We start from the raw sequence: 113,971 nt of genomic DNA on the forward strand, positions 1-113,971 counted from the left end.
ATTGGCGCATTTCCTCCATGCGGCACAGATAGCGATCATAACAATCGCCATTCTTGCCCACAGGGATTTGGAATTCGAACTCGTCATAGCATTCATAAGGCTGCGCGCGGCGCAAATCCCATGCCAAACCAGACCCGCGCGCCATAACCCCCGAGAATGCCCAGTTTTGAATATCTTCTTCTGTCACAATGCCAATATCGACATTGCGCTGTTTGAAGATGCGGTTTTCGGTCAAAAGCCCGTCAATATCTGACAATACGCGCGGGAAGTCCTGCGCCCATGTATCGATATCCGCAATCAATTCAGGGGGCAGGTCTTGGTGCACGCCACCGGGGCGGAAATAGGCTGCGTGCAAACGCGCACCACAGGCGCGCTCGTAGAACACCATCAGCTTTTCGCGCTCCTCAAAGCCCCAAAGGGGTGGCGTCAGTGCGCCCACATCCATCGCCTGCGTGGTTACGTTCAGCAAATGGTTCAAGATACGCCCGATCTCGCAGTAGAGAACACGGATCAACTGGGCGCGGCGCGGCACCTCGACACCTGTCATACGTTCGATCGCCAAGCACCATGCGTGCTCTTGGTTCATCGTGCCAACGTAATCCAAACGGTCGAAATAGGGCAGGTTTTGCAGATAGGTGCGGCTTTCCATCAGCTTTTCTGTGCCGCGATGCAAAAGACCAATATGCGGATCGCAGCGCTCGCAAATCTCGCCGTCCAATTCTAGCACCAAACGCAACACGCCATGCGCGGCGGGGTGTTGTGGCCCGAAATTGATATTGAAATTGCGAATTTTCTGCTCGCCTGTCAGCGCGTCTTCAAATCCTTTGGAGCCGTCCATCATTTCTGCGCCTCCTTGGCTTGGTCTGCCTTCTCATCCCCGGGCAGCACATATTGCGCGCCCTCCCATGGGCTCATGAAATCAAATTGGCGGTATTCCTGAACCAGTTTTACAGGCTCGTAGACCACACGCTTAAGCGCTTCGTCATAGCGCAGCTCGACATAGCCAGTGGTCGGGAAATCCTTGCGCAACGGATGACCGCGAAAGCCGTAATCGGTCAAAATGCGGCGCAGATCGGGATGGCCTGTAAAAAGAATGCCGAACATATCGAACACTTCACGCTCGAACCAATTCGCCGATGGGTGAATCGACACGATGGAGGGGGCCATCTCATCCTCGCGCAGCGCCGCTTTAAGGCGGATGCGCTGATTTTGATACATGGACAAGAAATGCCAGACCAAATCAAAACGCCGCTCCCGACCGGGGTAATCCACAGCGGTCACATCGACCAAGGTCGAGAAGGCGCAATTGCGGTCGAGTTTCAAGAATTCCACGAAAGCCAACAGATGGGCCAAGGAGACCTCGACCGTCAATTCGCCGCGTGTGATGGTGCTGCCCATCACGGCTTCGGGCTGCTTTTCGGCCAGATAGTTCGCCAATTCTTGCAAGGCCTGGTCGCTCATTGCGTCACTCTCTTTTTGGTTCGGGCGCTTTGCGCCCAAAAATGCGCCTTAGCGCGTAATCGTTCCCGTGCGGCGGATTTTGCGCTGCAACTGAAGGATACCATAAAGCAGCGCTTCAGCGGTCGGAGGGCAGCCAGGAACATAAATATCCACTGGCACAATCCGATCACAGCCGCGCACAACGGAATAGCTGTAATGGTAATAACCGCCGCCATTCGCACAAGATCCCATCGAGATCACGTAGCGCGGTTCAGGCATCTGGTCGTAAACCTTACGCAACGCAGGGGCCATTTTATTGGTCAAAGTGCCCGCCACGATCATAACATCCGACTGGCGTGGAGAGGCGCGTGGGGCGATCCCGAACCGCTCTGCATCATAGCGAGGCATTGAGGTATGCATCATCTCAACCGCGCAGCATGCCAGACCAAATGTCATCCAATGCAAGCTGCCCGTGCGCGCCCAGTTGATGATGTCCTCTGTCGAGGTCAACAAAAACCCTTTATCCTGAAGCTCGCGATTAAGCGCTTGGGTGGCGACCTCTTTGTCCACACCTGCGGTGTTTTGACCTGTCATCACTCCCATTCCAGCGCTCCTTTCTTCCATTCATAGGCAAAGCCAATGGTCAGCACGCCTAAGAACACCATCATCGACCAGAACGCCGTCATCGACATATCTGGGAAAGCAACCGCCCATGGGAACAGGAACGCGATTTCCAAATCAAAGATGATGAACAGGATCGACACCAGATAGAAACGCACATCAAATTTCATGCGCGCATCATCAAAGGCGTTGAACCCGCATTCATAGGCGGAAACTTTTTCAGGATCAGGATTGCGCACAGCGACAATCACAGCAGCCAAAATCAGGATCAGGCCAAGGCCGATGGCCATGGCAAGAAAGATCAAAATTGGCGCGTATTCAGAAAGAAGGTCTTGCAAGATGCTCTCCCTCGGTTGTCAGGAACCGTGGCAAAGGGTGTCCGGTCAGCGCAGGGTCTAGCGCCAAGCCTTGAAGTGGTCAACCGATGCGCGCGCATTGCGCACGTTTTGTCGCTGCTTTTTTCAACCAAAGGCCCGAGTTTCGTGCAAATTTATGCCGCAAGGCGCAGATTGCGCTAACCCTATGTTGCGCGACACCTGCATCGGGCGGTATGTCTAGGCCGAACGACAAGCCCCCATGGGGCTAAATGAGGGACTATGCCAGAGCGCACGGAAACCGAGAGCCGCAAATTGCTGCGCCGCCTGCAAGCCAGTTTGGCCGAAGCAGGCGCAGGACAGGAGCGACTTGACCGTATCACCCATCTGATCGCCGATTCGATGGGCACGGAGGTATGCTCGATTTACCTGCTGCGTGATTCTGACACCCTCGAGCTTTGCGCGACCGAGGGCTTGGCCCCAGAGGCTGTTCACGTCACCCGAATGCGCCTTGGCGAGGGTCTGGTGGGGCGCGTTGCCCGCGATGCCCGCCCCATTAACACCCCCAACGCCCCCGCTGCGCGTGGATTTCGCTATATGCCTGAGACGGGCGAAGAGCGGTATTCCAGTTTCTTGGGCGTGCCGATCCAACGCTTAGGAGAACGGCTTGGCGTTTTGGTTGTGCAATCGAAAGAGGCGCGCAGCTATTCGGAAGATGAACTCTATGCCCTAGAGGTTGTCGCGATGGTTCTGGCTGAAATGACAGAACTTGGTGCCTTTGTCGGTGAGGGCGAGGCATTATCTGCCCGTCACCAATCGCAGGTGATGATCCGTGGCGGCGTCGCGCAAGAGGGCGTGACCGAAGGTGCGGTTTACTTGCACGAACCGCGCGTGGTCGTCACCCGCCCCGTGGCGGATGACCCAGAGGCCGAACAAGCCCGCCTATCGGATGCAATCGCCACGCTGCGCCAATCAGTTGATCAGCTTTTGACCCGTATGGACAACGATGACAGCGAGGAACGCCAAGTTCTCGAAGCCTATCGCATGTTCGCCAATTCGCGCAGTTGGATCAAACGGATGCAAGAGGACATTGCGCGCGGCCTGTCGGCCGAAGCCGCCGTTGAGAAAGAACAATCCGCCGCCCGCGCACGGCTAGAAACTGTGCCTGATGCCTATTTGCGCGAACGTTTGCAGGATTTAGACGACCTTTCAAACCGTCTTTTGCGGATTTTGACAGGTCAAGGCGGCGACACGGGCGCGGAAATGCCCGAACATCCGATTCTCGTGGCGCGCAACATTGGGCCAGGGGAATTGTTGGATTATGGCCGCCGCCTTAAAGGGGTGGTGCTTGAGGAGGGATCGGTTGGAAGTCATGCGGCGATTGTGGCCCGCGCCCTTGCGATTCCGCTGATCATCAATGCCAAACGTATTACAACCGAGGCGTTGAACGGTGACCCGATTTTGGTCGATGGCGAGCAGGGTATCGTGCATTTGCGGCCCGAAGAAAATGTGGCCAAGGCGTTTCGCGATAAAATCGCCATGCAGGCCGCGGCCCAAGAACGCTATGCCTCGATCCGTGACAAACCCGCTGAGACGCTTTGTGGCACGCGTATCACGCTTGAGATGAATGCGGGCCTTATGGCGGATCTTCCCTCCCTGCCCTCCTCTGGTGCGGAAGGGGTGGGGTTGTTTCGCACGGAATTGCAATTTCTAACCCGCAACCAAGTGCCACGGCGCGGGGAATTGGCCGCGCTTTATTCCCGCGTCATGGATGCAGCAGGCGGCAAGCGCGTGGTGTTTCGCACGCTTGATATTGGCTCGGATAAGGTGCTGCCCTATATGAAGCGGCCAGAAGAACCAAACCCCGCCTTGGGGTGGCGCGCGATCCGCGTGGGTCTTGATAAACCGGGCGTTATGCGGATGCAGTTGCAGGCCCTAATCCGCGCGGCACAAGGCCGCCCTCTTTCGGTCATGTTCCCCTTTGTGGCCCAACTCGAAGAATTCACCGAGGCCCGTGATCATCTGTTGCGCGAAATGGATCGCGAAGCGGCCTTGGGACATATCTTGCCCGAAACTCTTAAAATCGGGGCAATGCTGGAAACCCCAAGCCTTGCTTTCGCACCGCGCCAATTTTTTGAAATGGCTGATTTTGTCTCAATCGGCGGCAATGACCTTAAGCAGTTCTTCTTCGCCGCTGACCGCGAGAACGAACAGGTGCGCCGCCGCTATGACACGCTCAACGTCAGTTTCTTGAATTTCCTAGAAATGATCGTCACGCGCTGCGCGGAAACTGAAACCGATTTGTCATTTTGTGGCGAGGATGCAGGCCGCCCCCTTGAGGCGTTGTGCTTTGCCGCGATGGGGTTGCGCAAATTGTCGATGCGCCCCGCCTCCATCGGCCCCGTCAAAAGCCTCTTGCGGCGGGTTGATTTGCGCGAATTGCGGGCCGTGATCCGCGAAGCGCAGGCAACAGGGGCGATGAGCGTGCGCAGTGCGGTTGCAAACTGGCTCGCTCATCAAAACGGCCATTAGGCCCTAGCTGCGCAGCGCAGGCAGCCCAACGCCTGTCGACTCAAACCCCCCATCCGCAGCCAGTATTTGGCCAGAGATGTAGCTCGCTTTTTCACTGCACAGGAAGCAGATCGCTTCGGCAATCTCACGCTCGGACCCATAACGATTGAGCGGGATCGCATCATGATAGGCAGCGATGATGGCGGGCGAATGGACCGCAATCGACAATTTCGTGCGCACAGGGCCAGGGCAGACGCAATTCGAACGAATGCCGTATTCGCCCAATTCCGCCGCCTGCTGTTTGGTCAGATGAATAACAGCCGCCTTGGTCGTGCCATAAGCCACCCGCAAGGTTGACGCCCGAAGACCGGAAATCGACCCAATATTGACAATCGCGCCTTGGGTTTCCTTTAGCGCAGGCGTCATCGCCTGTGACATCAGAAAAACGCCATCTAAATTGGTCGCCATGACACGGCGCCATGTTGGGAAATCGCATTCTTCAATCGGCCCAAATTCCGCGACACCTGCATTATTCACCAAAGCATCCACGCGCCCCATTTTGGCGCTGATCTGGGTTGCCAGTTCTGCCACAGCCTCAGGGTCTGAGACATCGCAGACAAACCCTAGGGCCCCATCACGCGGGGTCGCTGTCGCATCAAGTTCGGCCGCATCGCGATCCACCATCGCAACTCGCCAGCCCATCTCAAGGAAAAGATCCGTGGTGGCCAATCCGATACCGCGCGCGGCCCCCGTTACAATCGCTACTTTGCTCACCCGTTTGTCCCTCCCTTTATGTTGGCTTTGCCGTGGCATCCTGACGGGTTCCACGCCCTTGGCAAGCGGAATTTATGCCACCTGAAAAATGAGGGCTTTTATTATTAGACCAAGCCGTCTAAGAAATACCGCATGAGCTTAGCCGATGTGACATATGACGCCCCCAAACGCCGTGGCCGCCCCGCTACTGCGCCCCAAGACGCGGCCACCTATCAGCGATTGATCCGCGCAGGGTTGGTGCATCTTACAGAGCGGGGTTATTCTGCGGTCGGGCTTGATATGATCCTCACGCATGCCCGTGTGCCAAAGGGCAGTTTCTATCATTATTTTCCCAACAAGGCCGCCTTCGGTCGCGCCGCCATCGCAGCCTATCGCGCCTATTTCGTGGCAAAGATGGAACGCCATTTGGGCGATGACAGTCTCGCCCCGCTTGCCCGTGTCGCAGCCTTTGCAGCGGCGGCTGAGGCGGGCATGGCCCGTCATGGCTTTCGGCGCGGATGTTTGATTGGCAATTTGGGCCAAGAAATGGGCGCATTGCCCGAAGAATTTCGCGCCGATCTCATTGCGACCTTGGAAGATTGGCAAGCCCGCTTGGCGCGGGTTCTACAGCTTGCCCAAAATCAGGGCGAGATATCCCCCCATCACAACCCCGCCGATCTGGCGCAAATGTTCTGGATCGGATGGGAAGGCGCCGTTTTGCGGGCCAAATTGGAACGCGGGCCTGCGCCCTTGCGCCTGTTTGCAGCGCAATTTCTTGCACAGCTTAACACCACCCCAAAAGGAGATGCCCCATGTTCGATGCCATCGTAATCAGCAAAGAGGATGATCAGCAAAGCGTGGCCTTGCGCCAAATCGCCAAGGAAGACTTGCCCGAGGGGGATGTTTTGGTCGAAGTGGCTTGGTCAACCTTGAATTACAAGGACGCGCTCGCCATCACAGGGGCCGCGCCAGTGGTGCGCAGTTTTCCGATGGTTCCCGGCATTGACCTATCGGGCATCGTCCGTGAAAGCGCCGATCCGCGCTATAATCCTGGCGATCGGGTGGTCTTGAACGGATGGGGTGTTGGTGAAAAACATTGGGGCGGTTTGGCGCGTTTCGCGCGCCTCAAGGGTGATTGGTTGGTTCCACTTCCCGATGGTGTCAGCCTGCGTCAAGCGATGGAGATCGGCACGGCAGGATATACCGCGCAGCTCTGCGTCAGCGCCTTGTTGAAGGCCGGTCTCACTCCAGAGGCGGGCGAGGTCGTGGTCACAGGGGCCGCGGGCGGTGTTGGCAGTGTTGCCGTGGCCCTTTTGGCGGCGAAAGGATTTACTGTCTGTGCGGTCACGGGCCGCGCCGAGGAAGAAGCCTATCTTAAATCCTTGGGCGCAAGCGAAATCCTGCCGCGAGAGGAATTCGCAGGCAAACCCCGCCCCCTCGACAAGGAGCGTTTCGCAGGTGCGGTCGATGTTGCGGGCAGCACCGTCTTGGCCAATGTTATCTCGAAAATGAAATATCGTGGGCTTGTCGCCGCTTGTGGCCTTGCCGCAGGCATGGATTTGCCAAGCTCAGTCGCGCCCTTCATTTTGCGCGGGGTCAGCCTATTGGGGGTCGACAGTGTCATGGTGCCGCGCGATGAGCGGATTGATGCATGGGCGGCCTTGGCCAAAGATTTGGATATGAGCAAATTGGCGGCAATCGCCCATGAAATGGCCCTTGAAGATGTCATCGCAGAGGCGCCAAAATTTCTTGAAGGTAAAATCCGCGGCCGCGTGGTTGTGCCTTTGAATGCGGCACTGGCCGAGTAGGCCCCAAAAGGATAGCAGCTATGACAGATCCCCTTGCCCCGTTGGCGCTTGAGGTTGAGGCCCCAAAGCGGCTGATGGCCTTTCCAAATTGGGTCTATCTCTTGCGCGAGTTTGAGGCGCTTTACAGGCGCGGCTCGGCGGGGGGATCAAAACCAATCCGCAGTCACCGAAAACGGGTGCGTGAAGGCATCTCGCAGGTATTTGACACAAATCCCGTGGTGATGCCGCGCGGGCCGTTGCTTAAACCCGTCACCGACCATTTGCCGCGCGCCCTTGATCTGGGCGAGCGGGGTTTGGTCGCGGGACTGTCGCGCGCGCTGTCGCGGGTCGCAACCGAACTGACATGGGAATACGGCTATGAGAAAGTGCCAAAGGCTTTGGCGCAGAAATATGCCTATTGTGAGATATTGGGGCCGCGCGGGCCGATCTATTCTGAAAAGATGATCTTGGGCTTTGTTCTCTTTGCCCCCCGCACCACTTACCCGCAACACAGCCATGCGGAAATTGAAGAAAGCTATATCTCGGTCGCGGGCGATTGGTCTGAAAACGAGGTCGCAGTTCACGCGCCAGGCTCGTTAATCCTAAACCGCCCCGGTGACGAACATCGGATCACAACGGCGGATCTTGATCCCTGTCTGTTGGCTTATGCATGGCTTGGGCCTGAGAGCAAACTTTCAAGCCCAGGGATGAAGCTTTCCGCGACAAGAAAAGCCCGTATTGAAGCGGGCATATAAAAAGGCATTCGAGGTTAAATCATGCAGGCAGCGGATATTGTGATTGTCGGCGCAGGGTCAGCGGGATGTGTATTGGCCAATCGCCTGTCTGAAAATGGCAAGCACAAGGTCGTGTTGTTGGAGGCGGGTGGGCATGACCGCCACCCTTGGGTGCATATCCCCGTGGGATATCTCTATGCGATGGGAAATCCGCGCCTTGATTGGTGCTATAAAACCGCGCCTGTAGCGGGGTTAAATGGGCGCGCGCTCAACTATCCGCGTGGGCGGGTTTTGGGGGGCTGCTCCTCAATCAATGGAATGATCTATATGCGCGGCCAAGCGCGCGATTATGATCTGTGGCGGCAAATGGGCAATACGGGTTGGGGATGGGAGGATGTCCTGCCCTATTTCAAACGCTCGGAAGATTATCATCGCGGCGCGGACGCCCTGCATGGCGCTGGCGGCGAAATGCGCGTAGAAAATCAGCGCCTGTCATGGGAAATTTTAGATGCCGTGCGGGAAGCCGCCGCTGAAATGGGCATCCCGCCCTCAGATGATTTCAACACAGGCGACAATGAGGGCGCGGGATATTTCGAAGTGACCCAAAGAGGCGGTTTGCGGTGGAACGCGCGCCGCGCCTTCCTTGATCCCGCCAAAACCCGTAAGAACCTGAGCATCGTCACGAATGCCGAGGCCGAACAAATCGTCATCACCGAAGGACGCGTTCGCGCCTTGCGCTATCGTCAAAACGGGATCGTCAAAGACATCCAAATCCGTGGTGAGTTGGTCTTAGCCGCAGGGGCAATTGGCACACCGAAACTTTTGGAGTTGTCAGGCATTGGCCAAGCGGAACGCCTGCAGGGTTTGGGCATACCCGTGATCCAAGACAGCCCCGAGATTGGCGAAAACCTCGCCGATCACCTTCAGATCCGCACGATTTTCCGCATCACAGGCGCGAAAACACTCAACACCCTTTACGCCTCGCTCTGGGGGCGGGCCAAAATTGCGATTGAATATGCGCTCAAGCGATCTGGCCCGATGGCCATGGCCCCCTCACAACTTGGCATTTTCACGAAATCAAGTTCAGATTACGAAACCGCCAATATCGAATATCATGTGCAGCCCCTATCGCTTGAAGCCTTTGGTCAGCCTTTGCATGACTTCCCCGCCCTCACCATCTCGGTCTGCAACCTTCGGCCAGAAAGCCGCGGTTCGGTGCATATCACCTCGCCCGATGCAAAGGCCGCGCCTGTGATTGACCCAAATTACCTGTCGGCTGAAGCAGATCAGCGCGTGGCGGTCAATAGCATCAAACATGCCCGCCGCCTGATGCAAACCGAACGCTTGCGCGCCTTTGCGCCGCAAGAAATCAAACCCGGCGCCCATATCAATAGCGAAGGTGATCTGGTGCGCGCCGCAGGCGATATCGCAACCACGATTTTTCACCCTGTCTCAACCGTTCGAATGGGGGCGGATCAAAACGCGCCGCTTGACCCAGAGTTGCGCTTGCGCGGGATTTCCGGCCTGTCCGTGGCGGATGCCAGCGTGATGCCATCCATCCCCTCGGGCAATACCCATGCGCCCGTGACCATGATTGCCGAAAAAGCCGCAGATTTGATCTTGGCGCGCCTCGCTTAGGCGCCCCAACGCGTCACTTTCCCCGTCACCCCTGACCAATCGCCAACGCCCAAAATGCGGGCGGGGTTGGTGGGTGGCGGCATCTCCACCCCCTCGAGGCGGTGAAACCCGAAGCGGCTATAATAAGGGGCATCCCCCACCAACATGGTGCGCGGCCAGTGCAAGGCGTCAGCCCGCCGCAGACCTTCGCGGATCAGCAGCCCGCCCAAACCTTCCCCCTGACGGGTGGGATGCACGGCAATCGGGCCAAGCAACAACGCCTCTTTGGCCCCGACACGCACGGGCCAAAAGCGGATCGCCCCACCAATCGCACCATAGTCATCGCGGGCAATGAGACAGAGCCCGTCAACAGGCGGAACCCCATCGCGCAGGCGATAGGAACTCAGGGCCGTGCGCCCGGGCGCAAAGCACAGATCGAAAAGGGCTTCGACCTCCCACCAGTCATTTGGCTGCTCTTTGGCGATATCGACCATTGGCTGCTCATGTAATGCCTCTGGTCAAACTGGTAGCACGGCGCTAGCTCAATGCCAAACCGAAGAAGCAAAAGGCGCGGCGATGTTCTATAAAACTGATGACGGCCACCCCCTGCCCCACAACCCGTTCAATGCCATAGTCGCACCGCGCCCGATTGGGTGGATTTCGACACGGGGGAGCGATGGTCAGGACAATCTTGCGCCTTATTCCTTTTTCAACGCAGTCGCCTATGTGCCGCCACAGGTGATGTTCGCCTCGACCTCGGCCAAAGCGGATCGCGGCGACACCAAGGATAGCGTAGCCAATATTCGCGAGACGGGGGTATTTTGTGTCAATCTCGTGGGCTACGAGATGCGCGATATGATGAACCAAAGCTCTGGCCCGTGGCCAAGGGGCGTGGATGAATTTACCCATGCACAGATCGCCCGTGCCCCCTGTGAAACCATTGCAGCGGCGCGGGTGGCCAACGCCCCCGCAAGCCTTGAATGCAAACTGACCCAAATCGTTACCTTGGACGGGGCACATAATTTTGCGGTCTTTGGCGAAGTGACGGGGGTGCATATCCGTCCCGATTGCCTGAGTGATGGACGCTTTGACATCACCCGCGCGGGCTTGATTTCACGGCTTGGCTATCAGGATTACGCGCAAATCGGTGAAATTTTCACCATGACGCGGCCTGAATAGGCCAAAATACCAATTCGCGGGTTCCCTTCCCCCCGCCGCTTGCGATACTGCGCGCGTGGATTTGGAACCAACCCATGGAGGGGCAGGATGACAGAGCGCGTGATTGGCGTGATCGGCGGCTCGGGCGTCTATGAGATAGACGGGCTTGAGGGCGCGAAATGGGTTGAGGTGAACAGCCCCTTTGGTACGCCGTCTGACGCCATCCTGACGGGCCGCCTGAGCGGGGTCAGCATGGCCTTTTTGCCACGCCACGGGCGCGGCCATGTCCACAGCCCCACCACCGTGCCCTATCGCGCCAATATTGACGCGCTAAAACGCCTTGGGGTGACCGATTTGATCTCTGTCTCCGCCTGCGGGTCATTCCGCGAAGATTTGGCACCTGGTGATTTCGTCTTGGTTGATCAATTTATCGACCGCACTTTCGCGCGCGATAAATCCTTTTTCGGCACAGGTCTGGTGGCACATGTCAGCGTGGCGCATCCCACCTGCGCGGATCTCAGCGCAAAATTGGCCAAGGCCGCAAGCGCAAGCAGCGCAAAACTGCATCAAGGCGGCACGTATCTGGCGATGGAAGGCCCGCAATTCTCGACCCTCGCGGAATCACGGATGTATCGCAATGAATGGAAGGCCGATGTGATCGGCATGACCAATATCCCAGAGGCAAAATTGGCCCGCGAAGCGGAGATGTGCTACGCCCCGATTGCGATGATCACGGATTATGACAGTTGGCATGCAGATCACGGCGCGGTGGATATCACCGAGATCATCAAAACCCTTACAGGAAATGCAGAAAATGCGCGCAAGACCATTGCCGCCTTGCCTGCGCTTTTGGGGCCTGAGCGCGCGCCTTGTCCGTGCGGCTGTGATCGCGCATTGGATCACGCCATCATGACGGCCCCCGATAAGCGCGACCCTGATATGGTCGCCAAGCTAGATGCGATTGCAGGCCGCGTGCTGTAAGGCCCGCCGAACGGAGAGACGCTATGACGCCCCAAAAAACGGTTCAGGATTATATCCGCACCATTCCCGATTTCCCGCATGAGGGGATTTTGTTTCGTGACGTGACCACGCTTTTTGCAGACCCGCGCGGGTTTCGATTGGCTGTGGATCAATTGCTTGCCCCTTATGTTGGGCAAAAGATTGATAAGGTCGCGGGGCTTGAGGCGCGGGGGTTCATCCTTGGCGGCGCGGTCGCGCATCAACTGGGCAAAGGTTTTGTGCCTATTCGCAAGAAAGGCAAATTGCCCGCGGCCACGATCAGCGAAGATTACGCATTGGAATATGGCACGGCCACTGTCGAGATCCATGATGATGCTTTCGAGGCGGGTGAACGTGTTTTGCTCGTGGATGATCTCTTGGCCACTGGCGGCACGGCGCGGGCGGGCATTCACCTGATTGAGCGCCTCGGCGCGCAGGTGACGGGCTGCGCCTTTGTGGTTGATCTGCCCGAATTGGGGGGGCGCGCCAAGCTTGAGGAGATGGGCCAAAGCGTTCACGCGCTCTGCCAATTTGACGGGCTATAGAATTTTTCGCAATTTCACCAAAATTTAACGCCCTGCCCTGTATCGAAGGGGCGTTCGTCAGCACGTGCGAACATGTTGCTTGCTAACCCAAACCCTCGCCTCGCTCATATTATGGGCGGGGCGAATTTTGGATGTAGGGGATGGAACGTGCCTTGGCCGCTTGCGGGGCGGGAAACTTTCCTCTAGTCAAACCCTGTGGCCGCTTGCTGGAACTGGTAGACAGACCGGACTTAAAATCCGAGGCTTTCGGGCGTGTGGGTTCGAGTCCCACAGCGGCCACCACCTTCCCAACAAAAAACGCGCCCCAATGGGACGCGTTTCGAAACATCAAGCGTGACGTTACATCAGGCAGCTTCGGCCTGATTGCGGCGTTCGCTTTCCTCGCGGCTCAGCGCAACAGAGGTGCGCACGCCAGAGGCAACAAATTTCATCAAGCCTTGAACAACGCGCTCGTTCGGGTCAATGCCCGCACAGCTGAGCACTTCGCGGCCATCACGCGAGCGCGCCCAGCGCGCGATTTGCTCTGGGCCGTTGCCGAATTTCTTGTCATCGGCGATTGCATCATCCAGCGCGGCCAAAACAACGGCAGCAAACAGTTTGCGTGCGCGTTGACCTTGCTCGTAATTGAAGGCAGTGCCATCAACGAAATCTCGCATTTCGTCGTCCTTTTTATTTTTTGCTCTTGCGTTTTGCGGCGTGGGGCCCCTTATGCACATGTTCTAAGCGATTCTGGTATGCGAATATTGCATACCTCGTATGCATTTTACGCATGGGATCGCATTTGATGCTGCACGGCGCTTGTGTATTGCCACCCTGATGTCGCCTAGATATAGGGAGCATTAATCAATCATCAAGGTTTGCTAGGGTTTACACTATGCCTAAAATCAACGGCAATGAAATTCGTCCCGGAAATGTTTTGGAACATAATGGCGGTCTGTGGGCCGCTGTAAAAGTGGATCACGTGAAGCCCGGTAAGGGCGGCGCTTTTGCTCAGGTCGAAATGCGCAATCTGCGAAATGGCAGCAAATTGAACGAGCGTTTCCGCTCTGCTGATAAGGTAGAACGCGTGCGTCTTGAACAAAAAGACCAGCAATTTCTCTATGAGCAAGATGGAATGTTGGTGTTCATGGACGCCGAAACCTATGAGCAGATCGAATTGCCTGCGGAATTGTTGGGCGACCGCCGCCCCTTCTTGCAAGATGGAATGACCATCGTGGTGGAATTCCATGAAAGCGAGGCGCTCAACGCAACCTTGCCTCAGAAAGTCACCTGCAAAGTTGTGGAAACAGAACCCGTGGTGAAGGGCCAAACAGCGGCGAATAGCTTTAAGCCCGCGATCCTCGACAATGGCGTGAAGGTTATGGTTCCCCCCTTTGTCGGCCAAGAGGAAATGATCATCGTGAACACCGAAACGATGGAATATTCCGAACGCGCCTAAACACGCACGCGGTCGGTCAGATCAAATGCCCTGCGCGATGCGCGGGGCATTTTTCGTTTTCACAGATCACTTTGACCAAGGGTTGTCGCCGCGCGTCTTGCGGGTCACCCGCGGCACACGGGTGACTGCGGGTGGCGCATTTTTGGGCCGACCCACAGCAGGAATACGGCTTTGGCCGAAGCGATATTGCGCCTCTTCATGGGGGGGAACCCCCGCGGTGCGCGCCCAAAAAGCCTGGGCGCCACGATTGATCCAAAACGGCAGCATCAGCGCGAAGCCTGCGATAAACCCGCCCGCATGCGCCCAATAGGCCACACCGCCACCTGTGGCATCCATCGACAAACCATTAAACAGCTGCAGCCCAAACCATAGCCCCAACATGGCCCATGCGGGCACAGTGAAGACTTTGAAGAAAATGATGAAGATAAAAAGGATGTCGATCTTCGCGCGTGGGAATAACAGCAAATATCCGCCCATCACCCCAGCGATGGCCCCAGAGGCACCCACCATCGGCACTTGCGAAGCGGGGTTTGACAAAATTTGTCCAAACCCAGCTGCCAGCCCTGCGACAAGGTAAAAGGCCAAAAACCCAATATGCCCGAGCTGATCCTCTAGGTTATCGCCAAAAATCCACAAGAACAGCATATTGCCGATCAGGTGCATCCAGCCGCCATGCAGAAACATGGACGTAATCAAACTATGGGGATCTCCGCCCTTCAGCACTTCGGCGGGGACAAGCGCCCAACTGTCAAAAAACCGCGCAAGCCCTGCGGGGGTCGATGAAAGTTCGGGGTAATAGCCCAGAAACACGACGACATTCACCAAGATCAGACCGATCGTGATCACGGGCTTGCGGTTGGATGGGTTATGGTCGCGTATCGGAAACATGACAGTGCCATTCTCGCGGGACGGCGCCTGTCGTCAAGGCTTATCCATCCAGTTTCTCGGCCGCGAGGATCATACGAATTTCGCGGCGCACCAATTTGCGCAGATTGCTGGTAATCCGTTGCCCCAAATCACCCTGCAATTCCTCGCGCACAACACGCGCAACAAGGGCGCGTAACGCAACTTCGTCTTGCTCGGCCAAGATGAGATCGGCCTCTTTTGCAGCGAACCGCATATGCGGGGCATGGCCCAAGTCATCAACAGAATCCTCTGTTGCAAGATCATTTTCTTGCACCTCTAGCTCGGGCTCGACCGTGTAGACAGGAGGGGCCTCCGCTTTGGGCTTGGCCCTCAATGGTGGTGGTGGCGCGGCGAAGAGGGTCAGGGTTTCCACCTCCTCGTCATAGCCATCTTCATCGGCTATCTCGGTTGATATAAAATTATGATGCTTTTCAGGCGCGTCATGTTGCGCTGCATCTGCCTGATCAGGCAAGGGGGCCGCGGCGGGAGGCATGGCTGCTTGAGGCGAAGGGTCTTGCCGCTCTGGCCCTGCAGGTGACGCGGCGGGGCTGCGCAACCCTTCTGCAGCGGCAGCCAGAGCGGCAACAAGCGCATCTTGCGGCGCGGCTGATGGCGAAGTGCTGCCTTCTGCATAATCCGCCAAGCGATCCTCACGCGCCCAAGCCCGCCCATCGCCAGACGCGTGATCCACAGGATCAAGGGGGATCACAGTCCAAGGGTTTTCAGGCTCACTCACCCGTTGGCTTGGGGACAGCACCAATTTTTGTTCGACAGCGTCTCCCACTGGGCGCGTTGGTCGCAAGCGTGGTTCTGCGCGCAAAGCGCCGCGGCGCTCGGTCGATGACACTGTTTGCGCGGGCGCTGTCTTAGCCACCAAACGGCGGATTGAAGAGAGCACATCCTCTATATCAGCGCCGTCTTTATCTTCGCTCATCCCGTCACCCCAAATGCCATCCGCTTTGCGGTCTTGTTACTGGTCTCACCCGCACTGCGGGGCAGACCACTTTGATCACAGCTAAATAGTAAATTATTTATGTATTTATTTAATTATATACTCTGCACGGAAGTCAAACGGCAACGTAAAGAATTCTGCCGATGCGGCAGCTGCGACACGTGACACGGCAGGGAGGATATAAGACCAGTGGCCTAGATGTAAAAAACCCGCCACATCGGGCGGGTTTCATCGGGCCTAATTGCGACTTAGCCGTTTGGGCTTACTCACGCCCTAAGCGTTCCAAAACACTGTCAAGGCGGCTGCCTTGCACCGATGGGCGGCCAAGTGGTGCGCCTGAGAAGCGCGCACCATAGGCGTCAGCATCGTATAGCTCTACATCCAGTCCCATCGCCTCTGCGGTCAGCCCGCCCATCGCATTCAAAACGCCGTAGCTTGCCGTATAGAGATCTGTCTGCGCCTGAATGCGGGCTATGCGCGCATCGAGCAAATCTTGTTCCGCATTCAGCACATCAAGCGTTGTGCGCGCACCCAAGGACGCTTCTTCACGGACGCCTTCAAAGGCCAGCTGCGCCGCATTAATCTGCTGCTCAGTGGCCGCAATTTGCGCAGATGCGATGGAAAGGCGTGCATAAGCATTGCCCAAATTTTGGATGACAGTTGCGGTCTGGCGGCTCAAATTAGATTGAGAGGCCGCAAGATTGGCCAGCGCCGTGCGCTCAAGAGAGGCTAGACGCCCACCTTGGTAAATGGGTTGCGTGATGGTCAGCGACAGACGCTCGCTGTTTCCGATGGTATTGGGGGCCCCTTCCCGCGTGTCTGTCGAAGTCGCGCTCATGCTGACAGTTGGGCCATAGGCGGCACGGGCCGCGGTCAAATTGTGCTGATTGGCCGTCACCTCATGCTGCGCCGCGAGGATCAACGGGGCTGCGCTGCGCGCAATCACTTCCGCTGCCTCAGCAGACGCAGGTAATTCGGGCCGCGCACCTGGCGCGCCAAGTACCTCTGGTGCTACGCCCACGGCCAATTGATACAGTTCGCGGCTAATGCTGAGCGTTCCTTGCGCCGCTGCCAAAGCGGATCGTGCCGCGGCCATCTGCGCCTCGGCCTGCGCAACATCGGTTCGGGTGGCCTCGCCTAAATCAAAGCGATCTCTAGCGGCACGTAATTGTTCTTCAACCACGCGTAAATTGGATTGACGCACATTCACCACCTGAACATCGCGCCAGACATTCATATAGGCCGTGACAGCATCAAGCAGCACCTGCCCCTCAAGCCCCAAAAGCTGCGCTTGGGTGGCCTCGGCAGAGGCCCGCGCCGCCGCAATCTGAGCGCTGCGACTGCCACTTGCAAACAGCACCAAATCAGCGGTCAGGGCAATGGTTTCGGTCAAGCTGCCTGCCGCGTCCGTGCGCGCCCGCTGTGCGACCATATTGAGGGTGGGTCGCAACGCGGCAACGCGCTGCGCAATGCCTTCGTCAGATACTCGCGCAAGATAGCGGTTTTGCTCAAGCAGATCAGAATTTTCATAGGCCGCTTCCATCGCGGCCTGCAACCCTTGCGCGCTTACCTGCCCTGCCCCAATGACGGACAGGGACATGGCCAACGAGACGCCAAGCCTCTGAAAGGATTTCTTGATCCGAACACTCACAAGTAACACTCCTTCACGGGGCCCATCGGCACCCCAAATCTACTTCGTGCCGCCGCTGATGCGCGTGCTTAGAGCTGAAACGCCGCTTCGCGCTTGAACCCGTCCAAAACAGGCGCATTGGCATGGCACAACAGCCGCCAATTCATTTGGCCGTCAATTTTGCGCCCAATCCGCAATTCGCAGAGTTGACCAACCGCGAAGATCGCGCCCATGCGGCCACCTTCCTTCAGTTGATCCGTCAGGCTTGGGGGCATGGTTTCAACAGCCCCGTTAACAACTATGACGTCATAGGGGCCATATTTGGTCGCGCCTTCCGCGTGGCTTGCGCAAATCATTGCGGCATTATCAACAGATTGCGCCGCGAAATTTGCTTCTGCCTCTTGGGCAAAGTCGGCATTTTCTTCGACCGCAACCACAGCCTCGGCCATATGGGCCAAAACCGCACTGGAATAACCAAGACCTGCGGCGACATCGAGAACCAGATCACTCGGCCCAATATCGAGCGCGTCCAACATTTTCGCAAAACTGCGGGCTTCAAGGATCACACGACCTGTCCCAAGGATCAGGTTTTCACCGATATAAGCCACATCCTGCATATCGGCGGGCACATAGGCCTCGCGCGGAATGGCAAGCATGGCATCAATCACTTGGAATTTCGTGACATCTGAGGGGCGCACTTGGGTGTCTACCATCGTGACGCGGCGAGATTTAAAGTCGGCCATTCAACTGAACCAATGAGTCTAGTTTGCGTTGCTCCTGCTATGGCACATGGCGGGCCCTCGTGCAACGCCTGCTGGGCGCTTTGGTGCAAGTTAGGTCTGCTTTGCCGCATCCTTGCCCAAAATTCCCTCGCAATGCGGTGATAGACGCGCGCATCACAATAGATTAACACTTGCGCTAGGGCGGCCTGATTGATGCCCATCTGTCAGTTTATTTTTATTTCGGTTAACCAGTATGACGTCAAAAATCAGCATTGATCTTGGCACGGCCAACACCGTTTTCGTGGATAGCGAGTCGGGCGTGATCTTGGATGAGCCATCTGTCGTGGCGTTTCACATCAAAGACGGGCGCAAAAAGCTATTCGCGGTGGGTGAAGATGCCAAATTGATGCTCGGTAAGACGCCGGAATCGATCCAAGCCTGCCGCCCCCTATCCGATGGGGTCATCGCCGATTTTGATGCCGCGCAAGAAATGATTGGCGCGTTTTTCCGCAAGGCTTTGAACCGCTTCATGCTGCGAAAGCCGATCGTGTATGTCTGCGTGCCATATGGGGCCACCCCCGTTGAAAAGCGTGCGATCAAGCATTCGGTCGAAGCGGCAGGGGCGCGCAAAGTTGGGCTAGTCGAAGAACCGATGGCCGCCGCACTTGGTGCGGGCCTGCCTGTTCTTGACCCACGCGGCGCGATGATTGTCGATATTGGCGGCGGCACAACCGAAGTTGCAGTCCTCTCCTTAGGCGGCATTGTCACAGCACGCTCAGTGCGCATCGGGGGCGACCATTTTGATGAGGCGATCTCAAACTTCATCAAGAAAAACTACAATTTGAACGTGGGCGTCTCATCCTGTGAAAAGCTCAAACATGAGATTGGCACCGCCATCTTCCCCGCAGATGGCAAAGGACGCAGCGCTACAGTGCGGGGGCGCGATGCCTTTAATGGCCTGCCCAAAGAGCAAGTTGTGACCGAACAAGATGTGGCCGAGGCGCTGCACCCGCTAATTGAACAGATTTGGACGGCGGTGATGTCATTGCTCGATCAAACACCGCCAGATCTGGCATCGGACATCCATGAATACGGGTTGATGCTTACAGGCGGTGGCGCGGGCCTTAGGGGCATTGACAAAGCCTTGTCTGACCTCACGGGGGTTCCTGCAACCGTGGCCGAAAATCCCAAATATTGCGTGGCCTTTGGCACCCAAATTGCGATGAATTTGGGCAAGCGTATGGAGCACGCTATACAGCGCGATCCATAGGGTCGCAGCGGATTGACCCTGGGCCCTGCAAGAGCATATTATATCATATTGATAATTTTTCTGGATGAATGATGACGCCGTTCTCTCCCACAAGCCCGAATGAACCCAACTTTGACGGCCCGCGCGGCACAGCGTCTGCAACAGTCATCCATGCTGGTATGACGATTGAGGGGAAGTTGCGCAGCAATGGCGATGTCGTCATCGAAGGCAGCGTAACGGGCGACATCACGGGTCATAATGTCACCATTGCCCACGGGGCCAAAGTGCGCGGCACAATCACCGCTGACATGGTAAAAATCGATAGTCAGTTCGAGGGCACGATCACCTGCAGAAAGTTGCAAATCGACAGCAACGCGCAAGCGCGCGGCGAGTTTAACCAAAACATCCTCGCCGTGGCCTTTGGCGCGCGCTTTGAAGGCAATGTCACCGTGAAGCAGCAATCTAGCATGGCGATGAACGATTGAACCGCGCAGCAATCAATAGGCACGGCACCATGAGCGCAGAGTATGAAAACGCCAATGAACTGGTCTTTGTGTCCAATGCCTCGCAGATGAAACTTGCGCGCAGCATGGATGTTGAGGCGCCATCGACCGAATATTTGCGCAACCTGCCCGAATGCGCCGCCGATTACTCAATTTGCCAAGGCATGATCGCAGATTGTTTGATGAGTGACGGTCAATCGCTTGATCTTTCAGGGCTTAACAATTTGGTGGAATTGCCCTCAAGCATCGCCAAATGCAGCAATTTACGCAGCCTGAACATTTCAAACACGCGCGTCACCAGCCTACAGCCTTTGCGCGGCCTATCCCATCTTGAGCGCGTCTCAGCTTGGGCCACGCCAATCAGCGATCTCAGCCCCTTGGCGGGTATGCGCAGCCTGACCCATCTGCAGCTTGGCGGGACATTTATATCGGACATCACAGCTTTGCGCGAATTGACGGGGCTGCGCTATCTCGATGTATCTCATAGCCGCGTTGCGGATATCAGCCCGTTGAGCCTGTGCAAAGATCTGCGGGAATTGATTCTGCGTGACACCGAAGTTTATGACATCACGCCGATTGCGCGGCTGCAACGGCTTGAGATCCTTGACCTCAGCCTTTGCCCCGTGGATCCATCCATGATCCAAACGGGGCCTCGCATCAAAATCGTGATCCGTGAGGCCGCCGCCGTAGAAAAGCCAAAGCGCAAAGGACTGTTTTCAAGCTAACCCAACCCGTTCTTCCGCGCGTTTTGCCCTCTTACCACTTGCGCAGGCGCAAACCTTGCAGTAGCACCGCCCCATAGACACCACAGATACCCCGAAGGCGAGTTGGCGGAGTGGTGACGCAGCGGATTGCAAATCCGTGTACACCGGTTCGATTCCGGTACTCGCCTCCAATAAAATCAATGACTTAGCTGATTTTTACGCTCCAAAAAAGCGATACACACCTGATACACACTATACACACCAGAGCGTGAATGCGTTCGCTGTGTTGAACAGGGTGTTTTGGGTGCTGCCTGAATCGGTGCTTTTTTTAGCCGTTTTTTGGGGTAGAGCGCTGTGCTGAACAGGGCAAAGGCTGCAGATTTCTGCCTGTGTCATAATATGCGTAGTTTTCCTAAGTGCCCCTGCGCTGTATGCTGTTTATATGTCACAGGATGTCCAAACCATCCGCATCAGCGAATATGTGCGCTTGGACAAGCGACAACGCAGCGCCAAATGGCAAGCCCGCGTAAAGCTCGCAGACGGCAGCTGGCATCGGTTCTCAACAAAAACGGAGGATCTTGAGCGAGCCACAGATTTGGCGATGAAGTTTTTCTACACCGCTGAAGATCGCGCAAAAAACAATCTGCCCCAGAGCACCCGTAAGTTTAAGCGCGTGGCTGAGTTTGCGCGGGACAGGATGCAGGAAGAGCTCGATGCAGGTGGCGGGCATATTGTGTTCAAAGACTACATCACCGCCATCGACAAATACCTCGTGCCCTATTTTGGCGGCTATGACGTCTCAAGCATTGATGCCAAAGCACTGGTAGATTTTGGTAAGTGGCGCACAGAGAAGTTGGGACGCAAAGCGCATCACAGCACCATCAATACGCATAACACTGCGCTGAACCGTGTACTGGATGAAGCCGAGCAGCGTGGGTGGATTACACACGCCATTCGTCCAAAGCCGATCAATGATGGCATCAAGACCAAAAGCCGCGGCAGCTTTACCCGTGAAGAATACCGGATGATCTATGAGGAACTGCGGGGGTTCCACAAACTCACAGACAAACCCATTACCGCTGGCACACGTGAAGTTCTAAGGAACTATGTGCTTATCCTTGCAAACACGGGCATGCGGCATGGGACAGAAGCCCTAGATCTCAAGTGGAAGAACCTGCTGTGGCTTGAGGAAGAGGATCAAACCTATTTAGGGCTGTTTGTTGACGGCAAGACGGGTCAACGGCCTTTGGTTGCCCGAGATCGCGCCATACGGCCCTTTGAACGCCAGATTGAGATCAATCCCAAACTGACGGGTATGACGCTGAATGAAGTGATCGAAGCCAAACTCGATGAGTATGTGTTCGTAACACGTTTGGGGCAGCGGGTTGCGCGTGCCAACCTATCCCGCAACTTTGAAAAGCTCTTGGACAAGCTTGGGCTGGTCTACGGCGCAGATGGCAAGAAGCGCACGCTTTACAGCTGGCGACACTTCTACGCGACGCTCGACCTACAGCGCGGGCTCAGCACCCATGCGCTCAGCAGACAGATGGGCAACAGCACGGGCGTGCTTGACCGGTTTTACAGCAAGCTATCGCCCTTTATGAACCCAGGCCTGCACTCCGGGCGAGATTTGCGTAATGAGCAGCTTGAGCTGAAGAACACGGTGGCTGTGAGTGAGCCAGCGCAACCGACCGCTTCAGTGCCTTTGGAAGTACAGGATACATCCGAAACGGCACAAAAGGCCCCTGCCCTTTCCGCAGCAGCCAAAGCGTTCGATCTGTTTGATGCAGGCAAGTTGAGCGAAAGCGCCTTGTTGATTGCTCTTGGTGTTTCGCGTGCCGGGTATGATCCGAGCGAGGAGTTGCGTCTGCGTGCCTTGACAGCGTTTGAGGCTGAAAGGCTTAGTGAAGACGGGTTAACGCGGGTGTTGGGCAGCTAGCGGCCCAGAGCGGACATCCGGACCAACCGCAGCGAACGGCAGCATCGAGCCCAAACTGTAAATTCGTTTATCTCGCTGCAGGCGCACGCAGCGAGGAAATTGCTGCAGGCGCTTAGATATCAGCGCGGCAAGGCGGCTGTGATTCCGGCCATTCTTTCAGGCTGCCATTAGGTTCGAAGCACAAACGCACGGGTGGTAGGTCAGATGCGATCAGGTTTGCGAGTAGCATTTCAACGTCAGCGCGGTGCTGATGCTTGGGTTCGGAGGGCGGCAAGGAGGGCAAATCATGCCTCGAGTCCAACTTCCTGCCGTCACCCCGAAACTTAAAGCCTGGAACAAGGGGCGGATCGTCGGCCAGAAGCGACCGCTGCTACCAAAACAGGTTTGGGCCATCCGAGCGCGACTGGAGCTGGCGAATAACCTTCGCGATCTGGCGCTATTTAACGTTGCCATCGACAGCAAGCTACGTGGGTGTGATCTGGTCAGGCTCTCTGTGCTCGATCTGGTCAAAGAAGATCGTGTCCGAGAACGGGTTTCGGTCATTCAGAGCAAAACCAAGCGGCCTGTTCAGTTTGAACTGACGGAAAACACAAGGGAAACTGTCCTGTCTTGGGTCAAGTCACCCGAGATGTGGGCTTGCGCGTTCATGTTTCCCAGCCGCTTCCACGATCGACCGCATATTTCAACCCGTCAATATGGCCGGTTGGTGCACGATTGGGTGTCGTCAATTGGTCTGGAACCAAGCGGATACGGAACGCATTCGCTTCGCCGAACCAAAGCGGCTGAGATTTACCGGAAAACAGGTAACCTGCGCGCTGTGCAGCTGTTGTTGGGACATACTAAGATCGACAGCACAGTACGCTATCTCGGTGTCGAGCTGGAAGATGCGCTGAGCATAGCGGAACAGATCGACATATGAGCCATGCGGGCGAGCGGCGATCCGCTCGCCATCCGCCGGATTCAAATTAGCTGGCAAGATTATCGGGATACCAGGACGCCATCGAAAGATTTCGAGGGGAAGACTACATCAACGTTTGTCAAGAGTCGCTTTATTGGTTATTTTGCGGACATGGAATTTCTAGACGTCAGTCACAACACCCTACTTGTTGCCATGTCTTGCTTAGTGGCATTGGTTGCTGGGTTCACTGGTTTGTCATTGACACGCGACCTCGGCTCAAAACCTGATTTCGAGAAGAAGGGATTGATCGCTTTGGCTGCAATCTCGCTCGGTGGCGGGATATGGGCAATGCACTTCGTGGCAATGCTTGGACTGCAAATGCCGATCCTGTTCTACTATGATGCCGCGATCACGTTGATCTCAGCCCTAACGGCAATCTTGATTGTCGGTGCTGCGCTGATCATCTTGCATTTTACCGTTCGCACCCGTTTCACAGTTTCCCTGGCAGGAGGCATTGTAGGTGTGGGTATCCTTGTCATGCACTACATTGGAATGACCGGGCTTGAATTGTGCCGCGCGGTCTATGCGCCTCTTGGCGTCATCGTGTCGTCGCTGGTGGCTATCCTGCTGTGCATTCTGGCGCTTGGCGTTGCCTACGGACAGAGGACCAACAGGAACATCTTCCTTGGCACTCTGTGTTTTGCAGCAGCCGTGGTGAGCGTCCACTTTCTTGCCATGGCTGGAACGGACTTTGTGGCGGTTTCAGACGGTTCTGAGTTTGGCCCATTGATGAGTAACGAAACACTTGCTCTTGGAGTAATCGTATTCAGTTTCGTCATGTTTGGGGCCTGCCTCTGGGTTGGCGTGACGTATCTGCCCCAACCCAAAAAGGACGCCGCGCCCTCTCGAGAGAAGGACGCGCCTGATGCCGAACAGCGGTTTTTGCAAGTTCCTTGTGAGCGTGATGGCGGCAAAGTCTTCGTGTCCGCCAAGGACGTTGTCTTTGTCCGGGCGGATGCACATTACACTCAGGTCTACACCCATGACGAACGGTTGTTCTGTGTGTGGTCTGTGACAGAAGCCACGAAACGGCTTGTTCCATTGGGCTTCCTTCAGACGCATCGCAGTTACTTGGTGAATCCTGGGCATGTCGTCCGGTTTGAGCGGACGAAAGACAGCGGCAAATGTGTGTTTGAGGGGCCTGAGACACCTGCTGCACCTGTGAGCCGTTCCAAGTTAAAGTTGATACAGGACGCTTTGGCTTCGCAGGTCGGCGCAGTTCGTGCAACCTGAGGCGCATTTCGTGAAAAATTCCAGTTTTTCGTTGATTTTCTAAAGCTTCGGCATTCGGGCGTATGCACTCCTTTCCTCCAGCAAGTTGAATCGCTTTAGGGAGGAGAGCCGATGATACCAGCGGCCTTTGAGTATTACAGACCCAAGGATATGGCGGGTGTTCTGTCTATTCTGGAAGAACATGGCGATGATGCCCGCGTGATGGCTGGCGGGCACAGCCTGATCCCCATGATGAAGCTGCGCATGGCCGAGGTTCCGCACCTGATCGACCTTCAGGATGTCGGCGGCATGTCTGATATCGAGGTCGGCGTCGACACCATTCGGATCGGTGCCATGGTCACGCAGCATGACATCATCGACAGTGACGCGATCGCCCAGGTGGCTCCGATCCTGCGCGAAGCGGCGCTGCAGATTGCCGATCCGCAGGTGCGTTACATGGGGACTGTTGGCGGCAATGTCGCCAACGGCGATCCGGGCAATGACATGCCGGGCCTGATGCAGTGCCTCGGCGCGACCTTCACCGTTGTGGGCACTGACGGTGAGCGGGATATTCCCGCACGGGAGTTTTACGAGGCCGCGTATATGACGGCGCGTGAGGACGCAGAGGTTCTGACGGCAGTCACGATCCCGGTGCCAAAGGGCGGCTACGCTTACGAGAAGCAGAAGCGCAAGATTGGCGACTACGCCACCGCCGCTGCTGCGGTGCAAATCGTGAAAGAAGCCGGATCCTGTGTGTCAGCGTCAATTGCGATGACAAACCTCAGCGATACGCCGATCTTTTCTGAGGCCGCAGGCGCCGCGCTGGCCGGCACGTCAGTGGATGACGTTGCGATCAAAGCCGCCATAGCCGCGATGCTCGGCGACATCGACCCGACCGAAGACAATCGCGGCCCCGTCGCCTTCAAGAAACATGTTGCAGGTGTGATCCTGCGTCGCGCCATCGAGCGTGCCTGGTCACGGGCGTGAGGGAGTAAACCATGTCAAAGAAACAACACTACACGATCACAGTGAACGGCAAGGAGGAAGAATTCCTCGCCGAACCGCGTGAGTTGCTCATCTACACGCTCCGCGAGCGCCTCAACATCACCGGGCCACATATCGGTTGCGAGACGTCTCATTGCGGTGCCTGCACCGTCACCATTAACGGCAAGTCGGTCAAAGCCTGTACCATGTTCGTCGCCCAGGCCGACGGCAAGAAGATCACGACAATCGAAGGGATCGGCGGGCCGGATAACCTGCATCCGCTGCAAAACGCCTTCAAAGAGCACCACGGGCTGCAATGCGGGTATTGCACACCGGGGATGATCACCCGCGCCACCAAGCTGCTCGAAGAAAACCCGAACCCGACCGAAGAGGAAATCCGCTTTGGCATGGCTGGCAATATCTGCCGCTGCACCGGGTACCAGAACATTGTGAAATCCATTCAGGCCGCCGCGGCTGAGATGAATGCAGCCAAGGAGGCGGCAGAATGAAGGACGAAGTAACAAGCCGCGAAGAGCGGATCGAGAACCTCAAAGGCATGGGCTGCTCGCGCAAGCGGGTTGAGGACGCACGATTCACCCAGGGCAAGGGTAACTATGTCGATGACATCAAGCTGGATGGCATGTTGTTTGGTGATTTTGTTCGGTCGCCCTATGCCCACGCGAAGATCGTCAGTATTGACACCGCCGCCGCGTTGGAAGTTCCCGGCGTTCTGGCCGTGCTGACGGCCAAGGATCTGGAGCCATTGGGCCTGCACTGGATGCCGACACTCGCGGGTGACAAGCAGATGGTGCTGGCTGATGGCAAGGTTCTGTTCCAGGGCCAGGAGGTTGCCTTTGTCGTGGCCGAAGATCGCTATGCCGCCGCAGATGGGATCGAAGCGGTCGAGGTGGAATATGACGAGCTTGAGGTTCTCGTAGACCCGTTCAAGTCGATGCAATCCGATGTGGTTCTAAGGCCAGACACGGTTGCCGAGGACGGCAGCCCGGCGGATGGTGCGCACGGCCCCCGCAAGCACCACAATCACATCTTCACCTGGGAAGCGGGCGACAAGGGCCCGACATTCGAGACCATCGACAACGCAGAAGTCGTGGCCGAAGAGACCATGTATTACCACCGCACCCACCCGTGCCCGCTGGAGACCTGCGGCTGCGTGGCGTCGATGGACAAGGTGAATGGCAAGCTGACCCTCTGGGGCACGTTCCAGGCACCGCACGCCATTCGGACCGTTGTGTCGCTGATCTCTGGTATTGAGGAGCACAATATCCGCGTGATCTCGCCTGATATCGGTGGCGGCTTTGGAAACAAGGTGGGCGCCTATCCGGGCTATGTCTGCTCGGTCGTGGCCTCCATCGTGACGGGCAATCCGGTCAAGTGGATTGAAGACCGGATGGACAACCTGATGACCACCGCTTTTGCGCGTGACTACCACATGACAGGTCGGATCAGCGCCACCAAGGAAGGCAAGATCACTGGCCTGCATTGTCACGTGACTGCCGACCACGGCGGGTTTGACGCCTGCGCCGACCCGACAAAGTTCCCGGCCGGTTTCATGAACATCTGCACCGGGTCGTATGACATCCCGACCGCGTATCTTGAAGTCGATGGCGTCTATACGAACAAAGCCCCGGGCGGCGTAAGCTATCGTTGTTCCTTCCGCGTGACCGAGGCCGTGTATTTCATCGAACGGATGATTGAAGTGCTCGCAATCGAGTTGAACATGGACGCGGCAGAATTGCGCCGGATCAACTTCATCAAGAAGGAACAGTTCCCGTATCAAGCTGCACTGGGTTGGGAATACGACTCGGGTGACTATCACACCGCCTGGGACAAGGCGTTGAAGACCGTCGACTACGAGGGTCTGCGTGCCGAACAGGCCCAGCGGGTCGAAGACTTCAAGGCCGGTAAGACACGGTCCCTGATGGGCATCGGCCTCAGCTTTTTCACCGAGATCGTCGGTGCCGGCCCGGTCAAGAATTGTGACATCCTTGGCCTCGGCATGTTCGATAGCTGCGAAATCCGCATCCACCCGACCGGGTCCGCGATTGCGCGACTGGGCACGATTTCACAGGGGCAGGGCCACGCAACCACCTTTGCGCAGATCCTTGCGTCAGAGATCGGTCTGCCCGCCGACAGCATCACCATCGAAGAAGGTGACACCGATACCGCGCCTTACGGGCTGGGGACCTACGGCTCCCGCTCAACCCCGGTGGCCGGCGCGGCGACAGCCATGGCCGGGCGCAAGATCCGCGCAAAGGCGCAGATGATCGCGGCCTATCTGCTCGAAGTGCACGACAACGACGTTGAGTTCGACGTGGACCGCTTTGTGGTCAAAGGCGCGCCGGAGCGGTTCAAGACGATGAAGGAAATCGCCTTTGCCGCGTATAATCAGGCGATCCCCGGAATCGAGCCGGGTCTCGAAGCGGTCAGCTATTACGATCCGCCCAACATGACCTATCCGTTCGGAGCCTATATCTGTGTCATGGACATTGACGTCGATACGGGCGTCACCGATATCCGCCGCTTCTATGCGCTGGATGATTGTGGCACCCGGATCAACCCGATGATCATCGAGGGGCAGATCCATGGCGGTCTGACCGAAGCGCTTGCCGTCGCCCTGGGGCAGGAGATTGCCTATGACGACATGGGCAATGTGAAGACGGGCACGTTGATGGACTTCTTCCTGCCGACTGCATGGGAGGTTCCGAACTACGAAACCGACTACACAGTGACGCCCTCGCCGCACCACCCCATCGGGGCGAAAGGTGTCGGCGAAAGCCCCCATGTTGGCGGCGTGCCGTGCTTCTCGAATGCCATTCAGGACGCCTTCCGTCCTTTCGGGAACCGGCACACCAACATGCCGCATGATCACTGGCGGATCTGGAAGACCGCCAATGAACTGGGCCTGCATGACTAAACCGTAACGGCGGGGCGCGCAGAGTCTCCCCCTGTGCGCCCCAGCCCCGGAGATTTCGATGACCTGGCAATCCCTTCAAACCGCGCTGGCCATGCAAAGCTATGTCGCGTCAGACGACCTGTCGGTGGCGCTGCATCTAGCGCTCACGCTGCAGCGCCCTTTGTTGCTGGAGGGAGCGGCAGGCGTCGGTAAGACAGAAATCGCTCGCACGCTGAGCTTTGCCAAAGACACCAAGTTAATCCGCCTTCAGTGTTATGAGGGCTTGGACGCCTCGCAAGCCATCTACGAGTGGAACTACCAGCGCCAACTGCTGACGATCCGCTCTGCAGCGGAAGACGGCGAGACCGGAAAATCGGTCGAGGATCGCATCTTTTCACGCGACTTTCTTTTGGAACGTCCTTTGCTTTCCGCGATCACACAAGAAAAGCCACCCGTTCTTTTGATCGATGAGATCGACCGCGCGGATGAGGAGTTCGAGGCCTACTTGCTTGAGGTTTTGTCCGATTTTCAAGTTTCCGTCCCTGAACTTGGTACGATCACAGCGACCTGCAAGCCTATCGTGATCCTGACATCCAACGGAACACGGGACCTGTCGGATGCTTTGCGGCGGCGCTGCCTTTACACATATGTCGAATACCCCGACCGCGCGACGGAACTGACGATCCTGAAGGCGCGTTGCCCGCAGGTCGAAAGGCGATTGGCGGATCAGATTATTGGATTCGTGCAAAAGCTGCGGGAAGAAGAGCTGGAGAAAACGCCCGGCATCGCCGAGATGCTCGATTTCGCAGCAGCCTTGATGGGGCTTGGCATTGCCGACCTCACCGATGATCCGGCAGTTTTGCAATCGACACTCACCACCCTTTTGAAAACGCAAAGCGATCAGGCACAAATCACCACTGACGTCGCCGCGCGTATTGCGGGGAAGGCCGCATGACAAGGGTCACCCGCTTTGCCGCCCGCGACCCCGGGCCCGCCGCGCGTGTGGTGGGCTTTGTGGCGCATCTGCGTGACAATGGCTTGCGGCTGGGCGTTGCGGAAGCGGACCTGAGCCTCACCGCACTCACCCAGGTGAATGCCGCAGCCCCGAATGAATGCCGCCGCGTCCTTCGTGCCATCTGCACCGGATGCAAAGAAGAGGCAGAGCGGTTCGACGCTCTCTTTGACAGCTATTGGATGGATGCCGGACGGGTGAAACAGCGTATCATCCCAAAGCCGCAATCCACCCTCAACGAGTCCGTCCATAGCTCACGCGATGGCAGTGGCGAGGATGCGGGGTCATGCGGCACGTCCACGACCCCCGACACCGAAGTCGGCGAAGCCGATAGCGACGGCACCGGCAAGCTTATCGCGACGGTGCAGCGCAACCTGAGTCGCCGTGACCTACGAGACCTCGTTCGCCCCGACGAAATTGCAGAGGCCGAGGCCATCGCGCGCCGTTTGGGTGCTGTGCTTCGGGACAAACGCTCTCGCCGTCGCATTGCTGCGCGCAAAGGCGACCGTTTGCATTTCCGCAAAACCATCCGGCGCAGTCTATCCACAGCCGGCGAGCCCCTGCGCCTGCTGCGGAAACGCCGCCCCGATCGTGCGCGCAAAATCGTGGCCCTGTGCGATGTGTCCGGCTCGATGAGCGTCTACGCGCAGGTGTTCCTGGCTTTTCTTGCTGGACTCATGCGAGCTGACAAAGAGGCCGACGCATATCTATTCCACACGCGCCTCGTCCGGATCACCGAAGCTCTGCGCGACAAAGACACGATGCGGGCCATTGGGCGCATGTCCCTGATGGCCGACGGGTTCGGTGGAGGGTCCAAAATCGGCCCGTCGCTGCAACGCTTTGCCGATACCTACGCAAAACGGTTTGTGGATGGCCGTAGTGTTGTCCTGATCCTGTCTGACGGGTGCGACACCGAGCCTCCGGAACATCTGGAGGCCGCATTGGTCAAACTCAAGAAACGTGGTTGTAAAGTTATATGGCTCAACCCGCTCAAGGGATGGCAGGACTATGCGCCCGTGGCGGGTGGCATGGCAGCGGCCTTGCCCCACCTTGCCCTGTTCAAAGCAGCCAACACGCTGGACGATCTGGCCGCACTTGAAACCGAATTGGGTGCGCTATGAGCCCCGCAGAGATCCTTGACGCCGATCTGGCTGATGCAGCGCAGGACTTGCGAGCGCGACAGGTGCCTTTTGCCTTTGCAACCATCGTGCGGACGGCCGGGGCAACTGCGGCAAAGCCAGGGGCCAAGGCGCTGCTGAGTGCGGACGGTACTATCGTGCATGGCTGGCTGGGCGGAGGATGCACGCGCGGTGCAGTCAAACGCGCGGCGGTCGAAGCCCTGCAAAGCGGTGTGCCGCAACTCATCTCGGTCGCGCCAGAGGACCTTCTGGCAGAGAAAGGCATCGCCCCCGGCGATACCGTCGATGGCACGCACTTTGCGCGCAATGGCTGCCCGTCACGGGGCACCGTCGATATCTTCATCGAGCCTTGCCTGCCAATGCCCGAGTTGGTGATCATCGGCACATCTCCGGTCGCCCAGGCGCTCAGCACGCTTGCTCCGCAGTTTCATTGGTCGGTCTCCGCAGCCATTGCGCCCGCGCCGGTGGACGCGCGGCAAAAATTCATCGTGATCGCGACACAGGGACAGGGCGACCTTGGTGCTCTGAAAGCGGCGCTCTCGGTCGATGCCGCATATGTCGCCTTTGTCGGCAGTGGCCGGAAATTTGCGGCTCTTGCCGAGAAACTTCACAGCGCGGGCATTGGGCCAGAAAAGACAAAAACCGTAAACGCGCCTGCCGGGTTGGATCTGGGCGCTGTTACGCCGGAAGAAATTGCCCTCTCGATCCTCGCCCAGCTGCTGCGTGTGCGCCGCGCAAACACGGCGGTCACAGATGGATGACGTCGCCGCAATCCTCCTTGCCGCAGGCCTGTCTCGCCGCATGGGCGCACAAAACAAGCTGCTGATGCCGGTAGCAGGCAAACCCATGGTGCGACATCTGGCGGAAACTTACCTGTCGGTGTTGACGACACCGCTGACGGTTGTAACCGGGCATGAAGCGAACAAAGTCCGAGCCGCACTTACAGGGCTATCGGTTGTCGTTGCTCACAACGAAAACTTCGCCGAGGGCCAGCCCGGATCCGTTGCAACAGGACTTAGCGTGGCGACTGACGCAGCGCTTTTGCTGATTGGATTGGCCGATCAGCCGCGCCTCACCCAAGCCGATTTGATACAGCTGCTGCAATGGCATCGTGCCAACGATCCGGGCAAGATCACCGTGCCCAAACGGGACGCGGACCGTGGCAATCCGATCCTTGTTCCGCGCATTTTGCGCCCACGTCTGACCGAAAACCCCAACCGCCCGGGCTGCATGCGCGTCACCCGCGACGAGCCGGAGCTCGTTCAATTCGCCCCGCTGACCGCTGACGGTTTCTATGCGGATGTCGACACCCCGGAAGACTACGCAGGACTCATGCAGAATGAAGCGGAGACCGCGGGATGATCCGGTTTTTCAAACGACTGAAGGTCTGCTGCAAGAGACTAAAGATGACGCCTGAACAGGCTGACAACATCCGATTTCCCTGTTGCTAAGAAAAGGAAACCCAAAACATGGAACTCAGTGACGAAATCATCATCAACGCGCCCAAAGACCAGGTCTATGCGGCTTTGAACGATCCAGAGGTACTCAAGCAGTGTATTCCTGGATGTGAGGAGTTGATAAAACATTCAGACACGGAACTGGAAGCCAAGGTCGTTCTGAAAATCGGCCCTGTTAAGGCCCGTTTTGGCGGGAATGTTGTGCTGGACCAAACCGGCGCACCGGATGCGTTTTCGCTGACCGGTCAGGGCAATGGCGGTGCAGCAGGTCACGCGAAAGGCGGTGCCGATGTGACGCTGACCGCTGACGGGGACACGACCATTCTACGCTATGAAGCCAAGGCGGAAATCGGTGGAAAACTGGCACAACTAGGCAGCCGCCTGATCCAGAGCACGGCAAGGAAGCTGGCAGCGAAGTTCTTCAAGTCCTTTGCAGATGTGGTCAATGAAGACGTTGCAGCCTGAGACCGGCATCTACGCAGAGCGTGTGGCCGACATCGTGGACGCGGCCGCTCGCATTGTTCAGGCCGATGGACGGTTTGCCCTGATCACATCCCTTTCGATCGAAGGCGGGGCAGCGCGCGAAGTTGGCTCATTGGCCATCGTGGAACCTGACGGAACGATGACGGGTTATCTGTCAAACGGGTGTATCGACCGGGACATTCAGCATCGCGCGCTCATGGCATTGAATGCCAATCGCAAGGAAGTGGTCCGCTACGGCGAGGGGTCTCGTTATCTCGACTTGAAACTTCCCTGTGGCGGGGCGCTTGAGGTGCTGATAGACCCGGATCCAGATCGTGACATGCTGTTGAATGCAAAGCGTGACTTTGATGCGCGCAGACAGGCAACGCTTTCCTTTCGGGAAAACGGGGCTGATCAGCCCACATACAGCTTTACCTACGAGCCACGGGTGCGGCTCTGCCTTGCGGGGCGAGGCGCGATCTTTCGAGCCTTGGCGCGGCTCGGCGACGCCACGGGATATGAGGTTCTGTTAATCTCACCTGATACCGAGGATATGGACGCCACACAGCATCTCTCAAAGCAAGCTCCAATTCATCTCAAGTCCTCTGATCAAGCGCTGGACCTGAGCGACCTCGACGAACGGACCGCGTTTCTCACCCTTTTCCATGATCACGACTGGGAGCCTCATCTGCTGCTCAAAGCGCTAGAGACGCCTGCGGGCTTCATAGGATCGCTAGGTAGTCGGAGAACACATGTGATGCGGTGTGAAACGCTCATTGGTTTGGGCGCAACGGACGCGGAAATCAGCCGGCTGAGGGGCCCAATTGGGTTGGTCGGATCACTTAGGGATGCATCGTTGATCGCTGTATCCGCATTGGCAGAGATCGTTTCGACGTTTCCCTCGCAGCTCTCAATTCCTCGAACAGCACATGCCGGTACCGCTGAAGGGCATTGGGCCCAGATCGGGTGAAAGACCTTCACTACTTTCCTTGACTCACAAAATACGAGCGCTCGACCGTTTCGCGAAGGTCATCCCCTTTTAGATAACCAATGGCTGGTTTGGTTTTGAGAAGCTCAAGAAGCCAATCAAGATGCCGCAAGTGCGAAGAAATGCTGCATTAGCAATGGTTGTGTGAGCAAAAGGCCGCTTGGTCCGCTTGGGCGACATTGGTCTTGGGTTCAGCGAAGGTCCGAAAACCGCCCATAACGACTTTCACAGCAGCTCGACCGCCGCACTGAGCTGTTCAGCGTTCACGTCGATGTAACGCTGCGTTGTGCTGATATGGCTGTGTCCCGCCAATTCCGCCAACAAGCGCACGCCCACGCCCTTGTTCGCCAATCTCGTTATATATGTCCTGCGTCCCGAATGGCTTGATGCATCCTTGAGCCCCACAGCCTTATAGATGTCCAAGAACAGCTGGCACATGGTGTTGGCAGAGAAGTGCCCGCCTTTCTGGCTCTCAAAAAGCGGGCGACTTAGATCAGCAAGGTACAATCCCGCTGCATATTCCGCTAGCGCACGGCGCAAACGCTGGTTCAGGTAAACTGTGCGTGTCTTACCGCCCTTGCTTTGCGCTGCGGTTAGGATGAACTGCTCACGCACGTTACAGTCTTCATCAAACACATCGCCTCGCGTCAGCGCGGCTAGCTCCTTGGCCCGCAGCCCTGCGTAGAAGCTGAACAGGATGATGGTTTCGTCACGAGTTGGATGACGACGGCTGCGGCAGTAGTGTAATACACGGCGCAGCTGGGCTTCGTTGAGCGTCTGTGCTTGGCGCATTGTGCGATCCCCTCAAAACATAATCATTTGCTACAAATGACTGTAAAGTCTGAGGTTTCGGTTGGTCGACCGAAATCGTGCCATCTATGATCTCTATATTTTTCAATGACTTAAGCGAAAATCTCATAGAATGTTGATTGTATGAGATTTTGTGCGGCAGCGTTCTTGTCGCGGAAAATTGCGCTACTGCAGCCGCGCAATTCGGCTTAACAGCACCTCGCGCGAAATCTCGCCCACATGTGTGTGCGCAAGCAGCCCGTCAGTGCCGATGAATAAGGTCACGGGCAGGCCCACCGTGCCATAATGCCGTGCAAGCATCCCGCTTGTATCGATCAGCACGTGTTCTGGCTGAAGATCATGTTCTGCGAGGTAGCGACTGACATGGGCCGCTGTTCCACCTTGGGATGCCAACAAGAACACGACATCATCACGCTGCGCGGCAACGGTTGCGAGCATAGGCAATTCACGGCGGCAGGGCGGGCACCACGTGGCCCAAAGATTGATGATGATCGGCTTATCTGAAGCGACGAGTGATGTCAGAACTAGGCTTTCGCCCTCGATGGTCGCCAAAGGATCTCCAGGCAATGCCACAGGCTCGCGGGGCGCAACATCCAACAGGATTGCTTGCCACACGATCACGCCTGCGCAGAGCGCGGATGCAGCAGGAACAACGGGCAACGACCGCCACAAGGCCCAAGCTGTCACGGCTGCAACACCAACTGCAGCCCCAGCCACAGAGAAGCCGCCTTGCCAGATCGCTAAGATGCGCCAAGGCTCTTCGGCAAAGCTGGGCCAGAATTCGATCACATGGCCGAGGCGAGCACCAATAAACCCCCAAAACACGGTTGTGCTGGACCAGTTGCTTAATGTGCGAGCTTTAGTTGAACGTGCAAAGAGCTCTGCCACAGCCACAAATACGATCACGCCAAGCAGTGCTGCAAAGCGTTCAATACTGAGAACAAATGGGCCGAGGTCGATTGCGGACATGCAACGCGGGTATCAGCCCACGGGCATGATTGCCAGTGTCAAGCGATCTGCGGATGACTTAGGTCAGTATTCCTCAGCCAACATTACCGTGAGCACCCGCGCAGTGACGGTTTCATCTGCGGGGTCCTGCGAGTGCAGGGTGTAGTCGAGGTCGTAGTAATCAAATTTCCAAAACACCTGATGTTCACCCCAATAGAACGACCCAAAGTCATGCTCGCCATATGGATCATTGTCTGGTGTAAAATCGTCATAGGCTTTGACAAGGTCAAATACGGCATAGACCGCGTCATGACCAAGTGCCGCTATGCCCCGTGTGATCGCCACACGACAGCCCGTGAAGCTCTGCCGTGCGTGATCATTAAGTGCTCTTATTCGCTCAACATCGGGTTCAGGCATTTGCAGTAGCCCGCACTGCCCCCGGCTTGATGCGGGGTTCTCGCTGTGTGGCTTTAGCTATGGCACTGTCCAATTCTCCGGTAGATGCAGCGGCAATGAATGCATCTAGTACAGGCTCCACTTCTTTGAGTGTTTTGACGAACACTGCATTGTTGGTGCCATCAGCTGCAATCACACGTGCTCCATAACGACACTGCACATACCAGCCTCCGTCCTGCTCAAAGAACCAAGGCCGCACACGGCGATGGGTTTGAACTGAGACCCGTTCCCCATGCTCGTTGTTCATCCACTTGTGTCGTTCGACCCTGTGGTCCTTACCCTCAAGTGCCGCTGTATAAACCAACTTTTGCTCTTTGAGCCCCGCCACGAGCTTGTCACGTCGTGCAATCACAGGATCACGTGTGTTGGTTTTGGTGACTGTCTTGAAGTTGAGTTTTGCCAATGCATTCATCTGCTTGCTCCGATATTTTCGTTTTATATCAGAAGCATATGGTCACAGATGCGCTTGGACGACCGAAAAGACAGGTGTCGTGATAGGAAATGGCAATACGGAAGAAGACCGAAACTACGCCCATAAAAAAAGCGCCTCGCGGTGTCATCCGCTGACGCTTGATGTTCATTTGATTTCTTCGTTCGCTCGCTGAGCTCTTGTTCGTTGTGTTTGATCTTCACCGAGTTCGTCTGATCAATCGCTTTGCTGTTTGAGCATTTGCTGTTTGATGCCACTGAACAAGGATGTGCCAAGATTTTCATCTACGACACGATCGAATGCTGATTGTCAGATATGCGTCAGTGCGAAGGGGCCTTGCCACGCTCCGCTAGGGCTGTGATGCCCTCTGAGGAATATCTTGCCCAATAGTCTGCGTAAGCTTCTTGAGCTTGCTGCATCCAAATGGGACTTGCTGCTTTATTTATGCGCAGCGCCTGTTGTTCATGCTCATAGGCATGCATTGCATCAGGACAGCCGCGATCCCAAGAGATGTCCAACAGCTGTGTGTCCGCACCCATGCGCCAATATTCGCGTGTGGCGTAGTTGGCTACTTCCCATCGGTCCTTTACGGGCATGATCCAATTCTTAGCCATGGGACCAGTCTGTTTGTGATGCTGCGCCCAAATCGCGTTCAGTGCAAAGCAGGCGTGCTTAGTGTCAGCAACAGGCGACTTGAGTAGGAAATGTATGTGGAAGTTCTCACTGTCTGAGCCTTCATGCGCAAAACACCAGCGCGGCACACGCATGTTCTGGCGATCTGCTGCATGTCCAAAGAACACGCGATCCACGCGGTTCCAGTAGCTGCGGAGGAGTTTGTCAGCGGTGTTGCGGCCAAGCGTACGGCCATTCACAAACTTAAGCGTGCCGAACACATCCCAGTCTTGCTCAAGCAGATGCTTCATGAAAGCTCTGCGTTCCTGTTTGCGCTGCGCGAATGTCATGCACTTCCTCCTCGTGTATTTATCAACGAGGGGCAGATGCTGGCGAAAATTTGGCCGCTTAGTTTATTTTTGGACCGGGATTATGGGTAGGGACAGCACGATCACTTGCCCTCATCTTGCAGTCTTCTGGCCCACACTCCATCGGCGGCAGCTTATTATAGCCATTGAGCACGTAAAGCTGTGTCTGTTCATCAAGCTGATCCCAAATGCTAAAAAAGGTACCGCGTTCCTCAGATGTCATCTCAAGGCAAGCTGACTGGATGGCTTCTCTAAGATGCTGTGCCACACGATCTTCCATATCGCCGAAACAGGCAGTTTCTTGGCGCAGGCAGCAGTCAACGGCCCGCAACACCTGCAATTCAGCCGCATAGAAAGGAGCCTGGGAGCGCCACAGCACTGGTAGGCCGGATGTTTCGAGCAAATCTGCCACGTCATCATCTATCAAGATGTCTACTTTCTGAGGCGCACCGCCCCTGTATCTGCCAAGCCTAATCGTACGGATCAGACCCTATGTTCTGGCATCTTCTTTTGGATCAAAGAAACGGCTGGCTGAAGGCTACCAGCCACATCACAAAGCGAGGTCAGTTTTGCGAATTTCAATTCACCGCCACGGCCTAAGTAAGTGCAGATAGCGCGGAGGTGCTTGATCAGCAAGGCGTGCTTATTGTCATCTACAAACTGATCCGCGAGCGATGCTGCATATCGAAACCAAGGCGCGTAAAGGTGCAGCTCAGTTGCTAGAGCCGCAGATTTTGTTCGGAACGCAGTTTCCGAGAATGCATCCAACCTGACGTCTCGGACCGCTCCGTGTAAGTGCATCATCAGGGAGAAGCGTTCGACGTCATGCAGATCAATTTTACAATCAAATCCTACGTAATCGCATGAGTGATCAAAGAGCTCAGAAGATGCGTATTTCTCAAAGATCATCTTCAGAGGCTCAGGAAACTCAATGCGGATTGACGTTGAGATAAGTCCAGCCTTGCCGCCATGTTTAGGCAAATTCATGACGGTGATATTGCCTTCATCCCAGATAACGCAGTTGCCAAAATCGTGGCATTGGAACACGTCAGCCTGAAATCCAGTTATCGTTGATGTGTATGGATTGGGATCATTATCGTGATAAGTGAAGCAGAACTCAGCATCCAAATTTATGATGCAGATCCAATCCCGAACAATTTGATCCAAGATAGCATTTAGCTCTGTCACTCCAGTGCTGTGATTATTCATTTTGAAACACCTCGCACGTAGTCTTCGAGATACTGAAACTGCTGGTGCTCCGACATTTGCTTCCATTCGTCAGCAAAGACGCGGCTTGCCTCCCGTGATAGGTTTTTAAAGATTGAGCTTTCAATTGCATCGGACAGGTCACGTTCTAGGATGTCCAAAAGGTCATAAAACGGGTTCACCTGTTGATAATCATCTGCCAATGCAGTTAGTGCGCGGCGCTGGTAAACGAGGTCCCGAATGTCAGGATCTACAACCTGCGAGAGCCCCTTCAATTCCAACATCAGTGTTTTTCTATCCATGATCTTTCTCCAGCATGGTGCAGATTTGTGTTTGTTCATCTGCGGTGAGGGTTGGCCAACGCGCCGCGAATGCCCGGGCTTGGGTTTCGGGCAGCAAAGCTTCGGCTAAGGGCACAAAATCTGAGGATGCGATTTTGTAGGTGTTTGCAGCATTGATCACGCGGCGTAGCCCATAGAGCTCAAAAAGCTTCAATTCCGTGGTGAGGCTTTTGTCAGGATCGCTCATGGCGTGCCTCCGGAGACTTGGTTCAGGAGGCTGGCAACCGTGCGAGGCTGAGCGGAGGCGGCAGGCGCAAACTGCCGTGCCGCGTGTACTTGTTCTTCGAGGTAATCGATGAAGTCACGTGCATCGCCAGTGAAGTTAGCCATCAGCTGCTGAACAACAAATAAGGAGACATTTGCCCCCTCAGCGGTGAGGATGGCATGTGCACGCGGCACCCAATCCATTGGCGCAGGCTTTTTGACTTCTACACAGCGCATACGGCTTTGTAGAGCCGGCTTGAGCTTCTTGATGTAGTTGGTGCTGGCCAGAAGCTGCACGCTCTTGTGCTGTTCTATAAAAGTACGAGTTTTGCCAGGGAAAGCATCCTCGATCTCGTCAATCTCATCGACCACGATGATTGCGGGCGTACCGACAGGCCACATCTGCATCTGGGCCATATTGAGCATCTTGTCATAGATGCCTTTGGCGGCATCCGCGCCGTTGAGTGTAAAGTCTTCACATTCAATGCCTGCTTGAGCAAACTGGGTTTCTGCAATCAAACGCAAAGCTTCTGACTTACCAGTGCCGGGCTCACCGTAGAGCAAGAGAGGCTTGGAGGGGCGTGCATGGGCATAGCGATCAATGATCGCCGCGAAATTGGGATCGGCAAAGACGAGGTCATGCACAGACCGCGGCCTGTGACGTTCAGCGAAGGTCATGGGATATCCTTTCGGGGGAAGAGAGCTTGCGCTGCGGGACGTAATTAGAGACGCCCCGCAACGAGGTTTGTTACTCTGCTGCCGGAACAGCTGCGCTCGTGATACGCACTTTCGGCGACATGGAGGCAAAGAGTTTGGGCGCAAAAGTTTTGACGTCTTCTGTGCGCCGCTTGGCAACGTCAGCTGCCTCAAGACCTTTCTGATCATCCTGCGCTTTTTGATCGAGATACTTGCCCGATGCGATCAGCACCGTATCGATTACCTTGGCATCGTTGTTGCCAAACAAAAGATCACCCGTGCCATCAGGATTGCAGCGGATCAGACCCACCACATAGTCTTCGTCATATTCGCTGTTGGGTTGAATGAACTCAGGTAGATCAAAGGTGGCAACTGGGATGCGGGCCATATTAAGACCCATAACTGCCATTTGCTTGTAGTCTTCGGCAGTCATTGTCTTGCCGTCCTTGATTTTCTGCAAGCGACGTACCTCTTCTACCCCCCCGCATTCTTCGATGTAGCTCGTGAGAGTTTGCTCCTCTGGCTTTAGGTCATAGGCAATCGTAAGGACCCTTGAATAGGCCATTTCTCGATTGCCTTCTTTGCCAAACACATAGCGGATCACTTTGAGGCCAAGGCTTGTGCTTGTCCGTGGCTTCATATTGCGATCTGTGAGCAAAGCATTCAAAGCGCGACGCTTGGCTGTGTCGTCTTTCATTTCTGCAAACACGGCATAGCAACGCTCTAAAATAGCGTAGAGCTCATCATTAGAGGCTTTAAGGGTACCCTCTTCCCAGGCAGCGCGCGCCGCTGAGATTTGGTCAAGCGTACGTTCAAGTTGAACTTTATAATTTGTATCAGACATGTTCGTCCTTTCTATCAGGCAGTGAAGTGCCTTCGGGCGGAAGGCTGTGCACCATCGCGAATCGACCGCGCGACACCAATCATGTGGACAAACCGCTTTTTTGACTTACCTAACGAAGGTGTTGGAACTCGTTGAGTCACGTGGCTCATGCCACAGAAGCCGGTCACGCGATGCGCCGACCTTCAAACACGCTCCGCCTAGCTTTAAGTTTGCATATGAGAGTAAAAAGGCACCCAACCCACCCTATCGTGGTGCCCCAAGCTGGAAATGCTCAGTCTATTACTATTGGTGGCTATACTTACGTTACAACGAAGATTACCGCGACACTTGTGCCAATGACGGTGTGGGCGCATGCGCAAAGCTCTATCAAGACTTTGGCAATATCTACGGACAAACGTTTCGATCTTGGTGGGCCGACCATGACCATTTGTTCACTGAACCAACCGCTGCGGCTCTAACCAAAGATCAACACGCTTTTGGAGCTAATGCGCAAATTGTAGATGTACAGATTGATGTATCCTTAGGCGCGGAGGCGGTGGAGCGAAGCCTGAAGGAGTTACATGCAAAACTGGTGTTTCCTGAGCGTGTGGCTTTGCATAGATCAGCCGCGATATATCCCGTAGCCCGCCGCCCTGTTCTCATGAACCTGCATCGTCATCTTGCTGTTTTCAAATGGCGCAAGCGTTGTCCCGACATGTCCGATGAGGACATAGCAGATCACGTAGGCCATCACGCAGCTGCACAGGCCAATGGCATCTCACGCAGTTACATGGAGCGCCTAGGCCACTCAACCCGCGAGATTGATATCGAGTTAAGGCGGGCAAAACGCAAAGCAGTGCAGCATGATTTACGTTGCGCTCACCTTCTTATTGCTGGTGTTGGCAAAGGTGAGTTCCCGGTTCGAACCACTAGCTGAGATTTATGTAAGGTTGATCGCCTTGGGCGAGAAAATTGAATGGTTTACCACAATCTTTGGCAGATTGACCTTACACGCAAAATTTGGCTTTTTACTGTTTGATAACATTTGGATGGCTAGTGAACTTCGAGTCACTGCCTAAAAAGTTTACTGTGTTAAACCCGTAAACGAGTTTACTGTGTTTGCGCTGTAAACTCCCCAGAAGCCCGAAAATTCTCGCCGTGTTTTACGTGCTTGAACGCTGTGTAACACTCGATAATCGGAAAACGGCAGTGCTTTTGCTTGCGTGTCTTGGGCTACCGCGCCGATGCCGAACGAACTCACTTTAGCACGGGCCATTTTACATGCTTTGCGCATGTGCCTGTGGCAGGCGTTTGGTGATGATTATGGCCACCACCCATGCACTCCCCTTTTGTTGTCGGCTCTTTTGTAGAGACCACACTGCGGGTCGGATTGGTTTGCCGCTGCCCGCCCCAATAGGCACATGTGGCACAGAGTTTAGTTGACGGTGAATAGCTGGGCATTGGTGATCTCCTTTACGCAGATGTTACGGCCACGTCTCGAAGCAGAGCAACCGAATATTGGCTAAATATCTGTGAACGTTATATATTTAGGAGACAACATGAGCGTAAAACTACTTGAACATTTGAGAGATGAGCTGATTGGCAGTGGCGCTGTACGTAACACGCCAGAGTTTTGTCGGGCCTGGCTTGGACGCAGTGAGGGGTACATTCGAACACTCCGCAATCACGGAACGGGCCCAAGCGTGGAGACCCTTGCGATCTGTTCTCACAAACTAGGGCATTATGCTGAGCGCCTACGTGCCACAGGGACAGCGGAGCACGGCAAACTGGCCCAACAATTTGAGCGTCTCAAAGGCTTGTGTGATCAGAGTATAGCGCGACATGCGGAGGCTGTTTGGCGAGACCCAGAAAGGATGTCGGCATGAGTGTGCATCCGAAATGGGTCCTGCAGGATAAAAAATCTGCCGCGCGGATTTTTCTAGGGAAGTACTTATCAATTCAGCCTGGTGATTTTGCATCACCCCAGTTTTGCAAAGGGGGCTTTTATGGATGATCGTGATGAACTGCGCCGCCTAATTGATGTAATCGAAAAAGGATCAGGAGCTGCAAGTGTCGAGCAAGCGGTCGGTGATCTCAAAACTTTTGCAAACACCGCAAGCTTCTTGGCAAATAAACTCGATGGAAGGCTCAAAGCCAAAGACGCCAAGCCAAAAGTGAAGAAAACGGCGGCAGCTCCCAAGGCACCAACGCCTATCCCAAAGTCGAAGGTTAAACCCGCTAAACCATCTCAATCTCCTGAGCCTGCCAGCAAGCCCGTGATCAATGCAATCTCCACCGGTATCTCGCAAGCGGACTTTGATCGTCTAAAACCGCAGTCCCCACAAGCTCCGATCAGCTCAATCGCGTCTTAATGGCGTCTAAGACACGCTGTACGGGCCCTGTGTGGGGTGGACAGTGCTACGGGTAGGCCAGTGTAGCGGCGCACGCCTGTTGACGCTGTACGCCCGCTTTTGAACGATTTGTTCACATCTTGCGCGGTACCGCGGTTGTTGCGCAGCTGGTTGACCTAAAGGCTGGCAGGCATAGTGAAACTTTACTATACGCTTAAACGGCTTGGACTCGACACTGATCCCAATGTTAGAAAACCTCAAGACCAGCAGATCGTGCTACTGAACCGTGATGAGATGATGAGTGGCTAAACTTGATGATATAAAACCTGGTGGCAAGGCCAGCGGCATCGTACCAGGTGCCATTGCCGAAATCGTGTCTGTAGAGTGGATTGGTGATCAAGCCATCAACGTTGTGTACCGCTCTGCAAACGGATCAGTCGCAGAAACCACGCTATACCGAGACGATGAGCATCGCCTTGAGTTAGAGAGTGCAGGACGCAAGTGGTCCTTCGATGCAGATGGGGCAATGTTACGCCTTGTGACAGAGGCGAACCGGATCAAGCTTGCTCATTTCTTCGACCCCTACTTGGCCATCCATACAAGCCTCGTCGATCCGCTACCGCATCAAATATCCGCTGTATATGGTGAAATGCTGTCTCGGCAGCCACTGCGATTTCTGCTCGCAGACGACCCTGGGGCAGGCAAGACTATTATGGCCGGATTGCTTATTAAGGAGCTTATTGCGAGGAGCGATCTGGAGCGCTGTCTAGTCATCGCACCGGGTAGCCTTGTTGAGCAATGGCAAGATGAATTGGGAGAAAAGTTCGGCCTCGAATTCGACATCCTCACTCGAGATATGATTGAAAGTTCGAGATCAGGAAACCCGTTCAACGATCATAATCGACTGATTGCGCGCTTGGATGTCTTGGCGCGCAATGAGGAGATGCAGGAAAAACTTCAAGCCGCTACCGAATTTGACCTGATCATTTCGGACGAGGCACACCGTATGTCAGCCACCTATTTCGGCAACGAGGTTAAGCGAACAAAGCGCTACGAGTTGGGGCAGGTGCTAGGTCGTTGCTGCCGCCACTTCCTTCTAATGTCGGCGACGCCACACAACGGGAAAGAAAAGGATTTTCAGCTCTTCATGGCGCTTCTCGATGGGGATCGCTTTGAAGGGCGTTTCCGTGACGGGGTACATGTTGCTGATGTAGAGGACATGATGCGACGGCTGACAAAAGAAGAGCTTCTTCGCTTTGATGGTCGTCCACTCTTCCCGGAGCGACGCGCCTACACGGTGAAGTACGAGCTCTCACCTGAGGAAGCGGAGCTGTATACAGCGGTCACTGAGTATGTCCGCAACGAGATGAACCGGGTTCAACGATTTGCGGACGACGACGGTCGAAAGAAGAACAATGTCGGCTTCGCACTTCAAATCCTGCAGCGTCGATTGGCTTCCAGTCCGGCTGCCATCTACCAGTCATTGAAGCGGCGACGCGAACGGCTGGAGGACGAGTTGTCAGCAGCTCGTTTGGCAAAGAAGGGCGCAGCGCCAAAGGCTCCCAGTATCAGTGATGAGATGCTGCGGAACCTCGACGAATACGATCAAGAAGAAATCGACGAGATCGAAGACCTGATCTCTACTGGCGCCACTACAGCTGAGACCATTGAACAGCTTGAGATCGAGGTTGAGACCTTAAAAGGACTGGAGGGAATGGCCGTGCGCGTCCTTCATTCCGGCAAAGATACGAAATGGCAGCAGCTTGATCGCATCCTCGATGATGACTTGATGCTCGACGCGGATGGACACAGGCGGAAGCTAATCATCTTTACCGAGCCAAAGGATACGCTCGAATACCTGCGCCAGAAAGTTGTTGCCCGTCTCGGTCGTCCGGATGCCGTTGAGGTCATTCACGGCGGTGTTTCAAGAGAAGAGCGCCGGAAAGTCGTTGAGCGGTTTATGCAGGACCGTGACATGCTGGTTCTGGTTGCCAACGATGCAGCGGGTGAAGGCGTAAATCTTCAGCGCGGTCACTTGATGGTCAACTATGACCTACCTTGGAACCCCAACAAGATTGAACAGCGGTTCGGGCGCATCCATCGGATTGGTCAGCAAGAGGTTTGTCACCTTTGGAACCTAGTCGCCAAGGATACGAGAGAGGGTGAGGTCTACGCCCGACTTCTGGAAAAGCTGGAAGCTGCCCGCGAGGCACTTGGGGGCCGCGTCTATGATGTTCTTGGAGAGCTCTTCGAAGAGCGCGCTCTGAAAGACCTGCTATTTGAAGCGATCCAGTACAACGAAGACGAAGAAGTCCGAGCTCGCATTTTCCAGACGGTCGATGGGGCTGTTGATCAAAGCCATCTTCTGCACCTCTTGCAGAAGCGTCAGTTGACCAGTGATACGATGCCTGAGGCGCGCGTTCAGGAACTGCGTATTGAGATGGAGCGCGCTGAGGCGCAGCGTCTTCAACCGCATCACATTCAGAGCTTCTTCGTTGAGGCTTTCCAGCGCCTTGGTGGTCAAATCAAACGGCGCGAAGAAGGGCGCTGGGAGATCAAACATGTACCGCTCAGCGTCCGTGAGCGCGACCGGCAGATTGGAACCGGAGCACCTCTTCAAAAGAAGTACGAACGGATTTGCTTTGAGAAGGACAAGATCAATCAGCAGCCGGTCGCAGCCTTCGTTTACCCAGGACATCCGCTGCTTGACGCAGTGATCAGTCTTGTCCGAGAGCAGAACGAGCACCTGATGAAGCAAGGGGCTGTCCTCGTCGATGACACCGATGAGGGCACAGATATCAGCGCGCTGTTCCTGCTGGAGCACAGCGTTCAGGATGGTCGCACGACGAGCTCTGGAAATCCTAACGTCATCTCCCAGAAGCTCCAGTTCGCGGCCATCGACAAACAAGGTCAGGTGACAAACGCTGGGATTGCGCCGCACCTCAACCTTCGCCCAGCGACTGCGGAGGAAATCAATGCCGTTGAGCGCCCCCTAAACGCCGACTGGCTCCGCAGTGATCTAGAGAAGAAGGTCACTCAGTTCGCGACAGTAGAGCTGGCGCAGGGACATGTCGCTGAGGTTCGTGCACGACGGGTTCCTGAGATCGACAAAGTTGAGCAGGAGGTGAAGGCGCGGCTCAAGAAAGAGATCAACTACTGGGATGCCCGAGCTTTCGAGCTCAAGGAAGAAGAGAAGGCTGGAAAGAAGATGCGCCTGAACTGGCAGAACGCACAGCGGCGCGCCGAAGACTTGGCTGAACGTCTCAAGCGTCGTCTCGAAGTCATCGAACAGGAACGCTTCATCTCTGCTCAGCCTCCAAGAGTTCGGGGAGGCATGATTGTCGTGCCAAAAGGGCTCTTGCGAGAGCAAATGCCAAACCAGTTCGCTGATGTTGGCTCCGGTTTCTCCGAGGACCCTGTGGCGCGTCGAGAGATCGAAGTGAAAGCCATAAACGCCGTCATGGCTGCTGAGCGTGAACTGGGGAACGAACCCAGAAGCGTCGAGAACCAGCGTGGGCTTGGTTACGACATCGAGTCCTATGATCCAGAGACCGGCCACCTGCGGTTCTTGGAAGTCAAAGGCCGCGTCGATGGCGCCGATACGATCATGATCACGCGCAATGAACTCATGGCCTCTCTGAACAAGGAAGAGCATTTCTTTCTTGTGTTCGTGCCGATCTTGAACGGATACGCGCAGAAGCCAATCTACAGACCCGGGCGCCTCATGACGCGCGAGCCCGAGTTCGGACAGACAGCCATTCAATTTTCAATAAATAGCCTGCTTGAGTGGGCAGAAACGCCGACATGACCCAGACTTATAAGAAGAAACTCATCGAAGTTGCCATCCCGCTGGAAGCCATTAACACGGCGTCCATGAAGGAGAAGACTAACCCATTTTTGAAGGGACATCCACGAGCGCTCCATCAGTGGTGGGCAAGGCGACCATTGCCAGCATGCCGCGCCATCTTGTTTGCGCAGCTTGTCGACGATCCGTCCAACTTCCCTGATGTTTTTCCAACTGAAAGTGAAGTTCTTAGGGAAAGACAGAGGCTATTTACGATAATCGAAGACCTAATCGAATGGAACAACTCTTCGAATCCATCCGTCCTAAAACGAGCGGCAGATGAGATAGAAAAGTCGACAAACGGGGAATTGCCCACAGTATTAGATCCATTTTCCGGTGGAGGTGCTATTCCGTTTGAGGCTCAACGCCTTGGGCTTAAAACGGTCGCTAGCGACCTTAATCCTGTTGCGGCACTAATCTCAAAAGCAATGATTGATTTTCCAGCTCGGTTCTCTGGAAGGCCACCTGTACATGATGGTGCTCGCGAGAAGCACAGCTACGAGCAATCCGAGGGACTTTCTGAGGATATTAGATACTACGGAAAGGTCCTGAGGGACTTGGCCGAAGAAAAAATTGGAAAATACTATCCGACTATTTCAATTAAGGGGAGTGGCGAGATGAGGGTGGCAGCGTGGCTTTGGAGCCGCACTGTCCCATCGCCCGACCCAGCATTTGGAGGAGCTCACGTTCCTATCGCGGCAACCTTTGTTCTCTCCAAAAAGAAAGGGGCGGAGGCATTCATAGAGCCCGTGGTGGATAAGTCATCGGGTAAAGTGGATTTTTTGGTGCGCTACTCCGGTGATAAAGACCTCCTTAACACGGCGGCGCAAGGAACCAAGAAAGGAAGGGGGGCCAACTTTGTCTGCCTACTTTCAAATTCACCCATTACTCCGGACTATGTGAAGAAGTGTGGGCAGCGAGGTGAAATTGGCACTAAACTAATGTGCATAGTTGCCGAGGGTGATAGAAAAAGAATATACGCATCACCAACGGTTGAGCACGAGCGCATTGCAACGCACTTGGCGCGCCCCGATATAAATGAAATCACACTCCCTCAGCACTCACAGTATATAGGTGTGCTGGGGTATGGCATGAGTACATTCTCTGACCTATTTTCTCCGCGCCAGGCGATGTGCCTTAAAGAACTTATAGATTTACTGCCCGAGGTAAGAGACAGAGTCGAGGAAGATATTAATATTTCCAGACAAGGCGCGGGCGAGTCCTTCAGTGATAAAGAAAAGAGAGAATATATTCGAGCCATCAACCTTTACTTGGGTTTTGCTATAGATAAGCTTGCAGATTTTATGAATGCGCATTGTGGGTGGAATGCTGCCAATGAAAATATATCACATATGTTCGGACGCCACGTCATACCAATGGTTTGGGATTATGTAGAGGGAAATCCATTCGGCGGTATGATTGGAATTGACAGCATCTGCCGAAGCGTTTCTGGCGGCCTTGCCAATGCTGGGCTGGGCTTGGTTGGAGACGTCCAGCATACTTCCGCTCAGACTGTATCTGTTGAAGAAAAGTGCGTCGTAGTGTCTACTGACCCACCGTACTATGATAATATTCCATACGCGGATATTTCTGATTTTTTTTATGGCCTGCTTAGAAAATCGCAAAAATTTGCATTTCCAGAGATCATCTCGACACTTAGTGCACCCAAATCTGAAGAGCTTGTAGCTGATAGAGTAAGATATGGAGGACCAGAGGCGGCAGAGTCGTTTTTCTTGGACGGCATGACCCAAGCCATGGTGAACTTACAGAGACAAGCGTCAGATGATTTCCCAATCACAATTTATTATGCATTTAAGCAGAACGAGATTGAGACAGAAGGCGTGGCTTCAACTGGCTGGGCTACTTTCCTTCAGGCAGTCTTCGATGCGGATTTATCAGTTGTTGGGACGTGGCCAATCCGCACCGAAAACTCAGTGCGCCGTCGCGCGTCTAAGAGTAACGCATTGGCAAATTCCGTTGTCTTGGTCTGTCGAAGAAAAGTCCTATCCGCAGACAAGATCACCCGCGCCGAGTTTATCCGCGCCCTGAAACGTGAACTCCCCCCGGCCATCGCCGAGCTTCAGGCTGCCAACGTCTCCCCGGCCGACATGCCGCAATCGGCCATCGGCCCCGGCATGGGTGTCTTCTCGCGCTACAAGGCGGTGCTCGAGGCTGACGACAACCCGATGACGGTCAAGACTGCGCTGCAGCTGATCAATGCCGAGCTCGACGAGTTCCTGAACGACCTGCATGGCGAGTTCGACGCCGACACCCGCTTTGCCGCGACCTGGTTCGAGCAGCACGGTAACGACAAGGGCGACTATGGTTCTGCAGACAACCTAGCGCGCGCGCGTGGGATATCGGTGGAAAGCGTGAAACATGCCGGGATCGTAGAGAGCTCTGCAGGCAAAGTCCGCATCTTAAAGCGCTCTGAACTAGACGCCGATTGGGACCCGCTTGAAGATGATCATCTCACGATCTGGGAATGCTGCCAGCACCTGATCCGCGTTCTTGAAAACGATGGTGAGTATGCGGCAGCTGTACTTGTCAAGAAGATCGGCAGTGACAAGGCTGAAACGGTCAAGGATCTCGCCTACTATCTCTACGAGGTTTGCTCGACCAAGCGTCAGGACGCAAAGGAGGCGACGGCCTACAACGGGCTGATCGCCGTGTGGACCGAACTGACACGGCAGGCCGCTACCATCCAAATTGAAGACCAGTATCGCCAGTCGGCGATGGACATTTGAGGCTTATTTTCCATGGCAAAGAGTACGCGCCAATACGTTTTTGAAGGTATGGAGCACATGCAGAAGGGCCTGCAGCCCTTCGTTATGCAGAGGCTTGAGGCCGGGCTGGGCAAAGGCTGGCCGCAAGAAGTAATTTCACAGTTTCCTCATTGGAGGCCCGAAAGCAACGGTAAATTCACCCTCGATACACAGAAGCTTCTGCAGATCATGGAGCGGCTCTGGAACGATGCTTTCCGCGACGTACTCGAACGCACCCATCGATCCATTGTAAACGAGCTGGTCGATGTCAGGAACAAACTCGCCCACGATGGCAAGTTCACCTACGACGATGCGGAACGTGCTCTGGACTCCATGCGGCGACTGCTTGAGGCCGTCAGTGCCGGAGAGAGCGCAGAAGAAATTAGCAAGATGCGCGAGTCGATCTTGCGCACAAAGTTCACAGAGCTTGCCCGGAACGAAGAACGCCGGAAAACAGCGGCAACAACCATTTCCACGGAGACTGTGTCGGGTCTGCTGCCGTGGCGTGACGTGGTCGAGCCACATCAGGACGTCGCGACTGGCGAGTTCCAGCAGGCCGAGTTCGCTGCCGACCTTGCAAAGGTTCACAATGGCAGCGCGCCGCCTGAGTATCGCGACCCACGTGAGTTCTTCAGCCGAACCTACCTCACCGACGGTTTGAGCCGCTTGCTTGAAGGCGCAGCCAAGCGCCTGTCGGGCAAAAGCGGTGATCCAGTTGTCGAACTGCAAACCAACTTCGGTGGCGGTAAGACGCACTCGATGCTAGCGCTCTACCACATGGTTGGAGAAACGCCCGTCGCGGACCTGCCGGGTCTCGATCAGCTTCTTTCCGATCATGGCCTAAGCGTGCCGAACAAGATCAACAGAGCCGTGCTTGTTGGTACGTCCACTGGCCCATCTGATGTTGCCCAGCGCGAGAAGGAATACGGGCGCCCGATCAACACCACCTGGGGCGAGCTTGCGTTCCAGCTCGGTGGTGAAGACGCGTTCCAAATGATTGCTGACCACGACCAAAAAGGCATCGCGCCTGGGTCGAACCTGCTTGAAGCGATTTTCAAGAAATGTTCGCCGTGCTTGATCCTGATCGATGAATGGGTCGCCTACCTCCGCCAAATCTACAAAATTGAAGGACTTCCTTCCGGATCATTCGATGCAAACCTTTCGTTTGTTCAGTCACTTACAGAGGCGGTGAAGGCATCACCTCAGACCCTATTGGTCGCATCGCTGCCCGCTTCCCAAATTGAGGTCGGTGGTGAAGGTGGACAGGAAGCCCTTGCACGGCTCAAGCAGACGTTCAGCCGTGTAGAGAGCTCTTGGCGGCCTGCGTCTCAAGAAGAGAGCTACGAGATCGTTCGTCGTCGTCTCTTTAAGGAAATCCCCGGTGACAAATACATGCATCGGGACAACACGCTTAAGCAGTTTGCCAAGCTCTACCGAGAGAACCCCAGTGACTTCCCACAAGGGTGTGCGGATGAAGACTATCGGCGGAAGCTTGAGAAAGCCTACCCAATACATCCTGATTTGTTTGATCACCTCTACACAGCTTGGGGCTCGCTGGAGAAGTTCCAACGGACACGTGGTGTACTACGTTTGATGGCACAGGTCATCCATGAGCTGTGGATGTCAGGTGATCCGTCGGTCATGATTATGCCCGGTAGCGTTGCGATCAGTTCTCCGCGCGTTGAGCCCGAGCTGCTCCACTACCTTGATGTGTCGTGGCAGTCGATCATTGCAGGTGACATTGATGGCGTGAACGCTACGCCCTATAAGATCGATCAGTCCGCGCCTAATCTTAACCGTTACTCCGCAACACGCCGCATCGCGCGCACAGTGTTCATGGGCACAGCGCCTTTACATACCCAAGAGAACAAAGGCCTCGATGACAAGCAGATCAACCTTGGCGTAGTACAGCCCGGGGAGAAGATCGCAATCTTCGGAGATGCGCTTCGCCGTCTAAGAGATCAGGCCAAGTTCATGCATGGTGATCTCGGGCGCTATTGGTACTCGATGTCGGCAAGCTTGAACCGAGTTGCTGCAGATCGCGCGGCTCAGCTGGAAGAAGCGCTTGTTCTCGTCGAAATCGACAAGACGGTGTCAAACTACATCAACAGCATTGGAGATCGCTGCCATTTTGATGCAGTGCAAGTCGCACCGGACAGCTCCAGTGAAGTGCCAGATGAAGCTGGAGGCATCAGGGCTGTTGTCCTCGGCGTCAACCATCCACACACGGGCCGAGACGGTTCGGACGCGATGGTCGAGGTCAAGGATATTCTGCTCCAACGCGGGAACACCCCTCGTGTTTATCGCAATACTCTTGTGTTCCTTGCCCCGGACAATCGTCAGCTCGACAACCTCAAGGATGCAATGCGTGCCTCTCTCGCTTGGGATGGGATCGTGCGTGATGCGGACACAGGAAGGCTGGACCTGAAAACGAGTGATATCGCCTTAGCTAAGGAAAAGGCACGCGAGGCCAGAGAGACAGTCCAGACCCGTCTCAAGGAGACATGGTCCTACTTGATCTATCCGTACCAAGACACTGCGCAATCTGATGTCGAGTTCGCATCTGCCCGCATTCCTGCTCAGGATGGTGTTCTTGCCCGTGCGAGCAAGAAGCTTGTAAGCGATGAAGCGCTACTGCCCGAAATCGGACCTGAGCGGCTCAATCGCGAACTTGAGAAATACATCTGGCAGGACAAGCCGCATTTGAGCTTAAAAGACCTTTGGGAGTATCTCAACCGATACACCTATCTGCCTCGGCTCAAGAACAGAGAGACCCTCATTAAGGCCGTGCAGGCCGCTATCAGTGGAATGCTGCCGGGTCCATTTGCCTATGCTGAGCGGTTCGATACCTCGAGCAGTGCCTACGCAGGACTATCGATTGAAAGGTCTTCGAACCCACTTGTGATAATCGACAGCGAGTCGATCATCATCAGGCCTGATGTTGCGGAAGCAAACCGACCAGCACCCAATGCTGAACCAGAGCCAACCGAAACTGGCTGCGGAACAACAGGCACTGCCGGCGGAGGACATGAGACCGGTATGCAGCCGGGAGTTGGTAGTGCAGAAGAAACCGGAGGCGTTGATCCGACACCAGAGCCTCTTCCGAAGCGCTTCCAAGGCACTGTGATGCTGTCAGCAGACCGGCCAGCGCGCGACATGCATCAGATCGTCGAAGCCATTGTAGAACAGCTAACCACGCTGCAAGGCGCAGAGGTAACTCTAAAACTGGAGATTGATGCGGAGGTGGCAAGTGGTCTCGACCGGTCAAAAGTCCGAACATTAATGGAGAATGCAATGACGCTTAACTTTATAGATAAATCAGTCAAATAACGACAAAAATTTCCGGTTTTCCTAATTGATATAGGTTCTTTACAGGTTGGTCTTATAATCTTGACTTACATGGTTGGGCACTTTTTGCGAGTTACATGAACGATCTCGCAAACCACCAATTTCGAATTGATAATTACTGTAGCGTAGTACACTCAATCCGCGTTCGAATACCTGGCTGGACTATAATTCCGCGCTGAAGTCTGCGGACTTAGCTGTTCTATCCAATTTTGCCAACCTAGCACTATACTCAATCCCACCTTTGAGCGATGTTCGCCTTGCTGAACGAGTACGTCCGCCATCTCAGCTAGATCGTCATCTGAACACGAGTTTACGTTTGCGCAAATACTATACTCCTCCGCAATGCTAGCGAGAAGTATAGTGCCATCGTCATGCAGATTTTTGACTATCACGACGATGACACCAATCGTTACGATAGCCGCAATAAGTCGCTTCATAGTATGCTATGCTCGTTTGTAGCCGACAGAAAGATTATGATCAGTGTGACACGTATCACCTGAGCAACACTCAAAGATATTAGGTAATCTCCCCATTTTTAACGGGGTGCATCCGTAGAACTTACGCGGCCATTTTCAGTTTCATAGCGGGTGTGATGCCGCCGATGCCCATGTTCGGGCGGTCGTTGTTATAAGTCCAGAGCCATTGTGTGGCCTGATCCTGTGCCTCCTCGATGCTTTCGATGATGTATTGATCCAACCACTCATGCCGGACTGTCCGGTTGTAGCGTTCGACATAAGCGTTTTGCTGCGGCTGTCCGGGTTGGATGTGCTGGATAGTGATACCCTGCTTCTCGGCCCATATTCTGAGCTTCTCGCTGATGTATTCCGGGCCGTTGTCGACCCTGATCGTGCCAGGTTTTCCGCGCCATTCGATGATGCGGTCCAAGCTGCGGATGACCCGTTCGGCGGGCAACGAGAAGTCAACCTCGATCCCCAGCCCTTCTCGGTTGAAGTCGTCCAGCACATTCAGCAGCCGAAAAGCACGGCCGTCGCCAAGACGATCTGCCATGAAGTCCATCGACCAGGTCACATTGGGCGCGTCTGGCACCGCCAGAACATCAGGCTTCTCCCGTTTCAGCCGCTTTCGGGGCTTGATCCGCAGGTTCAGTTCCAGCTCGCAGTAGATCCGATAGACGCGTTTGTGGTTCCAGGGATGCCCCTTCACGTTGCGTAGATGCAGGAAACACAGGCCAAATCCCCATGTCTTGCGCGCATCCGTCAGCCCCGTCAGCAGATCGGCGATCACCTCGTTCTCGGCCTTCAGCTTTGGGCTGTACCGATAACAGGTCTCGCTGACCCCGAAGGCCCGGCACGCCAGCGCAATGCTGACACCCCGTCGTTCCACCGCCGTTTCGGCCATCTCTCGCCTCTGAGATGGCCCACCTACTTTTTTCCGAGGGCTTCCTTCAACAGATCGTTTTGCATGCTCAGGTCCGCATACATCCGCTTAAGCCGACGGTTCTCTTCTTCCATCGCCTTCATCTGGCTGACCATCGACGCATCCATGCCGCCATACTTGGCCCGCCATTTGTAAAATGACGCGTCGCTCATCCTATGCTCGCGGCACAGCTCGGAAACCGGCACTCCGCCTTCGGCCTGACGCAGGATCGCGATGATCTGCGCCTCAGTGTATCTGCTTGTCTTCATTCGAATTCTCCTCGTTCATCTTGCCGAGAAAATTCTACTTTTGCAGCCCCTTAATTTCGGGGGGGATTACCTACCTATCTGTCTCAATGGACTGGAAAACCTTGATCCTCGCCGGCGCTTTTGGCGCACTAATCAACGCTATCCTTCACTACACCTTAGATGTCACAGATATGCGTGCCTCTGGTGCTATCTTTATCGGGGATGTACTCGGGTTTTTAGCAGTTCTGATCATTGCGATGCTGAGTTTCAGACTGTTGAGAAACTTATCTTGAGATTTACGAAAAGCTCATGCGTCTATATAGATAATGAAGGTATTAGGCTCTCTAGAAACGTTGTGTTCAACAACACAAACAGATGGAAAATAAAGTCACGGATTAACGCATTTTGATACACACCTAGATATTTTCTAAATTTTATTATTGCAAATCAATTACTTAGTTTTGAGTAATTTAATTGCAAATCCGTGTACACCGGTTCGATTCCGGTACTCGCCTCCACTTCCCCCCTCGTTCTGGCATCCCCATACAAAAAATCGCCCCAAGCGGGTGGATCGTTCGCGCAATCCATAAATCCGTGCAAAAAAGAACGAAAATATTCCGTGAAATCGAAAATTGCGCAACAAATTTCCTCGATCAGCCCTGCTGCGTGACAGGAATTCTGCCGATCCTTCATGCTTAGAATTTTGGCCGCTTTCGCGGCTCTTTTCTGATGTGCTGTCCCCTTGTCAGTCTTGCATTCTCACGTCACATGCAGCGCCACAATCGTCCCTCTCACCCGAAAAACGAGGTCATGAGATGAAACTTCTTTCTTATGCAGCCGCAGCTCTTGTGCTGATGGCAAATGTTGCAGCGGCGCAGTTCGGCCCTTTGGTCAGCCCCGCTGAATTGAACGCCAGCTTGGGCACGAATGCGCCCGTCATCTTGGACATTCGCGCGCCCTCTGCAGCCGAAGGCCAAGAAAATGTGAACACCTACAGCGCAGGCCATATCGAGGGCGCAATCAACGCCCCCTACGGTCGGTTCCGTGGGCCTGCTGAAAATCCTGGCCAATTGCCCAGCGCCGAAGAGCTGACCGCATTGCTGCGTGAATTGGGTTTGCGCCAGAACCAGACTGTTGTGATTGCCCATCAAGGCGCGAATGAAACCGATTTCGGTGCCGCGGCGCGTGTTTATTGGACGTTGAAATCCGCAGGTTTTGGAAATCTGTCGATCCTCAATGGCGGCGTTGCCGCATGGACGGAGGCAGGGCTTGCACTGTCGACCGAGGCAACCACCCCAACACCAAGCACGATCACTGTCACCCTCTCTGATCAGTGGACAGCCACGGCAGAGCAAATCCAGACTGTGATTGCAGGCGGCAGCAATGGTTTGTTGCTTGATGCGCGCCCTGAAAGCTTCTGGAACGGTGACCAAAGCCACCCTGCCGCTGCCCGTCCAGGCACGCTGCCGCAGTCGCAATATTTTGTGCATAGCAGCTGGTTCGACAATGGCCCTGCGATTGTGGACGCCGATGCCGCGCGTGCTTTGGCCGAGGCCGAGGGGTTCACGGATGCAGAAACCTTGGTGTCTTTCTGCAACACGGGCCACTGGGCTGCAACCAACTGGTTTGCCCTCTCGGAATTGGCAGGGATTGAGAATGTGAAGCTCTACCCCGAATCCATGGTCGGATGGTCGAATGCAGGTTATGAGATGGCCAATGTCCCTGGCCCAATCCGCAACCTGTGGAACCAGATCAAATCGGTTTTCTGAGGAGAGACGCAATGGCGCCGCTGGCCCAAAGCGACCAAAGCAGCCACTTAGACCGCCCCCAACGCCCCGCGCGTTGGGGGCGGCTTGCCTTGCTGGTTGGCGCGATTTCTTTTGTTTTGATCCTTGCCGCTGCTGCGGGTGCGCGGTTCGGTCTGCTTTTGCTGATCGGTCTTGGCCTTGGTGCAACGCTTGAAGGGTTGCGGTTTGGCTTCGCTGGGCCGTGGCGCGCGATGATCCTGCGCCGTGATCCATCGGGCCTCTTTGCGCAGCTCTTGGCCATCGCCCTTGTGGCCGCTGTGGCCTTCCCGCTATTGGCCAGCCATTCAGGCGAGTTGATCGGGGCCCATGCGCCCATCGGGTTTGCCATGGTGGGCGGTGCTTTTGTCTTTGGCATCGCAATGCAAGTGGTTCTGGGCTGTGGCTCTGGCACCTTGGTTAATGCAGGCAGCGGCAATCCCGTGGCATTGGTCGCGTTACCTTTCTTCGCCATTGGCAGCTTTCTGGGCGCTGCACATCTCAACTGGTGGACGTCACTTGGCACTTTGCCTCTTGTCGCGCTTGAGGGCGGCGCGGGTCTTGGCCTTACCCTTATAGGGCTTGGCACTGTCGCGCTCATGGTGTGGATTTTCGCCGAAAAAGGCCAACGCCGCCTGCCCCGCCGTCTTGTAATGGCCGCAATATTGGTCGCTCTCTTGGCACTGGGCAATCTTGTGGTCGCAGGGCAACCTTGGGGCGTGGTTTATGGTCTTGGCCTTTGGGTGGCTAAGGGCGTCAGTGCGACAGGCGTTGATCTGACGCTCAACCCGTTTTGGGGAAGCCCCGCCCATGCTGAACGCATCGCGCAAAGCCTTTTGACCGATGTCACCTCGCTCACCAATCTTGGCCTGATCGGGGGCGCATTCATCGTGGCCGCGTGGCGCGCGGGCCTCTCGCAACCAATCCCGCGACTGCCCTTGATTGCGTGGGGTGCTACGATCCTTGCGGGGCTTGCGCTTGGCTACTCCTCACGCCTTGCCTTTGGCTGTAATGTGGGTGCCTTTTTCAGCGGCATTTCCACAGGCAGCCTGCATGGATGGGTTTGGTTTGCAGCAGCCTTTGTTGGATCCATCATCGGTGTGCGTCTGCGCCCGCTTCTACAACTGGAGCCCCGCACATGACAGTGTCTCGCAAACATGGGGTCATCGCGCTGTTCGTGATGATCGGCGCTCTTTTGGCCTTTGATCTTGGCCACAGCGCACCGCTTGATCCATTCCGCGCCCCTGCCATTCTGGCACTGGGTTCAGGTCAAGCCGCCAGCGGCGCGCATTGCGCCGCAGCGCCCGGGTCTTAAAAAGTGACGCGAGGATATCGTCACGCGGATTTAACGTGATTGTCCTTGGCGATTGGCTTCAAATTTCGCCCATATATCCATGCGGCCACGCTGACGCGCGTCCGCTAACCATAACTTGCGGCGCACGCCCGCAACTTCGAGATGGCGATATTTGCCATTAGAAAATTTCGGCCAATCAATAGCCAGCCCCTGTTTCACCAACTCGGCAGATAAATCGCGCCCGTCTGGCAAAGTGCAAAGTGCAACACTGCGTCCATGACCGTCACTTTCAATTATTTCGGCTTGGATCGTTTGCCCCTTGCAAAGCTTGACCATAGCCCATTTGGCTTGCTTTCCATACGGGTGTTCAAGTTCTGGCGCATCAATACCGAACAACCTAATTTGCTGCTTATTGATCGTAATAGTATCGCCATCGGTGACATAGGCAGCTCCGCAAATTATTCGGCGCTGAACCTGCGCGACTGAAGATGAGGAACTAAAAGCCTTATTGCGCGGCTGTTGACGCCTTTCACGACCAGATGAAGATGCTGAATGCTGGAATGCCATGAAAAAAATGGCAACCAACACCCCGATCCCAAACAATACTTCCATTCGCGCAATCTTTATCAATAATATATAAAACATACATTATTGATAAATCAGCGGCAATATCCACTGAACAAATTACTTTATTTAATTCACGAAAAACGAGCGCGAGGGGTGCCCCTCGCGCGCTAAGACCTCACAACACCTTCGCAATACGATCAAGCGCAGCGAGGATATTCTCGGTGGAATTGGCGTATGAAAAGCGCACATAGCCCTCGCCCATCGCGCCAAAACTCGTGCCCGCCACTGTGGCCACGCCCGCCTCGTTCAGGAACAGGTTCTGTGCCTCCACGGCCGTCATGCCTGTGCCCGAGATATTTGGGAATGCATAAAACGCACCCGCCGCATCGGTGCAGGTCACGCCTTTTAGGCTGTTCAACCCCTCAACAATCACTTGTCTGCGCGCATCGAATTGGGCGACCATCTCGCGCACGGCATCTTGAGGGCCATTGAGCGCCGCAATCCCTGCAAATTGCGTAGCGGCATTCACACAGGAATGGTCATTGATGCACAGGCGGGTCACATGCGGCACGCAGGCCTCAGGCCAAACGGCATAACCCAAACGCCACCCTGTCATCGCATAGGTCTTTGACCACCCATCGAGCATGATCAATCGATCCCGAATTTCTGGATATTGCAGAAGCGAAACATGCTCACGCCCGCCATAAAGCATGTTGGAATAGATCTCATCCGACATCAGCGCCACATGGGGATGATCCAAAAGACCCGCGACTAACTTGTCGATCTCTTCCTTCGGGGTCACACCGCCCGTTGGGTTTGCAGGCGAGTTGATGATGATCAACCGCGTCTTGGGCGTGATCTGTGCCAAGACCTCCTCTGCCGAAAAGGAAAATCCGTTTTCCTCGCGCAGCGCAATCGGCACAGGGGTTGCCCCTGAATAGCGGATGACAGATTCGTAGATCGGGAACCCAGGGTTGGGATACATGATTTCTGCGCCAGGCTCGCCGAACATCATCACCGCAAAGAACATCGTGGGCTTGCCCCCAGGAACGGCGACCACACAATCAGGGTTCACCTCTACCCCATGGCGGCGATGCAAATCGGCGGCCACCGCCTCGCGCAGTGCGGGCAGGCCATTGGCGGGCGTATATCCATGATGACCATCCCGCAGCGCCTTGATGCCTGCCTCAACGATATGCTCAGGCGTCCGAAAATCGGGCTGACCGATGCCCAGATTGATGATGTCGCGCCCCTCGGCGGCCAAGGCTTGCGCGCGGGCCAAAACGACAAAGGCAGATTCCGTGCCCAAGCGAGACAGGCTTTGGGCGAATTTCAAGTCAGACATGCGCGCTCCCTCTATGATGCGCGGCCAAAATGGCCACTCTTTTTTGGTATACCAAACTTGTGATACCCAAGGCATAGAGCTATGTGAAGAGGGCAGCAACCTCAAGCATGACGCGCGAAGGGTTGCATCTCACAACTCAGGCAAAGGGGCCGAGACATGCAAAAGATCGGGATTATCGGATTGGGGTCTATGGGCTATGGGATGGCGCGCAATCTGATCAAGGCGGGTCATCAGGTTTGGGGCCATGATATTAACCCCGATGCGGTCGCGCGACTTGTGGCAGATGGCGCACAAGCAGGTGCGCTCCTAGATCATGCCGAGGCTTTGGACGCGCTAGTTGTGGTCGTGCTCAACGCGGCGCAAACCGAAGCCGTCCTTTTCGGCCCTGAGGGCGTGGCGGCGGCGCTTCAACGAAACACAGTGATCCTTTCTTGCGCCACAATCCCCCCTGCTTTTGCCGCCGAAATGGAAGCGCGCGCAGAAAGCGCAGGGCTGCTTTATCTGGACGCGCCAATTTCTGGCGGGGCGATTAAGGCCGCCTCGGGTGAGTTGACGATCATGGCCTCGGGGCGCAAAGCGGCCTTTGATGCCGCAAAGCCCGCACTCGATGCCATCTCTGCAAAGGTCTTTGAAATGGGCGACCGCGCGGGGGCAGGCTCTGCGATGAAGGCCACAAATCAAATGTTGGCAGGTATTCACATCGCCTCAATGGCCGAGGCGATTACCTTTGCCCTGGCGCAGGGCATCTCTCCTGAGCGGTTTTTAGAGGTGGTGTCGCAAAGCGCGGGAACCAGTTGGATGTTAGAAAACCGCGCCCCCCACATCATCGAAGGTGATTACACCCCACGCAGCACCATCAATATCTGGCCCAAGGATTTGGGGATTGTGATGGATATTGCGCAAAACTCGGGCTTTTCCGCCCCGATCACTGAGGCCGCGCTTGCGTTATTCAAGGAGGCCGCAGCGCAGGGTCTTGGGGCAGAGGATGACGCAGCCCTTGCCAAACTCTATGCCAAGGCCGCAGGTCTGACCTTACCCAAGGGAGAATAACACAATGACCACGCTTTTTGGTGCAATTGCCGATGATTTCACTGGCGCCACGGATCTTGCAGGGCTTTTGGCGCGCAGCGGATACCCTGTTTCCTTGCGGATTGGCGTTCCTGAGGAACCGCCACAGGACACAAGCCCCTTTGAGGTCATCGCCCTTAAAATCCGCACTGAGCCCGTGACAGATGCGGTTGCAGAGGCGCGCGCGGCCCTCGCATGGCTCAAGCGCGCGGGAGCACAGCAGTATTTTTGGAAATACTGCTCAACCTTCGACTCGACCCCAGAGGGCAATATCGGGCCAGTGGCCGAGGCGATTATGGCCGATCTGGGTGTCGCGCAGACAATCTATTGCCCCGCCTTTCCCGAAAATGGCCGTGCCATTTTCATGGGCAATTTGTTTGTAGGCCAATTGCCCTTGTCAGAAAGCCCTATGAAAGATCACCCCCTGACGCCCATGCGCGACAGCAATCTGATGCGGCTTTTGCAACCGCAGGTGCGTGGAAAAGTTGGGCTGATTGATCGCCTGATTGTTGCCGCAGGGGCCGCGGCCATTAAAAAAGCTTGTGCAGACTTGGCCGAGAAAAACGTGGCGCATATCGTGGTCGATGCGGTGGAAAATGCCGATCTTGCGCGGATCACCGAGGCCTGCGCCGATATGCGGTTTCTGACGGGCGGCTCTGCGATTGCGATGCCGATTCCCCAGATTTATGCCAAGCGCGGCCTACTGGCTGCGCATGAGAAGGAAACCACACCCCGCGACATCGCGCCTGAAGGGGTCGTTTTATCTGGCAGTTGCTCTGCCATGACAAATGCACAAGTTGCGCGGTATCAATCCCAAGGAAGGCCCAGTTTCCAGCTTGACCCCCTAAGCCTGAAGGCAAGGAGCCTGCAACCCGCCATGGATTGGCTTGCAGCGCAAGATCTCGCAGCGCAGCCCCTCATCTATGCGACCGCAACACCCGATGCGGTGCGCGCCGCACAAGACCAATTGGGCAAGGCCGAGGCGGGCGCAATCGTTGAGGCGGCACTTGCAGATTTGGCCGTTGCCGCGCGCGATCAGGGCGCACGGCGGATTGTGGTCGCGGGCGGGGAAACCTCAGGCGCGGTCACAAAGGCCCTGCGGGTCGACAGGTTAGATATCGGGCCTGAAATTGCCGCAGGCGTGCCATGGTGTTTTTGCACATCAGAGGGGCAGGATATCGCCCTCACCCTCAAATCAGGCAATTTTGGCGCAGAAAGCTTTTTCAGCGATGCTTTCGCAAAATTGGAGGACGCATGAGTTCTGAATCCAAACTGCGCGAGCAGATTTGCCTCTTGGCGAAATCGATGTTCGATCGTGGCCTGACGGGGGGATCAACAGGCAATATCTCCGCCCGCACCGAAGATGGGGGGCTTTTGGTTTCGCCCACAGGCAGTTCCTTCGGGCGGCTTGATCCCGCCAAGTTGTCCCGCTTCGATGCAGCGGGCCAACATATCGCGGGCCTGAAACCAACCAAGGAAATGCCGCTTCACAGTGCCTTTTACGAGACACGAAAATCAGCAGGCGCGGTGGTTCATTTACACTCTTGCCATTCTGTGGCGTGGTCAATGATGCCCGAAATTGACCCAGACAACGTGCTGCCGCCGCTAACCCCTTACGCAATCATGAAACTGGGCAAGGTGCAGCTTTTGCCGTTCTTCATGCCAGGCGATGCCGCAATGGGCGAAGCCCTGCGCAGTCTGGGGGGCAAACGCAGCGCCGTTTTGCTTGCCAATCACGGACCAGTGGTTGCAGGCAAAGATGTCGAGGCCGCCTGCAACGCAATTGAGGAGCTGGAGGAAACAGCCAAGCTTGCGATCATGATGCGTGGCTTTGATGCCCGCGCCTTGACGCCTGCACAGGTGCGCGATGTCGTACGTAAATTCGAGGTGGAGTGGGAGTGATGCGTTTTTCTGCAAATTTAGGGTTTCTATGGGCTGACCGCCCCCTGCCTGATGCCATCCGCGCAGCAAAAGCGGCAGGGTTTGATGCGGTCGAATGTCATTGGCCCTATGCCCATGACCCGCATGATGTGAAGGCCGCCTTAGATGAAACAGGTCTTGAGATGCTTGGGCTCAACACAAGCCGAGGCGATGTTGCGGCTGGCGAAAACGGATTGGCTGCTTTGCCCAACCGCGAGGCAGAGGCGCGCGCCGCGATTGATCAAGCCCTCGACTATGCCCAGATCATCGGCGCAGGCGCTGTGCATGTAATGGCAGGGTTCGCCAGTGGCGAAAGCGCCCATAAGACCTTTGTAGCCAATCTGCGCTACGCGACCACACAGGCCGCCGAAAAGGGCATCACAATATTGATTGAGCCCCTCAATCACTATGATGCAAAGGGCTATTTCCTTGCGACAACCGCACAAGCGGTCGCCATCATAGAAGAAGTCAAATCCCCAAATTTGCGGCTGATGTTTGACTGCTATCATGTTCAGTTGATGGAGGGGGATTTGACCAACCGCCTCAGCCGTCTGTTGCCTGTGATCGGGCATATTCAATTTGCCTCTGTGCCTGATCGCTGCACCCCTGATCATGGTGAGCTGAATTATGAGCATATCTTCTCTCATATCGACAGCCTTGGTTGGGCCCGTCCGATAGGTGCAGAATATAAGCCGAAAATCGAGACAGACCTGACCTTAGACTGGATGGCACAGTTTCGCTGATCCCCGCGCGTGTTTGGGATTGCGGAGGGTCTTTTTCTGCGCCAAACTGGTATGACCAGTATACCAGAATCATGGCAGCCCATGTCCGACCGCGACCAGATCATACGGCCCAAAAAACTGTCAGACGAAGTCGAAGATCGCCTTTTGGCCCTGATCCGCGCGGATGACCTTAAACCAGGTGATGCTTTGCCAAGCGAGCGCGCCTTGATGGCGCGCTATGGCATTGGCCGCCCTGCCATTCGCGAAGCCATGCAAAGCCTGCAGCACAAAGGCGTGATCGATATCCGCCACGGCGGCAAGCCGCGCGTGGCAACCCCATCCTTGGATGGGGTTATTGATCAATTGGGCATTTCCATGCGCCATATTTTGACGCATTCGCACTCCTCTCTCGAACATCTCAAAGAGGCGCGTGTGGCCCTTGAAGTGGAAATGGTGCGCATTGCCGCAGAACGCCGCAGCGCAGATGACTTAAACGATTTAGAACAGCTTTTGCGCGCCCAAGCCGCAGCCAAGCGCAATGTGCCGCTTTTTACCCAGATAGACGGGCAGTTTCACCGCCGCATCTCTGCCATCTCGGGCAACCCGATCTTTGAAACCCTGACCTATGGCGTTTTCTCTTGGATGAGCGCCTTTCATAAAGAGCAGGTTCACAAATTGGGTCTAGAGCCACTGACCTTGACCGAGCATCGCGCCATTTTGGACGGAATTGCCCGCAAAGATACCAATGCCGCCGCCCGTGCCATGCGCGAGCATTTGGAGCGCGCCAACGCCCTATATCATCAGGATCACGCGCAATGAGCGACAGAATTGAAGCAGATTACCTGATCGAAACCCCGATTGACCCTGCCCGCGCCGCCGCCGTGATGGCGGGCGAGCAAAGCGCGGGCACCTTTGTAAAAGTGCCGGGCGAAACGCCAGAACTACAGGCCCGCGCAGGGGCCCAAGTGGTTTCCCTATCCCCGCTTGATGCTACCGACAGCCCAAGCTTGACAGGCGGGCAGCAGGGCACGCGCTATCAGCGCGCCAAGGTCACACTCAGTTGGCCCTTGGATAATATCGGCCCTGATTTACCCAACCTCATGGCTACGGTCGCGGGCAATCTTTTCGAATTGGCGCAATTCTCAGGGCTACGTTTGCTGGATCTCCGCCTGCCGCGCGCATTTGCGGATGCCTATTCTGGCCCAAAATTTGGGATCAGCGGCACCCGCAAATTGGCAGGGGTTGCGGATGGCCCGCTGATTGGCACGATTATTAAACCCTCTGTCGGGCTTGACGCGCAGGAAACTGCCAAATTGGTCGGCACACTTGCCGAAGCGGGCATTGATTTCATCAAGGATGATGAATTGCAGGCCAACGGCCCCGCCTGCCCCTTCGAGGAGAGGGTGAGCGCGGTGATGGATGTCATCAACGCCCATGCCGACCGCACTGGTAAAAAGGTCATGTATGCCTTCAACCTAACAGGCGAAATCGATGAGATGCGCGCCCGACATGATTTTGCCCTCTCAAAAGGTGCAACTTGCGTGATGGTCAGCCTCAATTCGGTCGGCGTAGCGGGCTTTTTGGGCCTGTCACGGCATAGCGCGCTGCCTCTCCATGCCCATCGCAACGGATGGGGATATCTCAGCCGCGCCGAATTGTTAGGATGGGACTATGCGGCATGGTCGAAAATCTGGCGCTTGGCGGGGGCAGATCATATGCACGTCAACGGCCTCCAAAACAAATTCAGCGAAAGTGACGCAAGCGTCATCGCCTCGGCCAAATCTTTGCTCACCCCACTCTTTGGTGATGCCCCCTGCATCCCGATGCCGGTCTTTTCATCGGGCCAATCCGCGCTGCAACCCCCTGAAACCTATCGCCACCTCGGCCATGCAGATTGCATTTATGCAGCAGGAGGTGGGATTATGGCCCACCCTGACGGGCCGCGTGCAGGTGTCGCGGCATTGCGGCAATCGTGGCACGCGGCGATGGCGGGCATCCCCGCCGCTGATTACGCCAAATCCCATCCCGAGCTTGCCCGCGCGCTAAAGGCCTATGCGAAATGACACTTCCCGATGGGCCATTAATTGCGTTTTTGGGCGATGATTTCACAGGCTCCGCCGCCACGATGGAGGTGTTGAGTTTTGCAGGCCTGCCAACGGTGCTGTTCCTTGCGCCCCCGACAAAGGCGCAAGCGGCGCGATTTGGCGCGATGCGGGGCATCGGCGTTGCCACCACCGCGCGCAGCCAATCACCCGATTGGATGGCCAGACATCTGCCACCCCTTTTTGCACATTTGGCCGCTACGGGCGCGCCCCTGTTGCATTACAAAACCTGCTCCACCTTGGACAGCGCGCCGCATACAGGCTCGATTGGCAAGGCAGTTGAGTTGGCCCTTGCGGTGCGCGGCAGCGAGTGGGTTTCCTGCTTGATCGCCGCACCACCTCTGCGGCGCTACCAAGCCTTTGGTCAGCTATTTGCCGCCGCAGGGGACGCCATCTATCGGCTTGATCGCCACCCTGTGATGGCATCCCACCCTGTAACCCCGATGCAAGAGGCCGATGTGGCCATACATCTGCGGAAGCAAACCGACCTGCCGCTTGCGACACTGACGCTTGAGCATCTCAACCCCACAGGCCTTGCATCCTTGCGCGCCAACGCGCCCGCGAAAATCATCACGCTTGATTGCATCGACTTGGATCACGCCGCGCAACTGGGCGCGTTGATCTGGGATGCCGCAGGGGCGGATGGGCATCTGGCAATAGGCTCGCAGGGGGTGGAATATGCACTGGTGGCCCATTGGCAAAAATCGGGCCTTATCCCCCCGCCCGAACCCGCCCCAAGTTTTGGCAAAGTGGATCAGGTGATTGCGATTTCGGGCTCTATCTCACCCACCACTGCGGCGCAAATTGCCCGCGCTGAAGAAGATGGGTTTGTCGTCATCCCACTGGACGCTGCCGCACTGATCAAGGGCGGCGATAGCGCCAAGCGGGCTATGACCAACAGCTATGAAGCCGCACGCGCCGCGCTCTCCCAAGGGCGCGATCCGCTGATTTGCAGCGCGCGCGGGCCAGATGACCTGGCCGTTGCGGCCATGCGCGCGGCGCTGTCAGCATCTCAGCATACACCGCATGAGGCCAATGCACTCATCGGCACAAGTCTCGGCGCGCTTTTGCGGGATCTTTTGCGCGGCACGGGCGTTGCGCGCGCGATCATCGCAGGCGGCGACACATCAGGCTTTGCCGCTCAAGCGCTCGGGTTGTTTGCCCTCACCGCGATTGGCGCAACCACGGCAGGCGCGGCCCTTTTGAAAGGGCATAGCGACACCCCCGAATTTGATGGTTTGGAATTGGCCCTAAAGGGCGGGCAAATGGGCAGCCCTGATTATTTCTCTTGGATCAAAAACGGCGCGCGTGCCGAAGCGAAAGGATAGATCATGACAAAAATTGCACTTCTTGGTGCGGGCGGCAAAATGGGTGTGCGGATTGCGCGCAACCTGATGCAAAGCAGCTATCATCTTGCCCCTGTCGAAGTGACCGAAGCAGGCCAAGCACGCCTTAAGTCGGAAACGGGGCTTGATTGTGTGGCCGCTGAAACCGCCCTTGGCGATGCGGATGTTGTTGTTATGGCCGTGCCTGATCGCCTGATCGGCAAAATCGCGCATGGCTTTGTGGATCAATTGAAATCTGGCGCGGCCGTGATCGTGTTGGATGCTGCCGCACCCTATGCAGGTCAGATGCCCGTGCGCGAAGATGTCACTTATTTCTGCACGCATCCCTGCCACCCCCATATCCTGGAGGCACATGACAGCATTGCCGCGCAGGAGGATTATTTTGGTGGGATCGCAGCACCACAGGGCATTGTTTGCGCGCTGATCCAAGGGCCAGAGCCGCATTATGCGCTATGTGAAGATATCGCCAAAGTGATCTATGCCCCCGTTGCGCGCTCGCATCGGTGCAGCCTTGAAAATATTGCTGTTCTGGAACCCGCCCTTTCTGAGACGGTCGGGGCGACCATGGCCTTGGCGCTGCGCGAGGCAACAGATCGCGCCGTATCCATGGGCATCCCTGAGGCGGCCGCACATGATTTCATCTTGGGCCATCTCAAAATTGAATTGGCCATTGCCTTTGGCATTTTCCCTGAGGGCAAATTTTCAGACGGGGCCTTGATGGCAATTGATAAGGCGCACTCTGTGATCTTCCAACCCGATTGGCTAGATCGCGTCTTTGATCTGGCCGCCGTCAAGAAATCCGTCACTGAAATCTGCGAGGGCTAAGCCCGCAACCGCCCTGCTTTCGGATTGACACGGCCTACGGGTGGGGACAAGGTTTGGTATACCATTTTTACCTAAGGGAGATCCTCACATGACCCAGACGCTGGCCATCGGCGCCTATAGCGAGAGCGATATTGCAGGGCTGAAAGCCGCGTTTGACCCCATTTTTCTGGATACGCCCGCCGATCTTGCGGGCGTTGACGCCAGCAAAAGGGCCAGCATCCAGGCGCTTGCGTTCAAAGGGCATACGGCCTTTGGCGGCGCAGAAATGGATTTGCTGCCTGACCTCAAGCTGATTGCGAATTATGGGGTGGGGTATGATGCGATTGACATCCCCGCCGCGAATGCGCGCGGGATCAAAGTGTCAAACACGCCTGACGTGTTGAATGATGATGTCGCCGATATTGCCGTTGGGATGCTCTTGATGCAGGTGCGCGAGATGACCCAAGCGGCAGATTGGGCACGCTCGGGGCAATGGAAAACGGGTGGGGAGTATCGCCTGAACCGCAAATTCTCAGGCGGGCGTGCGGGCATTGTCGGGCTTGGGCGGATCGGCCGCGAAATCGCCAATCGTTTGGCCGCGTTCAAAATGGATATCCATTACTATGCGCGCAGCGAGAAAGAGACGCCAAATTGGACGTATCACGCGGATCCCGTCAGTCTTGCTGGCGCCGTGGATTATCTGATTGTGGCCCTTGTGGGTGGGCCTGATACCGCGAAATTCGTCTCGCGCGAGGTCATTGCGGCGCTTGGCCCGCGTGCCATTATCGTCAACATCTCGCGCGGCAGCACGATTGACGAAGACGCGATGCTAGAGGCGTTGGAGGATGGCAAGATCGGTGGCGCTGCTTTGGATGTGTTCCTCAACGAGCCCAATATCAACCCACGTTTCTATGACCTGCCCAATGTGGTGATCCAACCCCATCAAGGGTCTGGCACAGTCGAGACGCGCGAGGCGATGGCGGCGCTGCAGCGCGACAATATCCATGCGCTGATGAAGGGTACCGCATTGATCACGCCCGTCAATTGACCGCAGATAAAAACCCCCGCCATGGCGGGGGTTTTCGTTACAGATCGCGCAGGCCTTAGGCAGCGGGCTTATCGTCTTCGAGATAATAGCGAATATTATCCTCGAAACTTTCATCGGCACTTAGACCCAATTTGAGCGCCTTTTCAGGGCGCAAATCAAACCGCCACCCTTTGACGATCTCTTGGATGGCGGGCTGCGCCTCAAAACGGATTAGCTTGGCAGGCTCAGGCCCCGCGACAGCCGTCATCGCGTCAATCATCTGGCGGATTGTCCACATCTTGCCCGGCATCATCATGCAGCGGTTTTGGCCCAATTCAGCGGCCTCAATCTCAGCCCCGCGAATAAGGTTTTCGACACATTTGCGCGGTGACAGATAGAAATGCGGGAAATCATCGCTGACAGGGCAAATTGCCTCTTGCCCATTTAGTGGCTCGCGCAAAATCGATGACATGAAGCTAGACGCGGCACGATTGGGTTTGCCAGGCCGCACCGATATGGTGGGCAAACGGAAGCCACGCCCATCAATATAGCCTTTGCGGCTGAAATCATTGACCAACAATTCCCCCATGGCTTTTTGCGCCCCGTAGGAGGTTTGCGGGTTGAGGAAACTATGATCCAAAATCGGGTCTGGCACCTCGCCGCCGTAAACCGCGATGGACGATGTAAAGACCACTACTGGTTTCGTCTGCAATTCGCGCGCGCGCTGCAACACGTTCAGCGTGCCCATCAAATTGATCGACAGCCCTGCATCAAAATCTTCTTCTGCATGGGCAGATACAATGGCAGCAAGCAGATAGATCACATCCACATCCGCCCCTAGCGTGGCCGCGACCGAGGCAGGGTTGCTGATATCACAGGCCACGCACTCCACGTCAAACGGGGCCTCGACCATGGCGGGGTCGACAATATCGGCCAAGGTGATCTTGCGGATCGCTTTCCCCCGCAACTGCCCGCGCGCGGCCAAGGATCGGGCCAATTTTTGCCCAACGACACCGCCGCCGCCAATAATCAGAATATGCATTACGTTTCTCCCTCAAAAATCTGTGGCACCAAGGCCCCGCGACATTGGATCACCTGACCCGCAAGCTGCATCGCGGCCAATGCCGCCTCCTCTAAGGCGCGACCCTGCGCCACATGGGCCACGAAAGCCGCGCCGAAACTGTCACCTGCGGCGGTGCTGTCGACCACTTGGTCTACGGGCCTACAGGGCAAAACACGCACCCCGCCTGCATCATCCCACAATTGCACATCCCCTGCGCCATCTTTGAGCGCGATGATATGCGCCCCTGCCTTGCGATAGCGGGCAATCGTGTCTGTAGCTGTCGCGCCCTCGAACAGGATTTGCTCTTCATCGAATGATGGCAAAATAATATCGGCCACAGCCGCGCCCGCCATCATGCCCGCTTGCATGGTCGCGTGATCCTCCCACAAACGGGGGCGAAGGTTCGTGTCAAAGGCGATCAAGGCCCCCTCTGTGCGCGCCCGCGCTAAAGCGGCACATAGGGACGCGCGTCCCTCAGGCGAAAGAATTGCGAGGGTGATGCCCGAGAAATAGATCACATCGCGCCCCGCCAAAGTGGCCTGAAGCCATGCGGGATCATCGGCGAGGCAGCGCGCGGCAGATTGACTGCGCCAATAAGAAAAGCTGCGTTCGCCCTGATCAAGGCTGATCATATATAGCCCCACTGTGCGCTCGGGGATCACGCGCAGCGCATCCATATCGATGCCACCTGCGGCCATAAAGGCCTGCATCTCGCCCGAGGCCGCATCTGCCCCGATGCAACTGCCATAGGCGACCGACCATGAGGGCGGCAAAATGCGGCGCGCATACCATGCAGTGTTGAATGTATCCCCCGCAAAGCCACGCCGATAGAGGCCGCCGCCCTGATCGGACAGCTCGACCATACACTCCCCCAAAGAGATGAAGGACGACCCCATTAAATCAATCCGCGCTGTGCCAAATTGCGCATCAAGGCTGCCGTGCCAAAGCACCATTCAGGGCATTCGGTCGACAGCCGCACCGTGTTTTGCAAAGATCCGAGCCGCGCTTCGGTGATCGTCACCACATCATCCCCGTGATGGGTAAAGCCTTGACCCGCCGCGTCACGATCTTTGACAGGGGCAAACATCGTGCCCAAGAACAGGAAAAACCCGTCAGGATATTGGTGATGCCGCCCAATGGTCTGGGCCACGATATCAGCGGGGTCGCGGCTGATCTTGGTCATGGAAGAATGCCCTTCCAGAACGAACCCATCCGTGCCCTCAACCCGCATGGACAGCTCCGCCGTTCGGACATCATCAAGGCTAAAGCTGTCATCAAACAGGCGCAGGAAGGGGCCGATTGAACAGGAAGCATTATTGTCCTTGGCCTTCCCCAACAGCAGCGCAGAGCGCCCTTCGACATCGCGCAGATTGACATCGTTGCCAAGCGTGGCCCCAACAATCGTGCCCTTAGAATTGATCGCCAAAACAATCTCAGGCTCGGGGTTATTCCAACTGGACATCGGGTGCAGCCCCACAAGGGCACCATAGCCCACCGACCCCATTGGTTGGGATTTGGTGAAAACTTCGGCGTCAGGGCCAATGCCGACCTCTAGATATTGCGACCAAAGCCCCTCCTCTTGAAGAACCGATTTCACCTTCATCGCTGCGTCTGATCCGGGCTTAATGCCCGACAAACTGTCGCCAATCACCGCCTTTACACGGGCGCGGATCCCGTCAGCCAAATCTGCATTGCCTGCCGCCTGTTCCTCTATCACGCGCTCAACCATGCTTTCGGCGAAGGTCACGCCAGAGGCTTTGATCGCCTGCAAATCAGGTGGGGCCAAAAGGCGCAAGGCATTGGCATCACCCGTTTGCGCGGCAGCAAGGCTGCTTGCGACCAGATCGTCAAGACCGCAGATCACCTCGCCCTTGGCAGCACGGGCGGTTTCCGCAGGATGATCGCCTTCAAGAAGGTCATGCATGGTGGGGCAGGCACGGCTCGTGATATCAACCACATCCCCCCCCTCAAGCCGCACAAGCGCAGGCCCAAGATCAGGACGCCAGACGCGGCCCACATAAATTCCTTTTGGATCAAAATCTTTTGTGGAAATCATGCTTTGCCCTTTCCTATTGCGCTGGAAACATCTTGTTTGGATTGAGGATATTCTTGGGGTCAAATGCGGTTTTGATCGCCCGCATATAAGCCACCGCTGCGCCATGTTCGGCATTCATGAATTTGACCTTACCAAGGCCAATCCCATGCTCACCTGAAACAGTGCCCCCCAAGCGCAGCGCAGTTTCAGCCAAGGCCGTGGTGAATTTTTCGGCCCGCTCCATTTCATCTGGATCATTGGGATCAACACTAAGACCTGCGTGGAAATTTCCATCGCCAACATGGCCAACAATCGTTGCGGTCAGCCCCATGGATTTTGCATCGCGTTGCGCCTGTAACACGGCCTCTGCCAGTTTTGAGATCGGCACGCATACATCCGTGGGCCAGATATGGCCGCCCTGCCCTAAGGCCGCACTGGCATAATGGGAATTATGGCGGATCGCCCAAAGGGCATTGCGCGCTTCGGTGGTGGTGGCTGTCTCAAACCCATCTGCGCCAAACTCCCCCGCGATATCCGAGAAGGCCTCCATCTGCTCCTTGACGCCCGCATCGGTGCCGTGAAATTCCAAAAATAAATGCGGGATTTCGGGGAAATCTGATTTTGCATAGGCGTTAAAGCCGCGCACCATCATCTCATCCACCAATTCAATCCGCGCCATGGGGATACCCGACTGGATCGTTAAGATCACACAATTGACCGCATCCTCAACGCTTGGAAAACGGCAGGTTGCAGCCGCGATTGCCTCGGGGACGCCGTGCAATTTCAGGGTCAATTCCGTGATAATACCCAGCGTGCCTTCTGAGCCAATCAACAGATGGGCAAGGTCATAGCCAGTCGCAGATTTGCGCGCCCCCGATCCTGCGCGGATAATCGTGCCATCGGCCATCACGCCCTCAAGGGCAAGGACGTTCTCGCGCATCGTTCCGTAGCGCACCGCGGTTGTGCCAGAGGCGCGGGTGGCGGCCATCCCCCCGACTGACGCATCTGCGCCGGGATCGACCGAGAAAAACAACCCCGTTGCGCGCAATTCCTCGTTCAGGGCTTTGCGCGTAATGCCAGGCTGCACAGTCACCTTCAGATCTTCGGCATCCAAGGAAAGCACGCGCGTCATGCGCGACATATCCAAGCTGATCCCCCCTGCAACGGCAAGATGCTGACCCTCAAGGGACGAGGCCGCGCCATAAGCCACCACAGGGCATCCCTGCGCATGACAAATTTTGAGGATTTGCGATACTTCCTCGGTCGTCTCAGGATAGGCGACCGCATCGGGCGGCGTATTGGGATAATAAGTCTCGTTTTGGCCATGCAAGGTCAAATCAGCCGCGGTCGTGACCAAGCGATCGCCCAACAAATCGCGCAATGCAACAATGGTCTGTGAATGATCCGCCATCTCATCCCTCATTGCGACACACGGCGCGCAGTGGTGAAAGCGCGGTCAAGATCAGGGATCAATTCCATGCCCAAGCCCGCGGCACGGCTGACGGAAATATGACCGTCTTTCACCTCAGGCAAACCCGTGACGATATCTGCATACCATCCTTTATAAAAGGCGCGCACGCTCTCTTGGATCAGGGCATTGGGGGCCGAAAGCGACAAATGCGTTGAGGCTGCCAAGACCACAGGCCCCGTGCAATCATGCGGGGCCACGGGCAGTTTCTCCGCCTCTGCCATCGCGGCGATTTTGCGCGCAGCGGTCAACCCCCCACACCATGACAAATCCAGCATCACAATCCCCGCCGCTTGCGCGGCCAAGAGGTCACGAAAGGCGCCAATCCCGTTTAATGTCTCAGAGGCACAAACGGGTGCGGGGCTTTCCTTGGCATAGCGGGTAAGGGCCGCAAAATTATCCATGCGGATTGGGTCTTCATGCCAATAGGTTTGATAAGGTTGAAGCGCACGCGCGATACGGATCGCAGGTGTCAATTGCCACAACGAGTGGAATTCAACCATGATATCCATCTGATCGCCCACGGCATTGCGGATTTTCTCAAAAGGCAACAGCGCGGATTTTAATTCCGCCGCAGAAATATGCGCCCCTTCATTGGCTTCGGCTGCCGCATCAAAGGGCCATATTTTCATCGCCGTTATCCCCTCCTCCAAAAGGGAGTGGGCCAATTCATCAGCGCGATGCAAAAAAGCATTCAGATCATCATATTGATCGCCCGCGCCCAAGCCAAAATTGCGCGTGTTCTGCCCTTCGTCTTTCTTGATATAGTCATTGCCCGCGCAGGTATTATAGGTGCGGATACTGTCACGGGTGAACCCGCCCAAAAGCTGCGCCACGGGTTGGCCTGTGGCCTTCCCCCACAAATCCCAAAGCGCAATATCAAAGGCAGAATTGGCCCGCGCCTCTGCCCCAGTCGAGCGCCAGCCCAGATACCCTTCCAATTTGCGCGCAAGATATTCAATGCGCAACGGATCTTCGCCAATGACCAAAGGGGCAAGTGTGTCATGAATATAGGCTTCTACCGCGCCTGCCCCAAAAAATGTCTCGCCAAGGCCCGTCACACCTTCATCCGTATGCACATGCAGCCACAACAAGTTGGGCCGCTCTGCAACGCGGATGGTTTCTAATTTGGTGATTTTCATCCCTGACCTCCGAAACTTGACCATAGCGCCAAACCGACCACGCCAAGCATGGCCAATGCCATGAAAATATTGATGATCCGCTGGGTGCGAGACGGCAGATCAAGGCGATGCAGCGTCACCCCTGCCCAAAGCCACGCCAGATGGATCGGGATCCAAATTGCGTTGGCAATCAGGATTTTCATGGTGATCTCAAAGACCAAATTATCGGGCGCAAACCCAAAACCCGTCATCAGCGATGTGTTGACGGCATAGGCCTTTGGGTTGATCGCTTGCAGCAAAATACCCCCCAAGATGCCCGGCGGGGCAGCCGCCTCGATGAACGCGATTTTTGCGCCCGCAAAACCAATCTTCGCCGCAAGATAGAGCAGATAGGCCACCGAGGCCCCCATCAGCACCACGCGCAACCATGGCACCGACAAAACCACCGCCGCCAATCCAGACACGACCGCCAACATCACCAAATTCGTGCCGATGAACAGGCCCAAAACATAGCGCAGCGAGGGCTTGAACCCATAAGCCGCGCCAAAGCCCGCGGTGCTAAGAACACCGGGCCCAGGCGTGATGATGAGCAAGATGACAGCAAGCGCAAAGGTCAGCACGGGCCAAACTCCAATTGCACTTTCATGGCCTGCGTGCGGTCATTGGCCATCGCAAAAGCCGCCGCAAATTCCGCCCATGCAAAGCTGTGGGTAATCAGGGGCCGCGTGTCGATCAGCCCGTTTTGCATCATCCGCACGGCCATTGCGAATTCTTCATGGAAGCGGAACGAGCCCATCAACTGCAATTCACGCGCAGTGATCTGCATCATAGGAAGCTGCATATCCCCAGACATTCCCAATTGCACAAGACGGCCTTGGGGGCGGATTGCGGGCAGCGCAGAAACAAGGGCCACTTGTGCGCCCGAACATTCGAACAGCACATCAACCGTGCCTTTGCCTTCGGCATAGGGGCTCAGCGCCTCTGGGTCGCGCGCCGTGTTCAGGCAGGTATCTGCCCCCGCTTTGCGCGCATAGTCCAGCATCGTGTCGCTTATATCGGTGGCAATGATTTCGCCTGCACCCGCGCGGCGCGCAGCCATAATGGCCAAAACGCCAATCGGGCCGCAGCCCGTCACCAACACGCGCTGCCCCACAAGGTTCCCTGCGCGGCGGGTTGCGTGCAGCGCAACGGCCAAAGGTTCGGCCATTGCAGCCTCGGCAGCACTCAAACCATCGGCCTTGATACAGTTTTCTGCGCGCGCCGTGATCACCTCGCGAAACGCACCTTGGATATGGGGGAACGGCATAGCCGATCCGTAAAACCGCATGTTCAGGCATTGATTGGGCAATCCGCGCTTGCATTCAACACAAGCGAAACAGGGGCGCGAGGGTGAGATTGCAACCAAATCCCCAACCGCCAAGCCCGTTACATCTGGCCCAATTTCAGTGATCTCGCCCGCCACCTCATGACCCAAAATCATCGGCTCGCGCAGGCGCACTGTGCCAAAGCCGCCATGGTTGAAATAGTGCAAATCAGACCCGCAAATCCCGCCTCGGCGCAGCGCAACTTGCACCTCGCCCGCCGCGGGATTGGCCGTTTCACAGGGGCCAAGGCGCAGATCGCCAGAGCCATGCACGAATAGCGCTTGTGCCAAAACACCCTCCCCGTTTGTGGCCGTCAGGCTTTCTCTTGCACCGACTTAAAAATGGTATACCATTTGCGCATAGAACGCGGGATCAGCGGGAAATGTCAAGGGCGGGGGTGGCGTTTGGGACGGCCAATTCCACCAAAACCATGACGCCAAAACCCGAAGGAGAAATGATGAAGCTGTTTGACCTAAGCGGGCGGCGCGCCTTGATTACAGGTTCCTCAATGGGGATTGGATTTGCCTTGGCCAAGGGCCTCAGCGCGGCAGGGGCGCAGGTGGTGCTCAATGCCCGCAATGCAGAGCGCCTTGAAGAAGCAGCCGAAAAGCTGCGCGCGACTGGCGCAAATGTTTTGACATTGGCCTTTGATGTCACCGATGCCACCGCAGCGCGCCAAGCGATTGATACATTCGAGGCCGACACAGGCGCGATTGATATTTTGGTGAATAACGCAGGCATGCAGCATCGTGCACCGCTTGAGGATTTTCCCGCCGATGCCTTCGACCGTTTGATGCGCACAAATGTGAATTCAGTTTTTTATGTTGCCCAAGCCGTGGCCCGCCACATGATCGCACGCGGCAAAGGCCGCATCATCAATATTGCAAGCGTGCAAACCGCCCTCGCCCGCCCCTCTATCGCCCCCTACACGGCGTCTAAGGGTGCGGTTGCGAACCTCACCAAAGGTATGGCGACCGATTGGGCAAAATACGGGCTGAACTGCAATGCCATTGCGCCTGGCTATTTTAACACCCCCCTCAACGCGGCGCTTGTCGCTGACCCTGAATTCTCCGCATGGCTTGAAAAGCGCACCCCTGCAGGCCGTTGGGGGGAGGTCGATGAATTGGTGGGCGCTTGCGTATTTTTATCTGCGGAGGCGTCCAGTTTCGTGAACGGCCATACGCTCTTTGTCGATGGCGGCATCACCGCAAGCCTATAGGAAAGGGAGATCCATATTATGACACAAAAACCCGTTATCGGTTTTATCGGCGTAGGTTTCATGGGCCATGGGATGGCGAAAAACATCCTAAAGGGCGGGTATGAGCTGTGGATCTTGGGCAACCGCAACCGCGCGCCTGTCGAAAGCTTGCTCAGCATGGGTGCGAAAGAGGCCGCATCGCCCCAAGACATGGCCGCAAAATGCGATATCATCCATCTGTGCCTGTCCAACTCGCCCCAAGTCGAAGCGGTGATCACGGGCGAAAGTGGCATCATCGCAGGCGCGCGCAAAGGTTTAATTGTGATCGACACGACCACCGCTGATCCAACCTCAACATTGGCCATGGCAGAAAAGCTGGCAGAGGTTGGCGCGCATATGGTCGATGCCCCGTTGGGCCGAACGCCCAAAGAGGCAGAGGAAGGGATGCTTGACGCGATGGTGGGCTGCGATGCGGCGCTGTTTGATCAAGTGCATCCCGTCATTGATTGCTGGGCTGGCACCATCACGCGCATCGGCGAGGTGGGCACGGGCCATAAGATGAAGCTCTTGATGAATTTCTTGGGCGCGGCCTATTCGGCGCTCTATTCTGAGGCGACTGTTTTGGGCGCGGCCGTTGGCATCTCGCCCCATGCGTTTCGCGAAGTGATTGCGCCCAGTCGCCTTGGGTCGGGATTTTTTGGCACGTTCATGCAATATGTCTGCGACAGAGACGAGAATGCACATAAATTCTCGATTGCGAACCTGTCGAAGGACATCCGCTATGTGAATGCGATGGCAACGGATGCAGGCGTGATGAATGTCATGGCCTCTGCCGCGCGGCATTATTTCACCCATGCCGAAGCCATCGGAAAAGGCGGGGATTTTGTCCCGATGCTGTCGGATCACATTGGCAACTTAAACGGAATGGATTTGGCCGCAGAAGTGGCCAAAGGCAAAAAGTAACGCCTGTATCAAAAGGGGGGCTTATCATGCTGTCCAAAGACGAGATCGCATCCTACCACAAAAATGGCTATCTGATGGTGGAGGATGCGGTCAGCCCCTCCCAATTGGATGAACTGCGCCGCTTGACCGCGCAGTTTATCGAAGCGTCACGCGATGTGCGCGAAAGCAACGCGGTCTATGATCTCGATAAGGGCCACGGGCCAGACACCCCGCGTCTGACGCGGATCAAGATCCCGCATAAGCAGCACCCCTATTTCTGGGAGGTGCTGCGCAATTCGCGCATGACCGAGGTATTGGCGAGCCTGCTTGGCCCTGATACGGCCATCATCACCTCTAAGCTCAACACAAAGGCACCAGGCGGTGGCGCGGCGGTGGAATGGCACCAAGATTGGGCTTTCTATCCACATACGAATGATGACCTTCTGGCCTTTGGTCTGATGCTTGAGGATGTGGACGCGGCCAATGGCCCGTTGATGGTGATCCCTGAAACCCATCGCGGGCCAATTTTGGATCACAGCATGAACGGGGTTTTTGCAGGGGCGATCAATCCCGATGATCCGCTGTTTGAGCGCGACAAGATCGTGACTTTGACAGGGAAAGCGGGATCAATGACGGTGCATCACGCCCGCATTCTGCACGGATCGGCCCCGAATGTCAGCGATAGACCGCGCTATATTCTATTCTATGAAATCGCCAAAGCAGATGCATGGCCGATCCTTGGCGCTGCGTCTTATATCCACGAATTGGGGCAGCGGCGCTTTTGGGAGGATTTGCAGGAGCGCATCATCACGGGCAAGGCCTGCCTCACACCGCGCCTCGAAACAGTGCCTGTGCGCATGCCTTTACCGCCTGCGCCTGACAATAGCTCAATTTTCAAAACGCAAGAAAGCGCAGGCGCCAAAAGCGCCTTTCGCTAACCTTAAGGCGCGCGCCCTTTAATAGGTCGCGCGTCCCCCTGACAGATCGAACACCGATGCGGTGGTGAAGGAATTTTCGGGGCTGACAAGCCATGCAATCATGGCGGCGGCCTCATCCACCTCGAGGAAGCGATTGCGCGGGATTTTTGAGAGCATGTAATTGATATGCTCTTCCGTCATCTGGTCAAAAATCGCCGTGCGCGCGGCCGCAGGTGTGACGCAATTCACCGCAATATCGTGGCCTGCACATTCCTTGCCCAAGGATTTGGTAAAGCCAATCACCCCCGCCTTTGAGGCGCTATAGGCGCTGGCATTGGGGTTGCCCTCTTTGCCTGCGATAGAGGCGATATTGACGATGCGGCCAAAATTACGCGCCTTCATCCCCGCGATAACCGCCTTGTTGGTGAAATAGGTGCCGAGCAAATTGATTTCGACCACGCGGCGGAACTCGTCATTGCTGTAATCCTCAACCACCGCGTTTGCCCCAGCAATGCCCGCGCTGTTGACCAGAATGTCGATACGGCCCAATGCGGCCTCGGTTGCCTGTGCGGCTGCCTCAACCGATGCATAATCGCTGACGTTACAGCCAAAGGCCTGCACCGACCCAAGGCTGGAAAGCTGTGCCACCGCCTTGTCGTTCAAATCACCATTGATGTCCCAAAGCGCCACAGATGCGCCTGAGCGTAAAAGGCGCGCGGCCACCGCATAGCCAATCCCTTGGGCCCCGCCTGTCACCACCGCGCACAAACCGCTGAGGTCGATTTTGCTTTCTGCTTTTGTCATGTCCTGTCCCTTCCCTTAATCCACTATCTTCGCACGACCATCCGCGATCATCGCGGCAATGGCAGGCATTTCGCAAAACCCATTGCGCACTTTTTCATCAAGCGCATCTTCTGCTGCGCTGATCTCGCCTATGGTGGCGATCACCTCGTCAATCCGCGAGAAAGGCACAACCACAACGCCGTTGATATCCGCCACGATAATGTCGCCGCTTTGAACCTGCCGCCCCCCGACAACCGCCCCGAAGCCCACGCGAGCGGGGCCATTGGAATAAGGCGAATTGGGGCTGAGCCCCGTGCAAAATACAGGCAGGCGCGTTTCTAAAATTCCCTCATAATCGCGCATCTCACCATCTGTGACAAAGCCTGCGGCACCTTTGTTCTTCAGCATGCCACAGAACCGATCCCCAGAGGCCGAGCAATTCTTACCCCCATTCATTGCGGCCACCACGATGTCGCCCTTTTGCAGAATATGAAGCGCGCCCATCGTGGCGAGGATTTCCGCGGGGCCATTTTCAGCCACCAAGGCCACACCAACCGTGGTGTAAAGACTGCGATCCCCTGTGGCTGCAAAAAGTGGGCGGATAAGGCTTTCCATCGCGCCCTGCCCCTCCATCGCATCACAAACATAGCCCGTTGGGATACCTTCAAAGGCCGCGACCTGCGCCGCTGTGGGACGGGGGAAGTTTTCTCGGATGGTCAAAATCGGCGGCTCGTGGATCATGGTGGCCTCTCTTTCTCACAAATTAGGCAACAGGAATTGCAACGCATAAAGCGTGCCCATGCCCGCACATATCGACCAGATAACGCCAAAGCGCAGACCGATCAGGAAAGCCGCCAAAGCGGCCACGATGCGGATAGGATCAATGTGCCCCCCCGTGGCCTCGGGCCACATGACCAAGGGCGCAACCAAAGCAGGAAAGACCGATACACCGACATATTTCAGGTGCAACTGCGCCCAATCTGGCAGGCTGCGGCCCCCGAATATCCCCAGAAAGGAAAAGCGGATCAGGAACGTGCCAATCCCCAACAAAAGCGTCAAAAGCCAAAAATCGCCCGTATCGATCATGCTGCCCCCTTGGCCTTGCGGCGGCGCAAGAACAACTCGGCCTGCGCGCCAGCAATCAGGCCCGACAGTGCCGCAACGATCAACCCCAGCGACCATGGCAGCCATGCAAAGGCTAAGGCCATCAGGGCGGCGACAAAGGCCGCAAATACATGAGGGGCCGACCGCAACAAAGGCGCGGTCAGGGCGATAAAGCATACAGGCACGGCAAAATCCAAAGACAAAGAGGCAGGAATGGCCTCACCGATGACCGCACCCAAAAACGTGCAGCCATACCAAAACGGACAAATCAGCGCCATGCAGCCAAAGTAATAGGCAACCCGATGGGCGGGTGGCATATCAGGGCGGTCTTCATAGGTGCGCACAGCCACCGCAAAGGCCTGATCCACCATCAAATAGGCCATCAGCGCGCGGGTCGAAAATCGGGCGTGCCCCACATAAGGCACAAGGGCTGCCGAATACATCGCCATCCGCAAGTTCACCACAAGCGCCGCCAAAAGTGCGATGAACACGGGCGCTTGGTCGCTTAACAGGGCGACCGCGGTGAACTGTGATGCCCCCGCAATCACCAAAACGGTCATTGTCATCGTTTGCAGCAGATCAAGCCCCGCATCACGGGCCACCACGCCAAAGAGCATGGAATACGGCACGACAATCAGAATAAAGGGCGCGCAGTCGACATACCCCTTGAAGAAGGCTGCGCGCGTTGTGGTGATCTCGCGCATTAATTCTCCCTGCCGCGCAGGGTCAGCCGTGCATAGGCAAGCCCCGAAGTTGTGGCCTGACATTGCGCTTTTTGGCGCTGTATGGCTTCGGCGTCATACTCAGACAGGGCCACGGCCAATTCCTCCATGCGATCACATTGCAAAAGGCCGCTGAGAATATCGTATTTCAATTCGATACTGACCAAAGTTGAAATCTCATCGGAGGCACTGGCGCGCAGATCGCTCATGCCCGCGCTGATCCCTGCATCCAACTGGCTACGCGCCTCGCGAAAACACAGGGCCGCAACCGCGTTCATATCATCAGGCTCGGACAGGCATGGTTCGATTGCCGCGCTGACACAATCCAACAGCTGCGCTTCGGTTTCGATTCGCTCGGAAAGGCAGGCGTTAAGGGTTTCGCGGGCATCTTGCGCGGCCACAGGCACGGGGCCAATCAGCCAAATTCCAACAGCAATCGTAGAAACAGCAATCGGTTTCATAATGATTTCCACCTTCAAATCGCTTTGCTCTTGCATTTGGTATACCATTTGAATTTTCTATAACAAGAGAACCATGGAAAATGGTGTACCAAAATTACGATTGCTCTGAGGGCGTGTAAGTAGACACACCGCTTAGCGCCAAATCGACAGGGAGAGGATTGGGAGAAAAAAATGTCCAACACCCGTGCAAATAAACGATTCCGCTCGCAAGAGTGGTTCGACAATCCTAACAACCCAGGCATGACCGCGCTATATGTCGAGCGTTACCAAAACTCGACCTTCACCCGCGAAGAATTGCAAAGTGAACGCCCCATCATCGGGATCGCGCAAACGGGCTCGGACTTGGCGCCTTGTAATAAAATCCATGTGTTTTTGATGGAACGGATCAAGCAAGGCATCCGTGAGGCAGGCGGTGTGCCGATGGAATTCCCCGTGCATCCAATCCAAGAGACTGGAAAACGCCCGACCGCCGCGCTGGATCGAAACCTGCAATACTTGTCTTTGGTCGAGGTGCTGCACGGCTATCCGATTGACGGGGTTGTGCTGACCACGGGCTGTGACAAGACCACGCCCGCCATGCTGATGGGGGCCGCAACTGTCGACCTGCCAGCAATCGCGCTCAATGGCGGCCCGATGTTGGATGGCTGGTGGAATGGCAAGCGCGCAGGATCAGGCATGATTGTCTGGGAAAGCCGCCGCCTTTTGGCCGCAGGCGAGATTGATTACGAAGAATTCATGTCGCGCGTCTGCTCCTCTGCGCCCTCTCTGGGACATTGCAATACGATGGGCACAGCCTCGACCATGAACGCGATGGCGGAGGCGTTGGGGATGTCTCTCACGGGCAATTCCGCAATTCCCGCCCCGTTCCGCGAGCGGATGGCGATGGCCTATGAAACGGGCAAGCGGATCGTGCAGATGGTTTATGAAGACCTCAAACCCTCAGACATCATGACACGCAAGGCCTTTGAGAATGCCATAGTCGTCAACGCTGCGATTGGCGGGTCGACCAACGCCCCACCACATTTGCAGGCCGTTGCCCGTCATATCGGCGTTGAGCTGAATGTGCGCGACTGGGAAAAGATCGGCTATGATGTTCCCTTGATGCTGAACATGCAGCCCGCGGGCGAGTATTTGGGGGAAAGCTTCTTCCGTGCGGGCGGCGTGCCTGCGATCATGGCAGAGCTGCGCAAAGCGGGCCGCATCCACGAAGATGCAATGACCGCGACAGGCCAGAGCATGGGGGAAAACCTAAATGGTCACAGCTCGCGCGATCACAGTGTAATCACCACCTACGACAAACCCCTGCGGAAGAATGCTGGGTTTAAGGTTTTGTCAGGCAATCTCTTTGACAGCGCCTTGATGAAAACATCCGTGATCTCCGCAGATTTCCGCGAGCGCTTTCTCTCGGAACCTGGAAATGAAGGGGTGTTCGAGGCAAAGGCGGTCGTGTTTGAAGGCCCTGAAGATTACCATGACCGCGTGAATGACCCCGCACTTGGTATTGATGAACGCACGATCTTGTTCATTCGCGGGGTTGGTGCGGTTGGCTATCCCGGTTCGGCGGAGGTGGTGAATATGCAGCCACCAGATCACATCATCCGCCAAGGCATCAGCCACTTGCCAACAGTGGGCGATGGCCGCCAATCTGGCACATCCGAAAGCCCCTCGATCCTCAACGCCTCACCTGAAAGCGTTGTTGGCGGTGGTCTTGCCTATCTTCAAACGGGCGACATGGTGCGGTTGGATTTCAACAGCTCGACCTTGAACGCTTTGGTGGACGATGCGGAATGGCAGGCCCGCATTGATGCTTGGAGCCCACCAGAACTGCGCCATCAAACCCCATGGCAGGAAATTTACCGCACCCATGTGGGGCAATTGGCTGATGGTGGCTGTTTGGAATTGGCGACAGCCTATCAGAAAATCGGACGCGATCTGCCGCGTGATAACCACTAAGGCACGCGTGGCAGCGCAATACGAAGGAGGCCTATTATGGGCAAGACGATTATCATCACTGGGGGCGGGGGCGGTGTTGGCCGTGCTACAGCGCGCCATTTCCTTGAACAGGGTTGGCGCGTGGGTCTGATTGGACGGCGCGCCGAAGCCTTGGAGGAAACGGCACAGGCCCATGATCACGCGCTGATCCTGCCCTGTGATGTGACCGATGAGGCGCAGGTTGAGCGTGCCTTTCACTCCGCATATGAGGCATGGGGGCATTTGGATGCCCTGTTCAACAATGCAGGTGTCAGTCTCGGCGGCGCACCGATTGATGAACTCTCCGTCAGCGATTGGCGCAACCTGATTGATATCAATGTCACAGGCAGCTTTATCGCCGCGCGCGCGGCCTTTGGCATCATGCGCAAGCAATCCCCACAAGGGGGGCGCATCATCAATAATGGCTCGGTTTCCGCCTATGTGCCACGGTGGGGGTCTGCCCCCTACACCGCATCTAAGCATGCGATCACTGGGCTCACCCGTTCCATCAGCCTTGATGGACGTCCCTTCAACATCGCCTGCGGTCAGATTGATATTGGGAATGCCCTAACGGATATGGCCGAAAAGATGACCAAGGGCGTGCCACAGGCCGATGGCAGCATCGCGATTGAGCCCGTGATGGATGTGGCCCATGTGGCCGCGTCCGTTCTGCATATGGCGGAATTTCCGCTTGAGGCGAATGTGCAATTCATGACTGTCATGGCCACGAATATGCCCTATATCGGGCGCGGCTGATCCGTTCAGCACAAGCAGTGCAAAGGGGGCGCACCATGAGGGTGCGCCCCTTTTCATTCGGGCAGAACGGGGCGCTTTCCCTTTTGCCGCTCGCGCTGCCAAATATAAAGGCCCGAAGCGATGATGATCGCCGCCCCTGCCAGGGTCCAAATTGTGGGGTAAGTGCTGAATATCACAATCCCCACCAAAGCCGCCCAAAAGACCTGCGTGTAAATAATCGGCGCAAGGATCGAGGCATCCGCCCACCGATGCGCGGTGGTGGCTGCAATATGCCCCAACGCGCCAAAGCCGCCGATAATGCACAGGATCACCCATGCCAACGGTGTCTGGGGCCATACCCAGACATTCAGTGCGAATGGGGCCAAGGCAACAGTGGCAATGCCGCTTGACCAGACCTGTTGGGTGGCATTGGTTTCGATCCCCGCCAAAAGTCGCGTCATGATGAAATAGGTGGAGGCCATCAATAGCGTTCCAAGGCTGAGGATCATCGCGGGGTGGAATTCTGCCCCCCACGGCTGGATCACAATCAACACCCCCAAAAACCCCACACAAACCGCAATGATACGGCGCAGGCCGACCTTTTCACCCAAGATGGGGATCGCCATAAGCGTGATCACAATCGGCCCTGCAAAAGAGATGGTTGTGGTCACGGTAATCGGCAGGAATTTCAGCGCCTGAAAATTCATGATTGTGCCGATAAATAGCGCACAAGAGCGCAGAATTTGTTTTGTTGGCGCATTCGAGTGAAACACGCCCCGCCCTTCCTGCGGCAGATAAATCGCCAATGCATAAATGAAATGACCCGCATAACGGGCAAAGACAATCTGCAAAACAGGGATGCCCGCAATGCTCAGCCATTTGGCCGAAGTGTCGATACATGTGAAAAAGATCACAGCCAAGGCCATGGTCAATACACCTGCAAGCACGCGGTTTTCTCTGGGGGCGGGGGCGCTCATGATTGGGTTACATCGTCATGCCACCGTCAATGGCCACGCATTGACCCGTCATATATTTGCTTTCATCGCAAGACAGATACACGACCAGTTCGGCAATCTCATCAGCGGTGCCAAGCCGCCCCATGGGCTGCCGTGCCACGAAATCTTTCATCGCTTGCTCATAATTGCCCGTGGCATGCAACCGCCCCTGAAGGCTTGGCGTATCCACTGTGCCTGGCGCGATACAATTGGCGCGGATCCCGCGGGTGATGTAATCAGCGGCCACCTGTTTGGTCAGCGCAATGGTCGCCCCCTTTGATGTCCCGTAGATAAAACGGTTCGGCAAACCCCGAAGGGATGAGCAGACCGAAGCGATATTCACAATCGCCCCATGGCCCCGCTCAAGCATCCCGGGCACGGCGGCTTGGATGGCATGGAAATGTGCCCGCACGTTTAGGTTCATCGCCAGATCAAACTCGTCATCAGTGGCTTGTTCAATCGTGCCAGAATGCACAACGCCTGAGCAGTTCACCAAGACATCGGGCTGTGCCTTGGTCACGGCTTCAACCAAAGCTGCCTTATCGAGAACGTTCAACGCAAAGCTTTCAGCGACATCGAGATCGGTGAGGAATTTATCATGCAAATCTGTAGCAATGACATGCGCCCCTTCACGCGCAAGGGCGATTGCACTGGCCCGCCCAATCCCCTGCCCTGCGGCTGTTACAAATACACGCTTCCCTTGCAGTCTCATGATGATTTCCTTCCCAAATTTTCTGCCATCCAGTCCACAATCTGTGGCACCATCAAATCCCCCGCACCGCCTGCGACAATTTCAGCCAGTGTCGCATTCGCCGCGCCCGACATACGGCTATTGAGGCCCAAATCTTCGGCCATTTGCCTGTAATATCCGACATCTTTGGCCGCATTTTGTGCCGAAAACGCCAGATCAATCTGCCCGTCCGTGGCGTAATTGCGTATAAATTGCATCATGCCCGAATGGTTTGGCCCAGCTGCCATCACCTCATAAAGCGATTGGCGCGCGATCCCCGCCTCATCGGCCAGTGCAAAGGCCTCGGCCATTGAAATCGCCGTGGTCATCGCAAAGTAATTATTGATCAGCTTGATCGTATGGCCGTTGCCAAGTTTTCCGAGGTGAAAGACGTTTTCGCCCAAGATATCCAAGATGGGCTTCACGCGCGCATAAGCATCTTCATCCCCCGCACACATGATATTCAACTTGCCCTCATAGGCATGGGCAGGGGTGCGCCCCAAAGGCGCATCGAGGTAAATTGCGCCTTTCTCGGCCAGAGCCGCCCCGATCTTCAGCGTGGAGGCGGGCAATGATGTGCCAAAATCAATCACAATTTGGTCAGGCTTTGCTGCCGCCAAGACACCTGTATCGCCAAACATGCGCGCCTCAACCTGTGCCGATGTTCCCATGCAAAGCATCACAATATCGACCGCCGCCGTTAGGCTTGCCGCATCTGTCGCCTCAACCGCGCCTTTTGCAATCGCCGCCTCAAGGCCGCTGCGGTCTTTATGACCCAAAACCGTGACAGGGTGGCCTGCATCCAAGAGGCAAGACACCATCGCGCGCCCCATAAGGCCGAGCCCGATAAATCCAATATGTGCCGTCATGCGCTCTCCTTTTATGCTCTTTAAATACCACGGAAATCTGGCGGCACTTCACCGCGTGCCACAGGTTGCCCCTGTTTGGCCGATAGGGCGGTGGCCAAAGTGGCCTCCATCGCCGCCAGACCATCGGCACCGCTGCACAAGACATCATCCGCCTTGCCCGCCATCAGGGCTGCAAACCGCTCCATCTGTGCGCGGATTGGGTCAATGCGCGCGAAACTTTGCCCTGCATCCGCCGACAGGCCCTTTGACCATTCCACCTCGCCCTCATAATCGGCGTGCCAGAGTTTCAGCGAAGGGAATTCCAAAGCACCTTTGGTGCCCGTGATACGGAGGTAATCCTGCCCCGTTCCTGCAATGGCGGGGTTTTCATATGTGCCTGCCTCAAAGCTCCAAGGTGAGGCCCCTGCATCTGAGATCAGAAATGACCCCAACGCCCCGTTTTCAAAGCGGAGCGCAAGGGCGGCTGTGTCCTCAATCTCAAAGCCCCGCCGCGCCGAGGATGTGAGAGCAGTCACCTGTGACAGATTACCGATCAAGAACCGAAGCAGGTCTATCTCATGGCTGAGATTGGTCATCAATGGCCCCGCACCTGCACTGCGGCGCCATAGCGGGTCGTAATAGCGGTCATGTTTGCGCAACGACCAAAGGCCTTGAACCCCAACCAAATCGCCAATGTCAGCAAGCCGTGCGCGGGCGGCAATGGTGAATGGGTGGCAGCGGCGGTGATGACCTGTCACCAAAGGCACGCCTGCTGCATCCGCCGCATGGATTACGGCACGGCCTTCGGCCATGGTCGCGGTCAGAGGTTTTTCTACAATCACCCCCAAGCCCTGACCAATCAGATCAAGCGCGTTTTGGTGATGGGCGGGTGTCGGTGTGGCAATGACTGCGGCAGCGGTGGCCTTTGGCACATCCTCAAGACTTGCCACCATCGGCAAGCCCTGCGCAGCCAAATCTGCGCGGCGTGTCTCATCGGCCTCGACAATTGCGGTCAAAGCAATCAGCGGCGAGGCCTGTGCCACCTCGACATGGCGCATGCCGATTGAGCCTGCGCCAATTACACAAAGCGGAAGTGGCTGACCCAAAACTGCCCCCTTACATCACCGCGCCAACTTGCCATGGCACGAATTCAAAATCGCCCAAGCCCTGCGCTTCGGATTTCGATTTTTCGCCCGAAGCCATGCGCAACCATGCTTCGTAAATCTCGCGGCCAACCTCCTCAACCGAAGCACCTTCGGTCAAGATGCGGCCTGCATTCACATCCATATCTTCGATCAAGCGATTATACATTTCGGTATTGGTCGCCACTTTGAGCGTGGGCGATGGTTTAGATCCAAAGGCAGAGCCACGCCCAGTCGTAAAGACGACCAAATTACAGCCACTGGCGATTTGACCTGTGACGCTTGCAGGGTCATAGCCGGGGCTGTCCATGAAGGTGAAGCCTTTGGCGGTGACAGGCTCAGCATATTTATAAACCCCTGTCAGCGGTGTGGTGCCCCCCTTGGCCGCAGCACCCAAGGATTTCTCAAGAATAGTGGTCAAACCGCCCTTCTTATTGCCAGGGGAAGGGTTGTTATCCATCGAGCCACCATTGCGCGATGTATAGCCTTCCCACCATTTGATCAGCTCAATCAGCTTATCGCCCACCGCGCGATCCGCCGCGCGGGCCGTCAAAAGATGCTCTGCCCCGTAAATCTCGGGCGTTTCGGCCAAGACACCCGTGCCGCCCTGTGCAACCAAAAGATCACAGGCATAGCCAACCGCAGGGTTCGCCGTAATCCCCGACCACGCGTCAGACCCCCCACATTGCAGCGCCACCATCAATTCGGATGCGGGGCATTTCTCGCGCTTCACATCATTGACCACGGGCAGCATGGCGTTGATCTTTTCAATTCCCCAGTCCACCGTGCGGCGCAAACCGCCAATGTCTTGGATATTCATCGTCTGGAACAACGGGCCGGGCTTTAATCCATAGGCCTCGGTCAACCAGTCGATCTGCATCATCTCGCAGCCCAAGCCCGCCATCAGAACGCCGCCCACATTGGGGTTGCGCGCATAGCCCCATAGCGTGCGCTGGATCAGTTCAAACCCCGTGCCATCGCCCCCCATGGCGCAACCTGTGCCATGCACAAAGGCCACAACGCCATCCACATTTGGATAATCGGCCAGACGCTCGGGCGTGAAATGTTCGGCAATCAACCTTGCCGCTGTGGCCGAGCAATTCACACTGGTCAGAACCGCGATGTAATTGCGCGTTCCAACCCGCCCTGTCGCGCGGCGATAACCCATGAAGTAATCGGTTTCTGTGGCAGGAGGCACGGGGTGCAGGTTGGTGGCAAACTCATAATCGGTATCCACATTTCGGAATTCCAGATTATGGGTATGCACATGCGCACCCTGCGCAATATCTTCGGCGGCATAGCCAATGATCTGCGCATATTTGCGCACGGGTGCCCCTTTGGCAATGTCAGCGGTCGCGATCTTATGGCCGCGCGGGATCAGTTCGCGCGCGCCCTCCTCGCCAACCTCCAAGGCCTGCAAGGCCGTAACTACATTATCCGCTTGAGAGAGACGCACCGTTTTCATGGATGAATGACCTAACCTACCAAATGGCCGTTTGACGACAGAGCGCGCGCAAGGTGTGTGACCCTCGCGCGCGCCCCAATGATGTTTGACCTGTCCCCTGAGATCAGAGGAACAATGTCACAATGGGTGGCCAAATCAGCAGAACGCTGAGGGCCAGAAGCTGAAGCGCGATAAAGGGCAAGAAACCACGGAAAATCGCTGTCAGCGTGATATGGGGTGGCGCCACCGACTTGAGGTAGAAGGCCGCAGGGCCAAAGGGTGGCGACAGGAAACTGACCTGCATGTTCATACAGAACACCACGCCGAACCAAATGGCGACCTGACGCGGATCAAGTTCACCGAAGATGCCAATCTCCTCAACAGGCAGACGCAACACAATCGGCAAGAAGACAGGCATCACCAAAAGCACGATACCAATCCAATCCATGAACATGCCCATGATGAGGAAGATCAACATCATCATCAGGATCACGCCCATCGTGGGCAGATCAGAGGCCACAATCAGGTTCGCCACATAGGTGGGGCCACCCGCCAATGTGTAGGCCGCCGCAAGCGAGGCTGCACCAATCGTCACCCAGATAATGGTGCCCGTGGATTTCAGCGTGCGCATGAGGCTGTCCCAGACGATGTCAAAGGTCATCTCACGGCGGATCAGGCCGATGACAAACACCGCAACAACGCCCATGCCAGCCGCTTCGGTGATCCCTGTAATCCCCATGTAAATCGAGCCAAGAACAACCCCGATCACAACAGTCGGTGCAATCAGACCTTTGCCCATTTCCCACCCTTCGGCGGTGCGCTCTTTGCCAACGATGAAATAGACAGTCACAGCCGCGATGGCGAAAGCCCCGATGATATAAGGAATATCAGACACCATCCCCAATGGGATCGGATCGACACCTTCGGTGACCACGTTTTCGCCCGTTACAGTGAAGAACAAGGCGCGCAGCAACAAAACACCTGTGATCCACATGGTGAACTTACCTAAGAAGCCAAGGAACCGCAGCAGCTTCTCGCTGCCTTCTGGCATACCTGGTTCGGCCTCAGGCAAAGGCGCAAGGCTTGGGTTTAGGTTGGTGCGCACCAAAATGTAGACGATAAAGAAGGTCGCCAACATAAAGCCCGGCAAGAAGGACGCCGTGAACAGCGCTTTGATCGAGGTTTCGGTGACAAGGCCGTAGAAGATCAAAACGATGGACGGGGGGATCATGGTGCCAAGCGAACCAGACGCGCAAATCGTGCCGATGGCGAGGTTCTGGTTATACCCCAAGCGCAGCATCTGAGGCAGGGCGATCAGGCCCAAGAGAACAACCTCACCACCGATGATCCCCGACATGGCCGCCATGATCACCGCCATAATGGCTGTCACCACAGCAATGCCGCCGCGGGTGCGGCTGAGCCAGACATTGAGCGAAGAATACATGTCGCGCGCAATGCCGCAGCGCTCAAGCAGCGCCGCCATAAAGATAAAGAGCGGCACAGATATGAGAACGTAATTGGTCATTTGTCGGTAGACCGCTTGGGCAACAACCGACAAAGGCCCGCGTCCAAAATCTTTGAACAACAGTTCAGGCCCAAACTTCATGACCAAGACCACGATTGCCAAGAAGGCCGAGGCAAAGCCCAATGGCATACCAATCGCCAAAAGGGCGAAGATGCCAAGCAGCAAGACAAGGCTGATCGTAGCGAGGCTATCGACCTTGAGCCAAGCAAAGAGTTCCAAAAATTCCATCTTTATTGCTCCAAGGTCTTGCGGATGTTTTCGATTTCGATCTCATCGATATCGTCATGCGCCAGATGTTCAGGGGCTTTGTGCCAATCAGAAATCAGGTTTGAGACAGCCTGCACGGCCACCAAAGCAATGATGAAGAGAATGGCAGGTTTAACAACACCCGGAATGGGTGGATCCCACGCCGTGCCGAATGTCTCCATCCGCATCATGCGCGTCACCGCGTCCGTGTATCCGCCCCAGATCATTGCAACGGCGAACAAAACGATCAGAACGGTTGAAAAAACATCCGCAGATTTCTGTGCCCAACGGGGCATCATATCATAAATCACATAGATACGAATGTGGCTGCGCTGCTGCATGGCGTATTGGCCCGCAAACAGGAACACGAAGGCCGCAAGCCAGAGAGACAGCTCATTGGCCCAAAGCGTAGGCTGGCCAAATACGTAACGTGCGACAACCTCGTAAAACATCACAAGAACGATCAACGCGGTCATCATCATCGCCATACGCGATGTCACAAGCGACAACACATCAAAAAAACCATTCGGCTGGGATTCAATCGCGCCTTTGGTGTCAGACAGGTAGAGTGATGCACAAACAAATGTGCCTAAGATGGCCAACAGCATAACCGCTACAAGCGGACGCCCCGCAGGGCGGATCATCTCATGCATCCCAATGGGATCTTCGAAGGCAAGCTGACCGAAAACCATATAGGCGTAAATCAAGGCCGTAATCACCCCAAAACCAATCGCAGCACTGCGTATCGGTTTTCTCAGCGATCCCAACCAAAGGCTGTCTTGAGCCATTGCCTTCCTCCCCCTTGAGGTAAAAAATTTGAAAAGAAGGGTAAGCCCCCGCCATTCGGGGGCTTACATAACTGGTTGGTTTCAGACGCACTTACGAGCCTGAAACCTTTTGGGTCAGATTAGTCGATCAGACCAAGCTCAGTCATGTAGGCAACATGGCTTTCAACCAGTGCTGCAGCTTCTGGGGAACGTGTCGCCCAGTCAGCCCATGCTTCCTGAGCGGCCGCACGGAAGGTCGCGCGATCTTCGGCCGACCAGTTATAAAGCGTCACGCCTTGCGCAGTCAGCTCGGCTGCAGCGGCCGCGTTAGCGCGGTCGTTGTAGAGAGCGATCTGGAAGGACAGCTTCTGCCATGCAGTCTCGATGATACGGCGCTGCTGTTCTGTCAGACCGTTCCAGACATCAAGGTTACAGGCCAAGTGGTCAGATGGCATCGAGTGGAAGCCAGGATAGGTTGCATGGCTTACGATGTCGTAAAGACCAAGACCCACGTTGTTGGCCAGACCAGATGCGTCCGCACCATCAATGATGCCTGTCTCAAGCGCGGTAAAGATTTCGGTGAAATCCATCACGATTGGGGTTGCGCCGAGCTTTTCGAAAATCTCGGTTTCCATGCCTGGAGGGGAACGGAACTTCCAGCCAACCAGATCTTCAAACCCTGCCAATGGGCGCGATGAAGACATGGATTCTTGGCCGTAGATCGACCAACCAATCAGCTGCATGTTATATTCGTTGTAAAGCTCCTGCGCCGCCTCATAGCCGCCACCGTAGTAGAGCCATGAATACTGCTGCCATGCGGTTTCATAGCCGCCCATGATGTCGCCAACGAACTGGAACGCTGGGTTCTTACCTGTCTGGTAAGCACCGCCTGTCGCGTCACAATCTAGGATGCCGTTGATTGCAGCGTCAAAGGTTTCAACCGAGCCAACAACCGAAGACGAATAGAACATTTCGATGGTGATGTCGCCGCCAGACATGGTCTGAACATCATCCACCCACTGGGCCAGACGCTGGCCTGTTGGGTGCTCAGTCGCGTAATGCGTTTGAATGCGCAAAGTGACAGGTTCTGCGATTGCAGCACCTGCGAGCAAAGCGGTTGCCGCCGCTGTCGTGAACAAAGTGTTGAGTTTCATCTCTTCCTCCCTTGATGGGGCCATTTCGACCACCATTTTTCACCAGTTGCGCCAAATTCAGGTGCACAACTACGATGGTATACCATCTGAGAATCAACGCTAGCCAAACCCGTATCGACAATCAACAGGTTTTGGTATACCAAAATCCAAGAAGTCGGTTTTTCTGAGTATATTCGTTCACGCGTGCCTTCTTTAATCATGATTTCACTGCATAAAATGAGGGACAAGACCAGTGCATGATGATGCGACATTAGCGGAACAAGTCGCCCAACAATTGCGGCGCAGTATCTTGCGCGGCGATTTGCTACCGGGTGAAGCGGTCAAAGAACGCGATACGGCTGCCGCTATGGGCGTGAGTCGCACCCCGATGCGCGAAGCGATCCGAATCTTGTCAAAAGAAGGCTTGCTTGTGCTGCGCCCGTCTCGCAGCCCGATTGTTGCGGAACTGGATTTCAAATCCGTCTCCGATCAGGCCGAAGTGCTCATCGCGCTAGAGAAACTATCCGCAGAATTGGCGTGCAAAAATGCCACCGAAGAGGATCTCGCCCATCTGCAAGAAATCGTGGATTACATGGCCGCGCATTTCTATGAAAGTGATCCGCTTGACATGTTCGAGATTGATATGTCTTTTCATACCTCGATCGCACGCGCCTCGCACAACCAAGCCTTGGAAGAAACCCATCGCGCCTATCTGCAGCGTCTGTGGCATGCCCGTTATTTGGCCGCGCGCCAGCGCCGCAATCGCGAACGTGTGGTGACCCAACATACCGCAATCCTCGCCGCGATGCGCGCACGCAATGTGCAAGCGGCCCGTGATGCAATTGACGCGCATCTTTGGCAGTTGGCCGAAGACATTCGTCAGCAAATTACAATGCAATCCGCCCAAATGGGCGAGGAGCCAACACTGTCTCAAAAAGTAGGAGAATAAGAGATGAAGTTATTGCGCTACGGCCCCGCTGGTCAGGAAAAGCCCGCTATTTTGGATGCTGATGGCCAAGTGCGCGACCTGTCGGGCCATGTCGCCGATTTCGCAGGCGCAGCCGTGTCACTTGAGGCTTTGGACGCAATCCGCAAAATCGACATCTCAACGCTACCCGTTGTTGCCAATCCTGGTCGGATTGGGGCCTGCCTTGCCTCTGTGCCGAATTTCTATTGCATTGGCTTAAACTACGCCAAACACGCCGCCGAGACGGGCGCAGAGCCCCCAAAAGAGCCCATCATTTTCTCCAAAGCGACCTCATCCTTGTCTGGCCCGTTTGACCCTGTGGTCATTCCGCGTAATTCGGTCAAGGCCGATTGGGAGGTCGAGCTTGGCGTGGTGATCGGCCGCGAGGCGCTTTATGTCAGCGAGGCAGACGCGCTCTCCTATGTGGCGGGCTATTGCACAATCAACGATGTCTCAGAGCGCGAGTTCCAAATCGAAAAGGGCGGTCAGTGGATCAAAGGCAAATCTGCCCCAACCTTTGGCCCTACAGGCCCCTATCTGGTCACCGCAGATGAGGTTGGCGATCCGCAAAAACTGGGGCTCACCTTGTCGCTGAATGGCGAAGTTGTGCAGGATTCAAACACCGATGATATGATTTTTGGTGTCGCAAAAATCATCTCCTACATGAGCCAATTCATGAAACTGGTTCCGGGCGATATCATCGCGACAGGCACACCTTCGGGCGTAGGTATGGGGATGAAGCCGCAGCGATTCCTCAAGCCAGGTGATGTGATGGAGATCGAAGTGAAGGGTCTCGGCGCACAAAAACAAACAGCCGAAGCTGCAAGCTAAGGCCATCTAAGTTTCCCAAGGCGGGGTTCGCCCGCCTTGGTTTTTTATGTTTGGCCAGAGTTTGACCCCATGTCGCGCACGCCCAACCTTAACGGCTTTCTGTATTTCGAAACCGTGGCACGGCGGGGCACAATCAGCCGCGCCGCCGAAGAGATGTCAGTGTCGCCCTCGGCGGTCAGCCAACAAATCAAACTTCTTGAACAAAATCTGGGCGTAAAGCTGTTCCGCCGTCAGGGGCGTATGTTGAGCCTGACGCTGGAAGGCGAGCAACTGTTTCAATCGGCCTCCGTGGCGCTTCGCATGCTGCGCGACACAAGCCGTCATTTCAAACGCGGGCGCGAAACCTATCAGTTGAATATGCGCGTAACCCCTAGTTTTGGGGTGCGGTGGTTGGGGCCCCGCCTCTCTGATTTCATCGCGCGCCATCCTGATTGGGATCTTCACATTGATGCGGCCCCCGACCCCACCGATTTTGACCGCGAGATGATGGAACTGGATCTACGCTATGGCACGGGGAATTGGCCAGGCTATCACAGCGAAGCGGTGTTTGACGATTGCGTGGTTCCCCTGTGCAGCCCCGACTACCTAAAAGAGCTCCCACAAAGCGGCGATGCCGCCGCCACCCTTGCCGCAGCACGTCTCATTGGCACGCCACGGGCCCTGTGCCAGTGGGACTATTGGCTGAACCACAATGCCATCACCCTGCCCGAACGGCATATGCCGATTTTGATGGATCGCTCCTCTATGGCTCTGCAACTGGCCGTTGATGGGGTGGGCGTGGTGCTCGATAGCATGTCCTTAGCTATGCCCGAAATCGCCGAGGGGCGGCTTGTGCCAGTTCTGCCGCAAATTCCCGTTTTGCGCTTTACATCCTATTGGGCGATCTGCCCGAGCCGCTATATCAAGCGGCGCGCCGTGCAAGAATTTCTTGCATGGTTAAAATCGCAGACCAAGGATTTCGAAACTGAAATCACCGCTGCCTGCGCCCGCCACGGTTTGCGTCAAACCCGTATAGAATTCGACCTCGAGCGGGCGGCAGAGCAGCATTAGGTTTAGTGGATCAACGATCCGCCGTTCACATCGACCTCAGAGCCCGTGACATAGGCCGAAAGATCAGATGCCAAGAACAACGCGCAACCTGCCACATCCGAGGCTTCGCCCGCCCGCCCCATCGGGATGCCCGCAAGGATCTGCACCTTCATCTCAGGGGTCAGCTTGCCCGCCGTAATGTCGGTGGCGATAAATCCTGGGCAAATCGCATTGGCACGGATGCCATCAGGCGCCAATTCCCGTGCCATTGCCTTGGTCAGGCCCAAAACACCCGCCTTAGCCGCCGAATAATGCGGCCCGCCAAAAATACCGCCGCCCCGCTGCGCCGATACCGATGACATATTCACAAGCTTGCCACTTTGGCGCTCCCGCATATGCGGGATGACAGCTTGGCTCATATTCAGCGTGCCAAGCAGGTTCACATCCAACACGGCATCATAGTTTTCATGGCGAATTTCCATGATCTTCAATGGCTGTGTAATGCCCGCATTATTGACCAATATATCAATCTGGCCATAGGCCTCGAGGATCACAGCGACCGCGCGGTCGCAATCCTCTTTGCGCGTCACATCGCAGGCGAGCCCGATATGGCCCGCACCCAAATCAGCGGCGGCTTCTTCGGCTTGGCCCTCGTCCAAATCCAAGATTGCCACTTTTGCGCCATGCTCCACGAAAAGCTTTGCCGTGGCCTTGCCCAATCCGCGCGGGCTTGCAGCCCCTGTGATGATGGCAATCTGTCCGTCCAGTAAACCCATTCTCGCTTCTCCTTTGACCGCGCCGCGCGGCGCGTGGTTATTGGTCGACCCAACGGCGCAGTTGCTCTGCAATCCGTTCAACTGTGATCCCGTATTGGTCATGCAGGCTTGGCAATGCGCCTGCGTCCAGAAATTCATCTGGCAAGCCAATTTGGCGCAATGGCACGAAGACATCATGCGTCATCAGCGTCTTGGCGACCGCATCACCAAGCCCGCCTGTGATGGAATGATTTTCTGCAACCACCACAAGGCGCCCGTTTTTTTGTGCCTCGGCAAGAATTGTGTCTTGATCCAAGGGTTTGATGGTTGGGCTGTGCAACACCGCAACGCCGATGCCATCTTGCGCGAGAACCTGCGCCGCATCCAGAGCGCGCATGGTCATGATCCCTGAAGAAATGATCAAAACATCCGCACCCTCGCGCAGCAACTTCGCGCGACCAAGCTCAAAACTATAATCATAGGCGCCTAACACATTGGCCACTTGTCCGCGCAAAAGACGCATATAGGCAGGGCCGTTATAGTCTGTGATGGCGCGCGTGGCCTGTGCCACATCCACAGCATCGCAAGGGTCAATCACCACCATATTGGGCATCGCCCGCATGATCGCCATGTCTTCGGTCGCTTGATGGCTTGGGCCATAGCCCGTGGTCAGACCCGGCAGCGCGCAGACGGTTTTGACGGGCAGGTTTTCCTCTGCAATCGCCATGGCTATAAAGTCATAGGCGCGCCGCGCGGCAAAAACCGCGTAGGTGGTTGCAAAGGGCGTAAACCCTTCGCGGGCAAGCCCTGCTGCGGCCGACATCAAAAGCCCTTCGGCCATACCCATCTGATAAAACCGCTCAGGATAGGCCTGCGCAAAAATATGCAGATCGGTGTATTTCGACAAATCGGCAGACAACCCCACAATATCCGCACGGGTCTTGGCCAAGTCCACCAATGCATGACCAAATGGCGCCGCAATTGTTTCGCGACCTTCGGCATCGAGAGAGGCGATCATAGCAGATGTGCGCACTGCATCTGCGCCACTTGCGCGGCTGCGGGGGGTATATTTCGACTTTCTGCGGGAATGGGGAGGGATGCTCATAGCGGCTTTTTCTCCTCATGCTCAGCCAAGGCCTTGGCCCATTCATCGGCTTCAACACGGATAAAATGCGTTTTCTCACGGGTCTCAAGGAAGCTGATCCCATGACACATTTTGGTATTGCAAATAATAACACGAGGGCATGGATTGGGATGGGTCTTGGCCGCATCAAAGGCCGCAACCACCGCTGCCAAATCATTGCCATCCACCTCTTGGGCGAACCAGCCAAAGGCCTCCCATTTCGGCGCTTCGGCCCCTTGGGCCAAGGCCGCACGACTTGGCCCATCGGCCTGTTGATTGTTGAAGTCAACAATCGCAATCAGGTTGTCCAATTTCCATTGGGTGGCAGACATCACAGCCTCCCAAGTCGAGCCTTCGCCAAGTTCGCCATCTGACAACAGATTATAGACAAAGGCAGGGTTGTTCTTGCGTTTCAGACCCAAGGCTGCGCCCACCGCAATGCCCAACCCATGACCAAGCGATCCGCCTGTGATCTCCATTCCAGGCGTATAGGCGGCCATGCCCGACATCGGCAGGCGGCTATCATCCATGCCATAGGTGGCGATTTCATCCTCGGGCAAAATCCCAGCTTCAATCAGCGCCGCATAGAGCGCGATCGCATAGTGACCTATGGAGAGATAAAACCTATCGCGCCCCTCCCATTCTGGATCATCGGCGCGCAAACGCATCGCATGAAAATAGGACACGGCCAAAACATCAGCGACACCAAGCGCCTGCCCGATATAGCCTTGTCCCTGCACCTCACCCATCAACAGCGCGTTGCGCCGAATGGCCCAAGCCCGTTGCGCCAGCGACATATTTGCTCCGCTCTGGCTCACAACACCCCTCCCTGCATGCTCTGCGATTTCTCCGTGATATCCGCGCAGAAGATGCGGCAGCGACAGAGCGAAAAACAAGACCAGATAAATGAATTATCTTTAAGCCCTGCTTTAAGATAATGCTCAAAAAAATGATGGTTATTGTCGCAGCCGTCCCGTTATCAAAGATAGGGCTTGTGCCGCAACCAATAGGGAAAAAGATCATGAACCTGTCACGACTGCTTGCCGAATATAACGCCGCCAAGGGGCCTGTGCGTGTTGGTTTGATTGGGGCGGGAAAATTTGGCTCAATGATCCTCGCGCAGGCAAAGCACATCAAGGGCTATCACATTGTGGGTGTCGCGGATCTTGATATCAGCAAGGCCAAAGCCTCCTTTGCGCGCGTTCATTGGGCTGCCGAGGCCTATGACGCCCCGACCCTCTCTGACGCGTATAAGACCGGCAAAACTTGCATTACCGATGATGCGCAGGCGCTGATGGAATTTGATGGCATCGACTGCGTGATTGAGGCCACAGGGCATCCGATTGCAGGCATCCGCCATGCGCTTGCCGCCATTGAGGCGGGCAAACATGTGATCATGGTTAATGTTGAGGCCGATGTTTTATGCGGGGCCTATCTGGCCGCGCGCGCCCGTGAAAAAGGTGTGGTCTATTCCATGGCCTATGGCGATCAGCCCGCCGCCATTTGCGAACTTGTCGATTGGGTGCAGGCGAGCGGCTTTGAATTGGTCGCCGCAGGAAAGGGCATGAATTTCTGCCCGCATTACCGCTATTCGACCCCAGACACAGTCTGGGGCTTTTTCGGGTGGAGCGATGAAGAAGTCGCTGCAGGTGATTTCAATCCAAAAATGTATAACAGTTTCACCGATGGCACGAAGGCCGCGATTGAAATGGCCGCGGTCGCCAATGCCACAGGGCTTGACTGTCCAGAGGATGGCTTGGCCTTCCACCCTGCGGGCCTGCATGATCTGGCACGCGTATTCAAACCCCAATCCGAAGGCGGACAATTGGCCCGTGCAGGTTTGGTCGATATCGCAGCAAGCCGCGAGCCCGATGGGCGGGTGGTGATGAACAATATTCAATACGGAATGTTTGTCACCTTTCGGGCGCCCGATGAATATACGCGCGCCTGCTTTCAACAATATGGGCTCTTGACCGATGACAGCGGGTGGTATGGGTCGATGTGGCGGCCGTTCCATTTGATCGGCCTTGAAACATCGGTTTCCGTGTTGAATGCGGTTTTGCGAGGCGAGGCCACAGGCAGTTCAACGCTTTACCGCGCCGATGCAGTCGCAACCGCCAAAGGGGATTTCAAAGCAGGCGACTATTTGGACGGCGAAGGCGGGTTCAAAGTGTGGGCCAAGGCAATCCCTGCCACGCGCGCGGCCAAGGTCAATGCGTTGCCAATCGGGCTTGCACATCACATCAAACTCAAGCGCGACATCGCCCGCGACCAGATCGTGACCCTAGACGATGTCGAAATCAAAGACGATCTCGATATATTTGAGATGCGCCGTGCCTTGCGCGAAATGGCCAATGGCTAGGGAGGGCAGCATGAACATCCAATCCATGGCGGATTCAATCCGCTTTTTGGCACTTGATACGATTGTGGCAGCGGGTGAAGGTCATCAAGGCGTGCCGCTTGGTATGGCCGAGATTGCCGCAACGCTTTACGCCAATCACCTCAAGGTTGACCCCCAAAACCCGCTCTGGCCCGACCGCGATCGCGTGGTTCTGTCCAATGGTCATGGCTCTATGTTGCTTTATGCGCTGTTGCACCTCTCAGGCTATGAGAAGGTTGATCTTGCGGCGGTGAAATCTTTTCGAAAATTGCACTCGGTCTGCGCAGGCCACCCCGAGATTGAGCAAGATGCAGGGATTGAGATCACCACGGGGCTGCTTGGCCAAGGCATCGCCTGTGCGGTTGGCATGGCCGTGGCCGAAGAACGGATGCGCGCGGAATTTGGCGCTGATCTCTGCGATCATCGCACATGGGCCTTTGTCGGCGATGGCTGCTTGCAGGAGGGCATTGGCCAAGAGGCGATTTCACTGGCGGGTCACTTGCGCTTGGGGCGTCTGACATTTCTTTGGGATGACAATCATATCACCGATGACGGCGACACCGCTTTGTCGATCAGCGAGGACATTCCCGCCCGTTTCACCGCGGCGGGGTGGCATGTGGTCGAGGTGGATGGCCATGATATCGCCGCGATTGATGCCGCCATTCTATCTGCAAAGTCTGACCCCCGCCCGTCTTTGATTGCCTGCCGCACCACAATCGCGCGCGGCATCCCCCGCCTTCAGGGGCAACGCGGCGGGCACAGTGCGCCACTCTCCCCGAAGGACGCGGCTGAGGCGCGCGCTGCGCGCAGATGGACGCACGAGGCCTTTGTGATCCCGCAAGACATTTATGCCGATTGGACAGCCGCAATGTCCCGCGGAAGAGATGCTGCGCGGGATTGGGCCGTGCGTCTAAAATCCGACCCAAAGGCCACAGAATTCACCCGCCGAATGGAGGGCATATTGCCCCAAAACTGGCCGCAAATTATGGCCGATATTGAGGCGCGTTTAACAGCAACGGACGCAGCCCGCGCGACAATCGCCTCATCGGGTGATGTTTGCGAAGGATTAGAGGCCGCTTTGCCCGAGCTGTGCATTCTCTGCGCAGATTTGGAGGCCCCCACCAATCACAAGCGCGGTCGCACGGCATTCGGCCCTGAGAACCGCCAAGGCAGCTATGTGCATTGCGGGGTGCGCGAGCATTTAATGGGGGCAATGGCCTGTGGGATCGCCGCCCATGGTGGGCTGATTGCGGTCAATGTGACCTATCTGGCCTTCGCAGATTACGAGCGTCCTGCAATGCGGATGGCCGCCTTGATGGGGCTGCCCGTGCTGTTTGTCTTTAGCCATGACTCCATCGGGGTCGGGTCGAATGGGCCAACCCATCAGCCCGTTGAAATCCTCGCCAGTTTTCGCGCTATGCCGAATTTCTGGGTGATGCGCCCCGCCGATGCGCGCGAAACAGTCATGGGGTGGGATCAAGCCCTGCGCCGAAAATCAGGCCCCACCCTTTTGGCGCTCAGCCGTCAGGACTTGGTGCAGCTGCCCTCCGTCATGGGTTGTGCCAATGGGGGCTATATCCTAGCAGGCGAAGACCCTCGCGATATTACTCTGATTGCAACAGGCAGTGAAGTTGCACTTGCGCTTGACGCGGCCGCACAGTTGCAAGAGGCAGATATCCGCGCCACGGTTGTCTCGCTGCCCTGTTGGGAAATTTTCGAAACCCAAAGCCCCGCGCAGCGTGCCGCAATCTTGGGCACGGGGCCCAAAATCGGTATTGAGGCCGCTGTGCGGTTTGGCTGGGATCAAATCCTTGCCCCAGAAGATCCGTTTATCGGCATGACGGGCTTTGGCGCCTCTGCAAAAGCGCCCGAACTCTTCGCCCATTTCGGCATCACAACCGAGGCCATTGTTGCCGCCGCCAAAGCACGGCTTGCGCGTTAAGTCGCAAGATAAGTCTCTAGCGTTTTGCGCCCCCCCCCACGGGACAGGGCTAGATAGGCATCCGTCACGGGCGCATGAATATCAGCGGCAAGGCTTGGGTCGAAGATCGCCTCAAGGCCCAAAATTCGTGTAACCGCCTCGGCCCCCTCCACGCCTGAATGAGCGGCGCGCAGGACATCGGCCATAGGATCGCGCAACTCAATCGCCTCCCCCGCCTCGTCAAAGCCAGCGGTGTAGCGCATCCACCCTGCAACAGCGAGGATCAGACCCCGATCCTCAGCCCCCTTTTTGCGCGCCGCGCGCAATGTCCCCAGCAGGCGTTGCGGTAATTTCTGGCTGCCATCCATCGCGATCTGCCATGTGCGGTGCTGGATCGCGGGGTTCTTGAACCGCGCACGCAAAGCTGCGGCATAATCTTCAAGCGACACACCCTCAGGCGGGGTCAAATGCGGAATGATCTCGCGCGCCCAAAGACGTTGCGCATAAGCGTCAAACACGGGATCAGCCATAACATCCGTGATCGTATGATGCCCCGCAACATAACCCAAATAAGACAGAGCCGAATGGGAGGCGTTAAGCATCCGAAGCTTCATATCCTCATAGGGGGCAACATCTTGCACCAACTCTGCCCCGACCTGATCCCATGCAGGGCGCACACCGCCGACAAAATCATCCTCCATCACCCATTGGCGATAAGGTTCATGCACCACGGGTGCGGCATCGGCAAAGCCCGACAGGCGCGCCACTTCTGCCCGTGTCTCATCGGTCGTGGCGGGCACGATCCGATCGACCATGGTTGACGGAAAGGCCCCATGATCCGCGATCCATTGCGCAAGATCTGGGTCAAGGATTTGTGCAAATTCCAAAACCAGCCCGCGCAAAAGTTTCCCGTTATGAGGTAGGTTATCACAGCACAAAACGGTAAAGGGCGGGATGCCCGCCGCCTTGCGCAAGGCAAGCGCGCGGGTGAGATAGCCAATGCTGCTTTGCGGGCTGTCATGGGTCAAATCATGGATGATATCAGGGTGATCTCGATCCAACGCGCCGCTTGCGGGATGGTGGCAATAGCCTTTCTCCGTGACGGTCAGCGAAACAATTTTGACCGAAGGGTCTGCCATTGCGGCCAAAACCGCAGAAGGGTCTTCTGGGGCAACCAAAACCGCGCTTAGGCTTGTAACCAGGAGAAGCTCCGCACCATCTGGGGCAAGTTCCAAAGCGTGATAAACAGCCCCTTGCGGTTGCAGCGCATCACGGGTTGTGGGCGATTTGAGAGAAACCCCGATGATCCCCCAATCCCCGCCTGCCTTTGCCATGGCCTGTTGCGTGTAAATTGCCCCATGCGCGCGAAAAAACGCGCCAAGGCCCAAGTGAACAATGCCCGGGCTTGGGGCAGGTGCCGTGCGGGTCAAAGGGTTATCGGGCAAGCCATCCTCCATCTACATTGATCACAGCACCATGAATATAAGCCGCCGCAGGAGAGGCGAGAAAGGCCGCCGTGTGACCAATATCTGACGGCTCGCCCCATCGGCCTGCGGGAATGCGCGCCAGAATTGCCGCATTGCGATCGGCATCTTTGCGCAGGTTTTCCGTGTTGTTGGACACAACGTAGCCCGGCGCAATCGCGTTAACGTTGATGCCGGCTGCCGCCCATTCATTGGCCAAAATTTTGGTTAAACCCGCAACCCCATGTTTTGAGGCCGTGTAAGCAGGCACGCGAATGCCACCCTGAAACGCCAACAATGAGGCAATATTCACCACCGCTGCGGGGCCGCGCGGCGCGTGCTCGAGATGCGCCTTGGCGAAGGCCTGCGCGGTAAAAAACAACGCCTTGAGATTCACATCCATCACCGCGTCCCAATCCGCCTCGGTATATTCGAGACTGTCCTCGCGGCGGATGATGCCCGCGTTATTGACCAAGATGGAATAGCCCGCGCCCGCAAAAATTTCGCGCGCGGCCATGGGATCCGCAAAATCAAGGATCATCTCATCGGCAATACCGCCCTTCGCCGCAATCGCCGCGCAAGTTTCAGCGCAGTCGCGCCGCCCCGCACAGGTGACAGATGCCCCTTGATCGGCCAAAGCAAGCGCAATGGCCTGACCAATGCCCGTATTCGCCCCCGTCACCAAGGCCCGTCTGCCTGCGAGGGAAAACACGCTCATCGCAGATCCTCCAGATCGACAAAATCCATATCCGTGAAATCGACATTATCCCCCGCCATGGCCCAGATGAATCTGTAATGCCCATGCCCCGCGCCGGCGTGAATTGACCACGGCGGCGACAGCACAGCCGCCTCATTTCCCACAACCAGATGACGGGTTTCTTGCGGTTCCCCCATCAGATGCAGCACCCGCGCCTCGGGCGCCATATCCCAATAAAGATAGGCTTCCATGCGCCGATCATGCGTGTGTGGCGGCATCGTGTTCCAGACTGATCCTTGACCCAAAGTGGTATAACCCATGACCAATTGGCAGCTTTCCATCACCAAAGGATGGATGAATTGGTTGATCACGCGCTCATTGGCCGTCTCAGCCGCGCCCAAGGCCACGCGGTTGCTGTCTTTCGGTGTGAGATGACGATGTGGATAGCGGTGATGCGCGGGGGCGGAGGTAATGTAAAACCGCCCTGCCCCTGAGAAGGTCACATCACCCGCACCCATGCCCAGATAAAGCACATCGCCCTGCGCCATCTCCCACAGCTGACCATCCGCGCTGACTTGGCCTGTGTCCCCAATATTGACGATGCCCATTTCACGGCGCTCCATGAAACTGGCCGTGCGCGTCTGTGCAATTTTATCGAGGCGCAGACTGCCACCGTTAGGCACAGCGCCGCCAAGGGTGAAGCGGTCATAATGCGTGTAACACAGCTTGATCTTGCCGCTCTCAAACAAACCTTCGACCAAAAAGGACGCGCGCAACATTGCCGTGTCCATACCCTTTGCGTGATCAGGGTGAATGGCATGGCGGGTTTCAACCTCGATCATCAGGGCAGTCCTTTCAAAGTTTATAAGCACGGCGCGTTAGCCCCGTGGTTAATTCCTGCATCAGATCACCCGCTTCGCTTTCGTCCAAGCGTCCCGTGACAATCAATTCCGCCAAATAGGCCGCATCGACCCGCCGGGCGACATCGTGGCGCGCGGGGATCGAGCAAAAGGCACGCGTGTCATCATTGAACCCTGCAAGGTTATAGAAGCCTGCGGTTTCCGTAACCGAACGGCGAAAGCGCATCATCCCTTCATAGCTGTCATGGAACCACCAAGGCGGGCCGAGAAACAGACAAGGATAGACCCCCGCTAAAGGTGCCAGTTCGCGGGCGTAGCTGCTTTCGTCCAAGGTGAATAGGATCAGGTGAAATCCGTCCGCGCGGCCAAATTCCTGCAACAAAGGGCGCAGCGCGGTGACGTAATCGGTGCGTTGTGGGATGTCGTAACCCTTATCCCGACCAAAGCGCGCCAAGACCCAATCGGAATGATTGCGCTGTGATCCTGCATGTATTTGCATCACCAAACCATCTGCAACCGACATGCGCGCCATCTCTGTCAGCATTTGCGCGCGAAACAACTCGCGCGTGGCGGGATCAGCCTTGCCTGTCATGACATCGTCAAACAGGGCCGCGGCATCGGCCTGCGAGAGATTGGCGGTGTTGGCCGTTGGGTGGCCATGATCAGTCGCAGTTGCACCCAAAGATGCAAAATACGCACGGCGCGCATGATGGGCCGCGAGATAACTCTCCCATGTTACAGCACCGCCACCATGCGCACAGAAAGCTTCGACATTGCCTGTGAACCCATCAAAATCGGGATCAATAACCGCGTCAGGCCGATAGGTGGTGATTACACGACCCTGCCATCCGCTGTCGCGGATCCTGCGGTGATGGGCCAAGTCATCAAGCGCGCTTTCCGTGGTTGCGAGAACCTCTAAGTTGAACCGCTCAAATAGGGCGCGGGGCCGAAAGGCGGGGCTTGCTAATTTCTCGTTGATGGCATCAAAATCCGCGTCTGCCGTCTCTGGCGATAGTCTTTGATCTAGGCCAAACAAATCTTGCAGCGCGTGGTCAATCCACATCCGCGAAGGGGTCGCTGCAAAAAGGCGATAGTGCCGCGCAAACAACCGCCAGATTTTGCGCGAGTCCGTTTCGACCGCACCACCATCGGCACGCGGCACGCCTAAATCGTCTAGCGCGACACCTTGGGAATGAAGCATCCGAAACACATAGTGATCGGGCGTGATGAACAGTTTGGCGGCGTCTTCAAAGGGTTCATTCTGCGCGAACCACTGGGGGTCGGTATGACCATGGGGTGAGATGATCGGCGCATCTTTGACCTGCGCATAAAGCGCACGGGCCAGCGACCGCGCTGTAGGCTCTGAAGGAAACAGGCGGTCTTCGCTTAAAAAGCCCATAGGCGGCCCCTTTTGGTTAATCTTCTTGCAAACTGATATGCTAGTATATAACCTAGGTCAATCAGACAGGGATTGATCCTGAAATGACCCAAGATATGCCACTCATATCGCTTGACCGAACCGCCCGCCCTGCGATCGCGGATTTGGTCTATGGGGAATTGCACAAACAGGTGCTCAACCTTGACCTGAAACCCGGTGAGAAGCTGTCAGAAGCTGAGATCGCAAAACGGTTTGAAGTCTCCCGTCAACCCGTGCGCGATGCGTTCTACAGGCTTTCGAAAATGGGCTTCCTGCTGATCCGCCCGCAACGCGCCACATTGGTGTCGTTGATCTCCACCCGGGCGGTGATGCAGGCCCAGTTCATTCGCATCGCGCTTGAGGCTGAGGCCGTGCGCCATGCGGCCACGCGGCTTACTGCGGCAGATATTCAAGCATTGGAGGGGCTGATCGCAGAACAGGCCGCCGCCAAAGACGCGGGCGACAAGCTGCGGTTCCATGCCGCCGATGACGCCTTCCACCGCGAAATCTGTTTGCGGGCGGGGCTAGAATTTACATGGGATCTGATTACCGAAAACAAAGGCCATATGGATCGGGTCAGAATGCTGTCTTTGGCGTTTTCATCGCAAACGGCATGGGATGATCATATCGCGCTGACCCGCGCCTTAGCTGATCGTGATCCTGATGGCGCGGCAGAGATCATGCGCGCGCATCTCTCCCGCATTCATGAACAACTGATCCGTATTCGGGCCGAGCATGAAGCCTATTTCGAAGATGACGACCCAAGCGAGGCATCCCTGCCCCTTGGATTACGGGAAAAGAGGATGCCCTGATGCAAGAACCTGCCGCACGCAACGGAACCCATCTCGCCCCTGATATGATCGCGCGCTACTGGGAGGATGGGTTTCTTTTTCCAATAGATGTTCTGTCACGCGATGAGGCGCAAACCTATCGTACCCAACTAGAATGGGTCGAGCGCGATTGGTTAGAGGGTGATTTGCCCCTGCCCCTGAACACCTATAAGCGCGTCAATGCGCAACTGGTGATGCCCTTTGTGCATGAGATCGCCACCAAACCACAGGTTTTAGATGTGATTGAGGGCATCCTCGGCCCTGATATTTTGATCTACAGCGCAGAATTTTTCATCAAGAACGCGCAAAGCGATCAATATGTCTCGATGCATCAAGACCTGACCTATTGGGGCATGGGCACCACCTCGGAGATGGTCACAGCTTGGATCGCCCTTTCGCCCGCAACACGGGCAAGTGGCTGTATGGATTTCGTCAAAGGCAGCCATAAATCCGAAATTCTACCGCATACCGATACGTTCAATGAAAAAAACCTATTGTCGCGCGGCCAAGAGATTGCGGTCGATGTGGCCGAAGAAGACAAAACCGCGATTGAGCTTATGCCGGGGCAAATGTCGCTTCACCATGGGCTGACCATTCATGGCTCTGGCCCGAATATATCGGATGATCGGCGCATCGCGGTGGTTGTGCGATATGTGACGCCGCAAGTGGCGCAGAATATGGCGGATCGGGATTACGCAATGCTTGCGCGTGGCATTGATCGGGTGGGCAAATTCATCCATTATACCGCCCCCCAAACCCTATTCGAGCCGCGCGCAGTTGATCTCTACGATGAAATCAGGCAGGCGCGCGCCAAGGCCATGATGGCAGGCGCCAAAGCGCAAAAAGGCATCTACGCCTAAGGCCCCCTAGACACAGAAAGCCCTCCCCATGCTTGCGATGCTGCATGTTCTGACACATGACATTTTGCCAGTCTTCGCCATGATGGCGCTTGGCTTTCTCTTGGGGCGGGCCAAGGTGATCAGTGGCGCAGATGCAAGCGTGTTGAACCGCGTGGCCTTTCTGACGTTGCAACCCGCGCTTTTGTTCCCGCTGATCAACAAGCTTGATTGGCACGCCTTTCAATTTGACGCGATTGGGCTCTATGCCGCCTGTCAGGTGATTGTATTTAGTCTGACCTATGTGGTTTGCCGCTATGCCCTGCGGCGCGAGAGGTTGGAGGCGTGGCTGCTGGCAATGGCCACGATTTTCGTCAACACGCTGCTCTATATTTGGCCAATCTCCTATCTGATTTATGGCGAGGTCGCAGCCCTGCCCATCACGGCTATCGTGGCATGGGACGCAACTGTAACTTTTGCGTTTTTCATCATTACAACCGATTTGATGGCAAACCCCGATGCGGGCATTCGCCAATCCCTGCGCCGTATTACACGCAACCCTGTGCTAATTGCCATCGCGTTTGGGGTCGTGACCAATCTGGCGGGTTTAGCAGCACCTGCGCCCATCCTGACGGGGCTTGATTTTGCGGGCGCGGCGGCAGCCCCGCTGACCCTCTTCGCGCTTGGCGTGATCTTGTCAGGCCACCCCTTGACCCCCAACGCCACAGTGATGGTGGTGTCGGGCCTCAAATTGCTGGCGTTTCCCGCTTTGGTTTACGCGGCCCTCCATTTGGGCGACCGCCCCATGCAATGGAACACACTGATTGTGCTATGCGCCGCAGGCCCTGCGGGGGCGATGTCCTTTGCGCTTGCCATGCTGCACGGGGTGCGCACCGATGTGATTGCGCCTGTGATTATCTGGACATCAACCCTGTCGCTGATTTCGCTGGCATGGTTGGCTTAGCAATAACGCTCAATCGTGCGCATATGATGATAGGAATAGCGATCCCCATGGGCAAACCCAACGGGCAGCAACGCCTCGATCTCTGCCATATCTGCATCGGATAGACTGATCTCATCGGCGCGGGCCCATTCCATCAGATGCGCCGCTGTGCGTGTTCCTGGAATAGGCACAAACCCCGCCCCACGCTGCAGCACCCATGCCATAGCCAGCGCGGAAACTGGCACAGATTTCGAATGCGCCAATGCCTTGAAGCGGTCAATCAGCGCCTTGTTCTTGGGGTAATTCTCGGCGGAAAAACGCGGAATATCACGGCGCAAATCACCTTCGGCCATCTGCCCCGTGTCAGGATAGCTTTCACCAAAGACACCGCGGGCCAGAGGTGAAAACGGCACGAAAGTGATCTCCAATTCCGCGCAGGTCTGGATCACCCCCAATTCAGGCAATCGCGACCACAGCGAATATTCGCTTTGCACCGCGAGAGGCGGCAAAATCGCATGTGCCGCACGGATCGTAGAAGGGGCCACCTCTGACAGGCCATAGCCGCCAATCTTTCCTTCTGTGATCAAATCCCCCATCACCCCCACAGCCTCTGCCAGTGGCACATCAGGATCACGGCGGTGAAGGTAGTAAAGCGCCACATGATCCACACCAAGCCGCGCAAGCGACCCTTCAATCTCGGTGCGGATATGCTCGGGGCGGTTATTCACAGGCGCGGCGGGGTCGCGTTGAATGCCGACTTTGGTCGCGAGAACCACATCCCGCGGGGCCTTTTTCAGCCAAGCGCCCAACACCTGTTCCGAGCGGCCCATGCCATAGACATTGGCCGTATCCAGAAAGGTGATCCCCATCTCATAGGCCTGATCAAGGCAGGCGTGGCTTGTGGCCTCATCGGTTTCGCCAAAGACGCCCGCAAAGCTCATGCAGCCCAACCCAATCGCCCCAACCCTTGGGCCATTGGCCCCCAGTTTGCGCTGTTTCATTGCTGCCTCCTGCCTTGCTCTCTTTTTGCCGTGCCTATAGGGCCGCGCGCAGGCCCGCCTGTCAAGGCAGGGCAAAACTTGGCCCTTTTCAAGGCGTTGGAATTTGCCCAAAGTAATCCCATGGGATCAACCAAGGGAGGGGTATGTTCCATGTCCATTCTTGCGTCACTAACGCCACCAAAGGGTCTGCGGGTCTTGATCACTGCAGGGGCGGGCGGCATTGGCAAATGCATTGCAGACGGGTTTGTCGAGACAGGCGCGCGGGTGCATATTTCAGATATCAACGCCGCCGCATTAGACGCCGCGATAGGCGGGGCCATCACGGGCACGCGCGCCAATTCCGCCGATCCCAAAGATACAGAACGCCTCTTTTCTGAGGCTTTGGATCACTTGGGCGGATTGGATGTTGTCATTGCCAATGCAGGTATCGCAGGCCCGACCGCCACTGTTGATGCGATCACCCCCGATGAATGGGATGAGACATTAGAGATCAACCTAAAAGGGGCCTATCTCGCGGCCCATCATGCGCGCTTGGAATTGGTGAAATCTAAGGGACAATTCATTGCGATCTCATCGGTTGCAGGGCGATTGCCCTATGCGTTTCGCACACCCTATGCCGCCTCGAAATGGGGCGTAGTGGGATTGGCAAAATCCCTTGCCGCTGAACTTGGGCCAGATGGGGTGCGCGCCAATGCAATCCTTCCTGGCATTGTGGAAGGCCCGCGTATTGACGGCGTTATTTCCGCCCGCGCCAAGCAGACAGGCGTCAGTTTCGAGGAGATGCGCGAGACATATTTGGGCAAGGTTTCGCTGCGCCGTATGGTCAGCCCCAAGGATATCGCCGCAATGTGCCTGTTCCTGTCTTCCGCAGGGGGCGCGAATATCTCAGGCCAAGCCCTTAGCGTCTGCGGGGGTGTCGAAACCTTATAACCTTGCTTGACCATTGGCCTTCTGGCCCTAGCACTAACCACAACACTGACCCACTACAAAAAACGAGAGCATCCTCAAATGGCTAAGCCGCGTAAAGTCATCATCACCTGTGCTGTCACAGGCGCGATCCATACCCCGTCCATGTCGCCCTATCTGCCTGTCACCCCGCAAGAGATCATTGATGACGGGATCAAGGCCTTCGAGGCAGGCGCGTCTATCCTGCACCTGCACGCGCGCGATCCTGAAAACGGGCGCCCCACACAAGACCCTGAGATGTTCCGCAAATTTCTGCCACAACTCAAACAGGCGACCTCAGCGGTGTTGAATCTCACCACGGGCGGCTCGCCGCATATGACCGTGGCGGAGCGGATGCGCCCCGCCGCAGAGCTGAAGCCCGAAGTGGCCTCTCTCAATATGGGCAGCATGAATTTCGGACTTTACCCCATGCTCAACCGCTTCAAAGAATTCAAACATGACTGGGAGCGCGAGCATCTCGAAAACAGCCGCGACCTTGTCTTCAAAAACACCTTTGCCGATATCGAACATATCTTGCGCACGGGCAACGCGAACGGCACGCGGTTCGAGTTTGAATGCTATGACACAAGCCATCTCTACACTTTGGCGCATTTCGTGGATCGCGGCTTGGTCAAGGCCCCGTTCTTGGTTCAAACCGTCTTTGGCCTCTTGGGCGGCATTGGCGCGCATCCCGAAGATGTCGCGCATATGAAGCGCACGGCAGATCGCTTGTTTGGGGATGCTTATGTGTGGTCGGTTTTGGGTGCTGGCCGCAACCAATTGCCTGTGGCGGCCCAAGCCGCTGCACAAGGGGGGAATATCCGTGTCGGGCTTGAGGACAGTCTTTGGGCCGCCCCAGGACAATTGGCACAAAGCAATGCCGACCAAGTCAAAAAAGCCCGCGCCCTTCTTGAAGGCCTAAGCCTTGAGGTGGCAACGCCTGACGAAGCACGCGAGATGTTGGATTTGAAGGGGGCGGGTGATGTCGCCTTCTGATTTGAAAGGCGCGGTCATCGTCACGGGTGGCTCACGCGGGATCGGGGCTGCAACAGTGCGCCGCTTGGCCCACGCGGGCTATCAGGTTCTGTTCACCTATCACAGCAATGCCGCCGCTGCAGACAGCCTATGCGCAGAGCTTCACGCCAAGGGCGCGCAAGTGATGGCCCTGCAATCCGATGCGGCTGACCCCGCCGCAGCGGAGGCGGTGGTGACCGAATGCATTGCGCGCTTTGGGGCGCCAATTGCGCTCTTTGCCAATGCGGGCATCACGGGCCCTGCCCTGCCATTGCGTGATCTGAACATGGCAGACCTAAAGCGTGTTATTGACACCAATCTTCTTGGGGTCTTTGCAATCACCAAGGCCGCCACTGCCGCGATGCCCGAAGGCGGCTCTGTGGTTTTGATGTCGAGCCGCGCAGCAAAACTGGGCGGTGCAAGCGAATGGGTGCATTACGCCGCTTCAAAGGGGGCGATTGACACAATGACCCTCGGCCTTGCCCGCGAATTGGGGCCCGTTGGCATCAGGGTCAATGCGGTGGCGCCAGGTTTGATCGACACCGAAATCCATGCTGCCGCAGGCGTGGGAGATCGTTTGGTTACAAAGAAAAACGATGTTCCGATGCGCCGTATCGGACGGGCTGATGAGGTCGCGGAAGTTGTCGCATGGCTGATCTCTGACGCGGCAAGCTATGTCACGGGCACCATCGTGGATGTCTCAGGCGGACGCTAAGCGTTAGACTAGGTCACGCAGCCCGCGCCCTGCCGCGCCCTGTCTTGCGCATCAAGGCAGAATGGTGATTTATATTTATCTATAAAAATATAAATCACTGGCGGGTGTCGACTGAAAATGGCGGGCAGCGCAACGATACTGACAGAATTGGCCAAGCGCAAATCACCTCACGGGCGGGTGATGGCGGTTTCCATGATGAAGGATGAGGCGGCCTATCTGCTGGAATGGGTGGCGCATCATCTGGCCGTTGGGTTCACGGATATTCTCGTCTACACCAACGATTGCTCGGACGGGACAGTCGAAATGTTACAGCGCCTTGAGGAATTGGGCCTGTGCTATCACCGCGAAAACGTGATCCCAGAAGGTCACAAACCGCAGCCCTCGGCGCTGAACCATGCACAGGCCGAGCCCTTGGTTCAATCCGCCGATTGGGTGTTGGTGTTTGACGCGGACGAGTTTCTCGCAATTTCGCACCCCTCTGGCACTTTGGATGGGATGATCACCGATGCCGTAAACCGCGGCGCAAATGGCATTGTCATCACATGGCGCATTTTCGGGTCGGGGGGCGTGGTCGATTGGTCACGCGCCCCTGTGACTGAACAATATCTGCGCGCAGCTCCGCCCCTTTGGAACAAGGGTTGGGGGGTGAAGACCCTGTTCAAATTTGATCCAGACTATTGGAAACTGGGCATTCATCGCCCCTCGATTAAGAACAAATGGCTAGAAACCGATTTTCCCGACACGGTGAAATGGCTGAACGGCTCAGGCCTGCCCATGGAGGATTATTTCAAATTTCGGGGCTGGCGCTCCATTCGCCGCACTTTGGGCTATGATTGGGCGCAAATGAACCATTACGCGGTGAAATCTGTCGATGCATACGCAATCCGCAAATTTCGTGGCAATGTGAACAACAAGAAAGACAAATATAACGCTGATTACTGGTCGCTTCAGGATCGAAACGAGGTTGAAGACCGCGCCATCCTGCGCCACGCCAAAGAGCGCGAGAGGGTGATGGCGGCGCTCTTAGATGACCCAACCTTGCGCGATTTGCACGAGACAGCCCTTGCGCGGCTTGA

111 protein-coding genes and 2 tRNA genes (2 of these 113 only partly in view) are annotated in these 113,971 nt (G+C 56.1%); 60 read left to right on the top strand and 53 right to left on the bottom strand.

The window, feature by feature from the left end; all coding sequences use genetic code 11:
• The 4 genes in view from I3V23_04990 to I3V23_05005 are tightly spaced (at most 48 nt apart) and all read right to left on the bottom strand, a layout consistent with a single transcriptional unit that may run on beyond the window.
• Nucleotides 1-838 carry the 5' portion of an NADH-quinone oxidoreductase subunit D gene (locus tag I3V23_04990; protein QPI86697.1) on the bottom strand. 383 nt of this gene lie to the left of the window's left edge, so the window shows 838 of its 1,221 coding nt (coding positions 1-838); it begins with the start codon at nucleotides 836-838; the stop codon falls past the left edge of the window.
• The gene (locus I3V23_04995) at nucleotides 838-1,461 is read right to left on the bottom strand and encodes an NADH-quinone oxidoreductase subunit C (protein QPI86326.1); all 624 of its coding nucleotides are present in this window, start codon (nucleotides 1,459-1,461) and stop codon (nucleotides 838-840) included. The genes I3V23_04990 and I3V23_04995 overlap by 1 nt, the downstream gene beginning before the upstream one ends.
• A 48-nt stretch (nucleotides 1,462-1,509) precedes the next feature.
• Complete coding sequence (locus I3V23_05000) at nucleotides 1,510-2,043, bottom strand: NADH-quinone oxidoreductase subunit B (GenBank protein QPI86327.1); 534 nt, start codon at nucleotides 2,041-2,043, stop codon at nucleotides 1,510-1,512.
• Nucleotides 2,034-2,399 carry an NADH-quinone oxidoreductase subunit A gene (locus I3V23_05005; GenBank protein ID QPI86328.1) on the bottom strand — a complete coding sequence of 122 codons (366 nt, stop codon included), beginning with the start codon at nucleotides 2,397-2,399 and terminating at the stop codon, nucleotides 2,034-2,036. Before I3V23_05005 ends, I3V23_05000 begins: the two co-directional genes overlap by 10 nt.
• A 258-nt stretch (nucleotides 2,400-2,657) precedes the next feature.
• On the opposite strand from I3V23_05005, the gene ptsP reads away from it, so the two are divergent.
• Nucleotides 2,658-4,907: a phosphoenolpyruvate--protein phosphotransferase gene (gene ptsP, locus I3V23_05010; GenBank protein QPI86329.1), complete on the top strand. Its 2,250-nt coding sequence runs from the start codon at nucleotides 2,658-2,660 to the stop codon at nucleotides 4,905-4,907.
• A 3-nt stretch (nucleotides 4,908-4,910) separates the two neighbouring features.
• On the opposite strand, the gene I3V23_05015 is transcribed toward ptsP, so the two are convergent.
• Nucleotides 4,911-5,699, bottom strand: coding sequence for an SDR family oxidoreductase (locus I3V23_05015; protein QPI86330.1), 789 nt, complete (start codon nucleotides 5,697-5,699; stop codon nucleotides 4,911-4,913).
• A 93-nt stretch (nucleotides 5,700-5,792) separates the two neighbouring features.
• On the opposite strand from I3V23_05015, the gene I3V23_05020 reads away from it, so the two are divergent.
• The 4 genes from I3V23_05020 to I3V23_05035 all read left to right on the top strand — a co-directional run bounded on the left by I3V23_05020 (nucleotide 5,793) and on the right by I3V23_05035 (nucleotide 9,798).
• Nucleotides 5,793-6,470, top strand: a complete 678-nt coding sequence (locus I3V23_05020; GenBank protein ID QPI86331.1) for a TetR family transcriptional regulator C-terminal domain-containing protein — start codon at nucleotides 5,793-5,795, stop codon at nucleotides 6,468-6,470.
• Nucleotides 6,452-7,447 (top strand): oxidoreductase, encoded by a 996-nt coding sequence (locus tag I3V23_05025; protein ID QPI86332.1) that lies wholly within the window; start codon nucleotides 6,452-6,454, stop codon nucleotides 7,445-7,447. The genes I3V23_05020 and I3V23_05025 overlap by 19 nt, the downstream gene beginning before the upstream one ends.
• A gap of 74 nt (nucleotides 7,448-7,521) precedes the next feature.
• Complete coding sequence (locus I3V23_05030; protein ID QPI86698.1) at nucleotides 7,522-8,181, top strand: dimethlysulfonioproprionate lyase DddL; 660 nt, start codon at nucleotides 7,522-7,524, stop codon at nucleotides 8,179-8,181.
• A 21-nt stretch (nucleotides 8,182-8,202) separates the two neighbouring features.
• A complete protein-coding gene (locus I3V23_05035) occupies nucleotides 8,203-9,798 on the top strand; it encodes a GMC family oxidoreductase (protein ID QPI86333.1) in 1,596 nt (531 codons plus the stop codon).
• Here the strand turns inward: I3V23_05035 and I3V23_05040 are convergent.
• Entirely contained in the window at nucleotides 9,795-10,271 is a 477-nt protein-coding gene (locus I3V23_05040) for an N-acetyltransferase (GenBank protein ID QPI86334.1), read from the bottom strand. The two genes, I3V23_05035 and I3V23_05040, sit on opposite strands and share 4 nt — an antisense overlap.
• An 82-nt stretch (nucleotides 10,272-10,353) precedes the next feature.
• On the opposite strand from I3V23_05040, the gene I3V23_05045 reads away from it, so the two are divergent.
• From I3V23_05045 to I3V23_05060, 4 genes are all read left to right on the top strand, one after another.
• Nucleotides 10,354-10,956 (top strand): flavin reductase family protein, encoded by a 603-nt coding sequence (locus tag I3V23_05045; GenBank protein QPI86335.1) that lies wholly within the window; start codon nucleotides 10,354-10,356, stop codon nucleotides 10,954-10,956.
• Nucleotides 10,957-11,043: 87 nt separating this feature from the next.
• Nucleotides 11,044-11,916, top strand: coding sequence for an S-methyl-5'-thioadenosine phosphorylase (locus tag I3V23_05050; protein ID QPI86336.1), 873 nt, complete (start codon nucleotides 11,044-11,046; stop codon nucleotides 11,914-11,916).
• 23 nt (nucleotides 11,917-11,939) lie between these two features.
• Complete coding sequence (locus I3V23_05055) at nucleotides 11,940-12,479, top strand: adenine phosphoribosyltransferase (GenBank protein ID QPI86337.1); 540 nt, start codon at nucleotides 11,940-11,942, stop codon at nucleotides 12,477-12,479.
• Nucleotides 12,480-12,676: 197 nt separating this feature from the next.
• Nucleotides 12,677-12,761 (top strand) — tRNA-Leu (locus tag I3V23_05060).
• Nucleotides 12,762-12,823: 62 nt separating this feature from the next.
• Here the strand turns inward: I3V23_05060 and I3V23_05065 are convergent.
• The gene (locus I3V23_05065) at nucleotides 12,824-13,135 is read right to left on the bottom strand and encodes an elongation factor P (GenBank protein QPI86338.1); all 312 of its coding nucleotides are present in this window, start codon (nucleotides 13,133-13,135) and stop codon (nucleotides 12,824-12,826) included.
• 218 nt (nucleotides 13,136-13,353) lie between these two features.
• On the opposite strand from I3V23_05065, the gene efp reads away from it, so the two are divergent.
• Entirely contained in the window at nucleotides 13,354-13,917 is a 564-nt protein-coding gene (gene efp / locus I3V23_05070; protein ID QPI86339.1) for an elongation factor P, read from the top strand.
• Between the two features lie 66 nt (nucleotides 13,918-13,983).
• On the opposite strand, the gene I3V23_05075 is transcribed toward efp, so the two are convergent.
• From I3V23_05075 to I3V23_05090, 4 genes are all read right to left on the bottom strand, one after another.
• Nucleotides 13,984-14,805, bottom strand: coding sequence for a rhomboid family intramembrane serine protease (locus I3V23_05075; GenBank protein ID QPI86340.1), 822 nt, complete (start codon nucleotides 14,803-14,805; stop codon nucleotides 13,984-13,986).
• Nucleotides 14,806-14,845: 40 nt separating this feature from the next.
• Entirely contained in the window at nucleotides 14,846-15,757 is a 912-nt protein-coding gene (locus I3V23_05080; protein ID QPI86341.1) for a hypothetical protein, read from the bottom strand.
• A gap of 280 nt (nucleotides 15,758-16,037) precedes the next feature.
• Nucleotides 16,038-17,426 carry a TolC family outer membrane protein gene (locus I3V23_05085; protein ID QPI86342.1) on the bottom strand — a complete coding sequence of 463 codons (1,389 nt, stop codon included), beginning with the start codon at nucleotides 17,424-17,426 and terminating at the stop codon, nucleotides 16,038-16,040.
• 68 nt (nucleotides 17,427-17,494) lie between these two features.
• Entirely contained in the window at nucleotides 17,495-18,148 is a 654-nt protein-coding gene (locus I3V23_05090) for a protein-L-isoaspartate O-methyltransferase (protein ID QPI86343.1), read from the bottom strand.
• A 232-nt stretch (nucleotides 18,149-18,380) separates the two neighbouring features.
• Here I3V23_05090 and I3V23_05095 point away from each other — a divergent pair, with 232 nt between their 5' ends.
• From I3V23_05095 to I3V23_05170, 16 genes are all read left to right on the top strand, one after another.
• Nucleotides 18,381-19,397, top strand: a complete 1,017-nt coding sequence (locus I3V23_05095) for a rod shape-determining protein (GenBank protein ID QPI86344.1) — start codon at nucleotides 18,381-18,383, stop codon at nucleotides 19,395-19,397.
• Nucleotides 19,398-19,465: 68 nt separating this feature from the next.
• Complete coding sequence (locus I3V23_05100; protein ID QPI86345.1) at nucleotides 19,466-19,861, top strand: polymer-forming cytoskeletal protein; 396 nt, start codon at nucleotides 19,466-19,468, stop codon at nucleotides 19,859-19,861.
• A gap of 29 nt (nucleotides 19,862-19,890) precedes the next feature.
• Nucleotides 19,891-20,604 carry a leucine-rich repeat domain-containing protein gene (locus tag I3V23_05105; protein QPI86346.1) on the top strand — a complete coding sequence of 238 codons (714 nt, stop codon included), beginning with the start codon at nucleotides 19,891-19,893 and terminating at the stop codon, nucleotides 20,602-20,604.
• 96 nt (nucleotides 20,605-20,700) lie between these two features.
• Nucleotides 20,701-20,774, top strand: a tRNA-Cys gene (locus I3V23_05110).
• Between the two features lie 251 nt (nucleotides 20,775-21,025).
• Complete coding sequence (locus I3V23_05115) at nucleotides 21,026-22,522, top strand: hypothetical protein (protein QPI86347.1); 1,497 nt, start codon at nucleotides 21,026-21,028, stop codon at nucleotides 22,520-22,522.
• Between the two features lie 286 nt (nucleotides 22,523-22,808).
• Entirely contained in the window at nucleotides 22,809-23,441 is a 633-nt protein-coding gene (locus tag I3V23_05120) for a tyrosine-type recombinase/integrase (protein ID QPI86348.1), read from the top strand.
• A 150-nt stretch (nucleotides 23,442-23,591) separates the two neighbouring features.
• Nucleotides 23,592-24,713, top strand: a complete 1,122-nt coding sequence (locus I3V23_05125) for a LytTR family transcriptional regulator DNA-binding domain-containing protein (GenBank protein QPI86699.1) — start codon at nucleotides 23,592-23,594, stop codon at nucleotides 24,711-24,713.
• 111 nt (nucleotides 24,714-24,824) lie between these two features.
• Nucleotides 24,825-25,679, top strand: coding sequence for a xanthine dehydrogenase family protein subunit M (locus tag I3V23_05130; protein ID QPI86349.1), 855 nt, complete (start codon nucleotides 24,825-24,827; stop codon nucleotides 25,677-25,679).
• A gap of 11 nt (nucleotides 25,680-25,690) precedes the next feature.
• Complete coding sequence (locus I3V23_05135) at nucleotides 25,691-26,185, top strand: (2Fe-2S)-binding protein (GenBank protein ID QPI86350.1); 495 nt, start codon at nucleotides 25,691-25,693, stop codon at nucleotides 26,183-26,185.
• Entirely contained in the window at nucleotides 26,182-28,611 is a 2,430-nt protein-coding gene (locus tag I3V23_05140) for a carbon-monoxide dehydrogenase large subunit (protein QPI86351.1), read from the top strand. Before I3V23_05135 ends, I3V23_05140 begins: the two co-directional genes overlap by 4 nt.
• 58 nt (nucleotides 28,612-28,669) lie before the next feature.
• A complete protein-coding gene (locus I3V23_05145; GenBank protein QPI86352.1) occupies nucleotides 28,670-29,545 on the top strand; it encodes a MoxR family ATPase in 876 nt (291 codons plus the stop codon).
• Nucleotides 29,542-30,723: a VWA domain-containing protein gene (locus tag I3V23_05150; GenBank protein QPI86353.1), complete on the top strand. Its 1,182-nt coding sequence runs from the start codon at nucleotides 29,542-29,544 to the stop codon at nucleotides 30,721-30,723. The genes I3V23_05145 and I3V23_05150 overlap by 4 nt, the downstream gene beginning before the upstream one ends.
• Nucleotides 30,720-31,502: an XdhC family protein gene (locus tag I3V23_05155; protein ID QPI86354.1), complete on the top strand. Its 783-nt coding sequence runs from the start codon at nucleotides 30,720-30,722 to the stop codon at nucleotides 31,500-31,502. Before I3V23_05150 ends, I3V23_05155 begins: the two co-directional genes overlap by 4 nt.
• Nucleotides 31,495-32,103 carry a nucleotidyltransferase family protein gene (locus tag I3V23_05160; protein QPI86355.1) on the top strand — a complete coding sequence of 203 codons (609 nt, stop codon included), beginning with the start codon at nucleotides 31,495-31,497 and terminating at the stop codon, nucleotides 32,101-32,103. The genes I3V23_05155 and I3V23_05160 overlap by 8 nt, the downstream gene beginning before the upstream one ends.
• 107 nt (nucleotides 32,104-32,210) lie before the next feature.
• Entirely contained in the window at nucleotides 32,211-32,663 is a 453-nt protein-coding gene (locus tag I3V23_05165) for a carbon monoxide dehydrogenase subunit G (protein QPI86356.1), read from the top strand.
• Complete coding sequence (locus I3V23_05170) at nucleotides 32,644-33,630, top strand: XdhC family protein (GenBank protein QPI86357.1); 987 nt, start codon at nucleotides 32,644-32,646, stop codon at nucleotides 33,628-33,630. Before I3V23_05165 ends, I3V23_05170 begins: the two co-directional genes overlap by 20 nt.
• A gap of 243 nt (nucleotides 33,631-33,873) precedes the next feature.
• Here I3V23_05170 and I3V23_05175 read toward each other — a convergent pair whose 3' ends face one another.
• The 11 genes from I3V23_05175 to I3V23_05225 form a co-directional block, all read right to left on the bottom strand.
• A complete protein-coding gene (locus I3V23_05175; GenBank protein ID QPI86358.1) occupies nucleotides 33,874-34,440 on the bottom strand; it encodes a tyrosine-type recombinase/integrase in 567 nt (188 codons plus the stop codon).
• 183 nt (nucleotides 34,441-34,623) lie between these two features.
• Nucleotides 34,624-35,427, bottom strand: a complete 804-nt coding sequence (locus tag I3V23_05180; GenBank protein QPI86359.1) for a TlpA family protein disulfide reductase — start codon at nucleotides 35,425-35,427, stop codon at nucleotides 34,624-34,626.
• Between the two features lie 63 nt (nucleotides 35,428-35,490).
• The gene (locus I3V23_05185; protein ID QPI86360.1) at nucleotides 35,491-35,823 is read right to left on the bottom strand and encodes a DUF3768 domain-containing protein; all 333 of its coding nucleotides are present in this window, start codon (nucleotides 35,821-35,823) and stop codon (nucleotides 35,491-35,493) included.
• Complete coding sequence (locus tag I3V23_05190; GenBank protein ID QPI86361.1) at nucleotides 35,816-36,274, bottom strand: hypothetical protein; 459 nt, start codon at nucleotides 36,272-36,274, stop codon at nucleotides 35,816-35,818. Before I3V23_05190 ends, I3V23_05185 begins: the two co-directional genes overlap by 8 nt.
• 338 nt (nucleotides 36,275-36,612) lie before the next feature.
• Nucleotides 36,613-37,254 (bottom strand): hypothetical protein, encoded by a 642-nt coding sequence (locus tag I3V23_05195; protein ID QPI86362.1) that lies wholly within the window; start codon nucleotides 37,252-37,254, stop codon nucleotides 36,613-36,615.
• A 58-nt stretch (nucleotides 37,255-37,312) separates the two neighbouring features.
• Nucleotides 37,313-37,684, bottom strand: a complete 372-nt coding sequence (locus I3V23_05200; GenBank protein QPI86363.1) for a hypothetical protein — start codon at nucleotides 37,682-37,684, stop codon at nucleotides 37,313-37,315.
• Nucleotides 37,685-37,755: 71 nt separating this feature from the next.
• Entirely contained in the window at nucleotides 37,756-38,481 is a 726-nt protein-coding gene (locus tag I3V23_05205; protein ID QPI86364.1) for a hypothetical protein, read from the bottom strand.
• Nucleotides 38,478-38,780 (bottom strand): hypothetical protein, encoded by a 303-nt coding sequence (locus tag I3V23_05210; GenBank protein ID QPI86365.1) that lies wholly within the window; start codon nucleotides 38,778-38,780, stop codon nucleotides 38,478-38,480. Before I3V23_05210 ends, I3V23_05205 begins: the two co-directional genes overlap by 4 nt.
• Nucleotides 38,773-39,006 carry a hypothetical protein gene (locus I3V23_05215; GenBank protein ID QPI86366.1) on the bottom strand — a complete coding sequence of 78 codons (234 nt, stop codon included), beginning with the start codon at nucleotides 39,004-39,006 and terminating at the stop codon, nucleotides 38,773-38,775. Before I3V23_05215 ends, I3V23_05210 begins: the two co-directional genes overlap by 8 nt.
• The gene (locus tag I3V23_05220) at nucleotides 39,003-39,701 is read right to left on the bottom strand and encodes an AAA family ATPase (protein QPI86367.1); all 699 of its coding nucleotides are present in this window, start codon (nucleotides 39,699-39,701) and stop codon (nucleotides 39,003-39,005) included. Before I3V23_05220 ends, I3V23_05215 begins: the two co-directional genes overlap by 4 nt.
• Nucleotides 39,702-39,771: 70 nt before the next feature.
• Nucleotides 39,772-40,563 carry a hypothetical protein gene (locus I3V23_05225; protein ID QPI86368.1) on the bottom strand — a complete coding sequence of 264 codons (792 nt, stop codon included), beginning with the start codon at nucleotides 40,561-40,563 and terminating at the stop codon, nucleotides 39,772-39,774.
• A gap of 343 nt (nucleotides 40,564-40,906) precedes the next feature.
• Between I3V23_05225 and I3V23_05230 the strand changes: the two genes are divergently transcribed.
• From I3V23_05230 to I3V23_05250, 5 genes are all read left to right on the top strand, one after another.
• Nucleotides 40,907-41,479 (top strand): hypothetical protein, encoded by a 573-nt coding sequence (locus tag I3V23_05230; GenBank protein ID QPI86369.1) that lies wholly within the window; start codon nucleotides 40,907-40,909, stop codon nucleotides 41,477-41,479.
• Nucleotides 41,480-42,548: 1,069 nt separating this feature from the next.
• Nucleotides 42,549-42,914 (top strand): hypothetical protein, encoded by a 366-nt coding sequence (locus I3V23_05235; protein ID QPI86370.1) that lies wholly within the window; start codon nucleotides 42,549-42,551, stop codon nucleotides 42,912-42,914.
• Nucleotides 42,915-43,194: 280 nt separating this feature from the next.
• A complete protein-coding gene (locus I3V23_05240) occupies nucleotides 43,195-46,701 on the top strand; it encodes a DUF3883 domain-containing protein (protein QPI86371.1) in 3,507 nt (1,168 codons plus the stop codon).
• Nucleotides 46,698-49,484: a DUF1156 domain-containing protein gene (locus tag I3V23_05245; protein QPI86372.1), complete on the top strand. Its 2,787-nt coding sequence runs from the start codon at nucleotides 46,698-46,700 to the stop codon at nucleotides 49,482-49,484. The genes I3V23_05240 and I3V23_05245 overlap by 4 nt, the downstream gene beginning before the upstream one ends.
• Nucleotides 49,485-49,496: 12 nt before the next feature.
• Nucleotides 49,497-52,832 carry a DUF499 domain-containing protein gene (locus I3V23_05250; protein QPI86373.1) on the top strand — a complete coding sequence of 1,112 codons (3,336 nt, stop codon included), beginning with the start codon at nucleotides 49,497-49,499 and terminating at the stop codon, nucleotides 52,830-52,832.
• 576 nt (nucleotides 52,833-53,408) lie between these two features.
• Here the strand turns inward: I3V23_05250 and I3V23_05255 are convergent.
• A protein-coding gene (locus tag I3V23_05255; protein QPI86374.1) for an IS3 family transposase occupies nucleotides 53,409-54,496 on the bottom strand; the annotation gives its coding sequence in 2 pieces (ribosomal slippage) (nucleotides 53,409-54,235 and nucleotides 54,235-54,496; 1,089 coding nt in all).
• 794 nt (nucleotides 54,497-55,290) lie between these two features.
• On the opposite strand from I3V23_05255, the gene I3V23_05260 reads away from it, so the two are divergent.
• Genes I3V23_05260 through I3V23_05270 form a run of 3 tightly spaced genes read left to right on the top strand, consistent with a single transcriptional unit; the run spans nucleotide 55,291 to nucleotide 57,574 of the window.
• Nucleotides 55,291-56,244, top strand: a complete 954-nt coding sequence (locus tag I3V23_05260; protein ID QPI86375.1) for a sulfurtransferase — start codon at nucleotides 55,291-55,293, stop codon at nucleotides 56,242-56,244.
• Between the two features lie 11 nt (nucleotides 56,245-56,255).
• Complete coding sequence (locus I3V23_05265; GenBank protein QPI86376.1) at nucleotides 56,256-57,401, top strand: YeeE/YedE family protein; 1,146 nt, start codon at nucleotides 56,256-56,258, stop codon at nucleotides 57,399-57,401.
• A complete protein-coding gene (locus I3V23_05270) occupies nucleotides 57,398-57,574 on the top strand; it encodes a hypothetical protein (GenBank protein ID QPI86377.1) in 177 nt (58 codons plus the stop codon). Before I3V23_05265 ends, I3V23_05270 begins: the two co-directional genes overlap by 4 nt.
• Before the next feature lie 30 nt (nucleotides 57,575-57,604).
• Here the strand turns inward: I3V23_05270 and I3V23_05275 are convergent, their stop codons facing one another.
• Together I3V23_05275 and I3V23_05280 are read right to left on the bottom strand one after the other, a co-directional pair.
• Nucleotides 57,605-58,120, bottom strand: coding sequence for a thermonuclease family protein (locus I3V23_05275; protein QPI86700.1), 516 nt, complete (start codon nucleotides 58,118-58,120; stop codon nucleotides 57,605-57,607).
• Between the two features lie 175 nt (nucleotides 58,121-58,295).
• Nucleotides 58,296-59,465: a pyridoxal phosphate-dependent aminotransferase gene (locus tag I3V23_05280; GenBank protein ID QPI86378.1), complete on the bottom strand. Its 1,170-nt coding sequence runs from the start codon at nucleotides 59,463-59,465 to the stop codon at nucleotides 58,296-58,298.
• Nucleotides 59,466-59,621: 156 nt separating this feature from the next.
• On the opposite strand from I3V23_05280, the gene I3V23_05285 reads away from it, so the two are divergent.
• From I3V23_05285 to I3V23_05325, 9 genes are all read left to right on the top strand, one after another.
• Nucleotides 59,622-60,515, top strand: coding sequence for an NAD(P)-dependent oxidoreductase (locus I3V23_05285; GenBank protein QPI86379.1), 894 nt, complete (start codon nucleotides 59,622-59,624; stop codon nucleotides 60,513-60,515).
• Nucleotides 60,516-60,519: 4 nt separating this feature from the next.
• Nucleotides 60,520-61,791, top strand: a complete 1,272-nt coding sequence (locus I3V23_05290; GenBank protein QPI86380.1) for a four-carbon acid sugar kinase family protein — start codon at nucleotides 60,520-60,522, stop codon at nucleotides 61,789-61,791.
• Nucleotides 61,788-62,435: an aldolase gene (locus I3V23_05295; GenBank protein ID QPI86381.1), complete on the top strand. Its 648-nt coding sequence runs from the start codon at nucleotides 61,788-61,790 to the stop codon at nucleotides 62,433-62,435. Before I3V23_05290 ends, I3V23_05295 begins: the two co-directional genes overlap by 4 nt.
• Complete coding sequence (locus I3V23_05300) at nucleotides 62,435-63,196, top strand: TIM barrel protein (protein QPI86382.1); 762 nt, start codon at nucleotides 62,435-62,437, stop codon at nucleotides 63,194-63,196. The genes I3V23_05295 and I3V23_05300 overlap by 1 nt, the downstream gene beginning before the upstream one ends.
• Before the next feature lie 81 nt (nucleotides 63,197-63,277).
• Nucleotides 63,278-63,994: a transcriptional regulator NanR gene (nanR, locus tag I3V23_05305; protein QPI86383.1), complete on the top strand. Its 717-nt coding sequence runs from the start codon at nucleotides 63,278-63,280 to the stop codon at nucleotides 63,992-63,994.
• Nucleotides 63,991-65,238 (top strand): ribulose-bisphosphate carboxylase large subunit family protein, encoded by a 1,248-nt coding sequence (locus tag I3V23_05310; protein ID QPI86384.1) that lies wholly within the window; start codon nucleotides 63,991-63,993, stop codon nucleotides 65,236-65,238. Before nanR ends, I3V23_05310 begins: the two co-directional genes overlap by 4 nt.
• Nucleotides 65,235-66,605, top strand: a complete 1,371-nt coding sequence (locus I3V23_05315) for a four-carbon acid sugar kinase family protein (GenBank protein QPI86385.1) — start codon at nucleotides 65,235-65,237, stop codon at nucleotides 66,603-66,605. Before I3V23_05310 ends, I3V23_05315 begins: the two co-directional genes overlap by 4 nt.
• A complete protein-coding gene (locus tag I3V23_05320) occupies nucleotides 66,606-67,448 on the top strand; it encodes an NAD(P)-binding domain-containing protein (GenBank protein ID QPI86701.1) in 843 nt (280 codons plus the stop codon). It begins immediately after the preceding gene.
• Between the two features lie 88 nt (nucleotides 67,449-67,536).
• Nucleotides 67,537-68,475: a 2-hydroxyacid dehydrogenase gene (locus I3V23_05325; protein ID QPI86386.1), complete on the top strand. Its 939-nt coding sequence runs from the start codon at nucleotides 67,537-67,539 to the stop codon at nucleotides 68,473-68,475.
• A gap of 55 nt (nucleotides 68,476-68,530) precedes the next feature.
• Here the strand turns inward: I3V23_05325 and I3V23_05330 are convergent, their stop codons facing one another.
• The 7 genes from I3V23_05330 to I3V23_05360 are packed head-to-tail and all read right to left on the bottom strand — an operon-like array spanning nucleotide 68,531 to nucleotide 75,795.
• On the bottom strand, nucleotides 68,531-69,496 hold the full coding sequence (locus I3V23_05330; protein ID QPI86387.1) for an NAD-dependent epimerase/dehydratase family protein: 966 nt from the start codon (nucleotides 69,494-69,496) through the stop codon (nucleotides 68,531-68,533).
• Nucleotides 69,496-70,380: a sugar kinase gene (locus I3V23_05335; GenBank protein ID QPI86702.1), complete on the bottom strand. Its 885-nt coding sequence runs from the start codon at nucleotides 70,378-70,380 to the stop codon at nucleotides 69,496-69,498. The genes I3V23_05330 and I3V23_05335 overlap by 1 nt, the downstream gene beginning before the upstream one ends.
• A gap of 32 nt (nucleotides 70,381-70,412) precedes the next feature.
• On the bottom strand, nucleotides 70,413-71,573 hold the full coding sequence (locus I3V23_05340; protein ID QPI86388.1) for a fumarylacetoacetate hydrolase family protein: 1,161 nt from the start codon (nucleotides 71,571-71,573) through the stop codon (nucleotides 70,413-70,415).
• A gap of 13 nt (nucleotides 71,574-71,586) precedes the next feature.
• Nucleotides 71,587-72,963 (bottom strand): FAD-binding protein, encoded by a 1,377-nt coding sequence (locus I3V23_05345; protein ID QPI86389.1) that lies wholly within the window; start codon nucleotides 72,961-72,963, stop codon nucleotides 71,587-71,589.
• Between the two features lie 8 nt (nucleotides 72,964-72,971).
• Nucleotides 72,972-74,162 carry a mandelate racemase/muconate lactonizing enzyme family protein gene (locus I3V23_05350; GenBank protein ID QPI86390.1) on the bottom strand — a complete coding sequence of 397 codons (1,191 nt, stop codon included), beginning with the start codon at nucleotides 74,160-74,162 and terminating at the stop codon, nucleotides 72,972-72,974.
• The gene (locus tag I3V23_05355) at nucleotides 74,159-74,761 is read right to left on the bottom strand and encodes a LysE family translocator (protein QPI86391.1); all 603 of its coding nucleotides are present in this window, start codon (nucleotides 74,759-74,761) and stop codon (nucleotides 74,159-74,161) included. Before I3V23_05355 ends, I3V23_05350 begins: the two co-directional genes overlap by 4 nt.
• Nucleotides 74,755-75,795, bottom strand: coding sequence for an L-idonate 5-dehydrogenase (locus I3V23_05360; protein QPI86392.1), 1,041 nt, complete (start codon nucleotides 75,793-75,795; stop codon nucleotides 74,755-74,757). Before I3V23_05360 ends, I3V23_05355 begins: the two co-directional genes overlap by 7 nt.
• Nucleotides 75,796-75,962: 167 nt before the next feature.
• On the opposite strand from I3V23_05360, the gene I3V23_05365 reads away from it, so the two are divergent.
• Genes I3V23_05365 through I3V23_05375 form a run of 3 tightly spaced genes read left to right on the top strand, consistent with a single transcriptional unit; the run spans nucleotide 75,963 to nucleotide 78,583 of the window.
• Nucleotides 75,963-76,724, top strand: coding sequence for a glucose 1-dehydrogenase (locus tag I3V23_05365; protein QPI86703.1), 762 nt, complete (start codon nucleotides 75,963-75,965; stop codon nucleotides 76,722-76,724).
• Nucleotides 76,725-76,742: 18 nt separating this feature from the next.
• A complete protein-coding gene (locus tag I3V23_05370; GenBank protein ID QPI86393.1) occupies nucleotides 76,743-77,666 on the top strand; it encodes an NAD(P)-dependent oxidoreductase in 924 nt (307 codons plus the stop codon).
• Nucleotides 77,667-77,692: 26 nt separating this feature from the next.
• On the top strand, nucleotides 77,693-78,583 hold the full coding sequence (locus I3V23_05375; protein ID QPI86394.1) for a phytanoyl-CoA dioxygenase family protein: 891 nt from the start codon (nucleotides 77,693-77,695) through the stop codon (nucleotides 78,581-78,583).
• An 18-nt stretch (nucleotides 78,584-78,601) separates the two neighbouring features.
• On the opposite strand, the gene I3V23_05380 is transcribed toward I3V23_05375, so the two are convergent.
• Genes I3V23_05380 through I3V23_05400 form a run of 5 tightly spaced genes read right to left on the bottom strand, consistent with a single transcriptional unit; the run spans nucleotide 78,602 to nucleotide 81,668 of the window.
• Nucleotides 78,602-79,366 carry an SDR family oxidoreductase gene (locus tag I3V23_05380; GenBank protein QPI86395.1) on the bottom strand — a complete coding sequence of 255 codons (765 nt, stop codon included), beginning with the start codon at nucleotides 79,364-79,366 and terminating at the stop codon, nucleotides 78,602-78,604.
• Nucleotides 79,367-79,381: 15 nt separating this feature from the next.
• Nucleotides 79,382-80,086 (bottom strand): RraA family protein, encoded by a 705-nt coding sequence (locus tag I3V23_05385; GenBank protein QPI86396.1) that lies wholly within the window; start codon nucleotides 80,084-80,086, stop codon nucleotides 79,382-79,384.
• Between the two features lie 15 nt (nucleotides 80,087-80,101).
• The gene (locus I3V23_05390; GenBank protein ID QPI86397.1) at nucleotides 80,102-80,431 is read right to left on the bottom strand and encodes an AzlD domain-containing protein; all 330 of its coding nucleotides are present in this window, start codon (nucleotides 80,429-80,431) and stop codon (nucleotides 80,102-80,104) included.
• Entirely contained in the window at nucleotides 80,428-81,153 is a 726-nt protein-coding gene (locus I3V23_05395) for an AzlC family ABC transporter permease (GenBank protein QPI86398.1), read from the bottom strand. The genes I3V23_05390 and I3V23_05395 overlap by 4 nt, the downstream gene beginning before the upstream one ends.
• Complete coding sequence (locus I3V23_05400; GenBank protein QPI86399.1) at nucleotides 81,153-81,668, bottom strand: hypothetical protein; 516 nt, start codon at nucleotides 81,666-81,668, stop codon at nucleotides 81,153-81,155. Before I3V23_05400 ends, I3V23_05395 begins: the two co-directional genes overlap by 1 nt.
• Nucleotides 81,669-81,803: 135 nt before the next feature.
• Between I3V23_05400 and I3V23_05405 the strand changes: the two genes are divergently transcribed.
• Nucleotides 81,804-83,585: a dihydroxy-acid dehydratase family protein gene (locus tag I3V23_05405; protein QPI86400.1), complete on the top strand. Its 1,782-nt coding sequence runs from the start codon at nucleotides 81,804-81,806 to the stop codon at nucleotides 83,583-83,585.
• 36 nt (nucleotides 83,586-83,621) lie between these two features.
• The gene (locus I3V23_05410) at nucleotides 83,622-84,359 is read left to right on the top strand and encodes an SDR family oxidoreductase (protein ID QPI86401.1); all 738 of its coding nucleotides are present in this window, start codon (nucleotides 83,622-83,624) and stop codon (nucleotides 84,357-84,359) included.
• Between the two features lie 53 nt (nucleotides 84,360-84,412).
• Here I3V23_05410 and I3V23_05415 read toward each other — a convergent pair whose 3' ends face one another.
• From I3V23_05415 to I3V23_05450, 8 genes are all read right to left on the bottom strand, one after another.
• Entirely contained in the window at nucleotides 84,413-85,315 is a 903-nt protein-coding gene (locus I3V23_05415) for a DMT family transporter (protein QPI86402.1), read from the bottom strand.
• A gap of 7 nt (nucleotides 85,316-85,322) precedes the next feature.
• Nucleotides 85,323-86,045 carry an SDR family oxidoreductase gene (locus I3V23_05420; protein QPI86403.1) on the bottom strand — a complete coding sequence of 241 codons (723 nt, stop codon included), beginning with the start codon at nucleotides 86,043-86,045 and terminating at the stop codon, nucleotides 85,323-85,325.
• Complete coding sequence (locus tag I3V23_05425) at nucleotides 86,042-86,932, bottom strand: NAD(P)-dependent oxidoreductase (GenBank protein QPI86404.1); 891 nt, start codon at nucleotides 86,930-86,932, stop codon at nucleotides 86,042-86,044. The genes I3V23_05420 and I3V23_05425 overlap by 4 nt, the downstream gene beginning before the upstream one ends.
• A 20-nt stretch (nucleotides 86,933-86,952) precedes the next feature.
• On the bottom strand, nucleotides 86,953-88,017 hold the full coding sequence (locus I3V23_05430) for a Gfo/Idh/MocA family oxidoreductase (protein ID QPI86405.1): 1,065 nt from the start codon (nucleotides 88,015-88,017) through the stop codon (nucleotides 86,953-86,955).
• 10 nt (nucleotides 88,018-88,027) lie between these two features.
• Nucleotides 88,028-89,518 (bottom strand): altronate dehydratase, encoded by a 1,491-nt coding sequence (locus I3V23_05435; protein QPI86406.1) that lies wholly within the window; start codon nucleotides 89,516-89,518, stop codon nucleotides 88,028-88,030.
• 103 nt (nucleotides 89,519-89,621) lie between these two features.
• Nucleotides 89,622-91,250: a TRAP transporter large permease subunit gene (locus tag I3V23_05440; protein QPI86407.1), complete on the bottom strand. Its 1,629-nt coding sequence runs from the start codon at nucleotides 91,248-91,250 to the stop codon at nucleotides 89,622-89,624.
• Between the two features lie 2 nt (nucleotides 91,251-91,252).
• Nucleotides 91,253-92,056: a TRAP transporter small permease gene (locus tag I3V23_05445; GenBank protein QPI86408.1), complete on the bottom strand. Its 804-nt coding sequence runs from the start codon at nucleotides 92,054-92,056 to the stop codon at nucleotides 91,253-91,255.
• 119 nt (nucleotides 92,057-92,175) lie between these two features.
• Nucleotides 92,176-93,189, bottom strand: a complete 1,014-nt coding sequence (locus I3V23_05450) for a TRAP transporter substrate-binding protein (GenBank protein QPI86409.1) — start codon at nucleotides 93,187-93,189, stop codon at nucleotides 92,176-92,178.
• Nucleotides 93,190-93,421: 232 nt separating this feature from the next.
• Between I3V23_05450 and I3V23_05455 the strand changes: the two genes are divergently transcribed.
• From I3V23_05455 to I3V23_05465, 3 genes are all read left to right on the top strand, one after another.
• Nucleotides 93,422-94,117: a GntR family transcriptional regulator gene (locus tag I3V23_05455; GenBank protein QPI86410.1), complete on the top strand. Its 696-nt coding sequence runs from the start codon at nucleotides 93,422-93,424 to the stop codon at nucleotides 94,115-94,117.
• Nucleotides 94,118-94,120: 3 nt separating this feature from the next.
• Nucleotides 94,121-94,966, top strand: a complete 846-nt coding sequence (locus I3V23_05460; protein ID QPI86411.1) for a fumarylacetoacetate hydrolase family protein — start codon at nucleotides 94,121-94,123, stop codon at nucleotides 94,964-94,966.
• Between the two features lie 69 nt (nucleotides 94,967-95,035).
• Nucleotides 95,036-96,016 carry a LysR family transcriptional regulator gene (locus I3V23_05465; protein ID QPI86412.1) on the top strand — a complete coding sequence of 327 codons (981 nt, stop codon included), beginning with the start codon at nucleotides 95,036-95,038 and terminating at the stop codon, nucleotides 96,014-96,016.
• A 2-nt stretch (nucleotides 96,017-96,018) separates the two neighbouring features.
• On the opposite strand, the gene I3V23_05470 is transcribed toward I3V23_05465, so the two are convergent.
• From I3V23_05470 to I3V23_05480, 3 genes are read right to left on the bottom strand one after another with little or no spacing between them, the layout of a single operon-like run.
• Nucleotides 96,019-96,771 (bottom strand): SDR family oxidoreductase, encoded by a 753-nt coding sequence (locus tag I3V23_05470; protein QPI86413.1) that lies wholly within the window; start codon nucleotides 96,769-96,771, stop codon nucleotides 96,019-96,021.
• A gap of 37 nt (nucleotides 96,772-96,808) precedes the next feature.
• A complete protein-coding gene (locus tag I3V23_05475) occupies nucleotides 96,809-97,855 on the bottom strand; it encodes a transketolase family protein (protein QPI86414.1) in 1,047 nt (348 codons plus the stop codon).
• On the bottom strand, nucleotides 97,852-98,670 hold the full coding sequence (locus I3V23_05480) for a transketolase (protein QPI86704.1): 819 nt from the start codon (nucleotides 98,668-98,670) through the stop codon (nucleotides 97,852-97,854). Before I3V23_05480 ends, I3V23_05475 begins: the two co-directional genes overlap by 4 nt.
• 224 nt (nucleotides 98,671-98,894) lie before the next feature.
• Between I3V23_05480 and I3V23_05485 the strand changes: the two genes are divergently transcribed.
• Together I3V23_05485 and I3V23_05490 are read left to right on the top strand one after the other, a co-directional pair.
• Nucleotides 98,895-100,235, top strand: a complete 1,341-nt coding sequence (locus I3V23_05485; GenBank protein QPI86415.1) for a Gfo/Idh/MocA family oxidoreductase — start codon at nucleotides 98,895-98,897, stop codon at nucleotides 100,233-100,235.
• Between the two features lie 10 nt (nucleotides 100,236-100,245).
• Nucleotides 100,246-102,195 (top strand): transketolase, encoded by a 1,950-nt coding sequence (locus I3V23_05490; protein ID QPI86416.1) that lies wholly within the window; start codon nucleotides 100,246-100,248, stop codon nucleotides 102,193-102,195.
• On the opposite strand, the gene I3V23_05495 is transcribed toward I3V23_05490, so the two are convergent.
• The 4 genes from I3V23_05495 to uxaC are packed head-to-tail and all read right to left on the bottom strand — an operon-like array spanning nucleotide 102,192 to nucleotide 106,593.
• The gene (locus tag I3V23_05495) at nucleotides 102,192-103,631 is read right to left on the bottom strand and encodes a mannitol dehydrogenase family protein (protein QPI86417.1); all 1,440 of its coding nucleotides are present in this window, start codon (nucleotides 103,629-103,631) and stop codon (nucleotides 102,192-102,194) included. The genes I3V23_05490 and I3V23_05495 overlap by 4 nt on opposite strands.
• Nucleotides 103,609-104,355 carry a 2-dehydro-3-deoxy-D-gluconate 5-dehydrogenase KduD gene (gene kduD, locus I3V23_05500; protein ID QPI86418.1) on the bottom strand — a complete coding sequence of 249 codons (747 nt, stop codon included), beginning with the start codon at nucleotides 104,353-104,355 and terminating at the stop codon, nucleotides 103,609-103,611. Before kduD ends, I3V23_05495 begins: the two co-directional genes overlap by 23 nt.
• Nucleotides 104,352-105,176, bottom strand: coding sequence for a 5-dehydro-4-deoxy-D-glucuronate isomerase (gene kduI, locus I3V23_05505; protein QPI86419.1), 825 nt, complete (start codon nucleotides 105,174-105,176; stop codon nucleotides 104,352-104,354). Before kduI ends, kduD begins: the two co-directional genes overlap by 4 nt.
• 13 nt (nucleotides 105,177-105,189) lie before the next feature.
• Entirely contained in the window at nucleotides 105,190-106,593 is a 1,404-nt protein-coding gene (gene uxaC / locus I3V23_05510) for a glucuronate isomerase (protein ID QPI86420.1), read from the bottom strand.
• An 83-nt stretch (nucleotides 106,594-106,676) separates the two neighbouring features.
• Between uxaC and I3V23_05515 the strand changes: the two genes are divergently transcribed.
• Genes I3V23_05515 through I3V23_05525 form a run of 3 tightly spaced genes read left to right on the top strand, consistent with a single transcriptional unit; the run spans nucleotide 106,677 to nucleotide 109,241 of the window.
• A complete protein-coding gene (locus I3V23_05515; GenBank protein ID QPI86421.1) occupies nucleotides 106,677-107,423 on the top strand; it encodes a GntR family transcriptional regulator in 747 nt (248 codons plus the stop codon).
• Complete coding sequence (locus I3V23_05520) at nucleotides 107,423-108,301, top strand: phytanoyl-CoA dioxygenase family protein (protein ID QPI86422.1); 879 nt, start codon at nucleotides 107,423-107,425, stop codon at nucleotides 108,299-108,301. The genes I3V23_05515 and I3V23_05520 overlap by 1 nt, the downstream gene beginning before the upstream one ends.
• A 37-nt stretch (nucleotides 108,302-108,338) precedes the next feature.
• Nucleotides 108,339-109,241: an AEC family transporter gene (locus tag I3V23_05525; protein QPI86705.1), complete on the top strand. Its 903-nt coding sequence runs from the start codon at nucleotides 108,339-108,341 to the stop codon at nucleotides 109,239-109,241.
• Here the strand turns inward: I3V23_05525 and I3V23_05530 are convergent.
• Nucleotides 109,238-110,221, bottom strand: coding sequence for an aldo/keto reductase (locus I3V23_05530; protein ID QPI86423.1), 984 nt, complete (start codon nucleotides 110,219-110,221; stop codon nucleotides 109,238-109,240). The two genes, I3V23_05525 and I3V23_05530, sit on opposite strands and share 4 nt — an antisense overlap.
• A gap of 150 nt (nucleotides 110,222-110,371) precedes the next feature.
• Between I3V23_05530 and I3V23_05535 the strand changes: the two genes are divergently transcribed.
• From I3V23_05535 to I3V23_05550, 4 genes are all read left to right on the top strand, one after another.
• Nucleotides 110,372-111,151: an SDR family oxidoreductase gene (locus I3V23_05535; GenBank protein ID QPI86424.1), complete on the top strand. Its 780-nt coding sequence runs from the start codon at nucleotides 110,372-110,374 to the stop codon at nucleotides 111,149-111,151.
• A 78-nt stretch (nucleotides 111,152-111,229) separates the two neighbouring features.
• A complete protein-coding gene (locus I3V23_05540; protein ID QPI86425.1) occupies nucleotides 111,230-112,162 on the top strand; it encodes a 3-keto-5-aminohexanoate cleavage protein in 933 nt (310 codons plus the stop codon).
• Nucleotides 112,149-112,895 carry an SDR family oxidoreductase gene (locus I3V23_05545; GenBank protein QPI86426.1) on the top strand — a complete coding sequence of 249 codons (747 nt, stop codon included), beginning with the start codon at nucleotides 112,149-112,151 and terminating at the stop codon, nucleotides 112,893-112,895. Before I3V23_05540 ends, I3V23_05545 begins: the two co-directional genes overlap by 14 nt.
• A 192-nt stretch (nucleotides 112,896-113,087) precedes the next feature.
• A protein-coding gene (locus I3V23_05550; protein ID QPI86706.1) for a glycosyltransferase family 2 protein crosses the window boundary here: on the top strand, nucleotides 113,088-113,971 show its 5' portion. Its footprint extends 883 nt past the window's final position; the window shows 884 of its 1,767 coding nt (coding positions 1-884); the start codon lies at nucleotides 113,088-113,090; its stop codon lies off the right edge, out of view.

It is taken from the genome of Rhodobacterales bacterium HKCCA1288, from assembly GCA_015693905.1.
Classification (GTDB): domain Bacteria; phylum Pseudomonadota; class Alphaproteobacteria; order Rhodobacterales; family Rhodobacteraceae; genus M30B80.

What these genes read in the sequence shown, in the direction of transcription:
- I3V23_04995 (QPI86326.1), bottom strand. Translation starts at nt 1,461, where the DNA reads ATGAGCGACCAGGCCTTGCAAGAATTGGCGAACTATCTGGCCGAAAAG.
- I3V23_05000 (QPI86327.1), bottom strand. Translation starts at nt 2,043, where the DNA reads ATGGGAGTGATGACAGGTCAAAACACCGCAGGTGTGGACAAAGAGGTC.
- ptsP (QPI86329.1), top strand. Translation starts at nt 2,658, where the DNA reads ATGCCAGAGCGCACGGAAACCGAGAGCCGCAAATTGCTGCGCCGCCTG.
- I3V23_05015 (QPI86330.1), bottom strand. Translation starts at nt 5,699, where the DNA reads ATGCCACGGCAAAGCCAACATAAAGGGAGGGACAAACGGGTGAGCAAA.
- I3V23_05020 (QPI86331.1), top strand. Translation starts at nt 5,793, where the DNA reads ATGAGCTTAGCCGATGTGACATATGACGCCCCCAAACGCCGTGGCCGC.
- I3V23_05025 (QPI86332.1), top strand. Translation starts at nt 6,452, where the DNA reads ATGTTCGATGCCATCGTAATCAGCAAAGAGGATGATCAGCAAAGCGTG.
- I3V23_05030 (QPI86698.1), top strand. Translation starts at nt 7,522, where the DNA reads ATGGCCTTTCCAAATTGGGTCTATCTCTTGCGCGAGTTTGAGGCGCTT.
- I3V23_05035 (QPI86333.1), top strand. Translation starts at nt 8,203, where the DNA reads ATGCAGGCAGCGGATATTGTGATTGTCGGCGCAGGGTCAGCGGGATGT.
- I3V23_05040 (QPI86334.1), bottom strand. Translation starts at nt 10,271, where the DNA reads ATGGTCGATATCGCCAAAGAGCAGCCAAATGACTGGTGGGAGGTCGAA.
- I3V23_05045 (QPI86335.1), top strand. Translation starts at nt 10,354, where the DNA reads ATGTTCTATAAAACTGATGACGGCCACCCCCTGCCCCACAACCCGTTC.
- I3V23_05050 (QPI86336.1), top strand. Translation starts at nt 11,044, where the DNA reads ATGACAGAGCGCGTGATTGGCGTGATCGGCGGCTCGGGCGTCTATGAG.
- I3V23_05055 (QPI86337.1), top strand. Translation starts at nt 11,940, where the DNA reads ATGACGCCCCAAAAAACGGTTCAGGATTATATCCGCACCATTCCCGAT.
- I3V23_05065 (QPI86338.1), bottom strand. Translation starts at nt 13,135, where the DNA reads ATGCGAGATTTCGTTGATGGCACTGCCTTCAATTACGAGCAAGGTCAA.
- efp (QPI86339.1), top strand. Translation starts at nt 13,354, where the DNA reads ATGCCTAAAATCAACGGCAATGAAATTCGTCCCGGAAATGTTTTGGAA.
- I3V23_05075 (QPI86340.1), bottom strand. Translation starts at nt 14,805, where the DNA reads ATGTTTCCGATACGCGACCATAACCCATCCAACCGCAAGCCCGTGATC.
- I3V23_05080 (QPI86341.1), bottom strand. Translation starts at nt 15,757, where the DNA reads ATGAGCGAAGATAAAGACGGCGCTGATATAGAGGATGTGCTCTCTTCA.
- I3V23_05090 (QPI86343.1), bottom strand. Translation starts at nt 18,148, where the DNA reads ATGGCCGACTTTAAATCTCGCCGCGTCACGATGGTAGACACCCAAGTG.
- I3V23_05095 (QPI86344.1), top strand. Translation starts at nt 18,381, where the DNA reads ATGACGTCAAAAATCAGCATTGATCTTGGCACGGCCAACACCGTTTTC.
- I3V23_05100 (QPI86345.1), top strand. Translation starts at nt 19,466, where the DNA reads ATGATGACGCCGTTCTCTCCCACAAGCCCGAATGAACCCAACTTTGAC.
- I3V23_05105 (QPI86346.1), top strand. Translation starts at nt 19,891, where the DNA reads ATGAGCGCAGAGTATGAAAACGCCAATGAACTGGTCTTTGTGTCCAAT.
- I3V23_05115 (QPI86347.1), top strand. Translation starts at nt 21,026, where the DNA reads ATGTCACAGGATGTCCAAACCATCCGCATCAGCGAATATGTGCGCTTG.
- I3V23_05120 (QPI86348.1), top strand. Translation starts at nt 22,809, where the DNA reads ATGCCTCGAGTCCAACTTCCTGCCGTCACCCCGAAACTTAAAGCCTGG.
- I3V23_05125 (QPI86699.1), top strand. Translation starts at nt 23,592, where the DNA reads ATGGAATTTCTAGACGTCAGTCACAACACCCTACTTGTTGCCATGTCT.
- I3V23_05130 (QPI86349.1), top strand. Translation starts at nt 24,825, where the DNA reads ATGATACCAGCGGCCTTTGAGTATTACAGACCCAAGGATATGGCGGGT.
- I3V23_05135 (QPI86350.1), top strand. Translation starts at nt 25,691, where the DNA reads ATGTCAAAGAAACAACACTACACGATCACAGTGAACGGCAAGGAGGAA.
- I3V23_05140 (QPI86351.1), top strand. Translation starts at nt 26,182, where the DNA reads ATGAAGGACGAAGTAACAAGCCGCGAAGAGCGGATCGAGAACCTCAAA.
- I3V23_05145 (QPI86352.1), top strand. Translation starts at nt 28,670, where the DNA reads ATGACCTGGCAATCCCTTCAAACCGCGCTGGCCATGCAAAGCTATGTC.
- I3V23_05150 (QPI86353.1), top strand. Translation starts at nt 29,542, where the DNA reads ATGACAAGGGTCACCCGCTTTGCCGCCCGCGACCCCGGGCCCGCCGCG.
- I3V23_05155 (QPI86354.1), top strand. Translation starts at nt 30,720, where the DNA reads ATGAGCCCCGCAGAGATCCTTGACGCCGATCTGGCTGATGCAGCGCAG.
- I3V23_05160 (QPI86355.1), top strand. Translation starts at nt 31,495, where the DNA reads ATGGATGACGTCGCCGCAATCCTCCTTGCCGCAGGCCTGTCTCGCCGC.
- I3V23_05165 (QPI86356.1), top strand. Translation starts at nt 32,211, where the DNA reads ATGGAACTCAGTGACGAAATCATCATCAACGCGCCCAAAGACCAGGTC.
- I3V23_05170 (QPI86357.1), top strand. Translation starts at nt 32,644, where the DNA reads ATGAAGACGTTGCAGCCTGAGACCGGCATCTACGCAGAGCGTGTGGCC.
- I3V23_05175 (QPI86358.1), bottom strand. Translation starts at nt 34,440, where the DNA reads ATGCGCCAAGCACAGACGCTCAACGAAGCCCAGCTGCGCCGTGTATTA.
- I3V23_05180 (QPI86359.1), bottom strand. Translation starts at nt 35,427, where the DNA reads ATGTCCGCAATCGACCTCGGCCCATTTGTTCTCAGTATTGAACGCTTT.
- I3V23_05185 (QPI86360.1), bottom strand. Translation starts at nt 35,823, where the DNA reads ATGCCTGAACCCGATGTTGAGCGAATAAGAGCACTTAATGATCACGCA.
- I3V23_05190 (QPI86361.1), bottom strand. Translation starts at nt 36,274, where the DNA reads ATGAATGCATTGGCAAAACTCAACTTCAAGACAGTCACCAAAACCAAC.
- I3V23_05195 (QPI86362.1), bottom strand. Translation starts at nt 37,254, where the DNA reads ATGACATTCGCGCAGCGCAAACAGGAACGCAGAGCTTTCATGAAGCAT.
- I3V23_05205 (QPI86364.1), bottom strand. Translation starts at nt 38,481, where the DNA reads ATGAATAATCACAGCACTGGAGTGACAGAGCTAAATGCTATCTTGGAT.
- I3V23_05210 (QPI86365.1), bottom strand. Translation starts at nt 38,780, where the DNA reads ATGGATAGAAAAACACTGATGTTGGAATTGAAGGGGCTCTCGCAGGTT.
- I3V23_05215 (QPI86366.1), bottom strand. Translation starts at nt 39,006, where the DNA reads ATGAGCGATCCTGACAAAAGCCTCACCACGGAATTGAAGCTTTTTGAG.
- I3V23_05220 (QPI86367.1), bottom strand. Translation starts at nt 39,701, where the DNA reads ATGACCTTCGCTGAACGTCACAGGCCGCGGTCTGTGCATGACCTCGTC.
- I3V23_05225 (QPI86368.1), bottom strand. Translation starts at nt 40,563, where the DNA reads ATGTCTGATACAAATTATAAAGTTCAACTTGAACGTACGCTTGACCAA.
- I3V23_05235 (QPI86370.1), top strand. Translation starts at nt 42,549, where the DNA reads ATGGATGATCGTGATGAACTGCGCCGCCTAATTGATGTAATCGAAAAA.
- I3V23_05245 (QPI86372.1), top strand. Translation starts at nt 46,698, where the DNA reads ATGACCCAGACTTATAAGAAGAAACTCATCGAAGTTGCCATCCCGCTG.
- I3V23_05250 (QPI86373.1), top strand. Translation starts at nt 49,497, where the DNA reads ATGGCAAAGAGTACGCGCCAATACGTTTTTGAAGGTATGGAGCACATG.
- I3V23_05260 (QPI86375.1), top strand. Translation starts at nt 55,291, where the DNA reads ATGAAACTTCTTTCTTATGCAGCCGCAGCTCTTGTGCTGATGGCAAAT.
- I3V23_05265 (QPI86376.1), top strand. Translation starts at nt 56,256, where the DNA reads ATGGCGCCGCTGGCCCAAAGCGACCAAAGCAGCCACTTAGACCGCCCC.
- I3V23_05270 (QPI86377.1), top strand. Translation starts at nt 57,398, where the DNA reads ATGACAGTGTCTCGCAAACATGGGGTCATCGCGCTGTTCGTGATGATC.
- I3V23_05275 (QPI86700.1), bottom strand. Translation starts at nt 58,120, where the DNA reads ATGGCATTCCAGCATTCAGCATCTTCATCTGGTCGTGAAAGGCGTCAA.
- I3V23_05280 (QPI86378.1), bottom strand. Translation starts at nt 59,465, where the DNA reads ATGTCTGACTTGAAATTCGCCCAAAGCCTGTCTCGCTTGGGCACGGAA.
- I3V23_05285 (QPI86379.1), top strand. Translation starts at nt 59,622, where the DNA reads ATGCAAAAGATCGGGATTATCGGATTGGGGTCTATGGGCTATGGGATG.
- I3V23_05290 (QPI86380.1), top strand. Translation starts at nt 60,520, where the DNA reads ATGACCACGCTTTTTGGTGCAATTGCCGATGATTTCACTGGCGCCACG.
- I3V23_05295 (QPI86381.1), top strand. Translation starts at nt 61,788, where the DNA reads ATGAGTTCTGAATCCAAACTGCGCGAGCAGATTTGCCTCTTGGCGAAA.
- I3V23_05300 (QPI86382.1), top strand. Translation starts at nt 62,435, where the DNA reads ATGCGTTTTTCTGCAAATTTAGGGTTTCTATGGGCTGACCGCCCCCTG.
- nanR (QPI86383.1), top strand. Translation starts at nt 63,278, where the DNA reads ATGTCCGACCGCGACCAGATCATACGGCCCAAAAAACTGTCAGACGAA.
- I3V23_05310 (QPI86384.1), top strand. Translation starts at nt 63,991, where the DNA reads ATGAGCGACAGAATTGAAGCAGATTACCTGATCGAAACCCCGATTGAC.
- I3V23_05315 (QPI86385.1), top strand. Translation starts at nt 65,235, where the DNA reads ATGACACTTCCCGATGGGCCATTAATTGCGTTTTTGGGCGATGATTTC.
- I3V23_05325 (QPI86386.1), top strand. Translation starts at nt 67,537, where the DNA reads ATGACCCAGACGCTGGCCATCGGCGCCTATAGCGAGAGCGATATTGCA.
- I3V23_05330 (QPI86387.1), bottom strand. Translation starts at nt 69,496, where the DNA reads ATGCATATTCTGATTATTGGCGGCGGCGGTGTCGTTGGGCAAAAATTG.
- I3V23_05335 (QPI86702.1), bottom strand. Translation starts at nt 70,380, where the DNA reads ATGGTCGAGCTGTCCGATCAGGGCGGCGGCCTCTATCGGCGTGGCTTT.
- I3V23_05340 (QPI86388.1), bottom strand. Translation starts at nt 71,573, where the DNA reads ATGATTTCCACAAAAGATTTTGATCCAAAAGGAATTTATGTGGGCCGC.
- I3V23_05345 (QPI86389.1), bottom strand. Translation starts at nt 72,963, where the DNA reads ATGGCGGATCATTCACAGACCATTGTTGCATTGCGCGATTTGTTGGGC.
- I3V23_05350 (QPI86390.1), bottom strand. Translation starts at nt 74,162, where the DNA reads ATGAAAATCACCAAATTAGAAACCATCCGCGTTGCAGAGCGGCCCAAC.
- I3V23_05365 (QPI86703.1), top strand. Translation starts at nt 75,963, where the DNA reads ATGAAGCTGTTTGACCTAAGCGGGCGGCGCGCCTTGATTACAGGTTCC.
- I3V23_05370 (QPI86393.1), top strand. Translation starts at nt 76,743, where the DNA reads ATGACACAAAAACCCGTTATCGGTTTTATCGGCGTAGGTTTCATGGGC.
- I3V23_05375 (QPI86394.1), top strand. Translation starts at nt 77,693, where the DNA reads ATGCTGTCCAAAGACGAGATCGCATCCTACCACAAAAATGGCTATCTG.
- I3V23_05380 (QPI86395.1), bottom strand. Translation starts at nt 79,366, where the DNA reads ATGACAAAAGCAGAAAGCAAAATCGACCTCAGCGGTTTGTGCGCGGTG.
- I3V23_05385 (QPI86396.1), bottom strand. Translation starts at nt 80,086, where the DNA reads ATGATCCACGAGCCGCCGATTTTGACCATCCGAGAAAACTTCCCCCGT.
- I3V23_05390 (QPI86397.1), bottom strand. Translation starts at nt 80,431, where the DNA reads ATGATCGATACGGGCGATTTTTGGCTTTTGACGCTTTTGTTGGGGATT.
- I3V23_05395 (QPI86398.1), bottom strand. Translation starts at nt 81,153, where the DNA reads ATGCGCGAGATCACCACAACGCGCGCAGCCTTCTTCAAGGGGTATGTC.
- I3V23_05400 (QPI86399.1), bottom strand. Translation starts at nt 81,668, where the DNA reads ATGCAAGAGCAAAGCGATTTGAAGGTGGAAATCATTATGAAACCGATT.
- I3V23_05405 (QPI86400.1), top strand. Translation starts at nt 81,804, where the DNA reads ATGTCCAACACCCGTGCAAATAAACGATTCCGCTCGCAAGAGTGGTTC.
- I3V23_05410 (QPI86401.1), top strand. Translation starts at nt 83,622, where the DNA reads ATGGGCAAGACGATTATCATCACTGGGGGCGGGGGCGGTGTTGGCCGT.
- I3V23_05415 (QPI86402.1), bottom strand. Translation starts at nt 85,315, where the DNA reads ATGAGCGCCCCCGCCCCCAGAGAAAACCGCGTGCTTGCAGGTGTATTG.
- I3V23_05420 (QPI86403.1), bottom strand. Translation starts at nt 86,045, where the DNA reads ATGAGACTGCAAGGGAAGCGTGTATTTGTAACAGCCGCAGGGCAGGGG.
- I3V23_05425 (QPI86404.1), bottom strand. Translation starts at nt 86,932, where the DNA reads ATGACGGCACATATTGGATTTATCGGGCTCGGCCTTATGGGGCGCGCG.
- I3V23_05435 (QPI86406.1), bottom strand. Translation starts at nt 89,518, where the DNA reads ATGAAAACGGTGCGTCTCTCTCAAGCGGATAATGTAGTTACGGCCTTG.
- I3V23_05440 (QPI86407.1), bottom strand. Translation starts at nt 91,250, where the DNA reads ATGGAATTTTTGGAACTCTTTGCTTGGCTCAAGGTCGATAGCCTCGCT.
- I3V23_05445 (QPI86408.1), bottom strand. Translation starts at nt 92,056, where the DNA reads ATGGCTCAAGACAGCCTTTGGTTGGGATCGCTGAGAAAACCGATACGC.
- I3V23_05450 (QPI86409.1), bottom strand. Translation starts at nt 93,189, where the DNA reads ATGAAACTCAACACTTTGTTCACGACAGCGGCGGCAACCGCTTTGCTC.
- I3V23_05460 (QPI86411.1), top strand. Translation starts at nt 94,121, where the DNA reads ATGAAGTTATTGCGCTACGGCCCCGCTGGTCAGGAAAAGCCCGCTATT.
- I3V23_05465 (QPI86412.1), top strand. Translation starts at nt 95,036, where the DNA reads ATGTCGCGCACGCCCAACCTTAACGGCTTTCTGTATTTCGAAACCGTG.
- I3V23_05470 (QPI86413.1), bottom strand. Translation starts at nt 96,771, where the DNA reads ATGGGTTTACTGGACGGACAGATTGCCATCATCACAGGGGCTGCAAGC.
- I3V23_05475 (QPI86414.1), bottom strand. Translation starts at nt 97,855, where the DNA reads ATGAGCATCCCTCCCCATTCCCGCAGAAAGTCGAAATATACCCCCCGC.
- I3V23_05480 (QPI86704.1), bottom strand. Translation starts at nt 98,670, where the DNA reads ATGTCGCTGGCGCAACGGGCTTGGGCCATTCGGCGCAACGCGCTGTTG.
- I3V23_05485 (QPI86415.1), top strand. Translation starts at nt 98,895, where the DNA reads ATGAACCTGTCACGACTGCTTGCCGAATATAACGCCGCCAAGGGGCCT.
- I3V23_05490 (QPI86416.1), top strand. Translation starts at nt 100,246, where the DNA reads ATGAACATCCAATCCATGGCGGATTCAATCCGCTTTTTGGCACTTGAT.
- I3V23_05495 (QPI86417.1), bottom strand. Translation starts at nt 103,631, where the DNA reads ATGGAGGATGGCTTGCCCGATAACCCTTTGACCCGCACGGCACCTGCC.
- kduD (QPI86418.1), bottom strand. Translation starts at nt 104,355, where the DNA reads ATGAGCGTGTTTTCCCTCGCAGGCAGACGGGCCTTGGTGACGGGGGCG.
- kduI (QPI86419.1), bottom strand. Translation starts at nt 105,176, where the DNA reads ATGATCGAGGTTGAAACCCGCCATGCCATTCACCCTGATCACGCAAAG.
- uxaC (QPI86420.1), bottom strand. Translation starts at nt 106,593, where the DNA reads ATGGGCTTTTTAAGCGAAGACCGCCTGTTTCCTTCAGAGCCTACAGCG.
- I3V23_05515 (QPI86421.1), top strand. Translation starts at nt 106,677, where the DNA reads ATGACCCAAGATATGCCACTCATATCGCTTGACCGAACCGCCCGCCCT.
- I3V23_05520 (QPI86422.1), top strand. Translation starts at nt 107,423, where the DNA reads ATGCAAGAACCTGCCGCACGCAACGGAACCCATCTCGCCCCTGATATG.
- I3V23_05525 (QPI86705.1), top strand. Translation starts at nt 108,339, where the DNA reads ATGCTGCATGTTCTGACACATGACATTTTGCCAGTCTTCGCCATGATG.
- I3V23_05530 (QPI86423.1), bottom strand. Translation starts at nt 110,221, where the DNA reads ATGAAACAGCGCAAACTGGGGGCCAATGGCCCAAGGGTTGGGGCGATT.
- I3V23_05535 (QPI86424.1), top strand. Translation starts at nt 110,372, where the DNA reads ATGTCCATTCTTGCGTCACTAACGCCACCAAAGGGTCTGCGGGTCTTG.
- I3V23_05540 (QPI86425.1), top strand. Translation starts at nt 111,230, where the DNA reads ATGGCTAAGCCGCGTAAAGTCATCATCACCTGTGCTGTCACAGGCGCG.
- I3V23_05545 (QPI86426.1), top strand. Translation starts at nt 112,149, where the DNA reads ATGTCGCCTTCTGATTTGAAAGGCGCGGTCATCGTCACGGGTGGCTCA.